The organism is Dyella sp. BiH032 (assembly GCF_031954525.1).
Taxonomy (GTDB): Bacteria; Pseudomonadota; Gammaproteobacteria; order Xanthomonadales; family Rhodanobacteraceae; genus Dyella_D.
On sequence record NZ_CP134867.1, the window covers coordinates 3992049 to 4106519 of the forward strand.

The following is a 114471-nucleotide window of genomic DNA, read 5'->3' on the forward strand; positions in this document are numbered from 1 at the left end:
ACGGCACGGCCACCAACACTTGCCATGGATATCCGGCGAGCGACGTCACGAGCGCATATGCAGCATTGAGCGCCAGCAACCGCAGCAGCAGCGTCAGGAAGCGGCGCGAGTTGGCCAGTGCGCACGACACGCAGCCATAGATGAAATACGCGATGCCGCTGGGATACCACGGCGCCAGGGCGATGCTCATGCCGGCCAGCAGCCATGCGTAGCGCGGCGCCGTGCGCCGCGGCGCGAGCATGACCTTGGCGAACAGCAAGACGAACACCGGATAGGACGCGAGGGTGATCAACGCCCAGCGCAAGGTGTAGTCGTGCCCGAACACCGGCGTGATGAACACCCACGCCGACCACAGCAGGTGCACCGATTCCGCCCAGGGCGACTTGCCCTGCCGCTGGATCGCGGCCACGCGCGAATCCGGCGCCGGCGTGAGCCAGGAGCGAAGCAGGCTGAGCATGGCGGTGACCCTCCCCACAGGTCGCGCGACGACGGGTGTCGTGACAAGCAGCATGCTACTTCAACCGTGCCGGCGCAGGCGGCGGATAGCGAACGCCAGGAACACGGCCGTCAATCCGGCCAGCGCCGCCACGTGCGGCCATGCCGCGCCCTGCCCCAGGCCGACTGCGTCCAGCGCAAGCTGGTTGAGGTGATAGGCCGGCCACACCGGCGCCAGCTGCTGCACCGCCTTGGGCATCATCGTTAGGGGAAACCACAGGCCGGAGAGGAAGGCCATCGGCAGGTAGATCAGGTTGACCAGACCCGGCGCACCGGTGCCCTTGATCAACATGCCCAGCATCAGCCCCATCGCGCAGAACGGCAGCGTGCCGAACAGGTCCGTGGCGAACAGGGCCAGTTTCTGCGTCGCCGTGAGCGGCACGTGGGCCAGAAACGTCGCCATCGCCAGCAACAGGCCCGACACGACCGCGGCCGCCAGCATGGCCATGGCCATCTTGCCGAGCAGGTAGGCGCCCGGCGGCATCGGAAGCGCGCGCTTGAGCGTGAGCAGGCCGTTGTCGCGCTCCATCGACAAGGCCACGCCGAAGCCGAACAGCCCGGGGGCCATCACGCCGAAGGTGCCGTAGGCGGCCAGCAGATAGCGTGGCGCGTCGGCGCTATTGGCGTGCGCGAGGAAGATGCCGAACATGAGGTAGAAAGCGAGCGGCAGGAACAAGGTGGGCACGAGGAAACCCGGATTGCGCAGGTAGCGGAGTACCTCGGCGCGGGTTTCCTGCAGATAGGCGCCCAGGACACGACCGCGGGGCATGGGTTGGATGGGCGTATTCGCGGAAAGGACAGCGTTCATCAGGCGGCCTCGCGGGTTTCGGTCGGCGCCTCGGCGGCGCGGGTCAGCTCGGTGAAGGCCTCGGCGAGGCCGGCACGCTGGACTTCCAGTTGTTCCAGCTGCGCGTCGGCGGCGAGCAGGCGGCGCACGACGGTTTCCGCGCTGCCCGTGGACAGCCAGAGCCGGTCGCCTTCGTCGCGAGCCTCGACCACTTCCGGCCAGGACGCGACGTCGGCCGCGCGCAGGCGCGTGACGCAGCGCACCCGCTTGAGCGCCACGCGCGCGCGCAGATCGTCCACGCTGCCTTCGCTGATCACCCGGCCGCGCGACATCACGCACACACGGTTCGCCAGCGCTTCGGCCTCTTCGAGATAGTGCGTGGTCAGCACCACGCCGCAGCCTTCGGCCACTAGGTGGCGGATGGCGACCCAGAGTTTCTCGCGGGCCTCCAGGTCCATGCCCACCGTGGGCTCATCGAGGAACAGCAGCTCCGGCCGGCCGCACAGCGCCAGCGCGAATTGCACGCGGCGCTGCTGCCCACCCGACAGCGCGCCGTAAGGACGGCGCAGCAGATCGGTCACGCCCGCCAGCTCCGCGCTCTCCTGTTGGCTGCGCGGCGCCGGGTAGTAGCTGGCGGTGAGCCGCAGCAGTTCGCCGACGCGCAGCGTGGCCGGCAGCGCCGCCGTCTGCAGCATCATGCCGATGCGGCGCCGCGCCACGATGTGCTGCGGATCCTCGCCGAACAGTTCGACACGTCCGGCATCTGGCCGCACCAGGCCGAGCAGCATGGCAATGGTGGTGCTCTTGCCGGCGCCGTTCGGCCCCAGCAGCGCGAAAATTTCGCCGCGATGCAGCATCAGATCGAGGCCGTCGACCGCAGTGTGAGCGCCGTAGTGTTTCACCACGGCAGACAGACGTGCGACTGGTAAAGCGTTCGTGATCATGGACTCCCTCCTTTGGTCACGATGCTAGGCAGGACAAGGCCTGGCGGGCATTTGCGGGCGTCAGCCGGTGCAGGTGACAGGCGTCACCCCCGGGGTTACGGCGCCGACGAAGGCGGGTTATCCTCGGTGAATCGTCGCGTCACCGATGCGTTACGCGGCGTGCACGATTGAGCAGAAGCCTATGGGTTGCCACGCGCGGGGTTGCCACACGCGATCGTCATCGGCTTCCGCCAGGCATTCATTGCGATGTTGGCAGGACGCGCCATTTCCCCATGGCGATCCTGCGTACCTTGAGGAGGAACCATCATGGGTGTGATCGATCAGCTGCGCGAACTGCGCGATTTCGGCGGCGCGCCGCAGACCACTGGCCTGGACGACGCGACCATCGAGCGATTCGCCGCCAGCCACCCGCAACTGGCCCAGGCGATCGGCGAAGCGGTGGAGCAGCACCGTGCTCTGCGCGCTGAGCTGGGCGATTTCCTCAAGCTCGACGAAGCCGAGCAGCTGCGCCTGGCGCAGGCTGGCTTCGTCAACTTCTATCCCGACGATGGGATCAACCGCTACCTGCCCGCGGCGGCGCGCGGCCCCTGGATCGTCACGTTCAAGGGCGCGGTGATCCATGACAACGGCGGCTACGGCATGCTCGGCTTCGGCCATAACAACGAAGCCATCCGCACGGCGATGAGCCGGCCGCAGGTGATGGCCAACGTGATGACGCCGAGCGTTTCGCAGATGCGTTTCGCGCAGGCGCTGGATCGCGAGCTCGGCCGCAACCGCGGCGGCAATCCCTACGCGCGCTATCTGTGCCTCAACTCCGGCTCCGAGTCGGTCTCGCTCGCCTGCCGCATCGCCGACGTCAACGCCAAGGCGATGACCGAGCCGGGCGCGCGCTACGCGGGTCGCAGCATCAAACGCATCGCCGTGAAAGGCGCATTCCACGGCCGCACCGAGAAGCCGGCGCTGTATTCCGATTCCACCCGCAAGACCTATCAGCAGCACCTAGCGAGCTATCGCCATGAGGACACGCTGATCACCGTGGCGCCGTACGACGTCGCGCAGCTGGAAGCCGCCTTCGCCGACGCCGACCGGCACGGCTGGTTCATCGAGGCGATGTTCCTGGAACCGGTGATGGGCGAAGGCGACCCGGGCCGCGCGGTGACGCCGGAGTTCTACAAGGCCGCGCGCGAGCTCACCGAAGCGCACGGCTCCATGCTGCTGATCGATTCGATCCAGGCGGGCCTGCGCGCGCACGGCGTGCTGTCGCTCACCGACTATCCGGGCTTCGAGCAGCTGCCCGCACCGGACATGGAAACCTTCTCCAAGGCGCTCAACGCGGGGCAGTATCCGCTGTCCGTGCTCGCCGTGAACGAGCGCGCCGCGAACCTGTATCGCAAAGGCATCTACGGCAACACGATGACCGCCAACCCGCGCGCGCTGGACGTGGCGCTGGCGACGCTGCACGAACTTACCGACGACGTGCGCGCCAACATCCGCGAGCGCGGCAAGGAGTTCGTCGACAAGCTCAACGCGCTGAAGAACGAGCTAGGCGGCCTCATCACCAAGGTGCAGGGCACCGGCCTGCTGTTCTCCTGCGAGCTGGCGGGGGACTTCAAATGCTACGGCGCCGGTTCCATCGAGGAGTACATGCGCGAGCGCGGCGTGGGCGTGATCCATGGCGGCGTCAATTCGCTGCGTTTCACGCCGCACTTCAAGGTGACCAGCGCCGAGGTCGATCTGGTGGTCGCCCACGTGCGCCAGGCCCTGCTGCAGGGCCCGCGCAAGATGAAGGCGGAAGCGGCCTGAAGGCGCCCGCCCGCCGCATGAACGCCGGGCCACGCGCCCGGCGTTCGCCCCACTAGCCAACGGCTGCGACAGGCATAGACTTGCGCCCACCGGCACACGCCGGTCACTCCAGGAGGGTACCCGCATGTTCTTGCGTTTCAGCCTGACCGCCGCCAGCGTCGCCCTGGCCCTCGCCGTTTCTACCGCCGCTTTCGCCGCACCGCAGGCCAAGAAGGAACTGACGCCGCAGCAGCAGCGCATGGCCGACTGCAACAAGCAGGCCACCGGCAAGAAGGGCGACGAGCGCAAAGCCTTCATGAGCAGCTGCCTCAAAGGCGAAGCCGCCGCGCCGGCGAAGATGACTCAGCAGGAAAAGATGAAAGCCTGCAATGCGGATCCGAAAGCCAAGACACTCAAGGGCGACGACCGCAAGAAGTTCATGAGCTCGTGTCTGAGCGGGGGCGCCGCGGCAAGTCCGTAAATCCCGTATCGGCCCGTTGCCGCAAGGCGCCGCTTCGCTGGAGCGGCGCCTTTGCTTTTTGGCGCCCCGGCGCTCATGGGCGACAATCCGGCGTCGCCCACCGCGCAGGATCGCCCATGAAGCTCGTCGAAGTCCGCCACCCGCTCATCCAGCACAAGCTCGGCCTGATGCGCCGCGCCGGCATCAGCACGAAGGAGTTCCGCGAGCTGGCCTCGGAAGTCGCCGCCCTGCTCACCTATGAGGCCACCAAGGATCTGGAAACGATCGACAAGCACATCGAAGGCTGGGCCGGCCCGCTGACCGTGCACCAGATCAAAGGCAAGAAGATCACTATCGTCCCCATCCTCCGCGCCGGCCTGGGCATGCTCCCCGGCGTGCTGGACCTGATCCCCGCCGCCAAGGTCAGCGTCGTAGGCCTGCAGCGCGACGAGGAAACCCTCAAGCCCATCGCCTACTACGAGAAACTGACCGGCCGCATGGACGAGCGCATCGCCCTGATCGTCGACCCCATGCTCGCCACCGCCGGCACCCTGGTCGCCACCGTGGACATGCTCAAGGCCGCCGGCTGCAAGCGCATCAAAGGCCTGTTCCTCGTCGCCGCCCCCGAAGGCTTGAAGCGCATCGAAGCGGCCCACCCGGACATCGAGATCTACACGGCCGCGATCGATGAGCGGCTCAACGAACATGGATACATCCTGCCTGGGCTGGGGGATGCGGGGGATAAGATTTTCGGGACGAAGCAGCTGCCGGGGGGCTGAGCGTTTTTCTTCGCTGCGGATGCGGCGCTGTCGCGAGCACCCACCCCTCATCCCGCCTTCTCCCCGGAGGGGAGAAGGAGAAGTGCCGTACCGCGGCAAGAAAAAAACGAGAGCGAGCGAAGCGACGCTCCGTGTCGCTCTTGATCTCCCGGGTTCCCTTCGCGGCGGTGAGGGCTGGACGATCAGGCCGCCAAAGGCGGGCGGGGACAGGACGTCCCCGCCTTTTCGATCAGGGCATGGATGCCCTGTCGAAAAGCCCGGCCAGCCCTCAACGCACCCGCAGCAGCGTAGGCTGCGGAGGGCGCCGCGCAGGGGGCCCTTCTTCTTGGTTAGGCGGTGTCAATCTAGAAGTGCATCATCGATGGCCTGAGCGAGGTCATCGTGCCCCATGGCACGCATGAACATCTCCGCCGGACAGTGGTAGCCCAAGGTGGCTCGGGGCCGAAGGTTCATCTCCTGAGCGATGGCATCCAGCGCTCGCTGGCTATGCACGGACAGATCGGTGCCTTTAGGGAGGTACTGCCGCAGCAGGCCGTTGGTGTTTTCGCAGATGCCCCGCTGCCAGGGGCTGCGCGGATCGGCGAAATAAATGCTCAAGCCGGTACGTTCGGACAAGGTCTTGTACAGCGCCATTTCCTTGCCCTGGTCATAGGTCAGTGTCTGGCGAAGCTCCGGCGGCACGCCCTGGAAGGCGCGACTGAAGCCCTCCAGCGCCTCCTGGGCCGAACACCCCTTCATCTTGACCAGCTTCAGGAACAAAGTGCGTCGATCCACCAGCACCCCCACCGACGATCGGTTACGCGCCCCCTTGAGGAAGTCGCCTTCCCAATGGTCTGGTAACAGGCGCTCGTTGGCCTCCGGCGGGCGGTCATGAATACTCGGCAGATCCTGCATGCGGCCGCGCCGGTTCGCCCCTTGGCCACGCGGACGGCGTGCGCACTTGTGTTGGCGCAGCAAGGCCACCAGCTCACGCCGCAGTTCGCCACGCGGCATGGCATAAATCGCGGTGTAGATCGTCTCATGGGACACGTGTTTGGCCGGCTCGTCAGGATGCTGCCGGCGCAGTGTGCGGCTCACTTCTTGCGGTGACCAGCGGCGCGCTAACAGCTGGCGCACCAGGGGCCACAAGGCCCCATCACGATGTAGCTTGCGCCGTCGGCGTGCCTTGCGCGCGAGCCGTCGAGCCCGCGCACCGGCACGGCGGGCGTCATAGCCAAGTGTCGGACGACCCATGCGCGGACGCTCCGCCGGTTCGCGGTGCCCATTACGCGCCAATTCCCGGGAAATCGTGCTAGCCGAACGGCCTAGCAGCCGTGCCAGCTGCCGAGCGCTCTCGCCGCGTGCCTTGCCCACCATGATCGCGCCCCGTTCTTCGGCGCTCAGATGGCTGTAATGCTGTCCCATGCATCACCGTGTCGTGGGGGTGGTGCACTTGATGTTAGAGACCGCCTTACTTCTTCTTGGGCAAGCAAGAAGAAGTAACTCGCTCTCCGGCAGGAGAGCGAAACCCTCGCCCCGGAGGGGCGAGACACGACTGGCGACCACCTCGCGACAGGTGGCGGCGAGGCGGCCATCAGCGCCCGTCGCGCACCGCGGGCAACCCCGCCCCACAACCACCCGCGAACGCGCCAACCTCCCCCAAACCCCAACAAACGGCCGCCCCTGCGCCCCCCCATTCCCCCTCCTCCAAGTGAGACCCCGCTTAGCAAATCTGTCGCAATAAATTGCTAGCCTCCGCCCCCGAAGGATCCGTTCGGGTCCCAGAAGAGGGAGTGGGTTAATGGAAGCAAAGCATGCCCGGCGCGCCCTATGGGCCGCGCTGCTAGGAATCGTGTCGGTCACCTCCGTGCAGGCGGCCGATCTGAGCATCAGCCAGTTCCGCGTGCGCGGCCCGTCCGGCGGCAACGACGAATTCGTGGAACTGTTCAACGGCGGCGCTACGGCGCTCGACCTCTCCGGCTACAAATTCAACGCATCGAACAGCAGCGGTACCACCGGTACGCGCCTGACCTTCCCAAGCGGTACCGCGATCGCGCCGGGCTGCCACTTGCTGCTGACCAACAGCGCGAGCAGCGGCTATTCCGGCAGCGTGGCCGGCGACCTCAAGTACAGCACCGGCGTCACCGACGATGGCGGCCTGGCCATTCTCGACGCCAGCGGCCAGATCGTGGATCAGGTGGGCCTCTCCTCCGGCTCCGCGTACAAGGCGGGCACGCCGCTCGCATCGCTGGGCAGCACCAATGCCGACAAGGGCTACGGCCGCAAGGCCAACGGCGCCGGCGTGCCGCAGAACACCGGCGACAATCAGGCCGATTTCGTGGTGGTTTCGCCCACCGCGCCGCATAACGCGGCCAGCGGCTGTGCGGTGATGAATTTGGCGCTGTCGATCGCCGACGCAACGGTGACCGTGCGCGGCGCCGCCGACGTCGCGATGCCCTTCGCCATCACGCTCAACCAGCCGGCCCCGGCCGGTGGCGTAAGCGTGCACGTCGCCACTCAGGACGACACCGCCACCGTCGCCGCGGGCGACTACGATGCGGTAGACACCACGCTGACCATCGCCGCAGGACAGACCCAGGCGAGCTTCAACGTCAACGTCCACGGCCGCACCACGGGCGCGCCGGACAAGGCGTTCCTGGTCAAACTGGACCAGCCGACCGGCGGCGCCACGCTCGCGCGCGGCAGCGCCATCGGCGCGATCCTCTACGACATCCCGGTCGCCGCGGAAATCTGGCAGATCCAGGGCCGCGAACAGACCTCGCCGCTGTTGGGCAAGTCGGTGAAGACCAGCGGCAACGTCGTCACCGCGGTGGGCCCGGCCGGCTTCACCATGCAGACGCCGGACAGCCGTGCCGATGCCGACCCGCTCACTTCCAATGGCGTCTATGTCTTCACCGCGTCCAAGCCCGCGGTGGTCATCGGCGACGTGGTGGACGTGGATGCGACCGTCGACAACTACTACCACCTGACGGAGTTGAAGAACGCCAAGGTCACGGTGACGGCCCACGGCGCGACGCTGCCGAAGGCGGTGGTGTTCGGCGCGAACACGCCCTCGTCCGATCCGAACCATTTGTCCTGCGGCGCGACCAACTTCCAGTGCTTCGTGGGCATGCGTGTGGTGATCGAGAACGGCATGATCAACACGGGCAACAAGCGCTTCAGCACCGAGCCGTTCGCCGAGGTGAGCATCACCGCCAACGGCAAGCGCTCGCTGCGCCAGCCGGGCGTGCGTTTCGGCGTGCCGGTGCCGGATGGTGTCGATCTGCCCAACTGGAGCGGCAACCCGGAAGTGTTCAAGATGAACACGGACGACTTCGGTGCCGTGCCGATCAATACGCCATTCGTCGCGGGCACCACGTTCCGCGCCGAGGGCGTCATCTCGTACGACTTCGGCGCGTATACCTTCATCCCGACCACGTTCCAGGTGAAGTACGCCGCACCGATGCCCCGCGCGGTCTCGCCGACGCCGCCGCTGGCGGTGCGCATCGGCGCGTTCAACACCGAGCGCTTCTGCGACAGCGAATTCAACACCACCTATACCTGCAGCGGCGACAGCAAGGAGCCGACGCCGGAACAGGTGGCGCTGAAGACGCGGCGGCTGTCGGCTTATATCGGCAGCGTGCTGAAGCTGCCGGACGTGCTCTCGGTAGAGGAGGTGAAGTCGCTGGCCGTGCTGCAGGGCCTGGCCAAGCAGTTGGGCGACGACTATCCAGTGAAGTACGAAGCGTTCCTGCTGCCGGGTCATGATCCGAGCGGCATCAACGTGGGCTTCCTGGTGCGCACCGACCGCGTGCGCGTGCAGTCGGTGCGGCAGCTGGCCGCGGACGAAACCTGGGACGACAACGGCAGCACCGCGTTCGTCCACGATCATCCGCCGCTGCTGCTGACGGCCGAAGTGCGCGGCATGCGCTTCCACGTGATCTCGGTGCACCCGAAGGCGCGCACCAATGTCGATAAGGACACTGCCACGGCCGTGCGCGACCGCCAGAAGCGCTTCACCCAGGCCGTCTCGCTGGCCCGCCAGGTGCAGGACCTGCAGCTGCGCTACCCCTCGCGGCCGCTGCTGGTAGTGGGCGACTTCAACGCCTACCAGTTCAGTGATGGCTGGGTGGACGTGGTGGGCCTCGTCTCGGGTCGGTACAAGGACAGCGAGAACCTCCTGAAGCTCGGCCAGAACATCGTGCGCCCGGCGCTGTGGAACGCGGTGGAATCGGTGCCGGAGAACGATCGCTATTCGTTCCTGTTCACCGAAAACTTCGGCGAGATCCAGGGCTACACCAACGCCGGCAGCGGCAATTCAGGCCGCCAGGTGCCGACGGTGCAGGTGCTCGATCATGCCCTGCTGAACCGCGCCGCCGCCTTCCGTTTTCTGCGCATGCAATACGGCCGCGCCGACCTGGACGCGCCGGCGCAGACCGAGGCCGACGCCGCCAATGCGGCAGATTGGACCAAGGCGATCGGCGCGTCGGATCACGACGGTTTCGTGGTCGATCTGTTCGCCCCGGCCTTCTTCGATCCGCATGGTGAGCATGATCGCGGGCACGACGACGAGCATGGCCATCACGGCAAAGACCACTGATCGAAGCCGGTCATGACGAAAAGACCGCACCCGGCGACGGGTGCGGCTTTTTTTTGCCCTTCGGCGCATGCCGCAAGGCCATGACGACGAGCCGTCTGCGCCGGCCTGGTGGACTAGCCGCGGAAGCGGTCGGTCGCTTCCAGCAGCTCGTGCGCGATGCCGGGTTCCAGCGCGGAATGCCCGGCATCCGCCACCACTCGCAACTCCGCTTCCGGCCACGCGCGATGCAGGTCCCACGCGCTGCGCATCGGGCACACGACGTCGTAACGTCCTTGCACGATCACGGCGGGAATCTTGCGGATGCGCTCCACGTTGCGCAGCAACTGGTCGTCGTGCTCGAAGAAACCGCCGTGCACGAAGTAGTGGCATTCGATGCGGGCGAAGGCGAGCGCGAACTCGTCCTCGCCGCTGGAGGCGATGTGGCCGGGATCCTGGTACAGGTGGCTGGTGGCGGCCTCCCACACCGACCAGGCGCGCGCAGCTTCCACGCGCACCTTCGAGTCGCTGCTGGTAAGGCGGCGGTAATAGGCGCTCATCATGTCGCCACGCTCGGCTTCCGGGATCGCGGCCAAGTAGCTCTCCCACGCGTCGGGGAACAGCGCGTCACAACCCTTCTGGTAGAACCACTCCAGTTCCCAGCGACGCAGCATGAAGATGCCGCGCAGCACGAGTTCCGTGACCTTGTCCGGATGGGTCTGCGCGTAGGCCAGCGCCAGCGTCGAGCCCCAGGAACCGCCGAATACCTGCCAGCGCGCGATGCCCAGGTGCTCGCGGATGCGCTCGATGTCGGCCACCAGGTGCCAGGTGGTGTTGTCGGTCAGCTCCGCATGAGGCGTCGACTTGCCGCAGCCGCGCTGGTCGAACAGCACGATGCGATAGGCCTTGGGGTCGAAGAAGCGGCGGTAGCTCGGATTGATGCCGCCGCCGGGGCCGCCGTGCAGGAACACGACCGGCTTGCCGTCCGGGTTGCCGCACTGCTCGTAATGGAGCGTGTGCAGGTCGGACACCTTGAGCATGCCGGTGTCGTACGGCTCGATCTCGGGATACAGCGTGCGGCGTTCCTGGGCCATGCGTGGCTCCTCCGGCGATTCAAAGCGCGAAGGCTAGCATGCGGCCGGAACCGGAGCGTTCGGCCGCCTTAGAAGAGCTTGCCCGGATTGAGGACGCCGCGGGGATCGAAGACTTGCTTCAGTCCACGCATCAGCGCGATTTCCGCCGCGCTGCGCGTACCTTCCAGGTACGGCTTCTTCACCAGCCCGATGCCGTGCTCGGCCGAGATGCTGCCGCCGTGCCGCTGCAACACGCCAGCCAGCAGCCTGGTCACGTGCTCGCATTGGGCGATGAAATCCGCGTCGGCCAGCTCGGCCGGCTTGAGCACGTTGATGTGCAGGTTGCCGTCACCGATGTGACCGAACCACACCACTTCGAAGTGCGGGTATTCGCGACCCAGCAGCGCCTGGATCTCTTCGAGAAACGCCGGCAGCGCGCCAATGCGCAGGGAGATGTCGTTCTTGTAGGGCTTGTGCGGCGCCAGGCTTTCGGTGATGCCTTCGCGCAGCCGCCACAGCGCGGCGGCCTGGGCCTCGCTCTGGGCGATGGCGCCATCGGCGATCCAGCCTTCGTTGACACCCTGCTCGAACGCCGCCAGCGCGGCATCCTGTGCCGATTCGTCGGCCGCGTCGAACTCCGTCACCACGTAGAACGAATGGTCGCCGTCGATCGCGCGCTGCGCACCGTGCGCCAGCACGTGGCGCAAAGCCACGTCGGTGAAGAACTCGAATGCCTGCAGTTTCAGCCGCGCGCGGAACAGTGCGAACACCTGCATCAGCGCCGCCATGTCCGGCAACGCCAGCAACATCACCTGCGACGGCGGCGGCGGATCGGTGAGGCGCAGCGTCGCCTCCACCACCACGCCGAGCGTGCCTTCGGAGCCGATCGTCAGGTGGCGCAGGTCGTAGCCGCTGGAGTTCTTGATCAGCCCGCGGTTGAGCTCGAGCAACTCGCCGTTGCCGGCCACCACCTTGACCCCGGCGATCCATTCGCGGGTATTGCCATAGCGGATCACCCGGATGCCGCCGGCGTTGGTGGCAATGTTGCCGCCGATCGAGCACGAGCCGCGCGCTGCGAAATCCACGGGATAGATCAGCCCATGGTTGCGCGCCGCTTCCTGCGCCGCCTGCAGGGTGATGCCCGCCTGCACGGTGAGGCTGCGATCGATGGCATCGAAGCCGAGCACCCGGTTCATCCGCTCCAGGCTGAGCACCAGTTCGCCATGCGCCGCCACGGCTCCGCCCGACAGGCCGGTGCGCCCGCCGGAAGGCACCAGCGCGATGCCGTGCTCGTTCGCCCAGCGAATGATGGCCTGCACCTCTTCCACCGCCGCGGGAAACGCGATGGCGAGCGGCGCCGGGGTCCAGCGACGGGTCCAGTCGCGGCCGTAGTGCTCCAGGTCCGATGGCTCGGTCAAGAGGCGCAGAGACGGCAGACGGGCGGCCAGTTCGGCCAGGGCGGCGGCATTCGGGGCCGGGTCGGGCGAGGTCATGGCAACTCCGGTGGCGGGTCGCCCAGCCTGCCAGCCCCAGCCGTTGCGGTCCAGTGCTGCGCTGCCGCATAGTGCGGGTTTGCGAAACCCGTCCGGCGGCCCATGAAAACCTCGTTTCCGAAAGAAGACATCAAGGTCCTCCTCCTGGAGGGCGTCAGCCCGAGCGCCGTGGAAACCTTCCGCCGCGCCGGCTACAGCCAGATCGAGTACCACGAGAAATCGCTGCCGGAAACCGAGCTGAAAGCGCGCATCGCCGAAGCGCACATCGTGGGCATCCGCTCGCGCAGCCACCTCACCGCCGAAGTGCTGGAACAGGCGCGCCGGCTGATCGCCGTCGGATGCTTCTGCATCGGCACGAACCAGGTGGACCTGGAGGCGGCGAAGATTCACGGCGTGCCGGTGTTCAATGCCCCCTACTCCAACACCCGCAGCGTGGCCGAGCTGGTGATCGCCGAGGCGATCATGCTGTTGCGCGGCATCCCGCAGAAGAACGCGCTGTGCCACCGCGGCGGCTGGACCAAGTCCGCGGCCGGCAGCTACGAAGTGCGCGACAAGGTGCTGGGCATCGTCGGCTACGGCCACATCGGCACCCAGGTGGGCGTGCTGGCCGAAGCCCTGGGCATGCGGGTGATCTTCCACGACATCGAGACCAAGCTCTCGCTGGGCAACGCCCGCGCCGCCGGCAGCCTGGACGACCTGCTGGAACGCGCCGACGTGGTGACCTTGCATGTGCCGGAGACGCCCGCCACCAAGCTGATGATCGGCGCCACCGAGCTGGCGAAGATGCGCAAAGGCTCGCTACTGATCAATGCCTCGCGCGGCACCGTGGTGGACATCGACGCGCTGGCCGCCGCGCTGCATGCCGGCCATCTGGCCGGCGCGGCGGTGGACGTCTTCCCGATGGAACCCAAGGGCAACGACGATCCGTTCGTCTCGCCGCTGGTCGGCATGGACAACGTGATCCTCACCCCGCACATCGGCGGCAGCACGCTGGAAGCGCAGGACAACATCGGCATCGAAGTGGCGAGCAAGCTGGTGCGGTACAGCGACAACGGTTCGACGCTGTCGGCGGTGAACTTCCCCGAAGTGACCCTGCCCGAGCATCCGAACAGCCGGCGCCTGCTGCACATCCATCGCAACGTTCCGGGTGTGCTGTCGCGCATCAACGAGCTGTTCTCGGCGGGCAACATCAACATCGACGCGCAGTTCCTGCAGACCGATCCGCAAGTGGGCTACGTGGTGATCGACGTCTCGGCCGACAAACAGCAGGCTGGCGTATTGAAGGACAAGCTCGCCGCCATCCCCGGCACGCTGCGCAGCCGCGTACTTTATTGAGCGATCGCCACTGAGCGATCGCCGAGGCGGGGAGATGCGGTCCCCGCCGATACATGCCCTTCACCGGACCACGCGTAAAGGTGGCGGGGACGCGATCCACCGATCAGACGCCCACCGTGCGCGCCATGAGCAAAATCGTCCTGCCGGACCGCATGATCGAGATCGGGATCACCACGCCCGGTCCGCCCGAGGTATTGCAGCCGCGCACGGTGCCGTTGCCCGTGCCGGCGCGGGACGAACTGCTGGTGAAGGTGGAAGCCGCCGGCGTTAACCGACCCGACGTCATCCAGCGGATGGGGCACTACCCGATGCCGCCTGGCGCGCATCCCACGCCGGGCCTGGAAATCGCGGGCGAGGTAGTGGCGCTGGGAAGCGACGCGCAGGGGTTCGCGCTCGGTGACCGCGTCTGCGGGCTGACCAACGGCGGCGGCTATGCGGAGTACTGCGCCCTGCCAGCGGGGCAGGCCCTGCCCATTCCCGATGGCGTCGATGCCATCCGTGCCGCGGCCATTCCCGAAACCTTCTTCACCGTGTGGGCCAATCTGTTCCGGATCGGCCGCGCGACGCCGGGGGAGCGGGTGCTCATCCATGGTGGCACGAGCGGTATCGGTACCACGGCGCTCATGCTGTGCCGCGAGTTCGGCATCACCGCTTTCGCCACCGCCGGCAGCGAACACAAGTGCGCGGTGGTGCGCCACCTGGGCGCCGAGGCGATCAACTACCACAAGGAGAACTTCGCGCTCGCCATTCTCGGCAAGACCGAGGGGCACGGCGTCGACGTGATCCTGGACATCATGGGCGGCTCATACTTCGAACGGAACCTGGCCTCCCTGGCGCGCGATGGCCGGCTGGTCGTCATCGGCTTTCTGGGGGGCACGCGTGCGGAGGTGGTCGACCTGCAGACCCTGGCGCTCAAGCGCGCCACGGTCACCGGCTCCACCATGCGGGCCCGCAGCCCGGCGGAGAAGGCCGAGATCGCCAACGACCTGCGCGCGCACGTGTGGCCCGTGCTGACCGCCGGCCGCTGCCTGCCGATCGTCCACGAGGTGTTTCCGCTCACCCGCGCGGTCGAGGCGCATCGCCTGATGGAAAGCGGGGAGCACGTCGGGAAGATCGTGCTGAAGGTCGCCTAGCCCAGCGCGGCATGCAGCAGCGCCAGCCAGCCCGCGGGCGCCGCGAACGCCAGGTAGAGCGCGAGCGCCTGCCCGGCCATCACGCATGGCAGGCCGATCCGATAGACCTGATGCACGCGGCCTTCCACCACCAGGTCGCGCAACAAGCCCAGGCCGATCAGCCCGTCGACGTACAGGTACCAGGTATTGACCGGCACCAAGGCCCGCGGGAAACGGGCGAACGCGGCAACGGTCAATGCGCAGGTGGCGATCAACATAAGCCGCCGGTGGAACGCCGGCTGCCTGCGCCAGTGCAGCGCGAAGCCGAAGCTCACGGCGAAGGTCAGCATGTCGTTGAAGGAGATGGCCAGGAAGGCGTCATGCACTGGTCCCTGCCGCACATGCCATTGCCGCATCATCAGCGCGGTGGCCACGCCCAGCACAGGCAAGGCAATGCCCAGGCCCGCGCCGAACCGGCCGAGCCACCGATGCAGACGCACACCATGCAGCCGCACCAGCCCCGATTGCATGAGGAACAGGACGACCCAGCCGGTACATACCAGGGCGTGGGCATGCAGGACCCACGGCAATGGCTGCGCCTCCGGCCGATGCAGCAGCCGTTCGTCCAAGCCCCGACCGAAGCCGTAGACAACCACCACCAGTACGAGCCAGGCCATGCCGAAGTAGAACCAGCGTTCGAGCGCATTGCGGCAGCGGTCGACGAAACCCGCGGACGCGGCCACGGCGATCGGGGGGAAGGTCTTCATGTAGCCTCTCGGCGAACAGGGGGCCCTACCCTCGCCAGGCCGGATGTTCGAGTCCTGAAATGGGTCTGAAATGCCGTTGAAGAACTCTGAAGGCGCACGATACGGCCGACGCGCTCGACCAAGGAGAACGCAATGAAAGCCAGCTGCAGCCATCTCGATGGCATCCGCGACGTCACCCCCAGCGCCGCCGGGTGCGAGGAATGCCTGAAGATCGGCAGCCCATGGGTCCACTTGCGTATCTGCCGGACCTGCGGCCATGTCGGCTGCTGCGACGATTCACCCAACCGGCACGCCACCAAGCATTACCGCCACACCGGCCACCCCATCATCGAGGGCTACGACCCGCCGGAAGGCTGGGGCTGGTGCTATGTGGATGAGGTTTCATTCGACCTTTCGGACCGCAAGACGCCCCACCCTGGTCCGATCCCGCGCTACGTCTAGGGCCGCCTAAAAGAAAGGCGCCACGAGGGCGCCTTTCGAAAACATCACCGTAATTGGTCGGGGCGGCCGGATTCGAACCGACGACCCTTTGCCCCCCAGGCAAATGCGCTACCAGGCTGCGCTACGCCCCGACGCTACGGCAAGTGGGAAAGTCTAGCAGCTAGGCCATGCTTTTCAAAAGAGCACGGCCCGCGAAAGCGGCGAACCGCGCTCAGCGGCGCAGCAGGCTCAGGACTTCTTCCAGCTCCATGCGCACCTGGCGCACGATCTGGTGGGAAATGCTCGATTCCATGCGCGCCTGCGGGCCTTCCAGCCGGGCGCGCGCGCCGGTGATGGTGAAGCCTTCGTCGTACAGCAGGGCGCGGATCTGCCGGATCATCAGCACGTCGTGGCGCTGGTAGTAACGGCGGTTGCCGCGACGCTTGACCGGATTGAGCGCGGGAAACTCCTGCTCCCAGTAGCGCAGCACGTGCGGCTTCACGCCACACAGCTCGCTGACCTCACCGATGGTGAAGTAGCGCTTGGCCGGAATGGCCGGGAGTTCGGTGTTATTCCCTTGGTCCAGCATAGCTCTCCACTCTCACCTTGAGTTTCTGCCCCGGACGGAACGTCACCACGCGGCGGGCGGAGATCGGAATCTCCTCGCCGGTCTTCGGGTTGCGTCCCGGACGCTGGTTCTTCTGACGCAGGTCGAAATTGCCGAAGCCGGACAGCTTCACCTGCTCGCCTTTTTCCAACGCTTCGCGGACGACCTCGAAATAGGCGTCCACGAATTCCTTTGCCTCGCGCTTGTTGAGGCCCACCTCGAGAAAGAGGCGCTCGGCCATCTCCGCCTTGGTCAGCGCCATGTCATCCTCGCAATCTTGCCTTGCATGAAGTCTCCAACGCAGTGACTGCCAGTCGCACGCAGCGATCTGCGTCGTCGTCGGTAAGCGTGCGTGAAGCGTCCTGCAAAATCAAGCCCATAGCGAGACTCTTTCGGCCTGTCTCGACGCCTTTTCCGCTGTATCGGTCGAACAGCCGGAGCTCCGTCAGCAGGCCTCCGAGGGCCTCCCGGACACAGTGTTCGACCTGTGCCCAGGCGACCTCCTCCGGAAGGTCCACGGCGATGTCGCGGCGCACCGACGGGAAACGCGGCACCGGCGCGGCTTTGGGCAGGCGGCGTGCCAGGAGCGGCTCCAGGGCCAGCTCGAGGACGTGCACGTCGGGCCCCAGGTCCAGTTCCTTGGCCAGCTGGGGATGCAGCGCGCCGAGATAGCCGGCGGTCTTGCCGTCCTTCGCAATACGAGCGCCCCGCCCCGGATGCAGCCAGGCCGGCAGGCCATCGGCATGCACCGACCAGCGGTGGGGCTCGCCGCCCCAGGCGACGATCGCGTCCAGGTCGCCCTTCAGGTCGTAGAAGTCCAGCGGGCGCGCGGCCTCGCCCCATTGCTCGCCACGGGCTGCGCCGCAGGCGGCGATGGCGAGGCTCGGGGTTTCCACAGGAGGATCACCGGCAGCGAACACGCGGGCCACCTCGAACAGGCGGACGCGCTCCTGCTGACGCGCGCGGTTGTGGCGCAACGCCTCGACCAGGCCGGGCAGCAGCGACGGCCGCATGACGGCCAGATCGGCCGACAGCGGGTTCGCCAGCGGCACGAGATGTTCGGTGAAACCCCAGCGGGCGAGCAGATCTTCCGCCAGGAAGGAGAGGTTCACCGCCTCGTAGTAACCGCGCGCGGCGAGCTGCTCGCGCAATGCGAGCTCGGGGATGCGTGCCTCGGGCTCGGTCGCCAGGCGCAACGCACCGGCCGGGCTATGCGTCGGCACGCGGTCGTAGCCGTAGATGCGGGCGACTTCCTCGACGAGGTCCTCCTCGCGCTCGATGTCGAAGCGGCTGGTTGGCGCGGTGATGCGCCAGCCATCGGCGATCGATTCGACCTGCATGCCGAGCGCGCTGAAGATGCGCGCGACTTCCGCATCGGCCACTTCGAGGCCGAGCACGCGCTTCAGGCGCGTGCGGCGCAGCACCACCGGCGTGGGACGAGGCAGATCGGCCAGGTTCTCGGCCACGAGCACCGGGCCCGCCTTCCCGCCGGCGATCGCGAGCAGCAGCTCGGTGGCGCGCTCCAGCGCGCGGCGCGGCAGTGCCGGGTCGACGCCGCGCTCGAAACGGTGCGACGCATCGGTATGCATGCCCAGCTTGCGCGCGCGCCCCATGATGGCGGCCGGCGCGAAATGCGCCGATTCGAGGAAGATGTCGCGGGTATCGTCGGTGACGCGCGAATCGAAGCCGCCCATGACGCCCGCGACGGCCAGGGCCTTGTGTTCGTCGGCGATCAGCAGGAAGCCCGGATCGAGCTTGGCTTCAGAGCCGTCCAGCAGCTTCAGCGCCTCGCCTTTGCGCGCATGGCGCACGACGATGTCGCCTTCCAGCTTGCCGTTGTCGAACGCGTGCAGCGGCTGGCCCAGCTCGAGCATCACGTAGTTGGTGACGTCGACGATCGCACTGATCGGGCGCAACCCGGAACGGCGCAGGCGCTCGGCCATCCACAGCGGCGTGCGGGCCCGTGCGTCGATGCCTTCGACGATGCGGCCGAGATAGCGCGGCGCGTCGGCGCCGGCTTCCAGCCGGATACCGCGGCGGAAATCGCCGGTGACCGGCGCATCGACCTGCGCCGGCACGCGCACGTGGCTACCGAACAGCGCGGCGACGTCATGGGCGAGACCGACCAGGCCGAGGCAATCCGGGCGGTTCGGCGTGAGCTTCAGTTCGATGCTGGCGTCGGGCAAGCCGAGGTAATCGGCGAGCGGGCGACCGACCGGCGCGTCCGCCGGCAGTTCGAGCAGGCCGGAAGCATCCGCATCGATCCCCAGCTCCTTGGCGGAGCACAACATGCCGAAGGATTCGACGCCACGCAGCTTGGCGGCCTTAATCTTGATGCCGCCCGGCAATTCGGCGCCCACCGTGGCCAGCGGCACCTTGATGCCCGCCCGCGCGTTCGGCGCGCCGCAGACGATCTGCAGCGGTTCGCCCTGCCCCGCGTTCACGCGGCAGACCTGGAGGCGGTCGGCTTCCGGATGCTTTTCGGCACCGACGATTTCGGCCACTACGACGCCGGCGAGCTGCTCGCCCAGCGGGGTCAGCTCTTCCACTTCCAGGCCCGCCATGGTCAGCGCATGGGCCAGTGCGGCGCGGTCAGCGTGGATGTCGACCAGTTCGCGCAGCCAGTTCTCGGAGAATTTCATGGTTGGATCCGGGAATGAGATATCGAGAGTCGTCGTGCGACGAGGGATACGGTGGCGATGGCCGGGCAGGAACGACGTATCGACGCCCTCCTGCCCTGGACGCCCCTCAGGCGAACTGCTTGAGGAACCGCAGATCGTTCTCGAAGAACGCGCGCAGATCGGACACCCCATAGCGCAGCATGGCGAAACGCTCCACGCCCAGGCCGAAGGCGAAACCGGTATAGCGCTCCGGATCGATGCCGCAGTTCTTCAACACGTTCGGATGCACCATGCCGCAGCCCAGCACTTCGAGCCAGCGCGTGGATCCGTCCTCCGCGTCCCAACGAATGTCCACTTCGGCCGAAGGCTCGGTGAAGGGGAAATAGCTGGGGCGGAAGCGCATCTCGAAATCGCGCTCGAAGAACGCGCGAATGAACTCCGCCAGCGTGCCTTTCAGGTCGGCGAAGCTCGAGGTCTCGTCGACCAGCAGGCCTTCGATCTGATGGAACATCGGCGAATGCGTCTGATCGGAATCGCTGCGGTAGACCTTGCCCGGCGCGATGATCCGGATCGGCGGTTGGCGCCCCTGCATCGAGCGAATCTGCACCGGCGAGGTATGCGTGCGCAGCAGGCGCCCGTCGCCGAAATAGAAGGTGTCGTGCATGGCGCGCGCCGGATGGTGCGGCGGGAAGTTCAGCGCCTCGAAGTTATGCCAGTCGTCCTCGATTTCCGGACCGTCGGCGCGCTGGTAACCCAGGCGGCCGAAGATGGCGGCGATGCGCTCCAGCGCACGCGTTATCGGGTGGATGCCGCCACGCTCGCCGTCACGGCCTGGCAGGGTGATGTCGAGTTTCTCGGAGGCGAGGCGCCGGTCCAGCTCGGCCTGCTCGAGGGTCTGCTTGCGGGCGGCCAGCGCTTCGGCGAGGCGCTCCTTGATGCGGTTGACTTCCGCACCGCGCGCCTTCTTTTCCTCCGGCGGAAGCGCGCCGAGCGTCTTCAGCGCCGCGGTAACGATGCCGCTCTTGCCCAGCAGGCCGACGCGCAGCGCTTCGAGCGCTTCGAGCGTACCGGCTCCTTCGATTTCGGCCTGGGCCTGCGCAGCCCGGGTCTCCAGATCGTCCATCGATGCGATTCCTTCGGGTTCAGGGAATCGGGAATGGGGAACCGTAGACGGGAATGCAGCCGGCCGAAGCCTCTGCGATCCTCCATCCATCGTTCCTATTCCCCGGGCCGGAAGGCCCAAAACAAAACGGGGAGGAGGCGTTAAGGCCTCCTCCCCGCTTGATTCACATCATATCGTCAGTGCGCGAGGCGCCGGACGATCAAGCGGCCAGACTGGCCTTCGCCTTTTCCGCGATGGCGCCAAAAGCCTTGATGTCGTGCACGGCGATGTCGGCCAGCACCTTGCGGTCCACCGTGATGCCGGCCTTGGTCAGGCCATTGATCAGGCGGCTGTAGGACAGGCCGAACTGACGGGCGGCGGCATTGATACGCACGATCCACAGGGCGCGGAACTGGCGCTTCTTCTGCTTGCGGCCGATGTAGGCGTACTGACCGGCCTTGATGACGGCCTGGTTAGCTACGCGGAAAACCTTGCGACGGGCGTTGTAGTAGCCCTTCGCGCGGCCGATGATCTTCTTGTGACGACGACGGGCGGTAACGCCACGCTTTACACGAGCCATGGTTCAGTCCTCCGCCTTAGACGTACGGCAACATGCGAGCGACGCCCTTGGTGTCGCAGGCCTTGACGTGGTTGGTAGCGCGCAGATTGCGCTTACGCTTGGTCGACTTCTTGGTCAGGATGTGCGACTTGAAGGCGTGACCGGCCTTGAACTTGCCGGAAGCGGTCTTGCGAAAACGCTTCGCCGCCGCCCGGTTGGTCTTGATCTTGGGCATGGAAATGCTCCGTATCTCGGTTTCTGACTGATCTGGCGGCGGCCTGGGCCGCGCTTTCCGTCCTGCCATGATCGGTTCACGACCCTTCCTGGCGGGTCGAACCGGCGATTGTACGGGGATTGAGGCGCCTTTGCCAGTGGTGTGGCGCGGTAGGCGGCGGCAGGGCGCCCTGGGCAAGCCCCTCCCTTGAAGCGAAACGGCGGCCTCGAGGGCCGCCGCTTGCCAGCCATACCGGCTTACTTCTTCTTGGGGCCGATCATCATGACCATCTGACGGCCTTCCAGGCGGGGAAAGGACTCCACCACGCCGTTCTCGCCGACGTCTTCCTGGATCTTCTTGGCCAAGTTCTGGCCCAGATCCTGGTGAGACATTTCGCGGCCGCGGAAGCGAATGGTCACTTTGACCTTGTCCCCTTCCTCGAGGAAGCGAAGCATGTTGCGCAGTTTGATCTGGTAGTCGCCCACGTCCGTGACCGGGCGGAACTTGACTTCCTTGATCTCGACCTGCTTCTGCTTCTTCTTGGCCGCCTGGGCCTTCTTCTGAGCTTCGAACTTGAACTTGCCGTAATCCATGATGCGGCAGACCGGCGGGTCGCCGTTGGGCTGAATCTCGACCAGGTCGAGCCCCTGCTCCTCTGCCATGCGCAAGGCTTCGTCGCGGGTAAGAATGCCCAGCTGCTCGGAATCCGCTCCGATTACGCGCACGCGCGGAACGCGGATCTCATGGTTGCGGCGATTGCCCTTGTTGTCGGTGGTGGCGATACCACTATCCTCCAGAAGAATTAAAGAGACGGCCGGGCGGCATCAACGCCGCGCCTCGGCCTCCAGGCGCTCGATGAAGGCGGCCAGCGGCATGCTGCCCAGGTCTTCACCGGAACGCGTACGAACGGAAACGGCCCCTGCTTCCTTCTCACGGTCACCGACCACGAGGAGGTACGGGACCTTCTGCAACGTATGTTCGCGGATTTTATAGCCGACCTTTTCGTTGCGCAAATCGGCCTTCACCCGGAAACCTTTATCGACAAGGGCTTGCGTGACTTCACGGACATAACCGGCCTGGGCGTCCGTGATACTGAACACCTGGGCCTGGACCGGCGCCAGCCAGGCCGGCAGGTTGCCGGCATGGTGCTCGATCAGGATGCCGATGAAGCGCTCCATCGAGCCAACGATGGCCCGGTGCAGCATCACCGGGTGACGGCGCTGGCTGTGCTCGTCCACATACTCGGCGCCCAGGCGCTCGGGCATCATGAAATCGACCTGCATGGTACCGACCTGCCAGCCGCGGCCGATCGAATCCCGCATGTGGTACTCGATCTTGGGGCCGTAGAAGGCACCCTCGCCAGGAAGCTCCTCCCACTGTACTCCAGCCGACCGCAGGGCGGCGCGAAGGGCGTCCTCGGCCCGGTCCCAGACGGCGTCGCTGCCGATGCGCTTGTCCGGGCGCAGGGCGATCTTGAGCGCGATGTCCTCGAAGCCAAAGTCCGAATACACCTTCATCGCCTGCTGATGGAAGGCCGTAACCTCTGATTCAATCTGCTCTTCCGTGCAGAAGATGTGACCGTCGTCCTGCGTGAAGGCGCGCACGCGCATGATGCCGTGCAAGGCGCCCGAGGGCTCGTTGCGATGGCAGCCCCCGAACTCGCCGTAGCGGACCGGCAGGTCGCGGTAGCTATGCAGGCTGGTATTGAAGATCTGTACGTGCCCTGGGCAGTTCATCGGCTTGAGCGCATAGGTGCGCTTCTCCGACTCGGTGAAGAACATGTTTTCCTGGTAGTTGTCCCAGTGCCCGGACTTCTTCCACAGGCTGACATCCATGATCTGCGGGCCGCGCACTTCCTGGTAGCCGCTCTTGCGGTACACGCCGCGCACGTACTGCTCCACCGCCTGCCAGATGGCCCAGCCGTTCGGATGCCAGAACACCATGCCAGGCGCTTCTTCCTGCTGGTGGAACAGATCCAGCGCCTTGCCGATCTTGCGGTGATCGCGCTTCTCGGCCTCTTCCAGCTGGTGAAGGTAGGCCTTGAGGTCCTTGTCGTTGAGCCACGCCGTGCCGTAAACGCGCGTCAGCATCGCGTTGTTGGAATCGCCGCGCCAATAGGCGCCCGCCACCTTCATCAGCTTGAACGCGCGCAGCTTGCCCGTGTTGGGCACGTGCGGGCCGCGGCACAGGTCGGTGAATTCGCCTTGCGTGTAGAGCGACAACTCCTCGTTCGAAGGAATGCTCTCGATGATCTCTGCCTTGTACTCTTCGCCGAGGCCGCGGAAGAACGAGATCGCCTCGTCGCGCGTCTTCACGCTGCGCGTCACGGGCAGGGCCTCCTGGACGATCTTGTGCATCTCTTCTTCGATCTTCGCGAGATCCTCCGGCGTGAAGGGGCGTTCGTAGGCGAAGTCGTAATAGAAGCCGTTGTCGATCACCGGCCCGATGGTCACCTGCGCACCGGGATACAGGCGCTGCACGGCCTGTGCCAGCAGGTGGGCCGTCGAGTGCCGCAGGATGTCCAGCGCCTCAGGGCTCTTCTCGGTGACGATTTCGAGGCCGGCATCGTGGTCGATCGTGAAGCTGGCATCGACCAGTTTGCCGTCCACTTTGCCGGCCAGGGTGGCCTTGGCCAGGCCGGCGCCGATGGAGGCAGCCACGTCCTGCACCGTGACGGGATGGTCGAACGGGCGCTTGCTGCCGTCGGGTAGGGTGATCTCAATCATAGGAATACCTGTTGCAGCACCGGGCATCTGCCCGGCTTCAAGAAAGGTGGCCGTGGATGGCGGGTCCCGCGGAGGCCATCCGGATGGCGGACAAAAAGAAAGAGCGCCAGGCGCCCTTTTGCGGAGTAAGCAAGGCGTGGCGGGATCAGCGTTGGCGCTTGGTAGTTGTCATGTCGCACACTAGGCCGGCACTTACGCGCGAGCCACCTGTTCTCCGGCTTCCGAGGGTCGGGAACGCTAATTTAGCGCCGGCCCGCTGTCAATTCGGCGCCGCCCACGCCGTGCGCAACCGATAGAATTCCGACTCGCTTTCCAACGACGTCCAACTCCATGCGCATTCTGGTCACCGGAACCGCCGGCTTCGTGGGCTCCGCCCTGGCGGAGCGCCTTCTCGCCCGAGGCGACGAGGTATACGGCCTCGACAACCATAACGACTACTACGATCCATCCCTCAAGGAAGCCAGGCTCGCCCGCTTTGCTTCCCACCCGCGTTACACCCATCTTCGGGCCGACCTGGCCGACGACGCCGCGGTCAAGCGGGCCTTCGAGACGTTCCAGCCCCAACGCGTGGTCAATCTGGCCGCCCAGGCGGGCGTGCGTTACTCACTGAAGAACCCGGAGGCCTACGTCCAGAGCAACCTGGTCGGCTTCACCCACATCCTGGAGGCCTGCCGCCACCATCGCGTGGAGCATCTGGTCTACGCCTCGTCCAGCTCGGTCTACGGCGCCAACCGCAAATTGCCGTTCGCCGTGGAGGACCCCGTCGACCACCCGGTGAGCCTTTATGCCGCCAGCAAAAAGGCCAACGAGCTGATGGCGCATACCTATAGCCACCTGTTCGGCTTGCCCACCACTGGCCTCCGCTTCTTCACCGTCTACGGCCCGTGGGGACGGCCGGACATGTCGCCGATGCTGTTCGCCGACCGCATCAGCCGCGGCGAGCCGATCGACGTGTTCAATTTCGGCCATCACAGCCGCGACTTCACGTATATCGACGACATCGTGGAAGGGGTGATCCGCACGCTGGACCACATCGCGCAACCCGACCCCGCCTATGACGCGCAGCATCCGACGCCAGGCACGTCACAGGCGCCTTACCGCGTCTACAACATCGGCAACGACCAGCCCGTGCAGCTGCTGCGCTTCATCGAACTGATGGAGCAGAACCTGGGCCGCACGGCGGAAAAACGTCTGCTACCCATGCAGCCGGGAGACGTGCCTGACACCTGGGCCGACGTATCCGCCTTGCGGAAAGACGTGGGTTACGCGCCCAACACCTCCATCGAGGAGGGCGTCAAACGCTTCGTGGCCTGGTATCGCGAGTACCACGGAGTCGCATGATCTCTTGCCGGACGCCGTTCTTTTCGAGCAGCGTCCGAGCAGAGCTCAGAACGGTTTGGCGATCACCAAGAAGATAATGCCAAGCAGGACGAAGACCGGCAGCTCGTTCATGATGCGGAGCGTGCGCGCACTCGGCAGCGAGCCGCCTTTCGCACTGCGCTTCACCAACCGCCCGCTCCAGATGTAATAGGCGAGCAACAGCACGACCAGCCCCAGCTTGGCATGCAACCAGCCGGCCTCGCCGAAATTCGGCAACCGTCCGGGGAATACCCGCCATCCCTGCCACAGGGTCAGGCCGAACAGGAACGCCAGGCCGAACATGCTGTGTCCGAAGCGGTACAGCCGGATTCCCATCAGCTCCAGGCGTGCTCGCGTCGCCGGCTCGCTGCCTGCCTCGGCGATGTTCACTAGTACCCGGGGCAGGTAGAAGACTGACGCCACCCAGGCCATCACGAACAGCAGGTGCAGACTCTTGATCCACAAATAGGCCATCACGATGCTCCGGGCTCAAACGCAAAAACGGCGCGACCTTCCGATCGCGCCGTTTTTTAACGGTAAATGGTGGGCGGTACAAGGATCGAACTTGTGACCCCTTCCATGTCAAGGAAGTGCTCTACCGCTGAGCTAACCGCCCGAATCGCGCCATCGAGCGGCGCGAGCCGCGTAGCATACACGAGCCCCTATCCAGCCACAACCACCCGAGGCCGGGTCATCTCAGCGCTTGTTCCCGCAGCTGATGGATCTGGTCTCGCAGCCGCGCCGCATCCTCGAACTCCAGGTTTTCGGCGTGCTTGTACATTTGGGCCTCCAGCCGCTTGATCATCGCGCTCGCCTGGTCGGCGCTGAGCGCCTGGTAATCCGCGCCCTGCTCGGCCACCGCCCGGCCCCTGGCCTTGCCGGCCTTCGCCCCCCGGCCACGCGGCACCTCGCTGCGGGCGCCTTCCATGATGTCAGCGATGCGTCGCACCACGCTTTTCGGCGTGATCCCGTGCTCCTCGTTATAGGCCACCTGCTTTTCGCGGCGGCGGGCGGTCTCGTCCATGGCCGCCTGCATCGAGCGGGTAATGTTGTCCCCATAAAGAATCGCCTTGCCCCGCACGTTGCGCGCCGCGCGGCCGATGGTCTGGATCAGCGAGCCGCTCGAACGCAGGAAACCTTCCTTGTCCGCATCGAGAATCGCGACCAGCGACACCTCCGGCATGTCCAGCCCTTCGCGCAACAGATTGATGCCCACCAGCACATCGAACTCGCCCAGGCGCAGGTCGCGGATGATCTCCACGCGCTCCACCGTTTCGATATCCGAATGCAGATAGCGTACTTTCACGTTGTGCTCGCCGAGGTACTCCGTAAGGTTCTCCGCCATGCGCTTGGTGAGCGTGGTGACTAGCACGCGGTCGCCCATCGCCACGCGCTCGCGGATCTCGCCGAGCAGATCGTCCACCTGGGTGCGTACCGGCCGAACCTCGACTTCCGGATCGATCAGGCCGGTGGGACGGACCACCAGCTCCACCACCGAATCGCCGGACTTCTCCATCTCGTACTTGCCGGGCGTCGCCGAGACGAAAATGGTGCGCGGCGCCCGCCGCTCCCATTCCTCGAAGCGCAATGGACGGTTGTCCATCGCCGATGGCAGGCGGAAACCGAACTCCACCAGCGTTTCCTTGCGCGAGCGATCGCCCTTGTACATGGCCCCGAGCTGCGGGATGGTCACGTGCGACTCATCGACCACGAGCAGCGCATCCGGCGGCAGGTAGTCAAACAGCGTCGGCGGAGGTTCGCCAGGACCACGGCGGGTGAGGTGCCGGGAGTAGTTCTCGATACCCTGGCAATAGCCCACCTCGGCCATCATCTCCAGATCGAAACGCGTGCGCTGGTCCAAGCGCTGCGCCTCCACCAGCTTGTTTTCCTTGTACAGGTATTCGAGGCGATCCTTCAGCTCGACCTTGATGGTCTCGATCGCGTTCAGCACGCTCTCGCGGGTACTGGCGTAATGCGTGCGCGGATACACCGTATAACGCGGCACCTTGCGGATGGTCTCGCCGGTGAGCGGATCGAACAGCGAAAGGTTCTCCACCTCCCCGTCGAACAGCTCGATACGCAGCGCCTCGGTTTCCGATTCAGCAGGAAACACGTCAATGATCTCGCCGCGCACCCGATACGTGCCGCGCCGCAGTTCCAGCTCATTGCGGGTGTACTGCAATTCGGTGAGCTGGCGGATCAATGCCCGCTGCTCGATCCGCTCGCCTCGCGCCAGGATCAGTCGCAGCGACAGGTAATCTTCGGGATCGCCCAGGCCGTAGATCGCCGACACAGTCGCTACGATGAGCGAATCCTTGCGCGAAAGCAGAGCCTTGGTCGCCGCAAGGCGCATCTGCTCGATGTGTTCGTTGATGGACGCGTCTTTCTCGATGAACGTGTCCGATGCGACGACATACGCCTCGGGCTGGTAGTAGTCGTAATAGCTGACGAAGTACTCCACCGCGTTATGCGGGAAGAACTCCTTGAACTCGCCATACAGCTGCGCCGCCAGGGTCTTGTTGTGCGCCATGACGATGGTGGGGCGCTGGATCTTCTCGATCACGTTGGCGATGGTGAAGGTCTTGCCCGAGCCCGTCACGCCAAGCAGGGTCTGGGAGGCCAGGCCAGCGTCGAAACCCTTCACCAGGCGCTCGATGGCCTGGGGCTGGTCGCCGGCGGGTTTGTAGGGGGATACGAGCTCGAAACGGTCGGTCATGACAGTCACATGCGGTCGCTTCGGACCATTTTAAATTGCCCCTGCTGACAAGCTCTGTCAGCAGGATAGGACACGGAATGTCGACGCAAGCCGGCAGACCGGGCCAGGCCTCCTGCCTAGCATGGGATGCAGCCCTCATAGAGTTACGCGCATGCCCCCACCCCTTCCCTTGCTGACCGCCCAGCGAGGCCTGACCCTGATCGAGCAATTGCTGGTCGTCGCCATCGCGGCGACCCTCGCCTGCGTCGGCCTGCCATCGTTCTGGCGCCTGGTGGCCACCAGCGAGGTCCGCGTGGCGCAGTCCGCGCTGATCAACGTACTCAACCATGCCCGCGCTCTTGCCGTGCAGACAGGCAGAGCCACCCTCGCCTGCCCCACGCGGGACGGCGAGCATTGCAGCGACGCGCCCGCATGGGAGAACGGCTGGCTGGTCGGCTTCCGCGGTGACCGGCAGGGGGACATCGAGGGTGCCCCGAAACTCCACCGGTATCCTCCGTCCGGAAGCTTGATCATTCGCAGCACCCAGGGGCGCCGCGCCATCCAGTTCCAACCCGATGGCTCCGCCGGAGGCAGCAACCTCACCCTTCTTATCTGCCACCGGGCCGGGAACGATCACTCGCTGAACGTGAAAGTGTCTAATGCCGGGCGTGTACGCGGCGGCAAAAATACAGAGACTGAGGCGCTCCAATGCGCGGATCGCCAAACCTGACGGAGCGAAACGCCGTGAAGGACGGACAAAAAACAAGGCCCTGCATCGCTGCAGGGCCTTGTTGGAAATTGGCGCCCGATGTTGGACTCGAACCAACGACCCCCTGATTAACAGTCAAGTGCTCTAACCGGCTGAGCTAATCGGGCGGGGTGAGTCGCGTAGTTTGAAGTCCGTCACCCGGGCTGTCAAGCCTGAACCCACGGGCTCGGAACCGGAAAATCAGCCCGTACGGACGCGATAGCACGGCACATAGGCGGCACCACCCGGCAGCTTCATCCGGTGCTGGACGACGAAGGCCTGCAGCAGCTCATCCAGCGCCCGCATGATGTCGTGCTCGCCATCGATGTCGAACGGACCATACTGTTCGATAGCACGCACGCCCTCTTCTTTCACGTTGCCGGCCACGATGCCCGAGAACGCACGGCGCAGGTCGGCGGCCAATTCGTGACGCGGACGATCGCGGTGAATCGCCAGGCTGCGCATGGCCTCATGGGTTGGGCGGAACGGTATCTGGAACGGGAACGGGATGCTCAGCGCCCAGTTGAAGAAGAACGCGTCCTTGTTGTCCAGGCGATGGTTGCGCACCTTGTCGATCCCCTTGGCCATGGCGTGCGCCACCGCCGTCGGATCGTCGACGATGATCTGATAATGCTGCGCCACGCTGTCGCCCAGGGCCAGGCGAAGGAAGCGATCGATCTGCTCGAAGTACGCCGCGGACTGCCGCGGGCCGGTGAACACCAGCGGGAACGGAATGCCCGCGTTGTCGGGATGCAGCAGAATGCCCAGCAAATAGAGGATTTCTTCCGCCGTGCCCACGCCGCCCGGAAACACGATGATGCCGTGGCCGATGCGCACGAAGCCTTCGAGACGCTTCTCAATGTCCGGCATGATCACCAGGTGATTCACGATCGGATTGGGCGACTCGGCGGCGATGATGCCCGGCTCAGTCACGCCGATGTAGCGATTGTTGCGGCGGCGCTGCTTGGCGTGAGCGATGGTTGCGCCCTTCATCGGACCCTTCATCGCGCCCGGACCGCAGCCCGTGCAGATGTCCATGCCACGCAGGCCCAGCTGATAGCCCACCTGCTTGGTGTACTCGTACTCGTCCCGCGAGATCGAATGGCCGCCCCAGCACACCACCAGATTGGGATCGATCTGCGGCTTGAGGATGCGCGCATTGCGCAGGATCTCGAACACGGCATGGGTGATGCCCACCGAGTCGTCGAGATCGAAACCGCCCTGCTCCAGCTGCGTCGACACGTAGACGATGTCCCGCACCACGGCCACCAGCAGCTCGTTGATGCCGCGGATGATCTGCCCGTCCACGAATGCCTGCGGTGGCGCGTTCTGCAGCTCGATCTTGATGCCGCGGTCCTGCTGCAGCACCTGAATGTCGAAATCGGGGAACTGCTCGAACATCGACCGCGGGTCGTCCGTGATGTTGCCCGAGGTCAGCACCGCCAGCGCGCAACGGCGCAGCAGCGCATGCATGCCCGACCCGCTGGCGTCGCGCAGGCGCGCCACCTCATTGCGGGACAGGATATCCAGGCCACCGGCGGGCGAAATGCGCGCGCTGACGGTGGCCTGCTTGCCGGCCTTGCCGGCCCGAACATCGTTCATCGAATCTCCTTCGGCCGCGAAGTCCGCGGCGACACTCCGCCCGAAAGCGGGCCGCCCCAAGCGAGAGGCGGCCGACTAGCTTCACCCCGGCGAACCGGGCCGGTCAACCTCTCCCATAAAAAAACCGGCGCCCCGAGGGGCGCCGGTTTCCATCTGGCAAGGCCAGCCTGGCTTAGAACGTGTAGCGCAGGCTGAGCATGGCGGACCAGCGCGAGGCCGGGTTGACCTTGGTCGCGCTGTTGTCGGTCGAGCTGTCGTACACCGTCTTCTGGCCCGGCTGGTAGTTGCCGTTCGCGTCCGTCGGCAGGCTGTAGATGTACTTGCCCGTCTTCGGATCGACGCCGGCATAGTTGGCCAGCGTACGGATGTAGGGGAAGCCGACGTAGTTCTGCTGGCCCCACTTGTCGTTGACCAGGTTCAGGACATTGTAGATGTCCAGGCGGATCTCACCCTTGTTGCCCTTGAAGATGCCGGGCACTTCCTGGCTGAAGCTCAGGTCGAGCTGGTTGACCCAAGCCGACTTGGCACCATTGCGGCGAGCCACCTTGCCCTGGTGATCACTCAGGTAGTCGTCGCTCTTGATGAACGCATAGAACTGCTGCTCCAGCTTGGCCGCCTGGGCCGGGGTCGGAGCGGTAATGATCACCTCGCCCGGACGCGGGATATAGATCAGGTCGCGCGAGTAGGAGTCGCCATTGGCGTCATTACCGAACACCCAGCTATACGGCACGCCCTTGTGACCGTCGTAGAACGCACTGACGGTCGTGGCGTAGTTACCGAAGAAGTTGTGCGACCACGAAACCGAGGCGTTCACGCGCAGCGGCACATTGGTGTTCGAGGTCGAAGCCACGTCTTCGTTCGGGTTGTACCAGGCGTTGTTGCTGTAGTTCGACGTCGCCTGGCTGGAGGTGCCCGGGTTCACTTCGGTGGCGTGCGAACCGGTGACGCTCAGGCTGGCCGCCCAGCTGTCGGAGAACGGCTTGCTCAGCGACAGGGTCAGCGACTCGGCCTTGCCCTTGCCGGTGTTGGTCAGGTAGGTCACGCCCTGAGCAAACCGGCCATCGGCGCGGATACGCGAATTATTGTTGTTGTTGCCGACGCTGGCAGCGCCGTTGGGATTGGTGCCGCAGTTAGTGGCGCCGGTGGCACCACCCAGGGATTGCGCGCCACCGATGCAACCGTAGTAGGTGAAGCGGCCATCCGGCAGCACGCCGGAAGGCGCACCGATGTTGAGGTTCTTGTAGAGGATGCCGTCACGCGTCTCCAGGCGCTGGTACTCCGCCGTGGCGATGACACCCCAGAACGGCAGCTCACGGTCGATGGCAAGCGAGGCCTTCCACACGCTCGGCAACTGGAAGTTCGGGTCGATGGTATCCACCGCCATCTGCGGGATGGTGCCGGCGCCCGAGGTGTTCTGCTTATGCGGATCCGCGCTGAAGGTCGGGCAGGTCACGAAAACGCTGCCGAACTTGCAGGTGCCATTGGCCTGACGATCGTACTGATAGGTAACAATGTTGATACCGTTGTTCTGGTACGGATTCGTCATCCACACGGTCGGCGGGCTGGACTGGAACAGGCCCACGCCGCCGCGCAGCTGGGTCTTCAGCTCGGTATCGAAGGTGTAGTTGAACGACAGGCGCGGCTGCACCAGCGTGCTGCCATTGATGGTGCCGGTGTTGCTGAAACCGAAGCGCTGCTCGAACTTGGCGTTGTACAGCGGCTTATCGTCGGTCAGGTACTTGTTGACGCGGAAGCCGTACTGCACGGACAGGTTGTTGTTGACCTGCCACGTATCCTGCAGGAAGAAGTTGCGCTCGCGCAGCTCCCACTTCGCGGCGATGCCGTTGATGTCGTAGCCCGGCGCCGGCTGGTACAGGCTGTAGCTGGAGTACAGGCCCTGCTCGAATCCGGGGATGCTGTTGAAGGTATAGGCGCCAAACTCGGTGCGGCCGAACAGGTTATAGATGCGGTTGCGGCCTAGCTCGAAGCCACCCTTCACGGTGTGGTCGCCCAGGTAAAGCGTTCCGGCCCAGAACGCACTGAGGTTCTTGACCTTCGCCGAGTTGTAGTGGCTGAACTGATCTTCGCCCAGGTTCACCGTCGGCGCGGTGGTGCTATTGGTGTTGCTCGAGCGCACGGTGATCTGCGGCTGCTGGTTGGCAACCGTGCGGTGCAGGTTGAAATCGCTGTAGGCGATCTTCGTCTCGGACGAGAAGATGTCCGACCAGTCATCGAAGAACTGCAGCGTGTAGTTCTTGTTGTCGGTCGCGACGTTGTACCAATAGCTGCTCAGGCCGATCGAGTTGGTGCTGTTGCCCTGCGGGTTCGGCTTGAATTCCTTGGTGCGCTGATAAGCGAAGCTGGCGCGGTGGCGATCGGAGATGTTCCAGTCGATCTTGGCCTGGTAACGCTTGTCTTCCAGGTCGCCTGCATTGGCGCCGAGGCTGCCCGGCACCAGCCCGAGGTTGTTGGCCGCATTGGTGATGCGAGCCAGATCGCTGGGCGAGATCTTGTTGCCGGTGGAGCCGCCGGTCAGGCTGCTGTCGAGGCCATTGGCCGCGCCGGAGCTCAGACCGGTGACCTTTTCCTTCTCATAGCTGGCGAAGAAGAACAGCTTGTCCTTGATGATCGGACCGCCGATGGTCGCACCCGCCTTCCAGTTGGTGTCGAACTCGGTGTAGTCGCGGTTGGTCTTCAGCCAGCCGGCCTTGCCCACCATGTCGTCGGTGTTCTTGTAGGTGTAATACACCGAACCATGAAAGTCGTTGGTACCGCTCTTGGTGACGGCGTTGATCTCGGCGCCCACCGAGTCCGACGTCACGTCGTAGTTGGCGGTGGAGATCGAGTATTCCTCGATGGTGTCCATCGCGATCGGCGAGCCGACGGTCGGCAGGCCGCTGCCGTTCAGGCCGAAGGGATCGCCCACGCCCAGGCCGTCGACCTTGATGCTGTTGAGGCGCGCGTTCTGGCCGTTGGCGGAGATTGCACCGGTGACGTGATCCACGTTCACGCGCGGATCGAGGCGGGCGATGTCGGCGATGTTGCCGCTCGGCGCCGGCGTCATCTTCAGCTGGCGCTGCGACACGTTGGTCGACAGGCCCTTGTTCTCGGAAGTGAAGAGCTGCGAACCGGCGGCGGCGGAAACCGTCACGCCCTCGAGGTTCTTGGCGGCAGCGGCGGCGCCGACGGTCAGGTTCACGGCCGTGTCCTGCGACAGCTGCAGGTAGACGTTGTCCTGCTCGGTGGTCTGGCCGTCCTTGTTCACCTTCACATCGAACGGACCACCCACGCGCAGACCGGAGGCGGCATAGCGGCCGTTCGCATCGGTCGTGGTGCTCTTGGTGGTACCGGACGGCTCATGCACGATCTGCACGGTGGCGCCGGCGACCGGCTGGCCGTTGGCGTCCAACACGCGGCCGCTGATGGAAGACGAAGTGTCCTGGGCGATCGCCGGCACCGACATGGCGAGCAACGACGCGATCGCAAACGGCAGGACTTTGGCACGAATTCGGCTGTTCACTGTGATTAACCCCTTGGGCGCGCAACGTAAAAATGAGCGATGCGGAAACCAAAAACGCCGGTGCCCGGCGCTAGCCAGGCAGCTCTCTCAAAGCAGATTGGTTTCCCCGGAATATTCTTGCTGTCCGAGCTTTCTTGCGGCGAGACCGCCCCGCCTGCCAACAAAGTGTTAAGCGGACTTTAACGGCATTCTATGACACTTATGTAACGGTTTCACGTACTTTTTATCTCGTGCCGGCCCCATACCACTGAATTGGAGCGACGCACAAGTGACGTGAAAACAGCCACTTGAGTGGAGAGGTAGCAGAAGCCACCGCACCACTCCGGCCTTCGCCGCCAGCCCGTCGTACAAGGCCCGCCAAACGAAAGCTTAAGACAGGCTAACAGCCCGCTTTGTGACAGGGGATAAGAAATTTCCCTAGGATTTTCCGAGGTAGCGCGCGCGCTTTGCCGGCTTGAGTGTGGCCAGGTCCAGCATCACCAACCCATCGACGCAGCCGGAGAAACCGGGATCCTCGCCGAAATCGAGGAACTGCACGCCCTCGGGCTCCACCAGGTCCACGTATTGGCGGTAGAGCACGGGCAGACTGACGCCCAGGGCGTCCAGGTGATGTTTCAGCTTGCCCAGGCCCGCGGCGGGGTCCAGGCCTTCCAGCGCGGCGCGGACCATATCGATCACTGCGGGCGAGATCACGAACGGCTGGCGAGCCGCGGCGAGGCCCGGTGCGCCGAAGTAATGCTGGTGCGCCGCCGCGATCCATTCGCGCGCCTCGCGCGGCAGGCTGACGGACATGCTCACGGGACCGAACAGGTAGCGCAGCTCCGGATGACGCTGCAGGTACAGGCCAATGCCCTGCCACAGCTGGTCCAATGCACGGGAGCGCCAGTACGCCGGCGCGATGAAGCTGCGGCCGAGCTCGAGGCCCTGCGCCAGACGCGATTCGAGCGCCGGCGAATAATTGAACAGGCTCGAGGTATAGAGGCCCTTCATGCCGCGCTCGGCGATGATCCGGCCACCGTGGCCGAACCGGTACGAACCGACGATACGCAACGCCTTCGGGTCCCACAGCACGAGGTGCTCGTAGTGCGGATCGTAGACGTCGAGGTCGCGCCGCAGCCCCGTACCCTCGCCTACCTTGCGGAACGTCAGCTCGCGCAGGCGACCGATCTCGCGCAATGCTGCGCTATCGGCCGCGCCCTGCAGCAGCAGTACCTGCTTGCCGTCGTTGAGGTCAGCCAGCTTCTCCGCGCGCGCGGCCAGGTCAGCCACCACGCGATCGGTGGATTCCGGATGCGCGATCGGTGCCTGGCCGCCGAAGATCAAACCGCGGTGGCGACCAATGCGATAAACATGCCGCCGCATGAGCTTCGCCGCGCGCTGGGCCGATCCGCCACTGCGCTGCTCCAGCTCGTCCGCACCAACCAGCGCACCGACGCTGAAGCCGATGCGGCGCTTGATCGGCGCCACGGCCTCGCGCGGCAGCATGGCCGTACTGAGCGGCTTGGCCAGCATGGAGAGGCCATAGAAGATGGCCGAATTGCGCGCCGCTACGTGGATCGGCAGCACCGGCGTCTTGCTGCGCAGTGCCAACCGCGCGAAGCCATCGGCCCAGCGGCCGTCCCGTACGCCGCCAGGTCCCATCCGCGAAACTTCGCCAGCCGGGAACACGATCAGCGCCTCGCCACGATCCAGCGCGCGATAGATTTCGCGCATGCGGGAGCCCGCGCCCTTGCCGAACACGTCCACGTGCAGGAGAAGGCGATTGAGCTGCGGAATCGATGCCAGCCAATCGTTGCCGAGAATCTTGACGTCGCTGCGCACCGAGCCGACCAGATGCAGCAGCGTCAGCGCATCCACCATGCCCAGGGGATGGTTGGCCACCACCAGCACGCCGCCCTCGACCGGGATGTTCTCGCGCTCGCGCGGATTGACGTAGTAGTTCGCACCCAGCACATCTAGGGAGCGCTCGACGAAATCGAAGCCCTCGGAATCGCGGAGCTGCTCCAGCACGCGATTGAAGCCGTCCTCGTCGGCGAGGCGCCCCAGCAGCCCGACGATCGAGCGCTTCAGGTGCGGATGCTGTGCCAACCATGGCAGACGTTCGATGACGGTCTGTTCGACACTTAGCATGATCGTCTCCTTAACGACTTCGCCCATGCTGGCCGCGGATTATGACAGCAAGGTGATCCTGCCAGGGCAAGCCCCATTCGGCCGATGGCGTTTCAAACGGCCAGATGCAAATACGCTGCCACGCCGCCCAGGAACATCTGCACGGACAACGCGATGAGCAGCATGCCCATCACCCGCTCAAGGGCGGTCAGCACGCTCTCGCCCAGCCAGCGGAACAAGTAGGTGGAACACAGCAGAATCACCGACGTCGCCAGCCACGCGCCCAGCAAGGCGATCGCCCAGTCGGCGGTGCGGCCGGGCTGGGTATTGGTGAGCAGCAGCAGCGCGGCCATCGCGGACGGGCCGGCCACCCCAGGAATGGCCATGGGCACGATGAAAGGCTCGCCCTCGCCTGACTTGCCGAAGATGCCACCGCCATCCGCGGGCGGGAACACCATGCGGATGCCGATCAAGAACAGCACGATGCCGCCGGCGATGCTGATGGATTCCTGGCGCAGCTGCAGAAGCCTGAGGATGTGCTGGCCGCCGACCAGGAATACCAGCAGCACACCAAGCGCGATCAACAGCTCGCGCACCATGACGTAGCGCCGGCGCTTGGGTGCCACATCCTTGAGCAGGCTGAGGAAGATCGGGATGTTGCCCAGCGGATCCATGATCAGGAACAGCAGGATCGCCGCCGACAAGGTGGTCATCTGCGTTTCCATTTATTTCCCCTCGCCGGATGCGGCTGACCTGACGCGCACCGCTCAGACCTCGCGTAGGTCGAGTGTGGTGCCGCGCGAAGCCGCGCCTTGCGGTCCCAGGAGATAGACGGCCGCCTGCGCCGCGGCATCCGGCAGGGGAAGCTTGCTGGTGTCCTCGCCGAAATAGGCCTGGCGACGCAATGCCGTGCGCATCGGCGCGGGCAGCAACGCATGCGCACGCAGCGGCGTGGTTTCGGTCTCTTGGTGCAGTATCTCCACGAAGCGCTCCAGCGCCGCTTTCGCGACGCCGTAGGCGCCCCAGTGCGCCTTGCGCACGAGCTCCGGGTTGTCCAGCACGAACACGACGGCACTGTCGGGCGCGGCGGTGAGCAGCGGCATGCAGGCCTGGGTGAGCGCGAAAGGCGCGGACACGTTCACGTGCAAGGCGCGCAGCCACTCGTCCGGCTTGTGCATGGCGATGGGCGTGAGGCCATCGAAGCTCGCGGCCGCGTGGACGATGCCATCCAGCCGGCCGAAGTCGCGTTCGAGGCCATCGGCCACCGCCTGATAGTCGTTCGGTGTGGCGGCTTCCAGATCGAGCGGGTGGATCACCGGCTCAGGCAGCTGCTCGGCCACCATCGCGTCGTAAAGCTGCTCCAGCTGACGCCGGCGCCGCCCGGTGATGACCACCGTGGCACCTGCACCGGCCAGCGCGCGGGCGACGGCGGCGCCCAATCCGCCATAAGCGCCGGTGACCAGTACCACGCGCCCGGCAAGGGAGCCGGGCTGCGGCGCCCAGTCTTGAGGAAGACGGCTGCTCGCCAAAGTCATGCCTGCGATGCCCCGCTCACGTCGACCACCATCCGTGCCAACTCGCCGGAGGCCTTGAGGTCCTCGACGATGTCGCAGCCGCCGATCAGTTCGCCCTGGATGAACAGCTGAGGGAAGGTCGGCCAGTTCGCGTAGTGCGGCAGCGCCGCGCGTACCTCGGGGTCGGCCAGCACGTTCACCGCATGGACGTCCGCCCCCGCCTCTTTCAGCGCCTGCGCGGCGCGGCTGGAGAAGCCGCACATCGGGAACTGTGGCGTGCCCTTCATAAAGAGCACGATGGGGTGCCCGGCCAGCACGGCCTTGATTCGCTCGTTAACGTCCATAGCTCGGCAATTCATCATTACAATGCGATGAGATCGGTAGTGTATCAGTCGCGCACCGGCTCGCCGTCCCGCGGCGCCCGCCACGACTTTCCTCAGCCAAACGCCCAGGAGCCTCAACCATGGCGATCGAACTCCCCCCCCTGCCCTACGAAAAGAACGCGCTGGAACCGAACATTTCGGCCGAAACGCTGGAATTCCACTACGGCAAGCACCACCAGGCCTACGTGACCAATCTCAATAACCTGATCAAGGGCACGGAGTTCGAGAACGCAGAGCTGGTGGACATCATCAAGAAGTCGTCCGGCGGGGTGTTCAACAATGCCGCCCAGGTGTGGAACCACACCTTCTATTGGAACTCGATGCGCAAGCCGAACAAGGAGAATGCCCCCAGCGGCAAGCTCGCCGATGCCATCAACAAGGCGTTCGGCTCGTTCGACAAGTTCAAGGAAGAATTCAGTAAATCGGCTGTGGGCAACTTCGGCTCCGGCTGGACCTGGCTGGTGCAGCGCCCCGACGGATCGCTGGGCATCGTCAACACGTCTAATGCCGCCACGCCGATCACGGGGAGCGACAAGCCGCTCTTTACGGTCGACGTGTGGGAGCACGCCTACTACATTGATTACCGCAACGCTCGCCCGAAGTACGTCGAGTCGTTCTGGGAACTGGTGAACTGGGAATTTGCGGCCAAGAATCTGGCCTGATCCCTTCACTGGGAAAGAAAAAGCGGAGCCGGCGACGGCTCCGCTTTTTTTGCGCAACCTGCCGGGCTCAGCCCAGCAATCGAACCGCCGGATCCGCCTGCTGATCGCGCGCAAGCGCCTGAGCGATGCCGCGCAGGCGTTCCGCCATCTGCGCAGCGTCCGGCGCGCAGACCGTGGCGTGCCCCACCTTGCGGCCGGGGCGCGGCTGCTTGCCGTAGTCGTGCCAATGCGCGTCGACCGTGCGGAGCACGGGGGCGGCGTCGGGCAGTTCGCCGATCCAGTTGAACATCGCCGAGAGGCCGCGCGCCGCGGTATCGCCCAGCGGCATGCCGAGCACGGCGCGCACATGATTCTCGAACTGGCTGGTGAACGCGCCCTCGATCGTCCAATGCCCCGAGTTGTGCACGCGCGGAGCCATCTCGTTGCCTAGCAGCTCTCCGTCCTTGACGAATAGCTCCAAGGCGAACACGCCCACGTACGACAACCGCTCCGCCAGCGTGCGGGCCAGCGCCGTCGCGCGCGCCTGCAGTTCGCCCACCTCCGGCGCCGGGGCCAGGCTCAAAGAGAGCACGCCGTCGGTGTGCCAGTTCTGGGTGAGCGGCCAGGTGCGGAAATCGCCGTCGCGGCCACGCACGGCGACCACCGACAGCTCACGGTCGAACGGCACGAAGGCCTCGAGGATCAAGCCGTGCGCCGCGGCCTGCGCGCCCAGGGCCGCCCAGGCGGCATCGGCGTCGACAAGACTGCGTATGCGGAACTGCCCCTTGCCGTCGTAGCCGAGGCGGCGCGTCTTCAGGATGGCCGGCGCGCCGATGGTGGCCAGGGCGCGGTCCAGATCGGAACGCGTATCGACGGCCATGAAGGCCGGCGTGTCGAGTCCGCATTCGCGGAACAGGGTCTTCTCGGCCAGCCGGTCCTGCGCCACCGCCAGGGCGCGCGGCGCCGGAAAGACAGCGGCGCGCTCGGCCAGCCAATGCGCGGTTTCGGCAGGCACGTTTTCGAAGTCGAAGGTGACTACGTCCACCTGCTGGGCGAAACCTTCGAGTGCGGCGTAGTCCGTCCAATCCGCCGCCAGCAGCGGCGCAACCTGCGCGGCACAGGCATCGGGCGCGCTATCCACGACCAGAGTCTTCACCCCGAGCGGTGCTGCCGCCAGCGCCAGCATGCGGGCCAGCTGGCCGCCACCGAGGATGCCCAGCACGGGTTGGCGTCGTGCGGTCACTGTCGCGGGTCCGGGTGGTCGAGCACGGACTGCGTCTGGCGTGCGCGGTAGGCATCGAGCGCCGCGGCCAGCGCAGGATCGTGCAGGGCAAGCACGGCGGCCGCCAGCAGGCCCGCATTGACCGCGCCGGCACGACCGATCGCCAGGGTGCCGACCGGGATGCCTGCCGGCATCTGCGCGATCGAGAGCAGGGAATCCATGCCGTTCAATGCCTTGGACTGCACCGGCACGCCGAGCACCGGAAGCCGCGTCTTGGCCGCCAGCATGCCCGGCAGATGCGCCGCGCCGCCGGCGCCGGCGACGATGACCTGAATACCCCTTGCCGAAGCTTCCTCGGCGTAACGGAACAGCAGGTCAGGGGTGCGGTGCGCGGAGACGACCCGCACCTCGTGGGGCACGCCCAGCTCGGTCAGCACGCCGGCCGCATGCTCCATGGTCTCCCAATCGGAACGGGAGCCCATCACTACGCCGACCAGCGGCGCCTTGGCTGTCGAAGTCATGGTTCGGCCATCCAAAAGGGGCTATTGTACGGACCTTTCCGCGTCATCACACGACCACACACGCTCCTCATGGACAAGCGCCTGCTCGACATCCTCTGCTGTCCGGTCAGCAAGACCCCGGTCCGTCCGCTCGCCAAGAACGAGCTGGAGGCCCTGAATGCCGCCATTGCCCAGGGGCAGGTCGACACGGTGGCCGATGCCCGGGTGGAAACCCCACTGCAGGACGGCTTGATCACGGTCGACCGCAAGGTGGTCTACCGCATCGACGACGGCATTCCCGTGATGCTCCCCGAAGAGGGCGTGGGCACCACCCAGCTGCGGGATTTTCCCTCCGCCGCCTGAGTTTTCGCCGGGCCGCTTGAGCCCGGCCGGGGATGCCCCCAGATGCCAACCCGAGCATGACATTGCGACGATTTTTCGCGTATCGTTGCCAGTTATGCGGTCGGCGTAGCCGCCACGGCGCGACGGCAGCACATCACACAGGGGTGTGGCGATGAAAGACGCCAGTGAGCCATCCAATATCGTCAGCCTTAGCCAGCGCCTGGACCCGTCCAGCGAGCGCGGGGGCGCGCTGTTGAACACCGTGCGTGACATCGCTTCACGGCGCCTGCAGCTGCTGGTCAACGGCATGTTCGAACATGTGGACGACGCACTGTTCGATCTGGCCGAGAAGGCCGAGAACAACGCTGCGCAGATGCACTATTTCGACGGCATGCGCGAAGTGCGCAAGCGTCGGCCGGCCGTCGAGCGCGCCTTCCTGAGCACGGTCTCCCGCGGCATCGCCGACTTCGTCTCCCAGCAGCGCACCCAGGCTGGCTCGGGACCCGTGCAACTGCCCATCGGCACGGTCGAACTCACCCTGGTGGCCGACAACGAGCTGGAAGAGTCGCTTGCGATCACCAGCATGATCGGCAAGAACGAGACGCGGCTCACCCGCGATCTGTTCGCGGTCAACCAACGCTTGTCGGTCATCTATGGCGGCGTCAAGGTCGAGGACTCGAACAATCCCATCGCGCCCGCATCGCTGACCCAGGCGTTCCGCCAGGCGATGCGCGAGCTGTCGGCGGAGATGCGCGTCAAGCTGATCATCTACAAGTTGTTCGATCGCTACGTGCTGGCCTCGCTCGACGAGCTTTACCAGGAAGTCAATGCCGAGCTGGTCCGCGCCGGGGTGCTGCCGCAGCTGCGCCACGAGGTACAGCGCAGTGGCGCGGCGCCCGCCGCTGCCGGCCAGGCGGCCGGAGCCACGCAGGGCGACGAGCTCCCGGCCGGAGACGACGCCGCCTCCAACGAACTGCTGCAAACCCTGCGCACGCTGTTCAGCGCCCGCCGCGGCGGCATGCCGGAAAACCTGCCGGTCGGCGGCCCGCTGCAGGTGCCGACGGTCAACGAACTCATCGGCGCCCTCAGCGTCCTGCAGAGCCAGGCCGCTTCGGTGGGCAGTCCCCTGCCCTTGCGCGGCGGTCCATCGACCGCGTCCGTGATGCAGGAAGTTGCCCACCTCAAGGAGCAGCTGCTGGCGCAGATCGGCTCGCTGCGCGGCGAGCGCCCGGGGCAGGTCGCGACGATGGACGAAGACACCATCGACCTCGTCGGCATGCTGTTCGAGTTCATTCTCGAAGACCGCAACCTGCCCACCGAAATGCAGGTGCTGCTCGCGCGACTGCAGATCCCGTACCTCAAGGCGGCCATTCTCGACCGCCGGCTGTTCGCCCATCGGCAACACCCGGCCCGCCGCCTGCTCGACAGCCTGGCGGACGCCGCCAAGGGCTGGTCGCCGGAGTCCGACCGCGACCACCGGCTGCACGACAAGGTGAAGTCCATCGTCGACTCCCTGCTGCAGGAGTTCGATGACGACCTGACCATCTTCGATCGGCTCAATGCGGAGCTGCAGGACTTCCAGGACCAGAGCCGCCGTCGCGCGGAGCTCGCGGAACAGCGCGTGGCCGAGTCCACCCGCGGCCGCGAGAAACTGGAACAGGCGCGTCGCCGCGCCGCGAAGGAGATCCTGACGCGCATCGGCGACCATGCGTTGCCGCCGCTGATCCACGGCATCCTGTCGCGCGCCTGGGCCAATTACATGGTGCTGACCATCCTGCGCCAGGGCGAGGAATCGTCCGAGTTCCGCGATTCGCTGCGCTTCGTCAACGACTTCATTGCCAGCACGCGCCCCGCGCGCTCGCTGGACGAGCGCCGCACGCTGCGCCAGATGCTTCCGGGCATCGAGCGCTCGCTGCGCCGCGGCTTGGCTAACGTGGCGTTCCAGGAAAGCGACATCGAGCGCCTGCTTGCCCAGCTGCATACCTACTATCGGCATCAGCTCGGGGAACAGGTGGCGGCCGCGGACGTGCAGGCCGTCGAGGAACCCACCGCCCTGCCCATCCCGGAAAGCATCCAGCCCATCGCCGAAAGCGAGGCCATGCTGGCATCGGATGAGCCGGAAGCCGCGCAGGAAACAGACATTCCCGAGCTGCATGTCGTGCAGGAGCTGAAGCCGGGCATCTGGCTGGAATTCACCACGGAAGGCGACACCATCGAGCGCGCCAAGCTCTCTTGGATCAGCCCCATGAGCGGCCGCTATCTGTTCGTGAACCGCCGTGGCCTCAAGGTCGCCGATTACTCGCCGCATGAACTCGCGCGGGAAATCGCGGGCGGTCGGGCCCGCATCCTCGAGTCGACCGCCTTGTTCGATCGCGCATTGGATGCCATCGTAGGCCGACTGAGCCAACCCGCCGCCTCCGCATGACCTCCAACCCGCCGATCACCCCGCCGCCGGCCGACCTGGTGCTGGCGGATGTCGAACGCGCTTTCGCCGAGGACATCGGCGCAGGCGATGCCACCGCCGACCTTCTGCCCGCCGGCGCCTCCGCGAAAGCCACGCTGACTTGCCGCGAGGAAGCCGTCATTGCCGGCACCGCGTGGTTCGACGCCTGCTTCCGGAAGCTCGATCCCAGCGTCCGCATTCATTGGCAGGCCAAAGACGGCGCACGCGTCGCGCCCGGGTCCGTCATCTGCCAGCTCGAGGGTCAAGCTCGCGCCTTGGTCAGCGCGGAGCGTTCGGCGCTCAATTTCCTGCAGTTGCTTTCCGGCACGGCCACCATGACCGCGGCCTATGTAGCGGCGGTCACCGGCACGACTGTTCGCGTGCTCGATACCCGCAAGACCGTGCCTGGGCTGCGCCTGGCGCAAAAGTATGCGGTGCGCTGCGGCGGTGGCCACAACCACCGTATCGGGCTTTACGACGCCATCCTGGTCAAGGAAAACCACATCATCGCGGCAGGCAGTATCGCCAACGCGGTCGATGCCGCACGCCGGCTCCATCCGAAACTGCTGCTGGAAGTGGAAGTGGAGAATCTGGACGAGCTGCAGCAAGCGCTCAATGCCGGCGTGGACCGCATCATGCTGGACAACTTCACCATTCCGCTCATGCGCGAAGCCGTGGCGATCACGGCGGGGCGCGTGTCGCTGGAGATTTCCGGCAATGTGGATCTCTCCACCATTCGCGCATATGCCGAGACCGGCGTGGACTTCATCTCCGTCGGCGCACTGACCAAGCACGTGCACGCTGTGGATCTCTCCCTGCGCCTCCAGTTCGCCTGACCGGGCGCCCGCGCGGCGCACCACTTCTCTTCGCAACCCGATGACTCCTTCGCCCGTACACCTTGCGGGCGGAGGATGGCGGCCACACACTGGCCTGCATGGACCGATTCACCGACCCGCTCCTGCTACTCGGCCTGCTGGCCGTCGTCGCTATATGGTTGAAGCTCAGCCGCTCACGCGAACTGGCCATCGCCGAGGCTCGCCGGCAATGCGAACGGCATGGCCTGCAGCTGCTGGATGAAACGGTCGGCCTGCGCAGTATCGGGCTGCGCCGACTGGACGGCGAGCGGGTTCTCGAGCGCAGCTATAGCTTCGAAGTCAGCATCGATGGCGACGACCGTGAGCCGGGTCGCCTATGGTTCGCCCACGGCCGGCTCACCGGCCTGAGCCTGCCGACCATCGAGACCCGCATACCCGACAACCCCGACGACGCCACGGATGCGGGCAACGTCGTTCCTCTGCGCCCTCGCCTGGGCGGCAGGAAATCGGGCGATACGCATCTGCACTGAGACTACGCACCTGCACTGAGACCCGACGGCATGCCCCGCCGGTTGCCTACTTCACCACGCGCAGGAACGGTGCACCCTTGCGCGGCTTCTCGCCCGCGTCGGCTCCATCGGCGGAAGGCGTGTCATCCGACGGCGGTTCCGGCGGAGAGGGGGGATCGCCGCCTTCGTCGGCCGGAAACATCATGCCCTGCCCATTCTCCTGGGCATAAAGCGCCAGCACGGCATTGACGGGGATCAGGATCGAATGGCTGACGCCCGAAAACCGCGCCTGGAAACTGATCCACTCGTTGCCGAGGTCCAGGTTCGCCACCGCGCGCATGGCCAGGTTCAGCACCACCTGCCCGTTCTTCACCACCTGCGGCGGCACGCGCACGCCTTCGCGCGCGGCGTCCACCAGGATGTAGGGCGTGAGGTTGTTGTCGGTGATCCAGTCGTAGATCGCCCGCAGCAAGTACGGGCGATTGGAGGTCATCGGTAAGTGTTGGTCGTTACTGCTCATTTTCAGGGGCGCATGGCCTTTTCTTCCGGGGTCATACTGCGCGCAAATCCCTGGCTATGGAATAGGCGCTCGCCATAATCCAGCACCGGCTTGCCCTCGCGTCCCAGGTCCACGCCAAGCCACGGCAGGCGCCAGACCACGGGAGCCACCAGGCAATCGGCGAGGCTCATTTCCGGGTTCAGAAAGAACTTTGACGCCTTGAACAGCGGCAGCGATGTCAGCAGGTGTTCCCGCAAACGCTTGCGCGCGGCATCCGCGGGCCGACCGCCGGCACGGATGGTATTCACCTCGGGTAGCCAGTCCAGCTCGATGCGCAGCGACGCCAGACGCAGGCGGGCACGCGAAAGCGGATCGATCGGCATCAGCGGCGGATGAGGATAACGCTCGTCCAGGTACTCGCAGACCACCGAAGTACCGTAGAGCGTGAGGTCGCGATCGACCAGCGTGGGCGTGGAGCCGTACGGGTTCAGATCCAGCAGATCCTCCGGCGGCTTGCTCGGATCGACGATTACCCTGTCGTAGCTGACACCCTTCGCCGCCAGCACCAGACGGGTGCGGTGACACTGGATGTCATCCGCGGTCGAGTACAGGGTCAGTACGGATCGCGAACGTGCGCTTTGAACCATGCGCGGTCTCCCCATCGACTAGACGCATGCGGCGGCCGGAGCCGCCGCATGCCGGGCCACGGAGCGACGTCTCAGTGGACGTCCTTCCAATATTCCTTCTTGAGCGCGTACGCCAGCAGCGTGAAACCGGCCAGGAACAGCAGCACCCAGATGCCATAGCGCTGCCGCTGCAGGGCCGCCGGCTCCGCAACGTACTCCAGGAAAGTGGTCAGGTCACGGGTGGCCTGCTGGAACTCGGCCGGCGTGAGCTTGCCCGGATGCGCAAGCTCGAGCTTCTCGACCGTCTCCTCGCCGTCGGCCTTCTTCATCACCGCGGTCTGCAATCCCTGCAGTTCCCAGAGCGGGTTGGGCATGGAGGCGTTCGGGAACACCGTGTTGTTCCAGCCCACCGGACGGGTCGGGTCCAGGTAGAACGAGTTCAGATAGCCATAGACCCAGTCCGCGCCTTTGGCGCGCACTTCCAGCGAGAGATCCGGCGGGGCCTTGCCGAAGAACGACGCCGCAGCGTCTTCCGGCATGTGCGACACCACGGAATCACCGAACTTCGCGCCCGTGAAGTTCAGGTTGTCCATCACGTCCTTCTCGCTGAGGCCGAGGTCTTCGGCCACGCGGGAATAACGCACGAACTTCAGCGAGTGGCAGCCCACGCAGTAGTTGAAGAACAGCTTGGCGCCACGCTGCAGGGCAGCCTGATCGTGCACGTTGGTGCCGGCCGACGGCAGCGAGCCCTCTTCCGACGCCAGGACCGTGGTGGTGGTGGTGCCGGCCAGCAGGCCGACCGCAAGGGCAATCGAGGAGATATAGCGCTTCATCAGGGACTGCCGCTTAGTCATGGTCATACACCACCCGCTCCGGTACCGGCTTGGTCTTCTCGCGGCCACCGCGCGTGTAGATCCACAAGAACACGAAGTAGCCGAAGTAGATCAGCGTCATCACACGGCCGAACGAGTTCTCCCAGAAGGTCACGTCGGTATGGCTGCCGAACCAGGCCGGGATGACCTCCGCGACGACGCCCGCACCGACGGCACCGAGCGCGATGAAGGAGACCACGAACAGGCCCAGCGCCACCTTGAAGCCCGTGCCGCGATAGCGGATCGAGCGCACCTTGCCGGCATCGATCCAAGGCAGCAGGAAGAGCAAGACGATCGCCCCGAACATGCCCAGCACGCCCCAGATCGCCGTGCTGAAGAACGACGGGATCATGCGCAGAATCGCGTAGAAGGGAGTGAAGTACCACACCGGCTTGATGTGGGTGGGCGTCACCAGGTTGTTCGCCGGCACGAAGTTGTCGTGCTCGAGGAACCAGCCGCCGAAGGTCGGCGCGAAGAAGATGATGAAGGCCGCAATGAGCAGGAAGAAGCCGACGCCGACCAGGTCCTTCACCGTGTAGTACGGATGGAAGGGAATGCCGTCGGCCGGCTTCTCGGGATTCCAGCGGTTGCCCTTGGGACCCTTCTTGATCTCCACGCCATCCGGGTTGTTCGAACCCACTTCATGCAGCGCGGCCAGATGCAGCACCACCAGCAGCAGCAGCACCAGCGGCAGCGCGATCACGTGCAGCGCGAAGAAACGGTTGAGCGTGGCATCGGCCGGCAGGTAATCGCCCATGATCCACTCCACCAGGGAGTTGCCGATCACGGGAATGGTGCCGAACAGCGAGATGATCACCTTGGCGCCCCAGAACGACATGTTGCCCCACGGCAGCACGTAGCCCATGAAGGCCTCGGCCATCAGCACCAGGAAGATCAGCATGCCCAGCAGCCACACCAGTTCGCGCGGCTTCTGGTATGAGCCGTACATCAGGCCGCGGAACATGTGCAGGAACACCACCACGAAGAACAGCGAGGCACCCGTGGAGTGCATGTAGCGGATCAGCCAGCCCCACTCCACGTCGCGCATGATGTACTCGACCGAGGCGAACGCTTCCGCGGCGCTGGTCTTGTAGTTCATGGTGAGGAAGATGCCGGTGACGATCTGGTTGACCAGCACCAGCAGGGCGAGCGAACCGAAGTAGTACCAAAGATTGAAATTCTTCGGCGCGTAGTACTCGGTCATGTGCTTGCGATAGGTCGGCGCCAAGTTCGGCGCGCGCTCATTGACCCAATCGCCGATGCGCGAGAACAGGGTAGCCATCAGCCGGCCTCCTTCGGATCCACGCCAATCTGGATGTGCGTGTCATCCACGAAGTGGTACGGGGGGATGAGCATGTTCTTAGGCGCGGGAACGCCGGCGTAGACACGGCCGGCCATGTCGTAGCGCGACTTGTGGCAGGGGCAGTAGAAACCGCCCTTCCACTCCGGATCGAACGGCTCGGGCTTCATCACCGGCACGAAGTCCGGCACGCAGCCGAGATGGGTGCACAGGGCCACCATGACCAGCCACTCCGGCTTGATCGAGCGCGTTTCGTTCTGCGCGTACTTGGGCTGCTGCTCCGCCGAGCTGCCGCTGGACTTGGCGTCGACCAGACGCCCGTCCTGACCCGGCAGGGCATCGAGCTGTTCCTTGGTGCGGTTCACCACGAAGACCGGGAGGCCACGCCAGGGGTAGGTCACCTTCTGACCCGCCTCGATTTTGCTGATGTCGACCGTGACAGGAGCACCGGCGGATTTGGCTCTTGCGCTGGGCTCCCACGACTTGATGAAGGGCACGGCTGCCGCGATGACTCCTGCTCCACCAACCACCGCCGTGGTCGCTGTAAGGAACCGTCGGCGGCCATGATCGACGACTTCGTTCGCCATCAGGCTCTCCGGTACATATGCCATTGAGGTGCGACTCTTTGGGGGCCGCAAAAATCGCGTTAGTGTAGCGTCAGCCCCTGGCCCGTACAATAAAACCGGTCAGGCGCCTGCGTCGATCCACACCCTCCGTCCAGGGCGTTGCCACAGCTCACTTTTCCTCATGAAACAAGCCGTCGGCACGCTCGCCTTCATCGCCCGCTTCGTTGTCCTGGGCCTCGCCCTGGCCTTCATCGTCAGCCTTCTGTGGCCCGGTGTCGCCGACCGCCTCCGCGCCGGCATCGGCCTGCACACCGCCCCGCTCTCCTCCGGCCAGCCGGCGCCCGCCATCCGGGGTCGGGCGAGCGGACCGGTCTCCTATGCGGATGCGGTCGCCAAGGCGGCGCCCTCGGTGGTCAACATTTACGCAAACAAGATGGTCACCGAGCAGGGCGTGCAGATGTACACCGACCCCGTGCTGCAGCGCCTGTTCGGCGGCCGCCCTGCCATCTACAAGCGCCGCGAGCAGAGCCTGGGCTCGGGCGTGATCGTCAGCAGCCAAGGCTATGTGCTGACCAACAATCACGTGATCGCCAAGGCCGATGACATCCAGGTCCTGCTCTACGACGGGCGCGTGGCGAAGGCGCAGCTGGTGGGCGCGGACGCGGAGACTGACCTGGCCGTGCTCAAGATCGACGTCTCCAGCCCGCCCGTGATCCCCTTCGCCGACGAACAGCCCGCCCGCACCGGCGACGTCGTGCTCGCGATCGGCAATCCGCTCGGCCTCAACCAGACCGTGACCATGGGCATCATCAGCGCTATCGGCCGGCAGCTGAGCAGTTCCAGCCCGGAAGACTTCATCCAGACGGACGCCGCCATCAATCTCGGCAATTCCGGCGGCGCGCTGGTCAACACGGACGGTGAGCTGGTGGGCATCAATACCTTGCTGATCGGCAAGGCCGCCAACGCCGAAGGCATCAGCTTCGCCATTCCAGTGAGCAGCGCGAAGAAGGTCCTGGAACAGATCATCGATACCGGCCATGTCGTCCGCGGCTGGCTGGGCGCCGACTACACCTTCGTGCCCGTGGCCGCCGACAGCGGCCTGCCCGCCGCCGCGCGCGGCGCGCAGGTGACGGACGTCTATCCGGGCGGCCCGGCTGCCCAGGCCGGCATCCAGCCGCACGACATCCTGCTGCGCATCGGCAAGGACGACATCGTGGATCCCGCGGACCTTCGCCGGCGCGAAGCCGCGCTCCAGCCCGGCAGCAAGACCGAGGTGTCTGGGCTGCGCAACGGCACGCCGTTCCATACCGACGTCACGCTCGCCCAGCGCCCGCCCCTGACGCCCACCGCTTCGTTGGACGATTAGCCGCGGCCGGGTCCGCTCCCCTGGGCCGAAGCCACCGGCGGGCGGGTCACCGCTCCGTAGCGCTTGCGCAACGTCCCCACCCGCTCCACGTAGACCTGGGTCTCCGCATAGGGCGGCACGCCGCTGTAGCGCTGCACGGCACCCGGCCCGGCGTTATATGCGGCCGCGGCCAGGCGCTCGTCACCGTTGAAGTTCTTCAGCAGCAGGGCGAGATAACGCGCGCCGCCGCGGATGTTCTGGTCGACGTCGAAGGCATCGCGCACGCCCATGTCGTTGGCGGTGGACGGCATCAATTGCATCAGGCCCTGCGCGCCCGCGATGGACAGCGCCCGCGGGTTATAGGCGCTTTCGGCGTGGATGATCGCGCGCAGGAACGCTTCGTCCAGACCGAACTCGGCGCTGGCCAGCCGGATGGTGTCGGCATAGGCGGTCAGGTTGAGCTGCACGCTGTCCCACCGGATCGGCGAATGCAGATTGCACGCCACGCAGGTGGAGATGTAGGTGAACAGCATGGTCACCGCATGCGTGCCCTGTCCCGCGGGTTTCATATTGGTGTATTCGACGCTGCCGTCGGGCCGCGTCACGCGATACACCGCGCCGCGCAGCACCCGGTCGCCCGCCGGAGGCGGCGGAGGCGCGGCGGCGACCGAATCCGTAGCGGCCTTGGATTCGCTGTAAGTCCATTGGCCGGCCTTCCCTGCGGCCACCGGCGCGACGACCGGCGGCAAAGGCTTGCCCGACGTCGCCACGTCGCCGTGCACACCGATCAGCGACGGCTCCGGCAACACCTGCGCTGTGGTCTGCGCCCCACCCTTCACCCAGGCCAGCGAGGCGGCCGGGGGCACCGGGACCCTGGCCTTGGCGCGCGGAGCCACGTCCGCCACGTTCGCGATCTTCTGGCAGCCCTGGTAGCCCTGCATGCTATTGCTGTAGACCGTTTCGCCAGCCGAACCCATGCAGCGATAGAGACCGCCGGCATGGACCGGCGCCAGCCACAGCGAACCACCAAGAAACAGGCATGCGAATGCTGCCCGGCCCAGGGCCAGGCCGGGACGGAAAGCCCGCGAGGACGAGCCGATGCTTTCCCCTTGTCGCTCGGCGTCTGACATGGCGCGCAGTGTGCCCCCGCCGAGGGGGCAAGCCAAGCGCCGCCTCCCCGTTTCGTGCGCGCCGACAAACTCGCCGCCACCCCGGCCACCGGAACGGACGCAAGTCCCTGATCGCACAAGCCCTTCGCTGGCATGCCGGGCGGCGGGCGCGTAAACTGCGCGGTTCGGCGTCCCACGCCCCTTCTCTACCGGTACCTGCGCCATGAGCGGCAAGCTTTTCATCAAGACCCACGGCTGCCAGATGAACGAGTACGACTCGGCCAAGATGGCCGACGTGCTCAAGGCTTCCCATGGCCTGGAACTGACCACCGACGAGTCGGAGGCGGACGTCATCCTGGTCAACACCTGCTCGATCCGCGAGAAGGCGCAGGAGAAGGTCTTCAGCCAGCTCGGCCGCTGGAAGGAATACAAGCAGGGCGGCAGACCCGTGCTGATCGGCGTGGGCGGCTGCGTCGCCTCGCAGGAAGGCGAGGCCATCATCAAGCGCGCCCCGTTCGTGGACCTGGTGTTCGGCCCGCAGACCCTGCACCGCCTGCCGGAGCTGATCGAGGCCAAGCGCGCCACCGGCAAGCCGCAGGTGGACATCAGCTTCCCCGAGATCGAAAAGTTCGACCGCCTGCCCGAACCCCGCGCCGAAGGCCCCACGGCCTTCGTCTCGATCATGGAGGGCTGCTCGAAGTACTGCTCGTACTGCGTGGTGCCCTACACCCGCGGCGAAGAAATCAGCCGCCCCTTCGACGACGTGCTGGTCGAGGTCGCCCAGCTCGCGGCGCAGGGCGTGCGCGAGGTGAACCTGCTGGGCCAGAACGTCAACGCCTATCGCGGCGCCACGCATGACGGCGGCACCGCCGATCTGGCCGTGCTGATCCACGCCATCGCGCAGATCGAAGGCATCGGCCGCATCCGCTTCACCACCTCGCATCCACTGGAGTTCTCGGACTCGCTGGTCGAGGCCTACGCCAACGTGCCCCAGCTCGCCAACTTCCTGCACCTGCCGGTGCAGGCCGGTTCCGACCGCATCCTGGCCGCGATGAAGCGCGGCTACACGGCACTGGAGTTCAAGCAGAAGCTCCGCAAGCTGCGCGCCGTACGCCCGGACATCTGCATCTCGTCCGACTTCATCGTCGGCTTCCCCGGCGAGACCGACGAGGATTTCGAGAAGACCATGAAGCTGATCGAGGACATCGGCTTCGACCAGAGCTTCTCCTTCATCTTCTCCTCGCGCCCCGGCACGCCGGCCGCCAATCTCGCCGACGACACGCCCATGGCGGTCAAGCACCAGCGCCTGGAACGCCTGCAGGCGGCGATCAACGCCAACGCGAAGAAGATCAACGAGGCGATGGTCGGCACCGTCCAGCGCGTGCTGGTCGAAAAACCCAGCAAGAAGAACCCCAACGAACTCACGGGCCGCACCGAGAACATGCGCTACGTGAACTTCCCCGGCCCCGCCCGCCTGATCGGCCAGTTCGTGGATGTGGTCATCACCGAAGCCATGACCAACTCGCTGCGCGGCCGCGTGCACACCGCCGACGATCAGCAGGCCGCCTGAAGAAACCCGCTGGGGTGAGCGAAGCGACCCTCAGCGCATGAGCGCCTCACCGCTGCGGTGCTCTCCGCCTGCGTTCCACGCCTTCTTCAATCCAGGCGCTTGCGGAAACGCAGGATCGCCGCCGCCATCATCACCGTGGTGAACGCCGCCAGCGCCGCCACCTCGCGCCACATCTCCCCCAGCCCTGCGCCGCGCAGCATCACGCCGCGAATCAGCCGCAGGAAGTGAGTGAGCGGCAGCACTTCCGCCAGCCATTGCGCGACCCGCGGCATGCCCGCGAAGGGGAACATGAAGCCGGACAGCAGGATGGACGGCAGGAACACGAAAAAGGTCATCTGCATCGCCTGGAACTGCGATTGCGCGCGCGTGGAAATCAGCAGCCCCATGGTCAGGTTGGCCAGGATCAGCAGCGCGGCGGCGAGGTAGACATCGAGCAGGCTGCCGTGGATCGGCACGTCGAACAGCCAGCGCCCCAGCGCCAGGATGACCGTTGTCTGGATCAGGCCGATGCCGATGTAGGGGAGCACCTTGCCGATCATCAGTTCCGCGCTGCTCAGCGGCGTCGCGATCAGCAGTTCCATATTCCCGCGCTCGCGCTCGCGCACGATGGCGATGCCCGTGAACAGCACCATGGTCATGGTGAGGATCACGCCGATCAATCCCGGCACGATGTTCACCGCCGAGCGCCGCTGCGGGTTGTAGAAGCTCACGATGCTGATCGGGCCGGCCGCCGGCGTGCTGACCAGCGGCGCGCGCGTATCCGGCGCGGCGCCATCCACGGGGACCTGCGCCAGTTGCATCGCGGCGCTCTGCACCACGTTGTCGCTACCGTCCACCATGATCTGCGCGACCTGCCGGCCGTCGTAGCGGCGCCGCTCGAAGTCCGGCGGCACCGCCACGCCGAGGCTGATCTCGCCCCGGCGCAGCATGGTCACCAGTTCTTCGGGCGTATCGGCGCGCGCCACCGGCGAGATCACCCCGGTCGCCAGCATGTCCATCACCAGCGCGCGCGATCCCGCGGTGTTGGCCTGGTCGACGATGCCCGCATCGAGACCGCGAAGATTGGTGTTGATCGCATAGCCGAACAGCACCAGCTGGATGACCGGAATGCCCACGATCATCGCCAGCGTGATCCGGTCGCGGCTCAGCTGCCGCAGCTCCTTGATCACGATGGCCCATAGCCGGCGCCAGCTCACGAGGCCCGCTCCTCTTTCCGCTGCTGGCGCGTGACCGCGACGAAAACGTCTTCGAGGTTCGGCATGACCGGCTCCACTTTGGCGCCGTCGACTTTCCCGGAAAGGCTCTCCTGCAGCCGCGCACGCGCCTCCTCGCCAGCGACGCTGCCTTCCCGCACCAGCACGCGCAACTCGTTGCCCACCTGCGCGGCGCCGAGCACGTCGGGGGCATCGGCCAGCGCGTGCTGCGCACGCCGGGCATCGCCGCCGGAGACGATGAAGGTTCGCCCCTTCAGCTTGCCGGTGAGTTCGGCGGGCGTTCCGTCCGCCACCAGAACGCCCCGATCGAGCACCGCCAGGCGATGGCAGCGCTCGGCCTCGTCCATCAGATGCGTCGAGACCAGCAAGGTGGTGCCTTCGTCGGCCAGCTCGAAGAGCTTCTCCCAGAAGTCGCGCCGCGATTCCGGGTCCACCGCGCTGGTGGGCTCGTCCAGGAACAGCAGCTCCGGCTCATGGATCACGGCGCAGGCCAGCGCCAGCCGCTGCTTCTGCCCGCCGCTCATGGTCCCGGCCAGTTGCTGCTCGCGATCGCCGAAGCGGTATTGCTCCACCAGCTCGGCGACCCGCCTGGCCGAACGCTCCTTCGGAACGCCCTGCACCGCGGCCATGAACTCGAGGTTCTCGCGCACGCTCAGGTCCTCGAACAGCGAGAACTTCTGCGTCATGTAACCAATGCGTTTGCGTAGCGCCTCCGCCTCCTTCGGAATGCGCAGCCCCAGCACGTCGATGTCTCCCTCGCTGGGCGTGAGCAGACCGCACAGCATGCGGATAGTGGTCGACTTGCCCGAGCCGTTCGGCCCGAGAAAACCATAGACGTGGCGCGCAGGCACTTCGAGATGCACGTGGTCCACCGCGGTCAGCTGGCCGAAGCGCTTGGTCAGGCCGCTCGCGCGAATGGCCATGCCCTCGCCCTGCTCGCTCACGGCTTGCCCTCCGGATAGTCCACGCGCACCGGCAAGCCGACCGGGAGGTCGGCGGCATCCGCTCCCAGCGTGACTTCCGCCAGGTAGCTGAGCCGTGCCGCGTCCTCGCCGATCAGCGCGTAGTACGGCGTGAACTCAGGCTCGCTGCGGATCAGGCGCACCTTGCCCGCGTAGGTCTTGTCGCGGCCATCCACGTGCACCTGCACCGTATCGCCCACGCGCAACCGCGCGCGCAGCGGTTCCTGCAGATAGATGCGCGCGTACGGCGCGTCACCGGCCAGCAGGATCGCCAACGGCGCCCCCACCGGCGCCTGGTCGCCCAGCTTGTAGGGAAGACTGTCCACGCGCCCCGCGCGCGGCGCGACCAGGGCGAGCTTGCCCAGCAGCACCTTCTGCGCCTCGGCCTGCGCCAGGGCGGCGGCCAGCGCGGCCTCGCCCTGCGCGATTTGCTCGGGACGCGTGCCGTGCACCAGCGCGTCCAGCGTTGCGCGGGCCGCAGCGACCTGCCCGTCGGCGCCGCCGGCGGCTGCGCGGGCGCGATCGATGTCGGCAGCCGCGGCGTAGTTATCTTTCTGCAGCGGCAGCAGGCGCTGGTAGTAGGCCCGTGCATCGCGTGCCTGCGCTTCGGCGGCAGCCAAGTCGGCGCGCGCCTTGGCGATGTCTTCCTGCCGCGGCCCCACGCGCAGCTCTAGCAGCGTCGCCTGCTGCTGCTTCGCCTGTGCTTCCGCGGCGGCGAGCTGGGCCAGGGTGTGGGTGGGATCCAACCGCAGCAACGGCTGGCCGGCCGTGACCACCTGGCCTTCGCGCACGTCGACCGCCACCACACGCTCCGCGGCCGGCGCGGGCAGGCCGATCCGGTCGTACTCCAGCGTGCCCAAGGCCTGGGGCGGTGCCTTGTGGCAACCGGACAGGCACGCCAGAGCCGCGACGAAGAAGATGCGCCAGTTCATGAGGAAACTCCGGAAGGACGTCCAGCCAGGCCGTTTTCGAGCAAGGCGAGCGTGTGCCTGGCCAAGGCGTCCGGCCCTAGATCGTCGGCCTCGAACACGCGGCGCCAGATCGGAGCGCCCGCGGCAGGAAACAGCGTCAATCCGACCAGCGACACCACCAGCAGGCGCGGGTCCAGCCCCGGATTCAGCGCGCCGGCCGCCTGCGCGGCGGCAAACCGCTGCGCCAGCAGCTTCGGCACGTTCGGCAGCAGCTGATGGAACAGCACCTCGCGCAATTCGCCGCCCTCGCACAACACCTCGCGCACCCACAGCGGAGGCAGCCAGGCGTGACGGGCCACCACCTCGCCCACGCCGCGCACGAAGATGTCGGCCAGCACCCTGGGATCGTCCCCCGCCTGGGCCAACCGCTCGCGGACGGGCATCAAGGCGGGGAGCAGGCGCTCGTCGATCACCGCCTGCTTCAGCTGCGCCTTGTCGCCGAAGTAGTAATGCAGCATCGCCGGCGTGACCTCGGCATCCAGCGCGATGGCGCGCAGCGGGGTGGCGCCGATGCCGTCACGCGCGAAGCGAGCGAGCGCCACGTCGAGCAGATGAGCGCGCAGGTCGCGGTCGTCGCGGGCACCGCGGGTAGGGCGTCCCGCGGCACGGCTCGGCTTGGCTGAGGTCTTGGTCCTGGGCATGGCGGAAAAATTAATTAAACGATTAATTATTTGCAAGCCTCGACTTGTGTCAGGAGCCGATCCATGGCGCCCTACACCCATCGGCCCCATGCATGGCGCGGTAGCCCTGGCCGGCGCCGCGCGTTACTCTCGCGCGCCTATGACAGAGCTCAATCAGCGCGACTTCGCGCTCGACCCCGAAGACAACGCCCGCCTCGCCAACCTCTGCGGCCCGTTCGACGAACACCTGCGCCAGATCGAGTTGCGCCTGGGCGTGGAAATCGACCACCGCGGCAACCTGTTCCAGGTCATCGGCGAGGACGCGCCCGCGCGCGTCGCCGAAAAAGTGCTGCGCGCCCTGTACGACAGCACCGAACACGAGACGCTCACCGGCCCGCGGATCAATCTCCACTTGGCCGAATCCGGTATCGACGCACTCAGTGCCGAGGCGGCCGAGAGCGCGCAGGAAGTCGTCATCAAGGTCAAGCGCGGCGTCATCAAGGGACGCGGCCCCAACCAGGCGCGCTACCTGCACGCCATCACTACGCATGACATCAATTTCGGCGTCGGCCCCGCCGGCACCGGCAAGACCTACCTGGCCGTCGCCAGCGCGGTGGAAGCGCTCGAAGCCAACCGCGTGCAGCGTCTGCTGCTGGTGCGCCCCGCGGTGGAAGCCGGCGAGAAACTGGGCTTCCTGCCGGGCGACCTCTCGCAGAAAGTCGACCCGTACTTGCGCCCGCTGTATGACGCGCTCTACGAAATGCTCGGCTTCGAAAAAGTAGCCAAGCTGATCGAGCGCAACGTTATCGAGATCGCGCCGCTCGCGTACATGCGCGGTCGCACGCTCAATGACTCGTATGTGATCCTCGACGAAGCCCAGAACACCACCGTCGAGCAGATGAAGATGTTCCTCACCCGCATCGGCTTCGGCTCGGTGGCGGTGATCACCGGCGACGTCAGCCAGGTCGACCTGCCGCGCAACGTGCGCTCGGGCCTGCGCCACGCGATCGAAGTGCTGCGCGGCGTGGACGGCATCAGCTTCACCTTCTTCACCTCGCGCGATGTCGTACGCCATCCGCTGGTGGCCAAGATCGTGCGCGCGTACGAGGCCTTCGAACAGAAGCCAGAGGAATCCAGGTGAGTCCGGCCAAGGTGAGGACGGCGCGCCAGCCGGCCGCCGCGTCGCCGCTAACCCTGTCGGTCGGTTATGCCGCGCCACGCGCCGGCGTGCCCTCCCCGGCCAGCTTCCGGCGCTGGGCCGAGGCGGCCCTGCGCGGGGCCCGCCGGCGCAAGGCCGCGGAGCTGTCGATCCGCATCGTCGATACGGCCGAGGGCCGCTCCCTCAACCGCGACTACCGCGGCAAGGACTACGCCACCAACGTGCTCTCCTTTCCCGCCGAGCTGCCGCCCGGCGTCGCCCTCCCGCTCATCGGGGACCTGGCGATCTGCGCGCCCGTGGTCGCGCGCGAGGCGGCGGAACAGGGCAAGGATCCGCGCGACCACTGGGCCCACATGACCGTGCATGGAGTGCTGCACCTGCTGGGCTACGACCACATCGAGGACACCGAGGCCGAAGCCATGGAAGCCCTCGAAACCCGCATCCTCGCTGGCTTGGGCATCGCCGATCCCTACGCCTGAGCCGCCCGTGCGGACGCCATGCCGGTGGGGCTTGGGCCCTGAATTGTCACGAGTTTTGGGCTAGACTCGGCTTTCCGCCCGTCTTCCGGGCACACCCGCAAGCGTAATGAACGAGGACCCTGGCAGTACCAACGGCCCGGCCCACCGCACGTGGTGGGATCGACTGGGCCATCTCTTTTCCGGTGAACCGCGCAATCGCGAAGAGCTCATCGAGGAGCTGCGCTCCGCCCAGGCCAACGGCCTGCTCTCCAACGATACCCTCGCCATGGTCGAGGGCGCGATCAAGGTCACCGAGCTCAGCGTCGACGACGTAATGGTGCCGCGCGCGCAGATCGTGATGATCTCCGCCGACGCGCCACTGCGCGAGATCTTCGACATCGTCGTGAAATCCGGCCACTCCCGCTTCCCCGTCCACGGGGAGGACAAGGACGAGATCCTGGGCATCCTGCTGGCCAAGGACCTGCTCCGCTTCGTGGGCCGGGACCAGGACTTCAGCATCATCACGATCCTCCGCCCCGCAGTGCTCATTCCCGAGGCCATGCGCCTCAACGTGCTGCTGGCGGAATTCCGCCATACCCGCAACCACATGGCGCTGGTGGTGGACGAGTACGGCGGCGTCGCCGGGCTCATCACCATCGAGGACGTGCTGGAACAGATCGTCGGCGAGATCGACGACGAGCATGACGACGAGGAAGAGCCGCAGCTGATGCACGAGCAGGCCGGCGGCGGCTGGATGGTCAGCGCGCTCACGCCGATCGCCGACTTCAACGAGCAGGCCGGCGCCGCGTTCTCGGACGAGGAGTTCGACACCGTCGGCGGCATGGCCACGTCCGAGTTCGGCCACCTGCCCGAAGTGGGCGAAGAGGTCGTCATCGGCGACTACCTGTTCCACGTCACCGAGGCAGACGACCGCCGCGTGCAGCAGTTCCGCGTCACCCGCCTGGCGGCAGGCTGAGCCGCCGCCCTCCCACCGCTCGAAGGAAACGCCCACGATGAGCCTGGTCGCTCGCACCCTCCTGCTGCTTGCTTTGCTGGGAGGCGTGTTCGCGCAGGCCCACGCGGGCGTCGCCAACGCCCCGGGCGCCAACCTGGAAGTCGCCCTGGTCACCTACGGGCCGGGCGAAACCTATTGGGAACGCTTCGGCCACGACGCGATCCAGCTGCGCGACACGGTCAGCGGCGAATCGGTCAATTTCAATTACGGCGTTTTCGACTTCGACGAGAGCGGCTTCCTGCTTAATTTCGCGCGCGGCCGCATGCATTACCTGATGGATGCGGCACCCAGCGAACTGGACGAGCGCTTCTACGTCCAGTCCGGGCGCTCCGTCACGCGCCAGCCGCTGGCACTCACGCCTGACCAGGCCGCCGCGCTGCGCGACTTCCTCCTGTGGAACCTGCGGCCCGAGAACGCCCGCTACGACTACGACTACTACGCCGACAACTGCACCACCCGCGTGCGCGACGCACTCGACCGTGCCCTCGGCGGCGTGATCCGGAAGCAGCTGGAAACGCGCGCCGGCGGCATGACCTATCGCCAGCAGACCGCACGCCTCATGAGTGCGCAGCCATGGCTGATGCTGATCCTCGACCTCGGCCTCGGCCCGTACGCCGACCAGCCGCTCAGCGCCTGGCAGGAAAGCTTCTTGCCGATGGTTCTGCAGCGCGAACTCGCGCACGTGAACATCGACGATGGCGCGGGCGGCACCCGCTCGCTGACCGGCGAAGGCACCCTGCTCTCGCCGAACCGCCTCGACGTTCCTCCGGACCAGGCACCCGACCTGCGCATGCCCCTGGCCGTGGCCGGACTCGTCTTCGCCGCGCTGCTGATCGTCAGTGCCAGACACTGGCCCACCGGACTCGCCCTGTTCGGCACGCTCTATCTGGTGGCCGCCGGCATCGTGGGCGTCCTGCTGCTGGTGCTGTGGACTCTCACCACGCATCACTCCGCCTGGGCAAACGCGAACCTGCTGCTGTTCAATCCCCTCGCCTTCCTGCTGCTGCCCTCGCTATGGCGCGCCCGCCGCGGCCTCGCCGCCTCCCGCCTCGCCGACCGTATCCTCCTGCTGCAGCTCATCGCCCTGGCCGCCGCCATGGCCCTGCACCTGCTCCCCGGCATCGTGCAACAGAACCAGCCCTGGCTGCTGTTCGCGATCCCGTGCTGGCTGGCGTTGTCGTGGAGTATGCGGCGGGGGTTGCGGCGCCTCGGCTGACCGGTCCCGCAAACGCCGCTCGACGTCGCGCTATTGAACGCGTAACAAAGCCCTGGGCATCATGCGCCCATGCAAACGAGCGCCCCAGTCCTTTCCACAACCGACGCCGCCATGCCGGGCATGGTCGTCAATTGCGTTGCCTATCACACCCGCGACGGCCGACGAATCGGCGACATCACGCTCGATGCGATCAGCGATGTACTGAAGGAACCCGACACCTTCGTATGGGTCGGCCTGCACGAACCGGACGAGTCGCTGCTGCTGAAGCTGCAGGAGGAGTTCGACCTGCATGATCTTGCGATCGAGGATGCGCAGCACGCACACCAGCGCACCAAGATCGAGGCTTATGGCGATTCGCTGTTCATCGTGGTGCAGACCGCTCAGCTGGTGAACGGCAACATCGCATTCGGCGAGACGCATATCTTCCTGGGACCGCGCTACCTGGTGACCGTGCGCCACGGCGCATCGCTCTCCTACGCGCCGGCCCGCCGCGCCTGCGAGCACACCCCGGATCTGCTGGCGCTCGGCCCCAGCTACGGCCTCTATGGCGTGCTCGACTTCATCGTCGACAACCTGCTGCCGATCGTGCGTGAGTTCAAGGAAGAGCTGCAGGAGCTCGAGAAGGACATTTTCGGCGACACCTTCAAGCGCGGCACGGTGCGGCGCCTGTACGACATGCAGCGCGACCTGATGACTCTGCGCCTGGCGGTGGCACCGCTGCAGGACATCATCAGCCAGCTCGTACGCATGCATCCGCACCTGATCCAGGACGAACTGCGTGCGTACTTCCGCGACGTCTACGACCACGTCTTCCGCGTCAACGAGTCGATCAGCGCGATGCGCGAAATGCTCGCGGCCGCGATCAACATCAACCTTTCGCTGGTGACGTTCAACCAGAACGAGGTCATGAAGAAACTGGCCGGCTGGGCCGCGATGCTAGCGGCACCCACCCTGATCACCAGCTGGTACGGCATGAACTTCCACCACATGCCCGAGCTCGACAAGAGCTGGGCCTATCCCGCGATGATCTGCCTGGTGATCGGCGTAGTGGGCGGCATCTTCGTCTGGCTCAAACGCTCACGCTGGCTTTGAGGCCGCCGAATGGCGCGCATGAAAAAGGCGACCCGAGGGTCGCCTTTTTCATTCAACGGGACCGATCATTTCCCGCTTTTCTTGCCGCCATCGTCCGCGGTCCACTGCTTCAGCCATGCGTTGACCGTCTCGTGCCACTGCACGCTGTTCTGCGGCTTGAGCACCCAATGGTTCTCATCGGGGAAGTGCAGGAACTGGCTGGGAATGCCGCGGCGCTGCATGGCGGTGAACGCTCCTAGGCCCTGTACGTCCGGGATGCGGAAGTCCTTGCCGCCGTGAACGACCAGCATCGGCACGCGCCAATCCTTCACGTGATTGAGCGGGTTGAACTTCTCGTAGTTCTCCGGATGCTCATACTGCGTTCCGCTGTTTTCCTTTTCCTCGAACCAGAGTTCTTCGGTGGAGTAGTACATCGAACGGGTGTCGAACACGCCGTCGTGATCGACCAGGCACTTCCAAGGCTCGTTCCACACACCGGCGATCCAATACACCATGAAGCCGCCATAGCTGGCGCCCAGCGCGCAGGCACGGTTGGCATCGAGGAAGCTGTACTTGGAGAGCGCGGCCTTCCAGCCGGCCTTGAGATCGTCCAGCGGCTTGCCACCCCAGTCGCCCGAGATCGACTCCGTGAACGCCTGGCCGTAACCGGTGGAACCATGGAAGTTAATCGTGACGACAGCGAAGCCCTGGCCCGCGTAGGTCTGCGGGTTCCAGCGATAGCTCCACGCATTGCTCATCGCGCCCTGCGGGCCGCCATGGATGATGAAGGCCACCGGATACTTGCGGCCGGACTTGTAGTTGGCAGGCTTGACGACGTAACCCTGCACCGTCTCGTTGTTCCAACCCTTGAAGGTGAAGAACTCCGCATCGCCCATCTGCGTGTTCTTCAGGCGCTGTGCGTTGTAGTGCGTCACCTGCTTCAAGCCCTTGCCCTGCAGGTCGGACACATACAGGTCGGCCGGGTGCTTCAGGTCATCGCGCTGCAGCAGCAAGCGGGACTTGCCCAGGTCATAGCCGCCCACCGATCCCTCGCCGACAACCGTACGCACCTTGCCGGTAGCCACATCGATGGCGAACAGTGGATGCTGCCCGTGGTCATCGGAGGTCGCATAAAGCGTCTTGCCGTCGGCCGATATCTTGAGGCTGCCGGCCGAGCGGTCCCAATCCGGCGCGACTTCGCGCTTCTGCCCACTGTCCAGATCCAGGGCGGTGATGGCGAAGCGGTCCGCCTCGGAACCCGGATCCTTCATGGCCAGGTAGTACAGCGTCTTGCCGTCCGGCGAAGCCACCGGGAACGCATCCCAGGCGAGGTTGGCGGCGGTCAGGTTCTTCGGCGCCATGGAACCGTCGGCCGGCACGCTGAAGACGTCGAAGTTGGTCGACCACGGCTCGGTCTTGCCCGCGATGCGCGCGCCGAAATAAACCGTGCGGCCGTCCGGCGAGAAGCCGAACTCGTCGTCGCCGCCGAACGGTTTGCTCGGCACGTCGCCGTCGATGCCACGACTCAGCAGGCTAGGCGCTTCGTCGGCGTTGTCCAGGTCGGCGATGAACAATTGCGCGCGACGACCGTCAGCCCAGGTATCCCAGTGGCGCACGAAAACCTTGTCGTAGACCGTACCGGTCGACTTGTCGGCCTCACGTCCGTCCAGGCGCTCCTTGGTGCAGGCCAGGTCGGCGCAATCGGTGAAGACGTCGAAGCTCAGCAGCGCGCGCTTGCCGTCCGGCGAAAGCACGAATGCGTTGACATCCAGCGGCGCATGCGTCACCTGGCTCGGCGCCGCGGCGGTCTTGCCGAGCAGCCCGGCTTGCGGCGGGTTCGATCCCCAGCGCCACAGCTGGGACACCCCGTCCTTGGCCGCGAGGTAGTAAAACGAGTTGCCATCCGGCGCCCACCGCGGGGACGAACCCTTGTCCACCACCTTCCGCGGTTGCCCGCCCTGCTGCAGATCCAGCAGATAGATGGCGGTCACGCCCTTGTTCGCCGCGTAATCGGTGCTGCGCACCGTGTACAGCGCAAAGCGTCCATCCGGCGATAGCTGCGGATCGCCCACGCGATCCATCATCACCAGGTCGCGGATATTGAAGGGATGCGGCGAACGGCTCTCGACCTCGGCGGCCATGGCCGGCAGGGTCGCCAGTGCGAGCCCCAGTGCGGCGAACAGGGGTTTCATGGGTGGGATTCCCTCGGCGGAACGAAGACGCAAACGGTAAGAGCCCGCGCCAACCGACGCAAGGAATAACGCAGCACCGCAGGCTCCCGCGCGGCCTGACTCATCGCTGCCCTCGCTATACTCGCCGCTTTGGCCACGGCACGCCCATGGATCCTGCCAACCCCGCCGCCAGCCTCGCGGCCACCCGCCCATCGGCGCAGCCGCTTCGGGAAGAGCTGTTCGGCCATCCGAAAGGGCTCTACGTCTGTTTCTTCACCGAGATGTGGGAGCGTTTTTCGTTCTATGGAATGAAGGCGCTGCTGGCGCTTTATCTCATCAAGCACCACGGCTTCAGCGACGCCGAAAGCCTGTCCGTGCTCGGCGCCTACGGCGGGTTGGTCTATGCCACGCCGGTACTGGGCGGCCTGCTGGCCGACCGTTACCTGGGCATGCGCAAAGCGGTGGTGCTCGGCGGCGTGCTGCTGTGCCTGGGCCACCTGGGCATGGCGGTGGAAGGGCACGCGGCCACGATCGGGCCGGACGGCGTCGTGCACCGCGATCTGTTCGCGCTCAGCGTGTTCTATCTTTCGCTCGCGCTGATCATCAGCGGTGTGGGCTTCCTCAAGCCGAACATCTCCACCGTGGTCGGCAAGCTTTACGCGGAAGACGATCCGCGCCTCGATTCTGGCTTCACTCTGTTCTATGCGGGCATCAACGTGGGCGCGCTGTTTTCGGCCTTGATCTGCGGGTATCTCGGCGAGCGCTTCGGCTGGGGGTACGGCTTTGGTGCGGCGGGCATCGGGATGCTCGCAGGGCTGGCCGTGTTCCTCACCGGGCAGAAGTACCTGCAAGGTCATGCGGAGCCGCCCAATCCGGCCGCGTTGCGCCGACGGCTGCTTGGGCCGTTGAACGTGGAGTGGACGATCTACCTCTGCGCCGCGCTTGCGCTGCCCGCGCTGTGGGCTTTGATGCAACTGGGCAGCGCGGTCTTGTGGCTGCAGGTGGCGACCATGGCCGCATGGCTCGGCTGGCTGGCCTGGTATGTGACCGCGCGCTGCACGCGCGTGCAAAGGCAGCAGATGCTCGCCTGCGTATTCTTCGTCGCGGTGTGCCTGCTGTTCTTCACTCTGTACGAGCAGACCTACGGCTCCTGGGTGCTGTTCAACGACCGCATGCTGACCAAGGACCTGTTCCCTTCGCTGGTGATCCGCGAAAGACATCCCGTGCCATGGTCCACGCTGCCGCTGGTACTCAGCCCGTTCCTGGTCGCCATCGCACTGCGGCTTCGCCAGGGCCGCCTGCCCGGCCTGCTGCTGGGCGGACTGACATTGATGGGCATCGCCTTCATCGTGCGCGACTGCATCGTGCTGCCGCAGAGCGCCAGCTCGCTTACGTATCTGGGCGCACTGTTCATCGTGCTGCTCTCCCCCATCGCCGCCTGGCTGTGGCCTTTCCTCGACCGCTTCGGCCTCAACCCGTCCAAGCCCGCCAAGAGCGCCATCGGCCTGGCCTTCGCCGGCCTGTCGTTCCTGCCACTGATGGCCGGTAACCCGGACCCGGCGAGCGGCGCTCTGGGCAGCGTGTGGTGGATCGTCCTGGCCTACCTGCTGATCGAAGTCGGCGAAGTCGCCCTTGCTCCAATCGGTCTATCGGCCGTCACCGAACTCTCGGTGCCGCAGGTGGCGGGGTTGATGATGGGCGCGTGGTGGCTGGGAACCTCGTTCTCCGAGCAGCTGGCATCGATCCTGGGCAAGCTGGCCGCGCTGGATGTGCCGGCTGATGGGCAGATCGACATGGCGATGGCTACGGCGAAGTATGGAACGCTGTTTCAGCAGATGGTGTGGCTGGGGTTGGGGGCTGCCGTGGTTGCGCTGGTTGTGACGCCGGTGGTGAAGAAGTGGATGCATGGGGTGAGGTGAGCTTGCCTTTCATGCTGGCAACCAACACGATGCCGGCCGGGGTATGACCGCAGGGAACGACAGGGGATGATGGATACGACGATGCCGCGCTGCGGCGAAGCGAAACCGTTGGCACAGCGGTGGTGGTGGACGGCGCTGGTATTGATCGGGGTCGTGGCCTTTGCCATTCGCTGGTACTACGTCAGCCACGCCATCATCGATCGGCCGGTCCGCGGGGACGCAATCGAGTACCACGCCTATGCGTGGAACATGGCTCATCACGGCGTGTTCTCCCGATCAAGGCCAGGCAGCGCGGCGGTCGTCGCCGACAACTTCCGCGATCCTGGCTACCCGGCTTTTCTGGCCTTCTGGATGGCCGTCTGCGGCGATTTCCCGAATTGGTACTGGCCGGTACTGCTGAGCCAGGTCCTGCTGGGCGCCCTGACTGTCGTCTTCCTTATGGCCGCAGCGAGACGCTGGATACCCGATCGCTGGCTGATAGCGGCTGGCCTGCTGATAGCGGTATGGCCGCACAGCGTCACGATCACTAGCTACGTGCTCAGTGAAACACTGCTCGGCTTTTGCTGCGCGCTCGGCTTCCTTTTGCTCGCCCAGGCGTTTCGCAACCACAACCGCTGGCTGGCCCTGGCGGCGGGCCTGGCGTTTGGCCTGGCGGCGATGACCAATGCCGTGCTGCTGCCCTTCGTTCCGCTGCTATGCCTGCTGCTGTGGTGGCGAAAGCTAGTGCCAGGTCGGCAGCTCGTTGCGCTTCTGCTAGGGATGGCGCTGCTACCCGCCGCATGGGCTATCCGCAATACACACGTCACCGCCGAAGAATCGTCCAGCAGCCGGGCGGTGATGAATCTCGTGCAGGGGTCGTGGCCGGAGTACCACGAAAGCTACTTCCGGAAAGTGATCTTCAAAGATCCCGAAGCAGAACAAATTCTGCGACAGATCGACCGCGAGTACCGAGTGTTCAAGGCCAGCCCGTCACAGGGACTGGCGACTATGTTCGCGCGCATGCAAACCGAACCGTGGCGCTATACCCGCTGGTATCTGTGGAAACCCATGCTGCTATGGGACTGGGATATACGCGTGGGCGACGGAGATATCTACGTCTTTCCCACGCCTTACTCACCATTTAGGGACAAACCAGCACTGCGAGCCTTGGCCGCGATATGCCATACCCTCGATCCAGCGCTCACCTTGCTGATGTTTCTCGGCAGCTTGCTGGCCTTGCTGAACATCCGAACCGGCCCACCGGCGAATACCGCCATGGTTTTATTGCTCGGCTTCGTGACCCTGGTGTACTCCGTCCTTCAATCCGAGCCGCGTTATTCCATTCCGTTTCGGGGGCTGGAGATTCTCCTGGTGGCGCATGCAGGGTGGCGAGTTGCCGAATGGATAGGCAGCAAGCGCCTGGCAGTGCCCCGGGTATCCGGTGAAACATCGTGATAACAATCACATTTCGGGACGGCTGAGGCGGCAGGCCAGAGGCTTGGTACAGGACGTGCTAACCCAAAGGCATCAACCAGGGGGTTACATCATGTTCCGGGCACGCAAAGCTCATGGCTTTACCTTGATCGAACTGATGATTGTCGTCGCGATCATCGCCATCCTCGCGGCCATCGCCATTCCGGCTTACCAGGACTACGCCATTCGGGCACAAGTTGCCGAAGGCATGAGCTTGGCGGGCGGCGCTAAAACGGCAGTTTGGGACTACGTTTCAAATACGGGCAGGTTTCCCGCAAACAATCAATCCGCTGGGCTGGCCACGAATACATCGATAGTCGGAAACTATGTTTCCAATGTGGACGTCGCGGCAGGGCTCGTCACGGTGAAATTCCAGACGGCCAAAGCAAATACACATATCAACGCCGCGAGCTTGTATCTGGCACTTTCACCAGTGAGCCATGCAGGCAGCATCACGTGGACGTGCACCAAGAGCACCATTGACCCCAAGTACCTGCCGACCTCGTGCAGGCAGTAGGAACACACATGGTGACAAGAAGCGTCACCTACTGCCCAATTTTGGCCACCCACTCCTTTGCCAGCTCGATCACAATTCGGCCGGATGCGACGGTGACTCGCAATCGATTGTGAGCTTTCGTGAAGCTAGGCACAATTCCTAAGCCCACCACTATGCGGGAATATGCCGGCGGCAAAAATGGCATACATGCTGCTTGTTTTGCCGCGAGCTTCCTGGTCGTTCCTGACCGTACGTATGGGGTCCGATCCCGCCTAGGGGGATTCGGGACTGGGGCTCAGGGGGCATCAAACGGTTAGCTAACCAAAAACAGAGGAACCATCATGAAGAACGTGCAAAAGGGCTTCACCCTGATCGAACTGATGATCGTCGTGGCGATCATCGCCATCCTCGCCGCCATCGCCATCCCGGCTTATCAGGATTACCTGATCCGCTCGCAGGTGTCCGAAGGCGCGGTGCTGTCGGATGGCGCCAAGACTGCGATGGGCGAGTACTACAGCAACAAGGGCGACTTCCCGTCGAACAACACGTCGGCCGGCCTCGCCAAAGCCGTCAGCATCGTGGGCAAGTATGTCTCGCAGGTCGACGTCTCGACGACGAAGGGCCAGATCCAGGCCACGTTTGGCCCGAATGCCAACAGCAAGCTCAATGGCAAGGTCCTCGCCTTCTCCGCCATCACCAACGCCGGCAGTGTCTCCTGGTCCTGCACCAACGCCGCGACCACGGTCGACGCCAAGTACCTGCCGACCGCTTGCCGCAAGTAATACTCGCGTTTCCGTGAGTCCTGGAGGGGCCGCCATCGCGGCCCCTCTTTCATTTGGGATAGGGCATGTACCGTTTCAGCATTCGTGGACGTGATCGACTGCTTCTATCCGTCTTTGGGCTGCTGCTGCTCGGGCTCGCGGTCTACGCCTATTTTCCCGGCCTTAACGGCGGCTTTCTCTTCGACGATTACATCAATCTGCCGGCCTTGGGCGCGCAAGGCCCTATCGACAACTGGCCGACCTTCTGGCGCTACATAACCTCGGGAACGGCTGATCCCACTGGGCGCCCACTGACCCTTCTGACGTTCCTGCTGGACGCACAGGACTGGCCCGCCCCAGCCTTTGCATTCAAACGTACCGCACTAGCCCTTCATCTGCTGAACGGCTTACTGCTGTACCTGTTGCTTGTCCGCATCGATACGCTGTTGCGGGATAAGCCGGCATGGGTCCACCGGCTCACGGCCATGTGCAGTGCAGGCCTGTGGCTGCTCCATCCGCTACTCGTTTCCACGACGCTCTACGTCATCCAGCGGGAGGCCATGCTGCCGGCGACATGCGTGCTGGCGGGACTGCTCACATGGCTCCATGGCCGCTCGAAACTCAGCCGCGGCGAAATAGTTCAGGGCACGATCTGGAGCGCCGCGGGCCTCGCCGTGTTCACGGTGCTGGGTACGCTGGCCAAAGCCAACGGTGCACTGTTGCCGGCATTCGCGCTGCTGCTGGACGTCGTCATCCGCCGCAGACAGCCGATATCCTCCGCCCCAGCCCACGCGGCGCACCGATGGGCCATGCTGCTGCTCGCAAAGATTCCCACTGCCGTACTCTGCATTTATCTGGCGTGGGTGGGTGTGCATGGCATCGCCCAGAACGCCTATCTTTCCCGCCCATGGACATATGGACAGCGACTGTTGACCGAGCCGCGCGTCTTGCTCGATTACCTGGGTTTGCTTTGGATTCCCCGCGCTATTTCCTCAGGCTTGTTCAACGATCACTATGAGGTGTCCACGTCGCTGCTTCATCCAGCGACGACGGGGCTGGCGCTCGCAATGCTATGCCTGCTTGGCGTCACTGCCTGGAAGACACGCCGCCGGTATCCAGCCATCACCTTGGCAATAGGTTTTTTCTTCGTCGGGCAGCTCATCGAGTCCACGACGCTTCCGCTCGAACTTTATTTCGAGCATCGCAATTATCTGCCGGCAATGCTCATGTTCTATCCGCTTGGCTGGTGGCTTTGCAGCCGAGATACGCAGGCCGCGCTCAAGACGCTCCTCATGTTCGCGCTGCCTGTGGGCTTGGCTATGCTGACCCATGCGCGAGCCTCTCTGTGGGGCAACGACCTACAGCAGGCACTCATATGGGCGCAGATCAATCCTAACTCCCCGCGCGCGCAAGCCAATGCGGCACAGGCCGAGATGCACGCAGGCCAGCCGGAGCATGCCGTTGAACGCCTGCAGCGCGCGCTCAAAGACAAACCGGACGAATTGCAGCTCACGTTCAATCTGATCGGCGCGCGCTGCATGAGCGGCTACGTGCCGATATCCGACCTCGAAGCAGCGCGCCAGTCGATGGCCCATGCCGCCAACACCGGCGCCTTATTCTCGAGCTGGCTCGATCGCATGCTGCCCGTCGCGACCTCGGCGGCTTGCACAAACCTCACGACCGATCGCCTCGTCCGCATCATCGATGCCGGCTTCGAAAATCCGCGGCTGTCGACTCCGGCATCGCGCCAGGACCTGTTCTTCCTGAAGGCCAAGATCTTCATGGCCGACCATCGGATCAGCGATGCCGATGAGGCTTTCCGGCAAGCCATCGATCTACAGCCACTTCCGGGCATCGCTCTGGAAGCTGCTGCAGCCATGGGCTCGGCCGGCCAGCCTGAGAAGGGCTTGCAAATTCTCGCGCACTACCAGAGCGTAAAGGCGCGGTCCCCCAGGCCCGGCCTGGGCATGCCCCAGGTCCACCAATGGGTACTCGACAAGCAGAACTATTGGCCGAATGAAATTGCTCGTCTGCAACAAACGCTCCAGGCCGATGCGAGCACCGATCGCACGCGACGAAGCCATCAACCCGCCGAGCTGCAAGATCCATGACGAAGTCGCATCGCCACCATATTGTGCTTGCCGCCGCACTGATTGCCACCCTCATCGCGTACTGGCCGGGATTGTACGGATCCTTCCTGTTCGACGATTACCCGAACATTGTTGACAACCATGGCTTGCAGCCGAAAGAGGCCAGCATCGCGTCGCTTGTTTCCGCGGCACTTTCCTCGCCGTCCAGTGAGTTCAAGCGCCCGCTCGCATCGCTGAGCTTTGCGGTCAACTATCTCTGGACAGGGCTCGATCCTTTCTGGATGAAGCTGACAAACCTTCTGGTCCATCTGCTCAATGGCCTGCTGGTCTATGTCGTTTCACGGTCTCTGATCAGGGCGCTGCCACCCAAGGCGCCCGGCTCGGCAACGGAAACATCGACCGGTCTGCTGGCCGCGCTGATCGCTGCCGGCTGGATGCTTTTGCCGATCAATCTGACGGCCGTGCTCTACGTCGTCCAGCGGATGGAGAGCCTTGCAAACCTGTTTGTGCTACTTGGCCTGGCGCTCTACATAAGATCGCGGCAGCACATTCGCTCACGCAAGGATAACCATCTCCCTGTTGGCCCGCTCGCTTATCTGTCAGCAGGTTCGGCCATCGCATTGCCAACCGCAGTCGGGCTGCTCGCCAAGGAGACGGCCATCATGCTGCCTCTTTATGCCTGCCTGACCGAATGGGTGGTGTTCGGCTTCAGGCGCTCCGGCGATACCAGAACCACGGACTGGGGAGTTGTCGCTCTGTTCCTGATCCTGCTCGTCATCCCCGGCGTGGCAGGTTTGAGCATTCTGCTGCCTGGATTGCTCAGGCCAGAAACCTGGGCCATCCGTGACTTCACACTGGCCACTCGCTTGCTGAGCGAAGCCCGCATCGTGCTGGGCTATATACGTTGGTCGCTACTGCCGACGCCTTCCGCACTCTCGTTCTACCATGACGATTTCGTTGTCTCCTCGGGCCTTTTCTCACCCCAGAGCACGATCTTCAGCATTACCGTTCTCGCTGCGATCCTGACCTTGGCCGTCATCGGCCGACGGCGGTATCCCCTGGCCGCACTTGGCATGCTGTTCTTTTTGGGCAGCCATTTGCTGACCGGCACTATTATTCCTTTGGAACTCATCTACGAACACAGGAATTACTACGGTAGCTTCGGTCTCCTGCTAGCTGTCGTCCCCGCGCTTTTCACCACGGAGATCCAGCTTGGCGGGCATTTTCTCCTGCTGGCTAAACGGGTACTTTTCATTGGCTTGCTCGGCCTTTGGGCGCTGTTTACGGCGCTCACGGCTCGCGCCTGGGGAAGCCCTTTGAGCCTGGCGGAGGAACTGGCTGCGCGAGCGCCAGACTCCCCCCGTGCCCAATACGAACTCGGCAGGACCTATATCGTCCTTTCCGGCTATGACCCAACTTCGCCCTTCATCGACGAGGCCTATGGGCCGCTGGAAAAAGCAGCGGCCATGCCAAGGTCTTCGATCCTCCCTCAGCAGGCCCTTATTTTCCTTCATGCCCGCATTCACCGCCCGATCAAAGACGCTTGGTGGGACAGCCTCACGCATAAGCTGAAAGATCGTGTGCCCGGCATTCAGGACGAAAGCTCGATGGGAGCCCTGGTGAAATGCGCCCGAGACAAGCTCTGCGATCTCTCCAAGCAACGCATGATGGATGCCTTCATGGCTGCCCTATCGCATCCCAATCCGAGCCCCCGCCTGCTCAGCATGTACAGCGACTATGCGTGGAACGTGCTTGAAGACCGCGAGCTGGGACTAAGGCTCATGAACGAAACCACTCGTTTGGATCCCCGCGAACCGGCGTACTGGATCACTTTGACGCGCATGCAGATCGCCTTGGGCGACAAGCCTGCTGCGCTAAAAGGCATCGCACACTTGGAGCAACTGAACATTGCTGGCTCGCTCTCGTCGAGCATAGAAGAACTGGTGCGGGCCTCGGAGCATATCGAGGACAGCCCGTGAGCCCGGCGCCACACACAAGCCAGAGCCTTCGCCCCATGCCAGCTGCATCGCAAGCATTGACGCGAGTGCTGATGATAAGCACCTCCTATCCCCGCGATGCAGGAGATTGGCGCGGAATATTCATCAGAAATATGGCCGACGCGATCAGCCGCCTTCCCGAGACGGAGTTAAAGCTGTGGGCGCCGCCAGGAGAGCTCCCATCGCAAGTCATCCCTGCCACGCTATCCAGTGAAAGCGCCTGGCTGGGCGAGCTCATGGATCATGGCGGCATTTCCCATTTGATGAGAAATGGAGGACCGAGCGCCGTCACTGCTCCGATCAAACTCTTGCGCTTGCTACGCCAGTGCTACAAGCGGAACAGCATGGCGGATATCTATCATATCAATTGGCTGCAAAGCGCCCTGCCATTACCGAACGATGGCAAGCCGGCGCTGATCACCGTACTCGGCAACGACCTCAAACTACTTGGCTTGCCATTGGTGCGCCCCCTACTCCGCCATGTGATGCGCCACCGCAAGGTTGCGATATGCCCCAACGCCGAGTGGATGAAGGAGCCTCTGCTGGAAGCATTCGGTGACCTTGCGAGCGTCGAGCCGGTCTCGTTTGGCATTGACAAGGAATGGTACGCGGTCAGACGCAACATCCCTACGCCGCCGCGCTGGCTGGCGGTCACCCGCCTGACACGGGACAAACTCGGCCCTCTGTTTGAGTGGTCAGAGCCACTGTTTCGCGAAGGGGAACGGGAACTCCACCTTTTCGGACCGATGCAGGAGGAAATCAATGTTCCCGAATGGGTTCGCTACCATGGCCCGACATCGCCCAAAGCATTGAATACGGAATGGTTCCCGCACGCCAGCGGCCTGATCACGCTGAGCCGCCACGCAGAAGGCAGGCCCCAGGTCATGCTTGAAGCCATGGCGGCCGGACTGCCCATCATCGCTTCGGACATGCAGGCCCATTCCTCTATCGTCAAGCACCGGCAAAGCGGCATGCTATGCGCCTCCGACGCCGATTACGGGCGAGCGCTGACCCACCTCGAAGACCCGGTCCTCAACCAGAAGTACGGCGAGTTCGCCCGATCTCTCGCCCAGGAACTCATGGGCACGTGGGATGACGGGGCAACGCGGTACGCCGCCATCTATCGAAGCCTCAGAGAGAGGGCCTTATCATGAATGATTCGGTTCTTGTTCTCGGCGCCAACGGGTTTATTGGACGGCGCTTGGTTCATGCCCTTTCAGCAGAAGGGTACAGGGTCGTTGCCGTCACGCGGACGCCTCTTCCGCCGCAAAAGGGGGTAGACCTCTATTTTGGCCAGCTGAGAGAGGCGGATGAGTTTCTGCGAGCTCTCGAAGGCTGCGGCACCCTTGTGCACGCGGCATCCGCCTCGACGCCTGGCAGCACGGGTGGCCGGCCGCTATCCGAGTTGCATGGAAACCTTACGCCCTCGCTGGCCATGCTGGAGGCACTACAGCAACGTCCAGACGTCAAACTGCTGTATCTCTCGTCGGCGGGCACGCTTTACGAAGACCATATGGGTCCGCCGGCCACCGAGCGCACGCCCATTGCTCCTCGCTCTTATCACGGCGCGGGAAAAGCGGCGGCCGAGCATTTCATTCATGCATGGCACGCACAAGGCTATGGAACCGCAACCATTGTCCGGCCCACCAATGTCTACGGCCCGGAGCAGCAACTGCGCGCCAATTTCGGGATCATCCCCACCTGCTTCGCCAAGATGATGCACGGCGAGCCGCTCACCGTGTGGGGAGATGGCTCCGTCACCCGCGATTATCTCTATGTGGATGACTTGGTCGATCTCTGTTTGAAGATCGTCCAGAAACCGAGCGAGCGAAGCCTGACGACAGTCAACGCATCGAGCGGCGAGAGCATCAGCCTCAATGACCTCTTCGAAGAACTCGAAGCCGTGGCGGGCATGCCATTGCTGAGAAGCTACGATTCCCAACGCTCGCTCGATGCACGGCACATTTCTGTGAGTTCTGAACTGGCTCTATCCTTGTATGGCTGGCGAGCATCCACGCCCTTGCGCGAAGGCCTGCGGAACACATGGACATGGTTGAATTCATTGCCGGCGTAAACCCCTGTCCTGCGCCGGTCTGTACCGTCTGTATCGCCAATTACAACGGCGAGTCGCTACTGGAAGCCTGCCTCGACTCTATTCTCTCCCAGAGCCTTTACGGGCGCCTGCAGATCATTGTCCATGATGATGCGTCCTTGGACGGCTCAGTAGCCCTGATCAAGCGCAAGTACCCGCAAGTCGACCTGCTGATCAGCACTCAGAACGTGGGCTTCTGCGTTGCCAACAACCGCATGGTGGATCTTGCCCGCGCGCCTTACGTCCTGCTGCTCAACAATGACGCGGCGCTGTTTCCCGATGGGGTGGAAACGCTGCTGACCATGGCGGAAGCCTCAGCCCAGCCGGCGGTCCTGACCTTGCCGCAATACGACTGGCAGACGGGCGACTTGGTGGACCGGGGATGTCGCCTTGATTACTTCTACAATCCCGTGCCCAACGTGGAGCCGCGCCATCCAGAGCTTGCCATGACCATCGGCGCCTGCCTTTGGGCGCCAGTGACTCTTTGGAGGCAACTCGGCGGCTTACCCGACTGGATGGAATCCCTCGGTGAAGACCTGTTCTTTTGCTGTCTCGCCAGACTCCGGGGGGCTCGGGTGCTTGTCGCGGACCAAAGCGGCTACCGCCATTGGCAAGGCAAGACCTTTGGAGGAAACAAAGCCAGCGAAGGTGCATTGAGCACAACGATGAGGCGGCGGCGGCTCAGCGAGCGCAACAAGACTTATGCCTTGTTCGTATGCACGCCGTCCATTGCCATGTGGGCATGGCTCACGCTGCATTTGTGCCTTCTGCTCAGTGAAGGATGCATCCTGGCTTTACTCAAGCGCGATTTAGCCATTCTGACGGGCATCTATCTCCCGGTCCCCGTGGCCCTCCTGAAGAACCGCGCCATGCTTATGGACTACCGTTCGCAAGTTTCCCAGCAACGGAGCCTCTCTCTGCACGCCTACTTTTCGGCATTCACTTGGATACCAAGGAAGCTATCCATGCTCTTCAGATACGGCATACCACACATCGGCAAATAGTGATCCCGGCGGCAGCGTAACGACGGATGGCCTATTTGCGTAGCCGGTCGATGGGGCCGGTACGCCCCAACATTCCATCGCGAATACCCTTCGCGATCATGGACAAATTCTTCCATCGATCCGGTGAGAAGAACACGTAGGCATAGAACTGCCCGATCCAGTACCAGCACGCGCGTAGTTTCCAGCGCAAGGGCACGTAAGAGAGCCGCCACATCAACAGGAAGTTCCGGTACTTGTAATAGAACCTCACCGGACTATACGTGCCGTACAACCGCCATCTAAGCACCCATACCCGGAACGGGTTCTGGCCCAGTTGATGATGAAGCCGGACCTTTGATGTCCCCAGGATCACATATCCCATGTGCCGGGCCCTGAGACACCATTCGATATCGACGTTGTCGATGAAGTACTCCGCCCGCATGCCTCCAACATCTTTCAGCACACGCACCGGAATGAGCGAGCCGGACGTAATGGTGGTGAAGGCTTCAAGCCATGGGTCCGCCGCCTCGGTACCCGCATTGGAATAGAAGAGGCGATCGGGCTTCTGAACCTGAAATGGGAACGCCTGATTGGTAGTGCGATCAAAGTACTGCGGGCTGACACAAGCGACATTCAACCCGGTGGCCGAAGCGTTTTCAAAGACCTCGTAGAGACCACGCACCATATTGGCGGGCGGCAAGCTGTCCTGGTCGCTGAGCAGAACGAATTCAAAGGATTCGCTCTGAGCCAACCGAATGCCCTCGTTGAGCGCTTCCGCAATGCCTCGATTTTCACCCCACTGGATGAGACGGACAGGCACGCCTTCGCACCTCCGTACCTCCTCGGCTGCAATCAGGCTTCCCGCAGGGGTGTTATCCACCACGACAACGGCATGCACCTGTTCTACCAAGGCACCAAGCAGCCGCCGCAATGATTCGGCGTCCGGGTGATAAGCGACCACGACTGCCAACGTCCCGCCTGCACTACCGATACGCTCGCTCACTTCTGCCTCGCCTTCACGCCGGCAATGAGCTCCCTTCCAAGCGGCCCCGCACAGCTTGGGGGACACCCCTGCTCAAGTGCAAACGTGATACGCCTCATTTATCAGCGTCCTTTCCAAACAGGGCGAGACAGCGCAAGCATTCGCGCAAACGTGAGAAGGCCCAGAAGCGCAATGGCGACGGATATTGCGAGGCGAGCCATCCAGTTGTCCGCACCACCTACGACCAGCACGGTGGCAACGATGGCCATACTCGGCATGACCAGCTTGACTAGATCGTCCCAACCAACAATGCGACGAAATCCGACCGCGAGGCATAACAACAGGAAGTCCGCCATCACCCGGAGCGACCACGCCATGGCTGCGCCCAGAACGCCGTACCGCCCAACCAGCAGCACGACCAGGACGCCATAGGGGAGCAGTTCGCCCACGTGGAATTTGGCGGTCAAATCGCTCCTGCCGTCCGCGTGCAACATAGCCACCGCCAAATGTGCAAGCCCATTCAAGCAGACTCCGCCAATCACCACCTGAAACAGGCGCCACCCTTGATCGGCAAAAGAGACCCCGAGCCACAGCGTCAGTATCTCCTTCCCGAGGAGACAGCCAATCGCTAATGGATATAGCCAGAACAGGAACAGCGCTTCCCGCGCGCGAGCAAAGAGCCGAGCACGGTTTGCACCCAGCGCGCCTGCCTGGGTCAGTGCAGGAAAGACGGCATTCAGTCCCGCCAAAGGCAACGCTGTACCGCGATAAGCGGCATCGAAAGGAACCGTATAAAGCGCCATCGTGCCCGCCGGAACTACCGAGGCCAGGTAGAACCGGTCTCCATAAACCAGGAAGGGCGAAATCACGTTACTGACGGATAGCCAACCGCTGAAGGCCAATAACCGTCGCAACTCCCCTTCTTTTCCTGCCAGCAGGAAGTCTCTGAACGCGAAAGGAGCCATCGTCATGCACAGCAGGAATCCAAGGATCCTCACCCCCGCCAGCGCAGATAACGTCCAAGAAAGGCTGTGCGTATAGCCTGCAACCAAGGCAGGAACGATAAACACCAGGAATCCTACCGGCACCTTTACCAGGTTTACTTTGACGAACTCCTGGCGGCCTTCAAGCATGCTAAGGATGCCGCTCGACATGAGCGCAAATGGAATGCTCAATCCTATCCAGCGAAACCCGCCCACGGTTTCGCCGCACAACGATGCGTCTTCGCAACGAAGCCACTGTGTCAAATGAGGCACTGCCAACCAGATAAGGCCGCCAACGACGACCCCTATCGCACAAAGCAGCGCGATGCATCTCGCCAGTACTGCGGATACATGTCGCCATTCGATGGCCGCCGCACAGGCATGCGCCACATAGCGCGTGATTCCGCGACTCAGACCGAAGTCCAATATTCCCGAGATACCGACCAGTCCCAAAGCTAGCGTAAAAACGCCCATCGCCGATTGGCCGAGCGAATCGAGCAGGAAGCGGAGCGCAACGATACCGACGAGAGACGGCAATACAACGCCGACAATATTCACCAGGGCATTTTTGCCGACTTTAAGGCTCATTTTGGCCCGTGGGTCCCGCCCTGCTCCGAAGACACGTACATAAGCGCCGTGATCTGCTCGGACACCAATCCAATCAGGAAAACGATCACCGCGGCGCTCCACATCAGCGTGCTCATGTTGGTCAGACGGCCTTCCTGCGAGAACGTCCAGGCGTAATTGGCGCACCCCAGCAGGAAGAACACCACCGCCGTCGGCGCAAACAACTTCAACGGCGAATACAGCGTCGCGATCTTGAAGATGATCAGCAGAAACCGAACACCGTCCTTCAACGGCTTGATATGACTCTTCCCCACCCGCTGCGCCGCCTTGATCGGCAGATATGCCACCGGATACGCGCTGCGGAAGAACGCCATCGTGCTGGTCGTCGGATAGGAGAAGCCGTTCGGCAACAAGTGCAGAAATTCGCGGAAGCGCCCGGCGCGAACGGCGCGGAAGCCTGAGGTCAGATCCGCCACTTCATGCCCCGTCATCCGCGTGGCCAGCCAGTTGTAGATCGTATTGGCCACGCCGCGTCCCACGCCCGCCTGGCTGCCCCAGTCCCGTGCGCCGACCACCATGTCGTAGCCCTGCCCCAGCCGCTCCAGCAGTCGCGCGATGTCCGCCGGATCATGCTGGCCGTCGCCGTCCATGAACACGAGAATGTCGCCGCTGGCTGCCCGGGCACCTCGCTTGATCGCCGCGCCATTGCCCATCGAGTACGGGGAGGACAGGCACTGGACCCCGGCGGAGGCGCAGATATCACGGGTATCGTCCGTCGACCCGTCATCCACCACGATGATTTCGGCATCAGGCTGGGCTGCGCGCAGGCGGGGCAGCAGGGTCTTCAGGGCCGCGGCCTCGTTCTTGGCCGGCAAAACGATACTGATACGGTCCAAAATGACTCCCCCGAGCGTAAACGCGAATAATAGCCTGCCCCTGGGGTGCGCGGCTGTGGCCGACTTGACGAAACGACCACCTCCAGGTGGCAGCGTAGCCACGCGCCGGTCGCCCGCCCCGGCCGGGAATGTGTGCTTAGGGTCACCTTACCGCCATCCCGAACCGCCGGCGGGTGACCCGTCACGGTATCTGCGGTAAATTCCCGACCAATCAGGGGGATTGGTGACATTCAGGTTATGGCGACGCAAATGCAACCGTCTTTGTCGGGCCTGTCAGGCATGGCCCGGCGACTGGTGTCCGAGGGGGTGCTCCCCGAGCCGGACGTGCGCAAGGCGGTGGCCGACTCGGCCCAGCACAAGACCTCGCTCACCTCCTGGCTGCTCGACAACAACCTGGTCGAAAGCGCCCGCCTGACCCAGATCGCCTCCGCCGAGTTCGGCATGCCGGCCATGGATGTCTCGTCGCTGCAGCCGACCAGCATGCCGCTCAACCTGATCAGCGAGGCGCTGGTCAACAAGCACCATGCCCTGCCCCTGTTCCGGCGCGGCAAGCGCCTGTTCGTCGGCATCGCCGACCCCATGCAGTCCCACGCGCTGGACGAGATCAAGTTCCACTCCAACTGCATGGTGGAACCGATCCTGGTCGAGCGCGGGCAGCTGCACCGGGTGATCGAGAGCGCGCTCAACACGATGAATGCCACCGTCCCGGATCTCGGCGGGGACGATCTGGAAGAACTGGCGCTGGAAGCCGGCGACGACGACGGCGACACCACGGGCATCGACGCCACCGCGAACGAAGACGCGCCGGTCGTCAAGTTCGTCAACAAGATCCTGGTCGATGCGATCAAGCGCGGCGCGTCGGACATTCATTTCGAGCCATTCGAAACCCAGTACCGGGTGCGCCTGCGCATGGACGGCATGCTGCGCGCGGTGGCCAGCCCGCCGATGAAACTGGCGACGCGTATTTCCTCGCGCCTGAAGGTGATGGCTGGCCTGGACATCGCCGAGCGCCGCGTCCCGCAGGACGGCCGTATCAAGCTCAACCTCTCCAAGAGCCGCTCGGTCGACTTCCGCGTCAGCACGCTGCCGACCCTGTTCGGCGAGAAGATCGTGCTGCGTATCCTGGACGCCTCCACGGCGAAGCTGGGCATCGACAAGCTGGGTTACGAGGAGGTGCAGAAGCAGCTCTACCTCGACGCCATCCACAAGCCCTACGGCATGGTGCTCGTCACCGGCCCCACGGGTTCGGGTAAGACGGTGTCGCTGTACACCGCGCTCAATATCCTCAATACCAACGAGCGCAATATCTCCACGGTCGAGGACCCGGTCGAAATCCGCGTGGAAGGCATCAACCAGGTCCAGCAGAACACCAAGCGCGGCATGACCTTCGCGGCGGCCCTGCGCTCCTTCCTGCGCCAGGACCCGGACGTGATCATGGTCGGCGAAATCCGCGACCTGGAAACGGCTGAGATCGCCATCAAGGCCGCGCAGACCGGTCACATGGTGTTGTCCACCCTGCATACCAACGACGCGCCGCAGACCATCGCCCGCCTGATGAACATGGGCATCGCGCCGTACAACATCACCTCTTCGGTCACCCTGGTGATCGCCCAGCGCCTGGCCCGCCGCCTGCACGACTGCAAGAAGCCGATGGACCTGCCGCCGCAGACGCTGCTGGCCGCAGGCTTTACACAGGAAGAGATCGACGCCGGCCTGACCCTTTTCGAAGCCGTGGGCTGCGACCACTGCAACGAGGGCTACAAGGGCCGCGTGGGCATCTATCAGGTGATGCCGATGCTGGAGGACATCCAGAAGATCGTGCTGCAGGGCGGCAACGCGATGCAGATCGCCGAGGTGGCCCGCAAGGCCGGCATCAACGACCTGCGCGCATCGGCCCTCATGAAGGTCAAGCAGGGCGTGACCAGCCTCGCCGAAATCGATCGCGTCACCAAGGACTGACGCCGCTCCATCGCCGGTCCGCGACGCCGGTAGCATTGGAGTTGCGTGCCAAGGCACGGATTGCCTGGGGAATTTGGACTAAGCTGCAGCAAATTTAGCCGCCGGCTCCAGGCCGGCAAGCTCGAAGGGGGAGTTTCCGTATGGCCACAGTCACGGCAGCCAAAGACGCTCGCGCCCGCGGCGCAGAGCGTGCCGCCGTCAGCCAGCTGACCATGTACGACTGGATCGCGCTGGACAAGCGCGGCAAGCGCATGAAGGGCGAAATGCCGGCGAAGAACGCGTCGCTGGTCAAGGCCGAGCTGCGCCGCCAGGGCATGAACCCCCAGACGGTCCGCGAGCGGTCCAAGCCGCTCTTCGGCGCCAGCGGCAGCAAGGTCAAGCCGCGCGACGTCGCTATCTTCAGTCGCCAGATCGCCACGATGATGGCCTCAGGCGTGCCGATGGTGCAGGCCTTCGAGATCATCGCCGACGGCCAGAAGAACATCCGTTTCAAGAACATGCTCGTCGATGTGAAGCAGAACATCGAGGGCGGCGCGGCGCTGCATGAGGCGCTGGGCAAGTATCCGATCCAGTTCGACGAGCTCTACCGCAACCTGGTGCATGCGGGCGAATCCGCGGGCGTGCTGGACACGGTGCTGGACACCGTGGCCACGTACAAGGAGCGGATGGAGGGCATCAAGAGCAAGATCAAGAAGGCGCTGTTCTATCCCGTCATGGTGCTGGTCGTGGCCATGCTGGTGAGCATGATCCTGCTGCTGTTCGTCGTGCCCGTGTTCCAGCAGACCTTTAAGGATGCGGGCGCGGAACTGCCAGCGCCTACCCAGATCGTGATCAGCGCATCGCAGTTCATGCAGAGCTACTGGTACGTGGTGATCGGCGTCATCGTGGGCAGCATCGTGGCGCTCGTGATGGCCAAGAACCGGTCGCCGGCGGTGGCCCACTTCCTGGATCGCCTGATGCTGAGGATTCCGGTGATCGGCAACATCCTCCGCCAATCGGCCATCGCCCGCTTCGCCCGCACCCTCGGCGTGACTTTCCGTGCCGGCGTGCCGCTGGTCGAGGCGATGGACGCGGTCGCCGGCGCCACCGGCAGCATCGTCTACGCCAATGCCGTGCGGCAAATGCGCGACGACGTCGCCGTCGGCCATCAGCTGCAGCTGGCCATGCGCCAGACCGGCCTGTTCCCCAACATGGTGGTGCAGATGACCGCCATCGGCGAGGAATCCGGTGCCCTGGACAACATGCTGTTCAAGGTGGCCGAGTTCTACGAGGAAGAGGTCAACAATGCCGTGGACACGCTGTCCACCCTGCTCGAACCGCTGATCATGGTGATCCTCGGCGTGCTCGTCGGCGGCATGGTGGTATCGCTGTACCTGCCGATCTTCAAGCTCGCCGGCACGGTGTAAGCTTCCCGATCCGAGCCCCTCTCCCATCGGGAGGGGGGCTTTTTTTATAGCCATCGACAGCCTTAGGACGACGCATGCCTGAGCTTCCCCTCTGGGCCTGGATCGCCACGGCAGCCGTGCTCGGCCTGCTCGTCGGCAGCTTCCTGAACGTAGTGATCCTGCGCCTGCCCGAACGCATGACGGCGATGTGGCGCCAGGAGGCGCGCGACGTCCTGGAACTTGAAGCCGAAGATGCGACGCCCCTGCCCCCGGGCATCGTGCGTGAGCCTTCGCATTGTCCCCATTGCAAGCACCGGCTTTCGGCGCTGGACAATATCCCGCTGTTCGGCTGGCTGTTCCTGGGCGGGCGCTGCCGTTACTGCCGTGCGGCGATCTCCATCCAGTATCCCCTGGTGGAGTTGCTCAGCGGCGTGCTGAGCGCGCTGGTGGTATGGAAGTTCGGCCCGACCTGGCCGGCACTCGCGGGCCTGGCCTTCACCTGGATGCTGATCGCGCTGGCCGGCATCGACTTCCGCACGCAATACCTGCCGGACCAGATCAACTACCCGCTGCTGTGGCTAGGACTGCTGCTCAGCGTGCTGCCGATGTTCGTGAACCCCGTGGCAGCCATCGTCGGCGCCGCGGTGGGCTATCTGAGCCTCTGGAGCGTGTACTGGCTGTTCAAGCTGGCCACCGGCAAGGAAGGCATGGGTTATGGCGACTTCAAGCTGCTCGCCGCCCTGGGAGCCTGGATGGGGCCGGGCAAGCTGTTGCCGATCGTGCTGCTGTCATCGCTGGTCGGTGCGCTGATCGGCGGCGCGCTGATCGCCTTGCGCAAGCATCAGCGCGAACTGCCGATGCCGTTCGGTCCCTTCATCGCGATGGCCGGCTGGATCTGCTTCATGGCCGGTGACTGGCTGCTGGATACCTACGCGCGGCTCACGGGCCTGCGATGACCGCGCCGCGCGCCTTCGTCGTCGCCCTGACTGGCGGCATCGCCTCGGGCAAGAGCGCGGTGGCCCGCCGCTTCGAAGCCCTGGGCATCGCCGTCCACGATGCCGACGTCGCCGCGCGGGAAGTGGTGAAACCGGGCAGCGAGGGCTTGGCGGCAATCGTGCAGACCTTCGGCCCCGGCGTACTCGACGAGCACGGTCAGCTGGACCGGGCGGCGATGCGCCGCCGCGTGTTCGCCGACGACATGGCCAGGCGCCAGTTGGAAGCCATCACCCATCCGCGCGTTCGGACCTGGCTGCGCGAGCGGGCGGCAGCCGACCCGGGGCCTTATTGCATCCTCGCCATTCCCTTGCTCGCCGAGAACCTCGCGCATTACCGCTGGGTGGACCGCATCCTCGTGGTGGATGCGCCGGAAAGCGTCCAGTTGGAACGGCTGGTCCGACGCGACGGCATCGACGAAACGCTCGCCCGCCGCATGATCGAGCGCCAGGCCAGCCGCGAGCAGCGGGTTACCCTGGCCGACGACCTGATCGAGAACGGCGGCGAGGAAGCGGCTCTCGATGCTGCTGTGGCCGCCCTGCACCAGCGCTACCTGGCCTTCGCCAGGCATCAGGCCTGACCGCGGCCTCAGCCGTTCCAGAAGCCGCGAATGCCGGAGACCCCGTGGCCCCCCATGGTCCTGGCCTGGGCCTCGTCCGCTGCCCCCATGCCGCCCAGGGCGTAGACCGGGAACGAAGCGGCCTCGGCCAGTGCGCCGAAGGCGGCCCAGCCGAGCGGAGGAGTGCCGGGATGGGAGGCGGTCGCGGCGACCGGGGAGACCGTAGCGAAATCCGCGCCCAGCGCCAGCGCCCGGGCCAGCTCCGCGGCGTCATGGCAGCTCGCTCCTACCGGCTGCTCCCAGGGCAAGGGCCGGCCCATGCCGGGTTCCAGCTGTGCGGCTTTCAGCTGCACGCCGGTTCCCGGCCCCAGCAGCCGGGCCCCTTCGACGTCCCCATTCAGCATCAGGTGCGCGCCCTTCTCGCGGGCCAGCGGCAACAGTTCGGCGGCGAGGTCGCGCACCTGCGCGATGGGCCACAGCGGCAGGCGCAGCTGCAACAATCGCTCGCCGCGCGTCAGCGCGCCGCGCAGCATGCCCGCGCAGGCGGCGTGCGCACCGGGCGGAACGTCCGCCGGCGTGATCGGGTAACGATGGGGCAGACGCAGTGCCTGCAGGATGGCGCGATCCGCCGGCGCCAGGCCGCCCAGATCGGTCGCGTGCGGATCGACCCAGCGGATCGCCGTATGTTCCAGCGCTGCCGCGTCGCCCCGCCAGCGGCGTACGAGCCTGGCGTCCAGCAGCAGGTACCGCTCGCCATAGGCCCAAGGGATCCGCACGAGCGGCTCGCCTGGTTCGACCTCGATACCCAACTCTTCGACGAGCTCGCGCACGAGTCCGTCATGAGCCGATTCACCGGGCTCGAGCTTGCCGCCCGGGAATTCCCAGCAACCGGCCAGATGCTTTCCCGGCGGACGCTGCGCCAGCAACACGCGCCCCTCGGCGTCCATCAGGACGCCGGCCATGACGTGGAGCACGGCGATGTTGCCGGGGGCGCTCAAGCGCTGCGGATGTACTCGACCATGTCGAAGTCATAGGCGTGATCGGCGTCTTTCTTGTGGTGGACGCGCTTGACCTCGGTCCATTCACTGAAGTGCACGCCCGGGAAGAACGTGTCGGCGCCATCCACGGCCGCGTTGACCCAAGTGAGGTAGAGGCGCTGAGCCTTGGGAAGGGCTTCCCGGTAGACCTCGCCGCCACCGATCACCATCAGCCCCGTGCCATCCGCGCGGGCCGCGCCATCTTCCAGCGAACGCACGGTCACCTGGCCCGGGAACGGCGCCTCGTGCTTGCGCGTCAGCACCAGGTTGGTCCGGCCCGGCAAGGCTTTGCCGATCGACACCGCGGTGTTGTAGCCCATCAGCACGTATTTGCCGAACGTCAGATCTTTGAACCAGCGCAGGTCGTCCGGCAGGTGCCAGGGCAGCTGGCCTTTGCGGCCGATGGCAGAGTTCTCGTCGAGCGCGGCGATGAGCGAAATGGCCATGAAGACTCCAGATGGGCGAACCGGATGGGGACGCACGAGCGGCCATGTGGGGGTCGGCGCGCGCTAGCCGCGCATTCTACTCACGATCGCGGTCCAGGCGGCGTACACGACGCCTGTACTGGTTCAGACCGCCACTGGCGCCTTGATGGCCGGGTGGGGAGCATACCCCTCGATCGCCACGTCCTCGAAACGGAAGTCCTTGAGCTTGCGGACCTCCGGATTCAGGCGCAGCGCCGGCAGCGGCCGCGGCTCGCGGGTCAACTGCAGCCGGGCCTGCTCGATGTGGTTGCTATACAGGTGAGCATCGCCCAGTGTGTGTACGAAGTCGCCCACACCCAGACCGCAGACCTGCGCCACCATATGGGTCAGCAGCGCATAGCTGGCGATGTTGAACGGCACGCCGAGGAAGATATCGCCCGAGCGCTGGTACAGCTGACAGCTCAGGCGGCCTTCGGCGACATAGAACTGGAACATCGTGTGGCAGGGCATCAGCGCCATCTTCGGCAGCTCGCCCACGTTCCACGCGCTCACGATCAGGCGCCGCGAATCGGGATTGCGGCGGATCTCTTCAACCACCCAGCGGATCTGGTCCACGGTATGCCCGTCGGCCGTGCGCCAGGCGCGCCACTGCTCGCCGTAGACCGGTCCGAGGTCGCCGTTGGCGTCAGCCCATTCGTCCCAGATGCTGACGCCGTGTTCCTTGAGGTAACCGATGTTGGTGTCGCCGCGGAGAAACCAGATGAGCTCGTGGACGATCGATTTCAGATGCAGCTTCTTGGTCGTAACCAGCGGAAACCCTTCGCGCAAGTCGAAGCGCATCTGCCAGCCGAATACGCTGCGCGTGCCCGTGCCGGTGCGGTCGGCCTTGACGGTGCCGTGCTCCAGCACGTGGCGCAGCAGATCGAGATAGGGACGCATCGCTTCACTCCTTCGCCGGCATGGCCACCGTATAGGGACGCAACGTGGGCGCCTTGCGCGACATGAACAGCAGCACCAGACCCACGATGATCAGCGGCAGGGAGAGGATCTGCCCCATGGTCAGCCAGCCGAACGCCAGGTAGCCCAGCTGCGGATCAGGCAGGCGGACGAACTCCACCGCGAAACGGAAGCAGCCGTACATCAGCGCGAACAGCCCCGAGACCAGGTAGCGCGGACGCGGCTTCAACGACACCAGCCACAGCACCGTGAACATCACCACGCCTTCCAGCAACATCTCGTAGAGCTGGGAGGGGTGGCGCGGCAGGCGGTCCGGCGCATTGGGAAAGATCATCGCCCACGGCACGTCGCCGGGCTTGCCCCACAGCTCGCCGTTGATGAAATTGCCCAGCCGCCCCAGTCCCAGGCCGATCGGCACCAGCGGCGCGACGAAGTCGACCGTATCGAAGAAAGGCAGCTGGTGCCGCCGTGACCACCACAGCCCCGCCGCCAGCACACCCAGAAGACCGCCGTGGAAACTCATGCCGCCATCCCACACGCGGAACAGCGCCAGCGGGTCGGTCCAGATCCAGTGGATGTCCGTATAGAACAGCATGTAGCCGACGCGGCCGCCCACGATCACGCCCATCATCGCGTAGAACGCCAGATCGCCCACCGCATCGCGCGATACCGGCAGGCGCCCGCGCCGTCGGCGGTACTCGGCCAGCAGCCAGGCCCCGAGGAAGCCCCCCAGGTACATCAGGCCGTACCAATGGATCGCGACGGGGCCGAGGCGGAAGGCGACGGGGTCAATGGCGACGGTGTAGGGCAGCGTCATGGGCACGATGGGGGGCTGGCAAAGCGCAAGTGTACAGAGACCGGGACCGCCCCCGACAGGCACCGTCGACGGCCGGCCCTGCTTGGCTATACTCGCGGCCGAATGCGTCTGCGGACCTGGGGAGGCCTCCGCGACCGCGCCGGCGGGAAAGCGGCGTGCGCTCACGCATTCGGCGCGGTGGGGGCAAGCTCCCGGCCACCGGGCAGCGAGGCAAGGGAGCCATCCACAGGGGAGAAAACGCATGTCGCTTCGTTTTGCGCGGACCGCGCTGTCCGTGCTGTGCACGCTTATGCCCGTGGCCGCGACCGCGGCGGACCTGATTCCGGTGGAGGATTTCGCGCGCCATGCGCAGATTTCCACGCCGCGGCTGTCGCCCGACGGCAAGTACGTGGCCGTCCGCATGGATACCGACGACGGCGACAACCATGCGCTGGTGGTCTATCAGATCAGCGACATGAGCAAGCCGGTCAGCATGCTGCGCATGCCCAAGTACGAGTTGCCGGCGCAGATCGTATGGGTCAGCCCCACGCGCCTGATCATCGAGAAGGGCAAGCAGCTGGGCTCCATCGACAAGCCGGTTTCCACCGGCGAGATCATCGCCACCGACCTCGACGGCAAGCACCAGGATTACCTTTTCGGCTTCGAGAACCAGAGCGGAAGCCGCTCCGCGACGCGCGGCTCGGATCGCGGCTGGGGCTCCATCGATGGCCTGCCCGAGCGCGCCAACGGCCATTTCTACATGGGCGCGCAGACCTGGGGCGTCGAGAACCACAGCGCGCTCTACGACGTCAATGCGCAAAAGAACACGCGCCAGCTGATCGGCGACATCGACCTGGGCGGCATGACGTTCATGACCGGCGCCGACGGCCTGGCGCATTTCGCTTATGGCCGCGACGAGAACTACAACTTCGTGGTGTTCCATCGCGAGAACAACGGCTGGGCCAAGCTTGGCACGCAAAATACCGGCGCCAGCTTTGGCCCCATTAGCTTCACGCCCGACCACCAGCGCATCTACGCCAGCTTCAGTTCGGACGGCGGCCCTTCCCGGTTGATCGAGCAGGACGAAACCGGCGGCAACCGCCGTGAGCTAGCCAAGGACGCTTTCGGCAGTATCGGCATGCTGCAGTGGACGGCCCTGCCCAACCAGCCCTTCGCGGCCAGCACGCTGACCGGTGTGCCCAAACCGCTTTACATCGACCCGAACCTGCCCGCCGCCAAATTGCACATGGCGCTCAGCATGAAGTTTCCCGGCTCGTTCGTGGACTTCATCAACTACAGCGAAGACGGCAGCCAGCTACTGTTCTCCGTCAACAGCGACCGCGATCCGGGCGCGTACTTTCTGATCGACACCCAGACGTTCAAGGTGCGCAAGCTGTTCGAAGCCGCGCCCTGGATCGACCCCGCCAAGATGTCGGAACGGCGCCCGCTGCGCTTCAAGGCCAGCGACGGCATGGAACTGGAAGCCATCCTGACCTTCCCCAAAGGGGCCAGCGAGGCCAACCTGCCGATGGTGTTGCTGCCTCACGGCGGTCCGCACGACGTGCAGGACACCTGGTTCTACGAGGATGACGCGCAATTTCTCGCCAACCGCGGCTACCTGGTGTTGCAGGTGAACTACCGGGGTTCCGGCGGGCGCGGCGCAAACTTCAAGGAAGCCGGCTATCTGAAGTGGGGCACGCGCATCCAGCAGGACCTGATCGATGGCGTGAAATGGGCGATCGCCGAGCGGTACGCCGATCCGTCGCGCATCTGCGTCTACGGCGGCAGCTTCGGCGGCTACTCGGCGATGATGACCGTGATCCGGGCACCGGGCATGTTCAAGTGCGCGGTCGGCTACGCCGGCATCTATGACCTGGACATGATGTACAACAAGGGCGACATCGCCTACAGCAAGCGGGGACGCGGCTATCTGCGCACGGTGATCGGCAAGGACGACGCCGACCTCGCCGCCAACTCTCCCGCCAAGCAGGCGGACAAGATCGACGTCCCGGTCTTGCTGGTCCACGGCGAAGACGACCAGCGCGCGCCGTTCGCCCAGGCCAAGGCCATGCGCGCCGCCCTGGAAGCCGCGCACAAGCCCTACCAATGGCTGTCCAAGCCGGGCGAAGGGCACGGTTTCTACACCGAGAAGAACAACATCGAGTTCTACAACACCCTGCAGGCTTTTCTCGACAAATACATCGGTCCGAAGGCCAGCGTGGCCGCCAATTGAGCTGTCGCAAAACTTACGAGAATGGCTTGGGAAAGGGCGCTGCGGCGCCCTTTCCTCTTTCCGGTTGGCAGTCAAAGCGAACCCCGGCAAGTACTTACGACGACAAACCTTACATGGCAGCAAGGTTGCACGAAGCTGTCACCATGTTTTAACTTCGGGCTTACATCGCCCGCTCCCCGGCTTCGGCGATGCCGAGGCACGTCCACTCCCCCAGTGGGACGCGCCATTCCAGATATCCAGTGACCAGCGGAAAACCAGCTGGCAGCTGGCTATTTTTGTTCGGAGTTTCCATAACAATGAAGCAAAAGACACTGCTGGCCACCGCCATCACCGCAGCGCTGCTGCTGCACTCGTGGTCGGTCGCGGCTCAGGACGCCGCGCCCGCCGCCGACCAGTCCAAGGCCAAGAGCCTGGATACCATCACGGTCACCGGTTCCCGCATCCGCAGCGTGGACGTGGAGACCTCCCAGCCGGTCTTCACCATGGACCGCCAGGCGATCCAGGCGACCGGCCTGACCAACGTCAACGACATCCTGGCCCGCATGCCGTCCGCCGGCACGCCGGACATCACCCCGCAGGACACGCTGTCGTCGGGCGCCGACGTCGGCGGCCGCTACGTCAACATCCGCAATCTCGGTTCGCAGCGCACCCTGGTGCTGGTGAACGGCCGTCGCTGGAGCACCAGCCTGAGCGGCCTGACCGACCTGTCGACCATCCCGGTCGCTATGATCGACCGCATCGAAGTGCTGAAGGACGGCGCCTCCTCGGTCTACGGCGCCGACGCCATCGGCGGCGTGGTGAACATCATCACCCGCGACCGCTTCGAAGGTTCTGAGGTCAATGCCTACTACGGCCAGAACGAGAAGGGCGACGGCCAGCAGAAGAACGTCGACTTCACCTGGGGCCACAACACCGAGAAGAACTCGCTGATCCTCGGCGCGTCCTACCAGGACAGCAAGCCGATGTGGAACAAGGATCGCGAGGAAACCCGCTACGCCAACGGCCCGCGCCATCCGCAGGACGGCTACGGCCTGGGCCCGTACGGCCGCGTGGTCGACCCGAACACCGGTGACTCGTATGTCATCAACCACGGTTCGCTCGACACCGGCAACCTGGCCAACTACCACCTGTACGATCCGACCAGCACGGCGGACAAGTACAACACCCAGCAGGACATGACCTTCCGCGCGGGCAGCAAGCTGAAGACGCTGTTCGTGCAGGACCGCTACAAGGTCACCGACAACATCACGCTGCGCGGCGCCGCCAGCTACAGCGAGCGCGACTCGTCCAGCCAGCTGTCGGGCTACCCGTTCCAGACCGCGGCCGGCCGCGGCGACGGCATCTTCATCGATCCGAACAGCGCGTATAACCCGTTCCCGGGCAGCCAGACCGAGTTCTACCGCCGCACGGTGGAAATGCCGCGCGTGACCTGGTCCAACTCCAAGCTGGCCCACGTCGATCTCGGCGCCGAAGGCTTCTTCAATTTCCTCGGCCACGAGTGGAACTGGGACGCCACCTACACCTACGCCAAGACCAAGATCCGCCAGCGCAGCACCGGCAACATCTACCTGCCGAACGCCGAGAAGGCCCTGGGCCCGACCTCGGTCGTCGACGGCCAGGTGGTCTGCGCCGATGCGGCCGATCGCGCCGCCGGCTGCGTGCCGTGGAACGTCCTGGCCGGCCCGGGCGGCACCCCGGCCTCCGTGTGGAACTACGTGAACCACATCGGCACCGACCGCCAGACCAGCCAGACCGACGACTTCACCGCCAACCTCACCGGCGGCCTGTTCGACCTGCCGGCCGGCACGGTCAGCATCGCCGGCGGCATCGAGCATCGCCGCGAGAAGGGCAGCTTCCGTCCGGACTGGGCCGACTCGGCCGGCCTGACCACCAACCTCGCTTCCGCTCCCACCAACGGCAGCTACATCGTGAACGAGGCCTACCTCGAGCTCGACGTGCCGCTGCTGCGTGACCTGCCGGGCGCGCAGGAGCTGGGCGTGAACGTGGCCAGCCGCTACTCGCACTACAGCAACTTCGGCAGCACCACCAACAACAAGTACAGCTTCCGCTGGCGTCCGTTCGAGGACCTGCTGGTCCGCGGCACCTACGCCGAAGGCTTCCGCGCCCCGACCATCAGCGATCTGTACGGTGGCACCGGCCAGAGCTTCGAGAGCTTCCTGGATCCGTGCGATTCGATGTACGGCGCCGCTGCCAGCAACGCCGCCGTGGCCAGCCGCTGCGCGGCCGCCGGCGTGCCGGCGAACTATCGCCAGAAGGACCAGGCTGGCGCCCCGATCAACAGCAACAACGGCGGCCAGACGCCGACGCCGTTCCTGTCGGGCTCCAACCCGAACCTGAAGCCGGAGCAGTCGATCACCCGCACGGTCGGCCTGGTGTACAGCCCGCACTATGTGTCGGGCCTGGACTTCACCGTGGATTACTACAACATCTACGTGAAGAACATCATCACTTCGGTGATCGCGACCGACATCCTCAATCTATGCTACCTGCAGAACAATGCGTCGTTCTGTGACCGCTTCAGCCGCGGCGCCGATGGTTCCATCGCCAACCTCAACGAGAGCCTGTCCAACCTGGGCACGCTGAAGACCGAGGGCTACGACGTCGGTATCCATTACCGCCTGCCGCAGACCAGCTTCGGCACCTTCCGCATCGCCTCCGACAGCACCTACCTGACCAAGTACGAGACGGTCAGCGGTCCGGGCGCACCGGCGGTGAACGCGGTCGGCTTCATGACCAGCGGCAACGGCAATCTCAACGCCGGCACCATGGGTCTTTACCGCCTGCGCTCGAACCTGCAGCTGGATTGGGACTACAAGGACTTCGGCGCGAGCTGGACCGTGCGCTACTACTCCGGCCTGAAGGACAGCTGCTGGGACAGCACCACCGAGTGCAACATGCCCGACTACGTCGCCCCCGGCCTTACCGGCATCGGCGTCAGCCGCAAGGGTTCGGTGGCGTTCAACGACGCGCAGTTCCGCTACACGGCTCCGTGGAAGGGCGTGTTCACCGTCGGCGTGAACAACATCTTCAACAAGAAGGGCCCGTACTACTACAACGTCACCGCCTCGGGTAACGGCAGCCCGCCGTACAACCCGGCGTTCGACATCGACCGTTACTTCTACGTGTCGTACAACCAGAAGTTCTAAGCTCGCGAGAGCCGGAGTTTCTGATGGGGCGGGCCTTCGGGCCCGCCCTTTTTTGAGTGCACACCCGGCGTGATGCATCTGCCGCAACACCGCAGGAGTGGCCGCGTCTCGACTCAATTCAACTCGACCCGGTCCAGCCCGGCGCGAGAATCAGCGTCCCGCTCGGGGATCAGAGCAGCACTGGCCGATCCGGCAATTCGTCAGGGTTGGCCTTGTCGTTGCCGGGGAAATGTCGCTGCAACAATGCGTGCGCCGCGGCGATACCACTCAGGCTGCCTTCGCGCCAGTCTCCACGCGCGAAGCACTCGCGCATGCGCGCGCAGATCGCATCCCATTCGGCCTGTGGCACGGCGGCCGCGATGCCGCGGTCCGCGACGATCTCGATGCGATGCTCCGCCAGCAGCACGTAGAACAGCACGCCGCTGTTGTGCTCGGTATCCCACACGCGCAACTGCGCGAACACCTGTTCCGCGCGCCGGTGCGCGTCGAAGCCTTCCAGCACGTCCCAGGGCGACAGCCGCGATTCGACGGCGAAGCAGACCTCGCCTCTGTGCAGACGCTCCCCATCGGCGATGGCCCGCGTCATGTCGTCCAGCAAAGCCGTCGGAAAGGCACGGCGCATGAGGAACCAGCCGCCGCACAGATTCGCGAAGAAACGTTGGCTGCGTCCCATCTCACCAGCTCCCCGAGGATCCGCCGCCACCGAAACTGCCGCCGCCACCGCTGAAGCCGCCGCCGCCCCCGAAACCGCCGCCACCGCCGCGTCCCCAGCCGCCGCCGCCCCAGCCGCCGAAGCCTCCCCAGCCGCCTCCGCCGATCGAGCGCCCGGCGCCCGCCGGCAACAACATCATCACGCCGCCCACGATGGCGCCCAGCACGGCCGCGCCGGCCGTCGCCGCCAGCAGCCACAGCAGGCCGCCGGTCAATGCCGCGCCGATCGGCGTGCGCAGCCAGATACGTGCACGGCCGAGTACGCCGCGCAGCATCAGGCCGGCGAAGACCCCGATGAACAGCATTTCCTGCAAGCCCAGCCCGCTGCGCTCGCGGTGCGCCGCTTCCACCGGCGGCGGCAGGGCCTCGTCGTTGATCAATGAAGTCAGGGCGCCGACGGCGTCGCTGATGCCGCCGTAGTAGTCATTGGTGCGGAACTTCGGCGCGAGATATTCGCGGATGATCCGGTTCGCCGCCGCATCGGGAATGGCGCCTTCCAGGCCGTAACCCACCTCGATGCGCACGCGGCGGTCGTTCTTGGCGATCAGCAACAGCACGCCATCGTCCGGCCCCTTGCGGCCCACCTTGTTGGCTTCGGCCACAGCGAGCGAATAGCTTTCGATGTCCTGCGGCTGCGTGCTAGGTACCATCAGCACCACCAGCTGCGCGCCCTTGCTCTTTTCCAGCGCGACCAGCTGGTTGTCGAGTTGGTCTACCTGCTGCGGGCTGAGCGTGCCGGTGAGATCGGTCACGTGCCGCGCCAGCTTGGGCGGTGCCTCGTCGGCACGCGCAGACGAAAGCCCTGCCGCGACAAACAGCAGGGCCAGCAGGAGGAACGGCAGCCGTGACAGGCGCCGCATCATCATCTCAATGCGTCGCAGCGGGCGCGGGCTGCGGGCTGGTGCCGAAATCGACCGTCGGCGCGGTGGAGATGGCCTTCTCGTTCTCTACCGTGAAGTTCGGCTTCACCTGATAGCCGAAGATCTTCGCTGTGAGGTTGTTCGGGAAGGTGCGAATCATCGAGTTGTATTCCTGCACCGACTGCACGTAGCGGTTGCGCGCCACGGTGATGCGGTTCTCGGTGCCTTCCAGCTGCGCCTGCAGGTTCTGGAACAGGCCGTCGGCCTTCAGCTGCGGGTAGTTCTCGCTGACCACCATCAGGCGCGACAGCGCGCTGGACAGCTCGCCCTGCGCCTGCTGGAACTGCTGCAGCTTCTGCGGATCGTTCAACGCGTCGGGCGAGAGCTGCATGGTGCCGACTTTGGCGCGCGCATTGGTCACTTCGGTCAGCACCTTTTCCTCGTGCTGGGCGTAGCCCTTCACGGTATTGACCAGGTTGGGCACCAGGTCCGCACGGCGCTGATATTGGTTGATGACTTCGGACCAGGCGGCCTTGACCGCTTCGTCCTGGCGCTGGATGGCGTTGTAGCCGCAGCCGGAAAGGACGGCGACGAGCAGCAGCAGAGCGATCGCGCGAAGGAATTTCATGAGGGGACTCCGATCCGATGGACGTCCCATTGCAGCATCCCGCAAGGACCTGCGCAATCCGGCGGAAGTCAGCCCAGCCAGCGCGCCCCGACGATCAGCGCCCAGCTCAGCCCCGTCATCACCAGCAGCAGGAACACCGCCGCCGAGCCCATGTCCTTGGCGCGGCCGGCCAGCTCGTGGAATTCGGGGCTGACCTTGTCCACCACCGCTTCCACCGCCGAATTGAGCAGCTCCGCCGACAGCACCAGCACTGCCGGCAGGACCAGCGCGATCTTTTCCAGCGGGCCATGGCCCAGCCACAGTCCCAGCGGGATCAGCACCACCGCCAGGCAGGCCTCCAGGCGGAACGAGGCCTCGTGCCGCCATCCGGCGCGCAGCCCCTTCATCGACCACTTGAAGGCGTTCCAGATTTGCTTGGGTCCGCGGAAGCCGCTGGCAGCCATGTTGAAGTCCTGCTTGGGTGCTGGCCCGGTCCGGCGGAGGCGCCGTGAAGCCCGAGCCACAAACCGGTGATGATGCCATAGCGCACCGGGCGCCTGTTTCGCGCCGCACCAGATGCCGGCCCACCCTGACGCGGCTTCGTGCCCGGTGCATGGCGATCCACGGCGGGGAACCACGCTCCGCGCCGGGCCATTTGCCGCGGGGACAAAGACGCACCTGGCCCTAGAATGCGCGCATGAGACGCTCCCTCGCCCACCAGCGCATCGGTCCCACCGCCCTCACCCGCACCCTGGCCTGGCTGCGCATCTGCGCCATCGCCGGGCAGAGCGTGGCCGTCCTGGTCGGCGCGCTGTGGATGAAGCTGGACATCCCGCTGCTGCCGCTGCTGGTGGGCATCGGCACGCTCGCCGTGTTCGCCGTGTTCGCCGCCTGGCGCCTGTCCCAGCCGTGGCCGATGCGCGAATGGGAGACCATCCTGCATGTCGCGGCCGACACGCTGGTGCTGGGCTACCTGCTGTATTTCACCGGCGGCGCCAGCAACCCGTTCATTACCTTGCTGCTGGTGCCCATCGCACTGAGCGCCGCGGCGCTGTCGGTACGCGCAATTCTCGCCGTGGCGGCGCTCGCGTGCGTGGCGTACGTGATGCTGCTGATCTGGTACGTGCCGCTGCCGGTGCCGGAACACGCGTTCGGTCCTTCAGGCTTCACTTTGCACGTAGCCGGCATGGGCGTGAACTTCGTGATTTCCGCCCTGCTCCTGGGCTTCTTCACCAACCGCCTCGCGCGCGCCGTGCGCCTGCAGCAGGTGGAAGTACAGCGCGTGCGCGAGCGCGCCCTGCGCGACGAGGGCATCCTGGCCATCGCCACCCAGGCGGCCGGCGCCGCGCACGAACTCAACACGCCGCTTTCGACCATGCGCACCCTGCTGCCGGAACTGCGCCGGGAACACGCCGGCGATGCCGCGCTCGGCGAGGACCTCATGCTGCTGGAGGGCCAGGTCGAGCGCTGCCGCACGATCCTGCGCGAGATGGTCGCCTTCGGCAAAGCCCAGCTTTCGCAGGTGCACGAGTGCACCACGCTGGATGGTTTCATCCATGGCTGCCTGGAGCGCTTCCAGCTTCTGCGCCCCGAGGCGGACCTGGACGTCCAACTGGACGAGGAAGCCGGCGCCATCGTCTTGCGCACGCCGCCGGGCCTGCGCCACGCCCTGCTCAATCTGCTCAACAACGCGTTCGAGGCGTCGTCCCTCAACCAGTCGCAGGCCGTCGGCCTGAGCGCGCGGCGCGAAGGCGGCTGGCTGGAATTCGCGGTAACGGACCATGGGCCCGGCTTCGTCCCCACCGGCGCGCCGGCTTCGTTGGGCCAGTCGCACAAACAGACCGGCCTGGGCATCGGGCTGGCGCTCGCGGAAGCCACGGCCGAGCGCTTGCAGGGCGAGCTCACCGCCACCAACACCGCCGATGGCGGCGCGGAAATGCGCCTGCGCCTGCCGCTGGCCGTGGTGGGCGCGCAGCCGGAAGGCTGAGCGTCCGGGACACTTCGCCGCGCCCCCGGGCCCGGCGGTCAGGCTTGCGCGACAATACGCGCAGCATCCCGCTCCGGAGGCACCATGACCGACCAGCCCGCCCAGCCCCTGCTCATCATCGACGACGACGTGACCTTCGCGCGCGTCCTGGCCCGTGCCCTGAGCTCGCGCGGCTTCGAGGTCATCACCGCCGGCAACGCCGACGATGCGCGCGCGCTCACGCGGCGCCACCATCCGCGCTATTGCGTGCTGGACCTGAAGCTGGGCGAGGAAAACGGCCTGCGCCTGATCCCCGAACTGCGCTCCCTGGTACCGGACATGCGCGTGCTGCTGCTCACCGGCTATGCCTCGATCGCCACCGCGGTCGAGGCGATCAAGCGCGGCGCGCACGACTACCTCGCCAAGCCCGTGGATGCCGATGCCGTGGTGCGCGCCCTGCTCGACGGCGACACCGCCCCCAGCGTGGACGACGACGTGCTCGATGCGCCGGAGGCCCCGCTCGCTTTGCGTCGCCTGGAGTGGGAACACATCCAGCGCGTGCTCACCGAGTGCGACGGCAACATCTCCGAGACCGCCCGCCGCCTCGGCATGCATCGGCGCACCCTGCAGCGCAAGCTGAGCAAGCACCCCGTGCGGGAACGCCCCGACCAGGACTGACGCGTCGCGGGGTGTCCTGCGACAACGCGCCGCCTTCCTCGTCACGGGACCGCGGCTATCCTGCCAACCCTTGACCAGGGTCCAGGGTGTGCCTTTGAACCGTTCGTTCCGCCTCCGCGCGCTACCGCTCGCCCTGCCCGGCCTGTTCGCCGCGCCCGCCTTTGCCGGTCCGCAGCAGTCCACCACGCTGGAGACAGTCCACGTCCACGCCAGCGACACCCAGGTGACGGAGACGCCCGCGGTGCAGGTGCGCGTCACGCGCGACCAGCTCGACAAGCACCACGTCACCGACAGCTCCGACGCGCTCAAGTACGCGCCCAACCTGCAGGTGCGCAAGCGCTACGTCGGCGATCCCAACGCCGTCATCAGCGGCCGCAACGCCGGCACGCTGCAGAGCGCGCGCAGCCTCGTCTATGCCGACGGCCTGCTGCTGTCCAACCTGATGACCAACGGCTGGGACGGTGCGCCGCGCTGGGGCATGGTCGCGCCCGAGGAGATCGGCGCCGTCGACGTGCTGTATGGCCCCTATTCCGCGCTCTATCCCGGCAACTCGCTGGGCACTACCGTGCTGATCCACACGCGCCTGCCGGACAAGCTCGTGGCCAGCGCCTCGGCGCAGTTCATGAGCCAGGACTACAGCGATGCTTATGGCGCAGGCGGTCACTACAACGGCCGGAACCTCGCGGCCACTCTCGGCAACAAGCAAGGCCGGTGGAGCTGGCTGCTCGCGGTCAACAAACTCGACAACGACGGCCAGCCGATGCAGTACGCCGCTGCCACCACGGGCGGCAACGCGGCCCGCGCGGTGCCCGTGCAGGGCGCCACGCTGGACCGCAATCCGAACGGCACGCCGCGCCTGGTCTATGGCGCCAACACCATCGAACACACCGAGCAGACCCAGGCCAAGCTGAAACTGGGCGTGGACCTGGGCGACCACGTCTCCGCGCTGTTCACGCTCGGCTACTGGCACAACCATGCGGAAGACCGCACACGCAGCCTCGTCCGGGACCTGTCGGGTCAGCCCGTCTACACCGGTGTCGTGAGCGCCTACGGCCGCACCTGGACCCTGCCGGCCAGCGGCCTCGCACCCGCTTCCATTCGCGAGACGCACGCGCTTTACGGCCTGGAATTGAACGGCCGCTTCGACAACGGCTGGCGCTGGACCGCCGTGGGTAGCAAGTACGACTTCGTGCGTTCGCAGACACACACCGCAAGCCTTGCTCCGCCCATCGGCCCGCTCGGCGGCCCCGGCACGGTCGCGGACCTCGGCGGCTCCGGCTGGGAAACCGCCGACCTGCGCAGCTCCGGCCCGCTGGGCGAACATCACACGCTGTACGCCGGCCTGCACGGCGACCGCTACGTGCTGGACTCGCGCGTCCGCCAGGCCAGCGACTGGCGCGGCAGCGCCGACGGCCCGCAGCAAAGCGCCTTCGGCGGCCGCACTCGCACGTATGCCGCCTATGTCCAGGACGTCTGGGGCTTCGCGCCTGCCTGGACGCTCACGCTGGGCGGCCGCTGGGAACAATGGCGCGCCTACGATGGCCAGCGCGCCAACGCCACCACCACGCTGCGCTACGCCGACCGGCAACGCAGCGACTTCTCGCCCAAGGCCGCGCTGGCCTGGGACTTCGCCGAGGACTGGCAGCTGCGGCTGGCCGGCGGCAAGGCCGTGCGCTATCCCACCGTGAACGAGCTGTTCCAGGGCAGCCTGTCGGCCAACGCCATCGTCAACAGCAACCCCAACCTCAAGCCCGAGCGCGACTGGTCCACCGACCTGACGCTGTTCCGCCAGCTGGCGAACGGACACTGGCGCGTATCGGTGTTCCAGGACCGCATCGCCGACTCGCTGTATTCGCAGACCGACATTACCGTCACCCCCACCGTCACCAACATCCAGAACGTGGGCAAGGTGCGCATGCGCGGCATCGAAGGCGAGCTGGCGCTGAAAGACGTCTGGATCCCCGGGCTGGACCTGCAGGCCAGCGCCGCGTTCAACCGCGCGAAGACGCTCGAGGACCGGCAGTACCCGCTCGCGGACGGCAAGTGGTTCCCGCGCATCCCGAAGCTGCGCGCCACCCTCGTCGCCGATTACCGCTTCGCGCCGGACTGGGATGCCTCGCTGGCGATCCGCCATTCCGGCCGCCAATACGGTTCGCTCGACAACAGCGACTTCGTGAACACCTACGGCGCCGTCAGCCGCTTCACCGTCGCCGACGCCAAGCTCCGCTGGAAGTTCGCCCCGCAATGGACCGCCTCCGCCGGCGTCGACAACCTGACCAACGAGCACTACTGGGTCTACCATCCCTATCCCGGCCGCACCTGGTTCGGCGAAGTGCGCTGGGATTACTGACCTCGCGAGCCCTCCATGCGCATCCTCACCCCACTCCTGCTGTGCCTTGCCACCACCACCCTCTTTGCCCACGAGGGACATGACGAGCATGCCGGCATGACGATGACCAAAGGCCCCGAACTGGGCGCGACCGCCGCCATCGACGCCAAGGGCCGCCTGTGGGTGGCGGACGCGGCCGACGGCCACGTGCGCCTGCGCCATTCCGACGACTTCGGCCGCACGCTGAGCGCGCCGGCGAACGTCAACGCCGTCGCCGAGCCGATCTACGCCGAGGGCGAGAACCGGCCCAAGATCGCGTTCGGCCCGAAGGGCGAGATCTACGTCAGCTGGTCGCAACCACGCGCCAAGCCGTGGACGGGTTTCGTGCGCTTCGTGCGCTCGACGGATGGCGGCGTGCACTTCTCCACGCCGATCACCGTGCACCACGATCGCGCCGAGATCACCCACCGCTTCGACGCCATGGCGGTCGATGGCCAGGGACGCATCGTGATGGCCTGGATCGACAAGCGCGACCTGGAAGCGGCCACCGCCAAGGGCAAGCCGTACCTGGGCGCAGCCATCTACACCAGCGTGTCCAGCGATGGCGGCGCCAGCTTCTCCGAGGAGCGCAAGCTCGCCGACGAAACCTGCGAATGCTGCCGCATCGCTCTGGCGCTCACGCCGCAGGGCGAAGTGGCTGCGTTCTACCGCAGCATCTTCGGTGACAACATCCGCGATCACGCCTATGCCGTGCTGCACGCGGACGGCCGCCCGCTCGAACCGCAGCGCGCGACGTTCGACGACTGGCACATCGCCGGCTGCCCGCATCACGGCCCAGGCCTGGCCATCGGCGACGACGGCGTGCGCCACGCGGTCTGGTACGAGTCCCGCACCCGCCCGACCATCCATTACGGCCAGCTCGAACCGGGCAAGCCGCCGGCGCATGCGCAGGTCATGGCCGTCGCCGGCGCCAATCACGCGGACGTCGCGGTCAGCGGCAAGCAGGTCTGGGTGGTCTGGAATCAGATCGGCATCCAGGGCAGTTCGCTCATGCTGCGCGAGTCCCGCGACGGGGGCCTAAGCTTCGACGACGTGCGCCCCATCGCCAACAGCGGCGGCGCGGTCGGCTCGCCGCAATTGCTGCTATGGCAAGGCCGTGCCTTCGTAGCCTGGAACACCGCCGCCGGCTTCCGCCTGGTGCCGACGGAGGCGCTCTGATGCGTCGCACGCTGCTCGCCCTGCTCCTGGCCTTGCCGCTCGCGGCACAGGCGGCAGCACCTTCCGCACTGAAGGCGGAGGACGTCCCCTCGCTGCTCAAGCCGCCCGCCCACGGCGTGCGGGTGCTGGCCTTGTGGTCGCTCGATTGCGCTTACTGCGAATCGAACCTGCAGGCGCTGCTCAAGCTGCAGCGGGCGCACCCGCGCGAGATCGAACTGATCGCCGTCGCCACCGACAGCGTGGCCCAGCAAGATGCGCTCGCACAGCGTCTGCATGCCGCCGGCGTCGATGCCCTGCCCGCACGCGCCTATGCCGAGGACACGCCCGACCGCATCAACTATCTGCTCGATCCCGACTGGGGCGGCGAACTGCCGCGCACCCTGATCATCCGCGCGGATGGCAAGCGCAGCGGCATCAGCGGGCAGTTGACGCCGGACAAGCTCGCAACCATCGCTCCCTGACGAGCACTCTCCCTCTCCCCGCTGGAGAGGGGCTGGGGTGAGGAGCCGGGCGAAGCGTCAAGGGAAAACGAGCCTCTCCCTCCACATCCCGCCGTCCGACGTGGGCGTCCCTACCTCACCGGTCCTGCCTCACCAACCTTGCCGGCCACCAGCCTCGCAATAGCGAAGCTCCTGCTTACTCGGCACTGCTCTCCGAAGCCGGCAACGGGTCGTGCGTGCCGTCGTCCTCGTCGCCGTAGATCGCCACGTGCGGCGCGCCGTCGGCACCAATCCAGCCACGGAACATGCCATCCGTATTGAAAGGCATCGCCACATTGCCGCTGGTATCCAGCGCGATCGCGCCGCCGTTGCCGCCCATCGACGGAATCTCCTGGTTGATCACTTCCGCGGCCGCGCGCTTCAGCGGCACGCGCATCTGCGTCACGCGCATGCAGATCTCGTGCGCCGCGACGGTGCGGATGTAGAACTCGCCCCAGCCGGTGCCCGACACCGCACAACCGTTGTTCGCATAGGTGCCGGCACCAATCAGCGGCGAATCGCCGACGCGGCCCCAGCGCTTGTTGGTCATGCCACCGGTCGACGTGCCCGCCGCGAGGCGGCCCTGCGCATCGAGCGCCACCGCGCCGACCGTACCGAAGTGCTTGGCCGTCTCCACATCTTCGTGAGCGCGGTGCTCGGCGTCTTCCTTCAGCGCCTTCTGCAATTGCTGCCAGCGCTCCTCCGTACGGAAATACGACGGATCGACCAATTCGATGCCCGCCTCCTTCGCGAACGCCTCGGCGCCATCGCCCACCAGCATCACGTGCGGGCTCTTCTCCATCACCGCGCGCGCCAGCAGAATCGGGTTCTTCACGCGATGCACGCCGGCGATCGCGCCGGCCTTCAGCGTGGAGCCGTCCATGATGGCCGCATCCAGTTCGTTCTTGCCGTCATGGGTAAAGACGGCGCCCCGGCCGGCGTTGAAGTTGGGATCGTTCTCCAGCACGGTGATCGCCGCGGTCACGGCGTCCATCGCTGCCTTGCCGGCTTTCAGCTGGGCGTAGCCGTTCTGCAGCGCCTGCGTCAACGCGGCGCGCACCGCCTTCTCGCGGGCCGGGTTCATGTCGCGCTTGATCACGCCGGCCCCACCGTGGATCACCAGCACCGGTGTCGCAGCTTGGCTCATGGCGGAGGCTCCCAGGATGGCAAGGGCGGCAAGCAGGCGATGCAACTTCACGGTCGTTCTCCCCGATGGACGGGGCGAGTATAGCCAGCGAAATGGCCGTACTCAGCCGAATGGCAACGGCTGCGTGACGGACTCCGCCATGCCTCGCCCGGACCCCGCCTCCGCGTGCATGGACCTTGGTACAGCATGAGTCCTCCCGGTTCCGTCGTATCCTAGGCAGCTGGCTCTCCCCTGCTAGAAGGCATTGCAATGGACAAGGTTTATGCAAGCGCGGCGAAGGCTCTCGACGGCCTGCTGTTCGACGACATGACCATCGCCGCCGGCGGCTTCGGCCTGTGCGGCATTCCCGAGAACCTGATCGCGGCGCTGCTGGCGGCGGGCACCAAGGGATTGACCATCGTCGGCAACAACGCCGGGGTGGACGACTTCGGCATGGGCCCGCTGCTCAAGACCCGCCAGGTCCGGCGCGTGTACGCCTCTTACGTGGGCGAGAACAAGGAGTTCGAGCGCCAGGTGCTGGCCGGCGAGCTGGAACTGCACCTGGTACCGCAGGGCACCCTGGCCGAGAAGCTGCGCGCCGGCGGCGCGGGCATCCCCGGCTTCTACACGCGCACCGCGTTCGGCACCAAGCTCGCCGAGGGCAAGGAAACCAAGGTCTTCGATGGCAAGGAATACGTGCTGGAAGAAGCGATCCATGCCGACGTGTCCATCGTGAAGGCATGGAAGGGCGACCGGCTCGGCAACCTCGTCTTCCGCAAGACCGCGCGCAACTTCAATCCGATGATCGCCACCTGCGGCAAGATCTGCGTGGCCGAAGTGGAAGAACTGGTTGAGGTGGGCGAGCTCGATCCGGACCAGATTCACGTGCCGGGCATCTATGTCGACCGCATCGTCAAGGGTCCGTCGTACGAGAAGCGCATCGAGTTCCGCACCGTTGCCGGCGCCAATACCGGCAAGGAGAGCCCGATCCGCATCGCCATGGCGCAGCGCGCGGCGAAAGAGCTGCGGGACGGCTTCTACGTCAATCTCGGCATCGGCATCCCCACGCTCGTCGCCAACTACATCCCGCAGGGTATCGACGTCACGCTGCAATCGGAAAACGGCCTGCTCGGCATCGGCCCGTTCCCGGACGACGCACACGTCGACCCCGACCTGATCAATGCCGGCAAGCAGACCATCACCAGCCTGCCCGGCTCCAGCTTCTTCTCCAGCGCCGAATCGTTCGCGATGATCCGCGGCGGCCACATCGACCTGTCCATCCTGGGCGGCTTGGAGGTCTCCTGCACCGGCGATCTCGCCAACTGGATGGTGCCGGGCAAGATGGTCAAGGGCCCCGGCGGCGCCATGGACCTGGTCAGCGGCGTGAAGCGCGTGGTCGTGCTGATGGAGCACACCGCGAAGGACGGCTCGCCCAAGATCAAGGACCAGTGCGATCTGCCGCTCACCGGCAAGCAGGTGGTCGACCTGATCATCACCGACCTATGCGTGTTCGAGGTCGAGAAGGGCAAGGGCCTTACCCTGATCGAGCTGCAGGAAGGCGTGACGGTGGAAGAGGTGAAGGCGAAGACCGGCTGCGATTTCACCGTGGCGTCGACGCTGGGGTGAGTCATATCTCCATGGTGAAGGCATTCCTTCTCCCCAAGCGGAGAAGTGGCCGGTCTCACGGCGATTCTCTTCGGTCACCGTGGATGACGAGCGTGAGCACGTGCAAGGAGTTTGATCGGGCGTAGGCTTGCTGCGGGCTCGCCGCTTCTGCGCTCCGCAGGTTCCCCTCACCCCAGCCCTCCCCCCGCCGGGGAGAGGGAGCCGAAAGCTTGTTACGCCACGCTTGCCGGCAACGGTTGCGGAAAACGGATGCGCGCGATGTGCTGATGGTCGTCGCGCGTCTGCAATTCCAGCGGCCAGGCGAAGCGCTCGCTGATGCGCTGCGCGATCGCCAGCTCGAAGCCGTGGCGATCCACTTTGTCCGGACCTGGCGTCACCTTGTTGGCCACCGTCACGGCGCCGGGGAGTACGGTGATCACGATGGTGCCCTCTTCCGCCTGCTGGCAGGCGTTGCGGATCAGCTGCCAGCACAGCACCGCGAACACGCGCGGCGAACCGTGCAGCGCGAAGCGCGCCGGCTCGTCCAGGCGCAGCGTCACGGGGCGCCCTTCCAGCAGCTCACGCACGTCGCGCAGTTCGCGCTCCAGTACGTCGTTGACCACGAAGTCCTCTTCCGTGAGCCCCTTGTCCGATTCGCGCGCAAGGATCAACAACGCTTCGACCAGCGCCTCCATCTCGCGCGTCGCGCGCTTGATGCGCTGCACCGAGCGCTGGCCGAACTCGCCCAGCGTGGGCTCGTCCGCCAGCATGTCGGCCGACATCTTGATCACCGTGAGCGGGCTGCGCAGCTCGTGGCTGGCATCGCGGGTGAAGTTGCGCTCGCGCTGGTTGTAGCCGGCGATGCGGCTGGCGAAGCTGTAGAGGCCTTCGGCCAGCACCGCCACGTCCGCGTCCGCGCGGCGCGGCAGATGGCCGGGCGTCCATTCGCCCAGGTCGGCCTTGCGCTCGTCCCAGGTGCGCACGGCGCTGGCCAGGCGCCGCACCTGCCGCCATTGCCTGCGTGCGATCAACCACGCGGTCGCGCCCACCACCACGATCAGGCCCAGCACCGCCGAGGCAGGCAGCACGTGCGTCACGCCCAGCGCGCAAAGGCCGGCCACCGCCACCGTCTGCATGCCGAACAACCAGGCCATGCGGCGGTGGAAGGCGCCGCGATGGGCGCCGTCCGTCGCGGGGGGAGGAAACGGTGTTGCCATCCTCGTTACTTGGAGAAGGCCACCTGGCTCTTGGATGAGGAACGATCACCCGCATCCAGCGGCGCACGCGACAGATCCAGGCCGGACTTCGTCCCCGGGGTTTCCGCTTCCAGATCGGCCAGGCGATAGCCCGCCGAGTGGATGGTATGCAGCAGCGGCCGGTCGAAGGGTTTGTCGATCACGCGGCGCAGGTTGTACAGGTGCGAGCGCAGCGTGTCCGAGTCGGGCAGCGTGTCGCCCCAGATCTCCCGCTCGATGTCGCGCCGGCTCACCACGCGCGGCGATTCGCGCATCAAGATCGCCAGCAGCTTCAGGCCGATCGGCGACACGGTCAGTTCCTTGCCCGCGCGGGTCAGCCGCAGCGTCGCGGTATCCAGGGTCATGTCGCCCACGGTGAGCACTTCGGTGGACACCTGGCGGCGGTCGCGGCGGATCAGCGCGCGCAGGCGCGCTTCCAGCTCGCGCACCTCGAACGGCTTGACCAGGTAGTCGTCGGCACCGGACTCCAGGCCGACCAGCTTGTCCTCCAGCGTGTCGCGCGCGGTCAGCATCAGCACGGGCGTCGACTTCTTCGCTTCCTTGCGCAGCTTGCGGCATACCTCCAGGCCATCCATGCCCGGCAGCATCAGATCCAGGACCACCACGTCGTAGCTGTTGGTCACCGCCAGGTGCAGCGCACTGACGCCGTCGGACGCGTAGTCCACCGAGTAGCCACGCCGCTCCAGGAATTCGCCGACCATTTCGGCGATCTGGCGGTTGTCCTCCACCAACAGGATCAGGCCAGATTGTTCGTCGCGTGAACTCATCCTTACCTCCTAGCGCTTCACATTGGTGAAAGCTAACTTTGCGCGGGGTGAGCAGCGTGTGAAACGTTTTCGCGAGCGTTCAGCCTATACCCAAAAAGGGCTACCCGGTCACTTTTTCGGGTGTTCTTTCAGCAGCGGATTCAGCGCCGACCAGACGTTCTCGAGCACCTTCGGCTCGCCCACCGCCTTGGGGTGCAGGCCGTCGTCCTGCATCAGCGCGGGGTCCAGGGCCACGCCCTCCAGCAGGAACGGCACCAGCGCGGTGCGTTTCTGGGTCGAAAGCTCGCGGTATACCGCGCGCAGGCCGTCGCGGTACTGTGGCCCATAGTTCACCGGCAGCTCGATGCCCAGCAGCAGCACCCGGGCGCCGGCCTTCTGCGCGGCATCGATCATGCTTGCCAGGTTCTCGCGCAGGGCCGCCAGCGGCAGGCCGCGCAGGCCATCGTTGGCGCCCAGTTCCAGCACCACCACACCCGGACGATATTTTTCCAGCAGCGCCGGCAGCCGGTTCCGCCCGCTCAGCGAGGTTTCGCCGCTGATGCTGGCATTGATCGCTGTCCAGCCCGGCTCCATCTGCCCTAGACGTACTTCCAGCAGATGCACCCAGCCCTGGTCGGCCGCAATGTTGTGTGCCGCCGAGAGCGAGTCGCCCAGCACCAGCACCGTCTTTGTCGGCGCCGCCGTCGCAGCGCCCCCGCAGCCCAGCCACAGCAGCAGTACCAGCCAGAGGATTCGACGCATGAGCGAAATTTCCCGTCCGCTTCTCGAAGCCCGCGATGTTAGCAAGTCGGTGCGCGGGCCCGAGGGACAGCTCGACATCCTCCGCGGGGTCAGCCTGGCGGTGCATCCGGGCGAAAGCTTCGCCATCGTCGGCGCGTCCGGCTCGGGCAAGACCACCCTGCTGGGCCTGCTGGCCGGGCTGGACGTGCCCAGCGGCGGCCACGTCGCGCTGGACGGCCACGCGCTGGAAAGCCTGGACGAGGAGGCCCGCGCGGATCTGCGGCGGCGCCTGGTCGGTTTTGTCTTCCAATCGTTTCATTTGCTGCCGGCACTCACCGCCGAGGAAAACGTCATGCTGCCGCTGGAACTGGAAGGCCGCGATGACGCGCGTCCCCGCGCCCGCGAAGCCCTCGAAGCCGTCGGCCTGGGCGCCCGCCGCCGCCATTACCCCGCGCAACTTTCGGGTGGCGAGCAGCAGCGCGTGGCGATCGCCCGCGCTTTCGTGCACGGCCCTCGCCTGCTGTTCGCGGACGAACCCACCGGCAATCTGGACCAGCGCACCGGCCACCACGTCAGCGACCTGCTGTTCGCGCTGAACCGCGATCACCGCACCACCCTCGTGCTGGTCACCCACGACCCGCTGCTGGCCGAGCGCTGCGAACGCCGGGTAGAGCTGCACGAAGGCCGCGTGATCGCGCGCGGCCCGGCGGAGCTCACCGCATGAGGCTGCTGCGCCTGGCCCTGCGCAGCCTGCGGCGCGAATGGCACCTGCCGGAACTGCGCACACTGGCCGCCTCGCTCACTCTGGCGGTGGTCGCGCTCGGCGTCGTCGCCACGCTGGCGACCCGCATCGAACGCGGCATGCTGGCCAATGCCGCGGAACTGATCGGCGGCGACCTGGGCATCGGCTCGCCGCAGAAGCTGTCCGACGACTACGCCGCGCGAGCCCGCGCGGACGATCTCGTCGTCACCCGCGGCGCCGGCTTTCCCAGCGTCGCCTTCGCGCACGAACAAAGCCAGCTGCTCGACGTCCAGGCCACCGACGCCGCCTATCCGCTGCGCGGCAAGCTGGAGCTGCGCGATGCGCGCGGCGACGCCATCGGCCATGGCCCCAAGCCCGGCGAGGTCTACCTCGACCATCGCGCCCTGGTGGCCCTTGGCCTCAAGGCCGGCGACGTCGTGCAGCTGGGCGGACGCGACCTGCACATCGCCGCGGAACTGGTGCGCCAGCCGGACGGCGGTGAGCTGTTCGCCCTCGCTCCGCGCGCCCTCATGAACCTCGCGGACGCCGAGCAGGCGGGCCTGCTGGCCACCGGCAGCCGCGCCCGCCATCGCCTGCTGGTGGCCGGCGAGCCCGCTGACGTGGCCCGTTGGCGCACCTGGGTGCAGGCGCAGAAGCTGCCGCAGGGCGCCGAGCTGATCACGCCCGAACAGACTCAAGAGCGCATGCGCTCCGCTTTCGATCGCGCCAGCGCTTTCCTGCGGCTGACAGCCTTGCTTTCGGCCCTGCTCGCCGGCGTCGCCATCGCGCTGGCGGCGCAGCGCTATGCGCGGCGCAAGACTAACGAAGTCGCCCTGCTGCGCGCCCTGGGCACACCCAGGCGCCGCGTCCTCGGCCTGCTGCTCGGCACGCTGGGTGCGCTGGCCGTGCCCGCCTCGCTGATCGGCATGGCGCTGGCCCTGGCCATCGCCCAGGGCGCCTGGGCCTTCGCCAGTACGCTGTTCACCAGCGTGCCGGTGGACCTGCCGCTGGCACCGGCGTTCGCCGCCGCGGCGATGGGCGTGGCGGTGCTGGCCGGCTTCGCCCTGCCCCCGCTGGCGCGCCTGGCCGAAGTGCCGCCGGTGGCGGTGTTCCGCGAGAGCATGGCGCGCCGCGTGCGCCGTTTCGATGCGCTCTACCTGGTGCCGGTCGCCGTCGCGCTGGTATTGATCTGGAGCCAGAGCGGCTCGGCGCGCATGGCCGGCATCCTCGCCGCCAGCCTGGTCGGCGTGGCGGCGGTGGCGGCGCTGCTGGCCGCGGCGCTGCTGTGGTTCGCCCGGCGCGTGGCGCCCGGTGCCCACCCCGCCCTGCGGCTTGGCCTGGCCGCCCTGGCGCGCCGCCGCGGCATGAGCCTGCTGCAGGCCACTTCGCTCAGCCTCGGCCTGGTCGCGCTGCTGCTGCTGGCCATCGTGGCCCCCGCGCTGCTGGAAGGCTGGCGGCGCGAGCTTCCCGCCGACACGCCCAACTGGTTCGTGCTGAACCTGCAGGACGATCAGCGCGCGGGCTTCGAACAAGCGCTCGGCGGCCTGGGCGCGCAACAGCTCAACATGCTGCCGCTGGCGGTAGGCAAGCTCACCGCCATCAACGGCCGCCCGATCGACCAGCTGCAATTCGCGGACGAGCGGGCCAAGGACTGGGCCGACCGCCAGCTGCGCCTGTCCTGGACCGACGAACTGCCGCCCTCCAACCGCGTCGTCGCCGGCACCTGGAACGGTCCCGCGCCGCCCGTTGCGGAAGTCTCGGTGGACACGATGTGGCGCGACATGTTCGCGCTGAAGATCGGCGACACCATGCGCTTCAACATCGGCGAGGGCACCATCGACGCACGCGTGGCCAGCGTGCGGCAGGTGGATTGGAGTTCTTTCCGCGTGAACTTCTTCCTGCTGCTCGACCCCGCCCATGCGAGCGAACTGCCGCACACATGGATCGCCAGTTTCTACGTGCCGCGCGGGCATGCCGAGGCGATGGCGAAGCTCTCGCGCGACTTCGGCAACCTCAGCCTGATCGACGTGGACGCCCTGCTCGACCGCGTGCGCGAGATCGTCGACCGCGTGAGCCACGCCGTGCGCTGGGTGCTCGCCTTCAGCCTGCTCGCCGGCGCCCTGGTCCTCGCCGCCGCCCTCGCTGCCAGCGCCGCCGAACGCCGGCACGAAGCCGCCCTCCTGCGCACGCTTGGCGCCCGCCGCGGCCAGCTACGCCTCGCCGCCGCCTGCGAATTCGCCCTGCTCGGCCTCGTCGCCGGCCTCACCGCCGCCTTCGGCGCCGCCGGCACTGGCTGGTGGATGGGCCGCGCCGTCTTCCACATCGAAGGCTTCGTGCCCCCGCTGGGGCCACTGCTACTTGCCGCCTTCGGCGCCGCCGTAGTGGTGATGCTGCTGGGGTTGGCCGGGACACGGAAAGTCACCCGGACGTCGCCGATGAGGTTGTTGAGGGAGTCGTGAGTCGATGCTGAGCCTCGCGGGTGGGATGTGCTCGGCAACAACACGCCGGCGCTCTGGCTCTAGAAACGTTCCTGCGAGCACCCGCCCCTCATCCCGCCTTCTCCCCGGAGGGGAGAAGGAGAAGTATGGACCGAGGCGAAAACCAAACAAGAGCGAGCGAAGCGACGCTCCGTGCCGCTCTTGATCTTCCGGGTTCCCTTCGCGGCGGTGAGGGCTGGACGATCAGGCCGCCGCAGGCGGGCGGGGACAGGACGTCCCCGCCTTTTCGATTCGGGCAGGGATGCCCGATCGAAAAGCCCGGCCAGCCCTCAACGCACCCGGAGGTGGCGAAGGCCACCGGAGGGCGCCGCGCAGGGGGCCCTTCTTCTTGGTTACTTCTTCTTGGGCAAGCAAGATGAAGTAACTCGCTCTCCGGCAGGAGAGCGAAACCCTCGCCCCGCGAGGGGCGAGACCAGACTGGCGACCACCTGGCGACCAACGAGCGATACCGCCGCTGATTCCGGCCTACGCCGGAATGACGAGGATGGGAGTGCGAGGCAACCCTCGGCGCCTCGCGTTGGGGTTCGCGCGCTCACCCCAACCTTCGCCCGCCGCATCACACGACACAAAAAACAGCGAACACAACAACACCAAGCGCGCGCCCCCGCAACACCAACACCCACCCCGCGGATTAAGATCGCCCGATCCACCACCACGGCCCACCGCGCATGTACACCCTCTACTACTCCCCCGGCACCGCCAGCATGGTCATCCACCTGGCCCTGCTGGAAATCGGTGCGCCCTACCACCTCGAACTGGTCGACTTCGACATCGACGAGCAGCACTCCCCGGATTACCTCAAGCTCAACCCGGGCGGCACCGTGCCCACCCTCATCATCGACGGGCACCCGCGCGTCGAATCCGGCGCCTTGCTGATGATGCTCGCCGAGCGCCATCCCGAAGCGAAGCTGATTCCGCCGCCGGGCACGCCCGAGCGCGAGCTGTGGCAACAGTGGGTGGTGTACCTTAGCAACACGTTGATGTCGGCCTACCGCCTCTGGTTCTATCCGAGCGAACTGGGCAATCAGGAACACCCGCCCGCCATTCGCGCCGTGCTCCAGCGCAAGATCGAGGGCGTGTGGGACCGCCTCGACGCCCACCTGTCCGCCAACGGCCCGTACCTGCTGGGCGGTGAATTCAGCGGTGCCGACCTGATGCTCACCATGCTGATGCGCTGGTCGCGCAACATGCCGCGCCCCGTCACCGAATGGCCCGCGCTCAAACGCCTGGCGGACCTCGTGCGTGCGCGCCCTAGCTGGAAAAAGCTCTACGAACTGGAAGGCCTCACCGAGTGGCAGTGAACACGCGCAAGACCTGGCGCCAGCATCTCAGGGACGAATGGCTGCTCGCCGCCTTCGCGCTGCTCGCGCTGGCACTGGCGTTGTTCGATCCGCACCCCTGGAACGATTACCAGCGCTGGCTCCAGCTCCCCACCCTCGCCGGCCTGCTGGGCCTGATGATTGCGATCCAGGGCATCCGCGACAGCGGACTGGTGCAGCATCTGGCCGGCGCGCTGGTCGCGCGCGCGCATTCGCAGCGCATGCTGGGCCTGCTGCTGGTGAGCATCACCGCCGTGCTGTCGATGGTGCTCACCAATGACGTGAGCCTGTTCCTGATCGTGCCGCTCACCGTCGCCGCCGGCGGCATCTCCAACCTGCCCGTGCTACGGCTGGTGGTACTGGAAGCCCTCGCGGTGAACGCGGGTTCCACGCTCAGCCCCATCGGCAATCCGCAGAACCTGCTGATCTGGCAGTACCTGCGCCTGCCCTTCCTGGAATTCGTCGCCACCATGCTGCCGGCGGCCGCCACCATGTTCGCCCTGGTCGCGTTGCTCACCTGGTGCTGGCTGCCGCGCAAGCGCGTGGAGCTGCGTGCCGAGCAGGTGGACGGGCACCGCGTCTCCGCCACGCAGGCCGCGCTGTCCACCGTGGCCCTGGCGATGATGGTGCTGATGATGGAGCACGGCCATGCCGCGATCGGCGCGCTGTTGCTGCTCGTGCCATTCGCGCTGTTCGACTGGCGCCTGCTGGCGCGGCTGGACTGGCTGCTGCTGGCGACCTTCGCCGCGATCTTCCTCGGCCTCGGGCATTTCGCCGAGCTGGCGTGGGTGCGCCAGGCGATGGATGCGGTGAACCTCGACCGCCCGCTCAATCTCTACATCACCGGCATCCTCGCCTCGCAGGCAATCAGCAACGTGCCGGCCACCGTGCTTCTCATGGGCCGCGCGCCGGACGACATGGCATTGGCCGTGGCCGTCAACGTCGGCGGTTTCGGCGTGGCGATCGGCTCGCTGGCGAACCTGATCGCCCTGCGCCTGGCGAAGCAGCCGCACGGATTGCGGCTGCTGCACCGGGTATCGATCCCTTTTCTGCTGGTGTGCGCGCCACTGGTGTACCTGGTGACACGCTGGCTGGGCTGAAGCTCAGTCGTTCTCGCGCGGCACGCTGATCTTGCCGCGCACGCCGGAGTGGTTCACGTCGCCGCTGCCCTTGGCGCCGAGCGACAGGTCGCCGCCCACGTCGCGCGCGGTGAGGTCGCCGGAGCCCAGCGTCTGGACGCGGACGCTGCCACCGACGTGCTGCACCGAGACGTCGCCCGAGCCGATGCTGCCCACGCGCACGTCGCCCTTGATGTCCTCGCCCTTGAAGTCGCCCGAGCCCACCGCGCCCAGCTCCACGCTGCCCACGCTGTTCACGTCGATATCGCCCGAGCCGATGCTGGCCGTCACCGGGCCTTCGATGTTCTTCACATGCAGGTCGCCGGAGCCGACGTGCGCGTCCAGCCGCTTGAGGCCTTCCGCCCAGGCATCGCCCGAGCCCACGTTCAAGGTGACCGGCATGGAGGGCGGCAGTTTCAGGTCGATCTTGAGATCCGTATAGGCGTGGCCGAAGCTCCAATGGTCGCGGTCGCGGCCCGCCTGGACGATCAGCACGTCGCCCTCGCGCCGCTGTGTGACGATCAAGTCGTCCAGCAGCTCCTTGCTGGAGGCGCAGGCGCGGCCGGTCAGCTCGCCGCCGTGCGCGCTGCTGTCGCCGCGCAGGTGCAGGTCGAAGCTGCGCAGGTCGACCTGCACGGAGCGCACGCCCGCCAGGTCCAGCTGCAGATTGCGGTCCGCCTGGTACTTGCAGTCGTCGGCGGCGAAGGCGGCGAGCGGGGCCAGCAGCAGGCTGGCGGCGATCAGGTAACGCATGGGGTGGCTCCTTGGTGTCATTCGCCCATCAGATGCGGCGGCGCGCAGAAAGGTTGCAAGGCGCCGCCGAACGGTCAACCGCCAATTGGCAGGGGCGTTCTGAAGTCGCGGTACACGTCAAGGAGACCGCTCCCATGAAACGTCCCGCTCTGCTCGCCGCTCTGGCCTTGTCGATCGCCGGTGGCGCCTGCGCCGTCGCCCAGGACGCGCCGCCCGCCCCCGCCGCAGGCCAACCCGCCCCGAAAGCGCCGCCGCAGGCGGATGGCAAGGGCGGGCCGCACCGCGTGCACGCCGCCATGGAACGTGGGCGGCCGGACGGGGACGGCCCCATGCGCCGCATGGCCATGTTGGGGTTCGAGTCGCCGGTGATCGGCGACCTGCGCGAGCTGGAGGACCTGTACGTCCAGGCCGGCCGCGCCAAGGAGCTGCCGGCGCTCTACAACAGCGTGCTGGCCAAGTCGCAGGACCCGCGCGTGCGCACCTATGTCTATCACCAGCTCGCGCGCGCGCAGGCGGCGCCGGCCAATGTGGACCAGGCGATTGCCACGCTGCGCAAGAGCCTGGACGAGAACCTCGCCAACGAGGCCAAGCGCCGTGAGGACATGGAAAAGATGCGCGCCCGCTTCGACGCCCGCGGCGGCGACATGCCGCCGCCCCCGCCGACCCCGGACGGCAAATGACCGCATAACCACAACGACAACGCAGACAGCCGCTGTTTGCCCGGCAGCGCGATGGAACTTGAGGCGCGAGGACCCCAGAACCCGCGCCTCTTTTTTTCCTGGCGGCTTGCTTCGGCTTGGTTTTCGTATGCTATTGGCTTGCCGTGATTCGCACTAAGTCACGTTTCCGCAATCTGGCCGCTTATGCAGCGGGCATGTCGGACGCCTGCCGGCGCCCGAGTTACTTTCTCTTTGCTGGCCCAACCCCCTCAAGGGGGGCCTCGAGAGAAAGTAACCAAAGAGAAATGGCCTGAAGTCAAAGGCTCGCGGCGGGGGTTAGGAGAGCACGGTGTGTTTTCTTACTTTGCTGGCCCGCGCGACTCGAAGGGGCACTGAGGTACGTGGAGGGGACTTCGAGGCGCCGAGGCGAAGAGGACGAGGAGCGGTGTGTCGGCTTTCGTGTTTCTGCGATAGCACCGCACTTCTCCCTCTCCCCTCCGGGGAGAGGGCGGGGTGAGGGGACCTACGGAGCGAGCCACATCATCATTCTCCACCGGCACAACGAGCCGACAAAGAACGCCGCGCAACTCCAACTACGACTTCACCACCTCATCCCCTTTCACCCTGCGCCACAGCGCCTCCTGCGCCTCCAAATCACGCTCCGCCAAGGGCTTTCCCTCGTCGTGCGCGATCCGTTCCATCGCCCGGAACCGCCGCTCGAATTTCGCATTCGCATGCCGCAGCGCCTGCGAGAAATCGACGTCGGCATGGCGCGCCAGATTCACCAGGACGAACAGTGCATCGCCGATCTCGTCCTGCAGTCGCATCTTGTCGGCGCCGGCGGCGAATTCCTCGCGCACTTCCTCGATTTCCTCGGCCAGCTTGTCCAGCACCGGTTGCGCATTCGGCCAATCGAAACCCACCTTGGCTGCACGCTGCTGCAACTTCAGCGCGCGCTTCCATTCCGGCAGGCCGCGCGACACACCGGCCAGCGCGCTGTCATCGTGGGACTCGCCCTTCGCGGCACGCTCTTCGGCCTTGATCGCTTCCCACGCCTCTTTCTGCGCCTCGACGTCGTCATAGCTGACGTCACCGAACACGTGCGGGTGGCGGCGGATCATCTTGTCGCTGATGGCGTGAGCCACGTCGGCGAAGTCGAACAGGCCCGCCTCTTTGGCCATCTGCGCATGGAACACCACCTGCAACAGCAGGTCGCCGAGTTCGTCACGCAGGTCGTGCCAATCCTGGCGGTCGATCGCGTCGGCCACTTCGTAAGCCTCCTCGATCGTGTACGGCGCGATCGTGGCGAAGTCCTGCTGCAAGTCCCATGGGCAGCCCCCCTGCGGATCGCGCA

The 114471-nt window shown here is 65.6% G+C and carries 100 protein-coding genes and 3 tRNA genes (2 of these 103 running past the window's edge); 47 read left to right on the forward strand and 56 right to left on the reverse strand.

Annotated features, from left to right (window positions below):
* The 3 genes in view from RKE25_RS17615 to RKE25_RS17625 are tightly spaced (at most 60 nt apart) and all read right to left on the reverse strand, a layout consistent with a single transcriptional unit that may run on beyond the window.
* Positions 1 to 457 carry the 5' end (the start) of a sensor histidine kinase gene (locus tag RKE25_RS17615; RefSeq protein WP_311839399.1) on the reverse strand. Its footprint begins 731 nt before the window's first position, so 457 of the gene's 1188 nt are visible here — the first part of the coding sequence; it begins with the start codon at positions 455 to 457; its stop codon lies beyond the left edge, outside the window.
* Positions 458 to 517: 60 nt separating this feature from the next.
* Complete coding sequence (locus RKE25_RS17620) at positions 518 to 1303, reverse strand: ABC transporter permease (RefSeq protein ID WP_311839400.1); 786 nt, start codon at positions 1301 to 1303, stop codon at positions 518 to 520.
* Positions 1303 to 2226, reverse strand: a complete 924-nt coding sequence (locus RKE25_RS17625) for an ABC transporter ATP-binding protein (protein ID WP_311839401.1) — start codon at positions 2224 to 2226, stop codon at positions 1303 to 1305. Before RKE25_RS17625 ends, RKE25_RS17620 begins: the two co-directional genes overlap by 1 nt.
* 306 nt (positions 2227 to 2532) lie before the next feature.
* Between RKE25_RS17625 and RKE25_RS17630 the strand changes: the two genes are divergently transcribed.
* From RKE25_RS17630 to upp, 3 genes are all read left to right on the forward strand, one after another.
* Complete coding sequence (locus tag RKE25_RS17630; protein WP_311839402.1) at positions 2533 to 4029, forward strand: aminotransferase class III-fold pyridoxal phosphate-dependent enzyme; 1497 nt, start codon at positions 2533 to 2535, stop codon at positions 4027 to 4029.
* A 124-nt stretch (positions 4030 to 4153) separates the two neighbouring features.
* The gene (locus RKE25_RS17635; protein ID WP_311839403.1) at positions 4154 to 4489 is read left to right on the forward strand and encodes a PsiF family protein; all 336 of its coding nucleotides are present in this window, start codon (positions 4154 to 4156) and stop codon (positions 4487 to 4489) included.
* A 116-nt stretch (positions 4490 to 4605) separates the two neighbouring features.
* The gene (gene upp / locus RKE25_RS17640; RefSeq protein WP_311839404.1) at positions 4606 to 5247 is read left to right on the forward strand and encodes a uracil phosphoribosyltransferase; all 642 of its coding nucleotides are present in this window, start codon (positions 4606 to 4608) and stop codon (positions 5245 to 5247) included.
* 339 nt (positions 5248 to 5586) lie between these two features.
* Here upp and RKE25_RS17645 read toward each other — a convergent pair whose 3' ends face one another.
* Entirely contained in the window at positions 5587 to 6651 is a 1065-nt protein-coding gene (locus tag RKE25_RS17645; protein WP_311839232.1) for an IS30 family transposase, read from the reverse strand.
* A gap of 376 nt (positions 6652 to 7027) precedes the next feature.
* On the opposite strand from RKE25_RS17645, the gene RKE25_RS17650 reads away from it, so the two are divergent.
* Entirely contained in the window at positions 7028 to 9826 is a 2799-nt protein-coding gene (locus RKE25_RS17650; RefSeq protein WP_311839405.1) for a lamin tail domain-containing protein, read from the forward strand.
* Between the two features lie 113 nt (positions 9827 to 9939).
* On the opposite strand, the gene pip is transcribed toward RKE25_RS17650, so the two are convergent.
* Positions 9940 to 10896 (reverse strand): prolyl aminopeptidase, encoded by a 957-nt coding sequence (gene pip, locus RKE25_RS17655; protein ID WP_311839406.1) that lies wholly within the window; start codon positions 10894 to 10896, stop codon positions 9940 to 9942.
* Positions 10897 to 10964: 68 nt separating this feature from the next.
* Positions 10965 to 12368: an FAD-binding oxidoreductase gene (locus tag RKE25_RS17660; RefSeq protein ID WP_311839407.1), complete on the reverse strand. Its 1404-nt coding sequence runs from the start codon at positions 12366 to 12368 to the stop codon at positions 10965 to 10967.
* A gap of 102 nt (positions 12369 to 12470) precedes the next feature.
* Between RKE25_RS17660 and serA the strand changes: the two genes are divergently transcribed.
* Positions 12471 to 13703, forward strand: coding sequence for a phosphoglycerate dehydrogenase (gene serA / locus RKE25_RS17665; RefSeq protein ID WP_311839408.1), 1233 nt, complete (start codon positions 12471 to 12473; stop codon positions 13701 to 13703).
* Positions 13704 to 13828: 125 nt separating this feature from the next.
* Positions 13829 to 14836 carry an NAD(P)H-quinone oxidoreductase gene (locus RKE25_RS17670; protein WP_311839409.1) on the forward strand — a complete coding sequence of 336 codons (1008 nt, stop codon included), beginning with the start codon at positions 13829 to 13831 and terminating at the stop codon, positions 14834 to 14836.
* On the opposite strand, the gene RKE25_RS17675 is transcribed toward RKE25_RS17670, so the two are convergent.
* Positions 14833 to 15582 (reverse strand): hypothetical protein, encoded by a 750-nt coding sequence (locus RKE25_RS17675; RefSeq protein WP_311839410.1) that lies wholly within the window; start codon positions 15580 to 15582, stop codon positions 14833 to 14835. The two genes, RKE25_RS17670 and RKE25_RS17675, sit on opposite strands and share 4 nt — an antisense overlap.
* A 132-nt stretch (positions 15583 to 15714) precedes the next feature.
* Between RKE25_RS17675 and RKE25_RS17680 the strand changes: the two genes are divergently transcribed.
* Positions 15715 to 16023 (forward strand): UBP-type zinc finger domain-containing protein, encoded by a 309-nt coding sequence (locus RKE25_RS17680; protein WP_311839411.1) that lies wholly within the window; start codon positions 15715 to 15717, stop codon positions 16021 to 16023.
* A 54-nt stretch (positions 16024 to 16077) separates the two neighbouring features.
* Here the strand turns inward: RKE25_RS17680 and RKE25_RS17685 are convergent.
* From RKE25_RS17685 to thrS, 9 genes are all read right to left on the reverse strand, one after another.
* Positions 16078 to 16154 (reverse strand) — tRNA-Pro (locus RKE25_RS17685).
* Positions 16155 to 16234: 80 nt separating this feature from the next.
* Complete coding sequence (locus RKE25_RS17690) at positions 16235 to 16591, reverse strand: MerR family transcriptional regulator (protein ID WP_026635112.1); 357 nt, start codon at positions 16589 to 16591, stop codon at positions 16235 to 16237.
* A complete protein-coding gene (ihfA, locus tag RKE25_RS17695) occupies positions 16572 to 16871 on the reverse strand; it encodes an integration host factor subunit alpha (protein ID WP_026635111.1) in 300 nt (99 codons plus the stop codon). Before ihfA ends, RKE25_RS17690 begins: the two co-directional genes overlap by 20 nt.
* A gap of 1 nt (position 16872) precedes the next feature.
* The gene (pheT, locus tag RKE25_RS17700) at positions 16873 to 19251 is read right to left on the reverse strand and encodes a phenylalanine--tRNA ligase subunit beta (protein ID WP_311839412.1); all 2379 of its coding nucleotides are present in this window, start codon (positions 19249 to 19251) and stop codon (positions 16873 to 16875) included.
* Positions 19252 to 19357: 106 nt separating this feature from the next.
* Complete coding sequence (gene pheS / locus RKE25_RS17705; RefSeq protein ID WP_311839413.1) at positions 19358 to 20353, reverse strand: phenylalanine--tRNA ligase subunit alpha; 996 nt, start codon at positions 20351 to 20353, stop codon at positions 19358 to 19360.
* 199 nt (positions 20354 to 20552) lie between these two features.
* Positions 20553 to 20912, reverse strand: coding sequence for a 50S ribosomal protein L20 (gene rplT / locus RKE25_RS17710; protein ID WP_090450735.1), 360 nt, complete (start codon positions 20910 to 20912; stop codon positions 20553 to 20555).
* Between the two features lie 16 nt (positions 20913 to 20928).
* Complete coding sequence (rpmI, locus tag RKE25_RS17715) at positions 20929 to 21126, reverse strand: 50S ribosomal protein L35 (RefSeq protein ID WP_026635107.1); 198 nt, start codon at positions 21124 to 21126, stop codon at positions 20929 to 20931.
* A gap of 236 nt (positions 21127 to 21362) precedes the next feature.
* On the reverse strand, positions 21363 to 21887 hold the full coding sequence (gene infC / locus RKE25_RS17720) for a translation initiation factor IF-3 (RefSeq protein WP_311842421.1): 525 nt from the start codon (positions 21885 to 21887) through the stop codon (positions 21363 to 21365).
* A gap of 42 nt (positions 21888 to 21929) precedes the next feature.
* The gene (thrS, locus tag RKE25_RS17725; RefSeq protein WP_311839414.1) at positions 21930 to 23831 is read right to left on the reverse strand and encodes a threonine--tRNA ligase; all 1902 of its coding nucleotides are present in this window, start codon (positions 23829 to 23831) and stop codon (positions 21930 to 21932) included.
* Between the two features lie 330 nt (positions 23832 to 24161).
* On the opposite strand from thrS, the gene RKE25_RS17730 reads away from it, so the two are divergent.
* Positions 24162 to 25172, forward strand: a complete 1011-nt coding sequence (locus tag RKE25_RS17730; RefSeq protein WP_311839415.1) for an NAD-dependent epimerase — start codon at positions 24162 to 24164, stop codon at positions 25170 to 25172.
* A gap of 45 nt (positions 25173 to 25217) precedes the next feature.
* On the opposite strand, the gene RKE25_RS17735 is transcribed toward RKE25_RS17730, so the two are convergent.
* From RKE25_RS17735 to uvrB, 3 genes are all read right to left on the reverse strand, one after another.
* The gene (locus tag RKE25_RS17735; protein WP_311839416.1) at positions 25218 to 25667 is read right to left on the reverse strand and encodes a CopD family protein; all 450 of its coding nucleotides are present in this window, start codon (positions 25665 to 25667) and stop codon (positions 25218 to 25220) included.
* Positions 25668 to 25731: 64 nt separating this feature from the next.
* A tRNA-Val gene (locus RKE25_RS17740) sits at positions 25732 to 25806 on the reverse strand.
* Positions 25807 to 25881: 75 nt separating this feature from the next.
* Positions 25882 to 27906 (reverse strand): excinuclease ABC subunit UvrB, encoded by a 2025-nt coding sequence (gene uvrB, locus RKE25_RS17745; protein ID WP_311839417.1) that lies wholly within the window; start codon positions 27904 to 27906, stop codon positions 25882 to 25884.
* Positions 27907 to 28057: 151 nt separating this feature from the next.
* Here uvrB and RKE25_RS17750 point away from each other — a divergent pair, with 151 nt between their 5' ends.
* On the forward strand, positions 28058 to 28615 hold the full coding sequence (locus RKE25_RS17750) for a GspH/FimT family pseudopilin (RefSeq protein ID WP_311839418.1): 558 nt from the start codon (positions 28058 to 28060) through the stop codon (positions 28613 to 28615).
* Positions 28616 to 28684: 69 nt separating this feature from the next.
* Here RKE25_RS17750 and RKE25_RS17755 read toward each other — a convergent pair.
* The 7 genes from RKE25_RS17755 to grxD form a co-directional block, all read right to left on the reverse strand.
* Positions 28685 to 28761 (reverse strand) — tRNA-Asn (locus RKE25_RS17755).
* 73 nt (positions 28762 to 28834) lie between these two features.
* Complete coding sequence (gene ppnN / locus RKE25_RS17760) at positions 28835 to 30235, reverse strand: nucleotide 5'-monophosphate nucleosidase PpnN (RefSeq protein WP_311839419.1); 1401 nt, start codon at positions 30233 to 30235, stop codon at positions 28835 to 28837.
* A 172-nt stretch (positions 30236 to 30407) separates the two neighbouring features.
* Positions 30408 to 33755, reverse strand: a complete 3348-nt coding sequence (locus RKE25_RS17765) for a carboxypeptidase regulatory-like domain-containing protein (protein WP_311839420.1) — start codon at positions 33753 to 33755, stop codon at positions 30408 to 30410.
* Between the two features lie 417 nt (positions 33756 to 34172).
* Positions 34173 to 35885: a lysophospholipid acyltransferase family protein gene (locus tag RKE25_RS17770; protein WP_311839421.1), complete on the reverse strand. Its 1713-nt coding sequence runs from the start codon at positions 35883 to 35885 to the stop codon at positions 34173 to 34175.
* 92 nt (positions 35886 to 35977) lie between these two features.
* A complete protein-coding gene (locus RKE25_RS17775) occupies positions 35978 to 36577 on the reverse strand; it encodes a YhgN family NAAT transporter (RefSeq protein ID WP_311839422.1) in 600 nt (199 codons plus the stop codon).
* Between the two features lie 54 nt (positions 36578 to 36631).
* Positions 36632 to 37399 carry an SDR family NAD(P)-dependent oxidoreductase gene (locus RKE25_RS17780; RefSeq protein WP_311839423.1) on the reverse strand — a complete coding sequence of 256 codons (768 nt, stop codon included), beginning with the start codon at positions 37397 to 37399 and terminating at the stop codon, positions 36632 to 36634.
* The gene (gene grxD / locus RKE25_RS17785; RefSeq protein WP_311839424.1) at positions 37396 to 37722 is read right to left on the reverse strand and encodes a Grx4 family monothiol glutaredoxin; all 327 of its coding nucleotides are present in this window, start codon (positions 37720 to 37722) and stop codon (positions 37396 to 37398) included. The genes RKE25_RS17780 and grxD overlap by 4 nt, the downstream gene beginning before the upstream one ends.
* A 119-nt stretch (positions 37723 to 37841) precedes the next feature.
* On the opposite strand from grxD, the gene RKE25_RS17790 reads away from it, so the two are divergent.
* Positions 37842 to 38423, forward strand: coding sequence for a Fe-Mn family superoxide dismutase (locus tag RKE25_RS17790; RefSeq protein ID WP_311839425.1), 582 nt, complete (start codon positions 37842 to 37844; stop codon positions 38421 to 38423).
* Positions 38424 to 38490: 67 nt separating this feature from the next.
* Here the strand turns inward: RKE25_RS17790 and RKE25_RS17795 are convergent, their stop codons facing one another.
* The gene (locus RKE25_RS17795; RefSeq protein ID WP_311839426.1) at positions 38491 to 39645 is read right to left on the reverse strand and encodes a 5-(carboxyamino)imidazole ribonucleotide synthase; all 1155 of its coding nucleotides are present in this window, start codon (positions 39643 to 39645) and stop codon (positions 38491 to 38493) included.
* Positions 39642 to 40145: a 5-(carboxyamino)imidazole ribonucleotide mutase gene (purE, locus tag RKE25_RS17800; protein ID WP_311839427.1), complete on the reverse strand. Its 504-nt coding sequence runs from the start codon at positions 40143 to 40145 to the stop codon at positions 39642 to 39644. Before purE ends, RKE25_RS17795 begins: the two co-directional genes overlap by 4 nt.
* Positions 40146 to 40214: 69 nt before the next feature.
* On the opposite strand from purE, the gene RKE25_RS17805 reads away from it, so the two are divergent.
* The 4 genes from RKE25_RS17805 (at position 40215) to RKE25_RS17820 (ending at position 44254) form a co-directional block, all read left to right on the forward strand.
* Entirely contained in the window at positions 40215 to 40487 is a 273-nt protein-coding gene (locus RKE25_RS17805) for a Trm112 family protein (RefSeq protein ID WP_311839428.1), read from the forward strand.
* Between the two features lie 151 nt (positions 40488 to 40638).
* Entirely contained in the window at positions 40639 to 42891 is a 2253-nt protein-coding gene (locus tag RKE25_RS17810) for a DUF1631 domain-containing protein (protein ID WP_311839429.1), read from the forward strand.
* On the forward strand, positions 42888 to 43745 hold the full coding sequence (gene nadC, locus RKE25_RS17815) for a carboxylating nicotinate-nucleotide diphosphorylase (RefSeq protein WP_311839430.1): 858 nt from the start codon (positions 42888 to 42890) through the stop codon (positions 43743 to 43745). Before RKE25_RS17810 ends, nadC begins: the two co-directional genes overlap by 4 nt.
* Before the next feature lie 98 nt (positions 43746 to 43843).
* Positions 43844 to 44254 carry a DUF3301 domain-containing protein gene (locus tag RKE25_RS17820; RefSeq protein WP_311839431.1) on the forward strand — a complete coding sequence of 137 codons (411 nt, stop codon included), beginning with the start codon at positions 43844 to 43846 and terminating at the stop codon, positions 44252 to 44254.
* A gap of 46 nt (positions 44255 to 44300) precedes the next feature.
* On the opposite strand, the gene RKE25_RS17825 is transcribed toward RKE25_RS17820, so the two are convergent.
* From RKE25_RS17825 to petA, 5 genes are all read right to left on the reverse strand, one after another.
* Positions 44301 to 44726 (reverse strand): ClpXP protease specificity-enhancing factor, encoded by a 426-nt coding sequence (locus tag RKE25_RS17825; protein WP_311839432.1) that lies wholly within the window; start codon positions 44724 to 44726, stop codon positions 44301 to 44303.
* A gap of 29 nt (positions 44727 to 44755) precedes the next feature.
* Positions 44756 to 45379: a glutathione S-transferase N-terminal domain-containing protein gene (locus tag RKE25_RS17830; protein ID WP_311839433.1), complete on the reverse strand. Its 624-nt coding sequence runs from the start codon at positions 45377 to 45379 to the stop codon at positions 44756 to 44758.
* 71 nt (positions 45380 to 45450) lie between these two features.
* Positions 45451 to 46191 (reverse strand): cytochrome c1, encoded by a 741-nt coding sequence (locus tag RKE25_RS17835; protein WP_311842422.1) that lies wholly within the window; start codon positions 46189 to 46191, stop codon positions 45451 to 45453.
* 13 nt (positions 46192 to 46204) lie between these two features.
* Positions 46205 to 47512 carry a cytochrome bc complex cytochrome b subunit gene (locus RKE25_RS17840; protein ID WP_311839434.1) on the reverse strand — a complete coding sequence of 436 codons (1308 nt, stop codon included), beginning with the start codon at positions 47510 to 47512 and terminating at the stop codon, positions 46205 to 46207.
* Entirely contained in the window at positions 47512 to 48117 is a 606-nt protein-coding gene (gene petA / locus RKE25_RS17845; protein ID WP_311839435.1) for a ubiquinol-cytochrome c reductase iron-sulfur subunit, read from the reverse strand. The genes RKE25_RS17840 and petA overlap by 1 nt, the downstream gene beginning before the upstream one ends.
* Before the next feature lie 160 nt (positions 48118 to 48277).
* On the opposite strand from petA, the gene RKE25_RS17850 reads away from it, so the two are divergent.
* Positions 48278 to 49462 (forward strand): trypsin-like peptidase domain-containing protein, encoded by a 1185-nt coding sequence (locus RKE25_RS17850; protein WP_311839436.1) that lies wholly within the window; start codon positions 48278 to 48280, stop codon positions 49460 to 49462.
* Here RKE25_RS17850 and RKE25_RS17855 read toward each other — a convergent pair.
* Positions 49459 to 50571 (reverse strand): lytic transglycosylase domain-containing protein, encoded by a 1113-nt coding sequence (locus tag RKE25_RS17855; protein ID WP_311839437.1) that lies wholly within the window; start codon positions 50569 to 50571, stop codon positions 49459 to 49461. The two genes, RKE25_RS17850 and RKE25_RS17855, sit on opposite strands and share 4 nt — an antisense overlap.
* Before the next feature lie 202 nt (positions 50572 to 50773).
* On the opposite strand from RKE25_RS17855, the gene miaB reads away from it, so the two are divergent.
* Positions 50774 to 52120 carry a tRNA (N6-isopentenyl adenosine(37)-C2)-methylthiotransferase MiaB gene (gene miaB / locus RKE25_RS17860; RefSeq protein WP_311839438.1) on the forward strand — a complete coding sequence of 449 codons (1347 nt, stop codon included), beginning with the start codon at positions 50774 to 50776 and terminating at the stop codon, positions 52118 to 52120.
* A gap of 86 nt (positions 52121 to 52206) precedes the next feature.
* On the opposite strand, the gene RKE25_RS17865 is transcribed toward miaB, so the two are convergent.
* From RKE25_RS17865 to RKE25_RS17880, 4 genes are read right to left on the reverse strand one after another with little or no spacing between them, the layout of a single operon-like run.
* Positions 52207 to 53316 carry an ABC transporter permease gene (locus RKE25_RS17865; RefSeq protein WP_311839439.1) on the reverse strand — a complete coding sequence of 370 codons (1110 nt, stop codon included), beginning with the start codon at positions 53314 to 53316 and terminating at the stop codon, positions 52207 to 52209.
* The gene (locus RKE25_RS17870; protein WP_311842423.1) at positions 53313 to 54251 is read right to left on the reverse strand and encodes an ABC transporter ATP-binding protein; all 939 of its coding nucleotides are present in this window, start codon (positions 54249 to 54251) and stop codon (positions 53313 to 53315) included. The genes RKE25_RS17865 and RKE25_RS17870 overlap by 4 nt, the downstream gene beginning before the upstream one ends.
* A 23-nt stretch (positions 54252 to 54274) precedes the next feature.
* Positions 54275 to 55228 (reverse strand): HlyD family efflux transporter periplasmic adaptor subunit, encoded by a 954-nt coding sequence (locus RKE25_RS17875; protein WP_311839440.1) that lies wholly within the window; start codon positions 55226 to 55228, stop codon positions 54275 to 54277.
* Complete coding sequence (locus tag RKE25_RS17880) at positions 55225 to 55908, reverse strand: TetR/AcrR family transcriptional regulator (protein ID WP_311839441.1); 684 nt, start codon at positions 55906 to 55908, stop codon at positions 55225 to 55227. The genes RKE25_RS17875 and RKE25_RS17880 overlap by 4 nt, the downstream gene beginning before the upstream one ends.
* A 139-nt stretch (positions 55909 to 56047) precedes the next feature.
* Here RKE25_RS17880 and RKE25_RS17885 point away from each other — a divergent pair, with 139 nt between their 5' ends.
* The 5 genes from RKE25_RS17885 (at position 56048) to corA (ending at position 60827) form a co-directional block, all read left to right on the forward strand.
* Positions 56048 to 57028 (forward strand): PhoH family protein, encoded by a 981-nt coding sequence (locus RKE25_RS17885; protein WP_311839442.1) that lies wholly within the window; start codon positions 56048 to 56050, stop codon positions 57026 to 57028.
* Positions 57029 to 57039: 11 nt separating this feature from the next.
* The gene (gene ybeY, locus RKE25_RS17890; protein WP_311842424.1) at positions 57040 to 57525 is read left to right on the forward strand and encodes an rRNA maturation RNase YbeY; all 486 of its coding nucleotides are present in this window, start codon (positions 57040 to 57042) and stop codon (positions 57523 to 57525) included.
* A gap of 106 nt (positions 57526 to 57631) precedes the next feature.
* Positions 57632 to 58480, forward strand: a complete 849-nt coding sequence (locus RKE25_RS17895; protein WP_311839443.1) for a transporter associated domain-containing protein — start codon at positions 57632 to 57634, stop codon at positions 58478 to 58480.
* 37 nt (positions 58481 to 58517) lie between these two features.
* Positions 58518 to 59735: a DUF4105 domain-containing protein gene (locus tag RKE25_RS17900; RefSeq protein WP_311839444.1), complete on the forward strand. Its 1218-nt coding sequence runs from the start codon at positions 58518 to 58520 to the stop codon at positions 59733 to 59735.
* Between the two features lie 120 nt (positions 59736 to 59855).
* Positions 59856 to 60827, forward strand: a complete 972-nt coding sequence (gene corA, locus RKE25_RS17905; RefSeq protein ID WP_311842425.1) for a magnesium/cobalt transporter CorA — start codon at positions 59856 to 59858, stop codon at positions 60825 to 60827.
* Positions 60828 to 60892: 65 nt separating this feature from the next.
* Here corA and RKE25_RS17910 read toward each other — a convergent pair whose 3' ends face one another.
* Positions 60893 to 62998: a S9 family peptidase gene (locus RKE25_RS17910; RefSeq protein WP_311839445.1), complete on the reverse strand. Its 2106-nt coding sequence runs from the start codon at positions 62996 to 62998 to the stop codon at positions 60893 to 60895.
* A gap of 146 nt (positions 62999 to 63144) precedes the next feature.
* On the opposite strand from RKE25_RS17910, the gene RKE25_RS17915 reads away from it, so the two are divergent.
* From RKE25_RS17915 to RKE25_RS17955, 9 genes are all read left to right on the forward strand, one after another.
* Positions 63145 to 64896: an oligopeptide:H+ symporter gene (locus tag RKE25_RS17915; protein ID WP_311839446.1), complete on the forward strand. Its 1752-nt coding sequence runs from the start codon at positions 63145 to 63147 to the stop codon at positions 64894 to 64896.
* 66 nt (positions 64897 to 64962) lie between these two features.
* Positions 64963 to 66330: a hypothetical protein gene (locus RKE25_RS17920; RefSeq protein ID WP_311839447.1), complete on the forward strand. Its 1368-nt coding sequence runs from the start codon at positions 64963 to 64965 to the stop codon at positions 66328 to 66330.
* Positions 66331 to 66421: 91 nt separating this feature from the next.
* Positions 66422 to 66865, forward strand: coding sequence for a pilin (locus RKE25_RS17925; protein ID WP_311839448.1), 444 nt, complete (start codon positions 66422 to 66424; stop codon positions 66863 to 66865).
* A gap of 320 nt (positions 66866 to 67185) precedes the next feature.
* The gene (locus RKE25_RS17930) at positions 67186 to 67626 is read left to right on the forward strand and encodes a pilin (RefSeq protein ID WP_311839449.1); all 441 of its coding nucleotides are present in this window, start codon (positions 67186 to 67188) and stop codon (positions 67624 to 67626) included.
* A 65-nt stretch (positions 67627 to 67691) separates the two neighbouring features.
* Positions 67692 to 69716 (forward strand): tetratricopeptide repeat protein, encoded by a 2025-nt coding sequence (locus tag RKE25_RS17935; RefSeq protein WP_311839450.1) that lies wholly within the window; start codon positions 67692 to 67694, stop codon positions 69714 to 69716.
* Positions 69713 to 71674 (forward strand): hypothetical protein, encoded by a 1962-nt coding sequence (locus RKE25_RS17940; RefSeq protein WP_311839451.1) that lies wholly within the window; start codon positions 69713 to 69715, stop codon positions 71672 to 71674. Before RKE25_RS17935 ends, RKE25_RS17940 begins: the two co-directional genes overlap by 4 nt.
* A gap of 131 nt (positions 71675 to 71805) precedes the next feature.
* Positions 71806 to 72846: a glycosyltransferase family 4 protein gene (locus RKE25_RS17945; RefSeq protein ID WP_311839452.1), complete on the forward strand. Its 1041-nt coding sequence runs from the start codon at positions 71806 to 71808 to the stop codon at positions 72844 to 72846.
* Positions 72843 to 73766: an NAD-dependent epimerase/dehydratase family protein gene (locus RKE25_RS17950; RefSeq protein WP_311839453.1), complete on the forward strand. Its 924-nt coding sequence runs from the start codon at positions 72843 to 72845 to the stop codon at positions 73764 to 73766. Before RKE25_RS17945 ends, RKE25_RS17950 begins: the two co-directional genes overlap by 4 nt.
* Complete coding sequence (locus RKE25_RS17955) at positions 73742 to 74788, forward strand: glycosyltransferase (RefSeq protein WP_311839454.1); 1047 nt, start codon at positions 73742 to 73744, stop codon at positions 74786 to 74788. The genes RKE25_RS17950 and RKE25_RS17955 overlap by 25 nt, the downstream gene beginning before the upstream one ends.
* A gap of 31 nt (positions 74789 to 74819) precedes the next feature.
* Here the strand turns inward: RKE25_RS17955 and RKE25_RS17960 are convergent, their stop codons facing one another.
* The 3 genes from RKE25_RS17960 to RKE25_RS17970 form a co-directional block, all read right to left on the reverse strand.
* Entirely contained in the window at positions 74820 to 75770 is a 951-nt protein-coding gene (locus tag RKE25_RS17960; RefSeq protein ID WP_311839455.1) for a glycosyltransferase family 2 protein, read from the reverse strand.
* Positions 75771 to 75871: 101 nt separating this feature from the next.
* Positions 75872 to 77320, reverse strand: a complete 1449-nt coding sequence (locus tag RKE25_RS17965; RefSeq protein ID WP_311839456.1) for an oligosaccharide flippase family protein — start codon at positions 77318 to 77320, stop codon at positions 75872 to 75874.
* Positions 77317 to 78195: a glycosyltransferase family 2 protein gene (locus RKE25_RS17970; protein WP_311839457.1), complete on the reverse strand. Its 879-nt coding sequence runs from the start codon at positions 78193 to 78195 to the stop codon at positions 77317 to 77319. The genes RKE25_RS17965 and RKE25_RS17970 overlap by 4 nt, the downstream gene beginning before the upstream one ends.
* Positions 78196 to 78432: 237 nt before the next feature.
* Here RKE25_RS17970 and pilB point away from each other — a divergent pair, with 237 nt between their 5' ends.
* The 4 genes from pilB to coaE all read left to right on the forward strand — a co-directional run bounded on the left by pilB (position 78433) and on the right by coaE (position 83112).
* Entirely contained in the window at positions 78433 to 80154 is a 1722-nt protein-coding gene (gene pilB, locus RKE25_RS17975) for a type IV-A pilus assembly ATPase PilB (RefSeq protein ID WP_311839458.1), read from the forward strand.
* Positions 80155 to 80294: 140 nt separating this feature from the next.
* Complete coding sequence (locus RKE25_RS17980) at positions 80295 to 81560, forward strand: type II secretion system F family protein (protein ID WP_311839459.1); 1266 nt, start codon at positions 80295 to 80297, stop codon at positions 81558 to 81560.
* Positions 81561 to 81634: 74 nt separating this feature from the next.
* Positions 81635 to 82495, forward strand: a complete 861-nt coding sequence (locus tag RKE25_RS17985; RefSeq protein WP_311839460.1) for an A24 family peptidase — start codon at positions 81635 to 81637, stop codon at positions 82493 to 82495.
* Positions 82492 to 83112: a dephospho-CoA kinase gene (coaE, locus tag RKE25_RS17990; protein WP_311839461.1), complete on the forward strand. Its 621-nt coding sequence runs from the start codon at positions 82492 to 82494 to the stop codon at positions 83110 to 83112. The genes RKE25_RS17985 and coaE overlap by 4 nt, the downstream gene beginning before the upstream one ends.
* Before the next feature lie 8 nt (positions 83113 to 83120).
* Here the strand turns inward: coaE and RKE25_RS17995 are convergent, their stop codons facing one another.
* The 4 genes from RKE25_RS17995 to lgt all read right to left on the reverse strand — a co-directional run bounded on the left by RKE25_RS17995 (position 83121) and on the right by lgt (position 86327).
* Entirely contained in the window at positions 83121 to 84065 is a 945-nt protein-coding gene (locus RKE25_RS17995; protein WP_311839462.1) for a Nudix family hydrolase, read from the reverse strand.
* Positions 84066 to 84085: 20 nt separating this feature from the next.
* Positions 84086 to 84574: a dihydrofolate reductase gene (locus RKE25_RS18000; protein ID WP_311839463.1), complete on the reverse strand. Its 489-nt coding sequence runs from the start codon at positions 84572 to 84574 to the stop codon at positions 84086 to 84088.
* Positions 84575 to 84697: 123 nt separating this feature from the next.
* Positions 84698 to 85492 (reverse strand): thymidylate synthase, encoded by a 795-nt coding sequence (locus RKE25_RS18005; protein ID WP_311839464.1) that lies wholly within the window; start codon positions 85490 to 85492, stop codon positions 84698 to 84700.
* 4 nt (positions 85493 to 85496) lie between these two features.
* Entirely contained in the window at positions 85497 to 86327 is an 831-nt protein-coding gene (lgt, locus tag RKE25_RS18010) for a prolipoprotein diacylglyceryl transferase (protein ID WP_311839465.1), read from the reverse strand.
* Positions 86328 to 86568: 241 nt separating this feature from the next.
* Here lgt and RKE25_RS18015 point away from each other — a divergent pair, with 241 nt between their 5' ends.
* Positions 86569 to 88539, forward strand: a complete 1971-nt coding sequence (locus RKE25_RS18015) for a prolyl oligopeptidase family serine peptidase (protein WP_311839466.1) — start codon at positions 86569 to 86571, stop codon at positions 88537 to 88539.
* A gap of 296 nt (positions 88540 to 88835) precedes the next feature.
* Positions 88836 to 91706, forward strand: a complete 2871-nt coding sequence (locus tag RKE25_RS18020; protein ID WP_311839467.1) for a TonB-dependent receptor — start codon at positions 88836 to 88838, stop codon at positions 91704 to 91706.
* Positions 91707 to 91875: 169 nt separating this feature from the next.
* On the opposite strand, the gene RKE25_RS18025 is transcribed toward RKE25_RS18020, so the two are convergent.
* From RKE25_RS18025 to RKE25_RS18040, 4 genes are all read right to left on the reverse strand, one after another.
* Positions 91876 to 92379: a TPM domain-containing protein gene (locus RKE25_RS18025; protein ID WP_311839468.1), complete on the reverse strand. Its 504-nt coding sequence runs from the start codon at positions 92377 to 92379 to the stop codon at positions 91876 to 91878.
* 1 nt (position 92380) lies between these two features.
* Positions 92381 to 93277 (reverse strand): TPM domain-containing protein, encoded by an 897-nt coding sequence (locus RKE25_RS18030; RefSeq protein ID WP_311842426.1) that lies wholly within the window; start codon positions 93275 to 93277, stop codon positions 92381 to 92383.
* A 7-nt stretch (positions 93278 to 93284) separates the two neighbouring features.
* Positions 93285 to 93905, reverse strand: a complete 621-nt coding sequence (locus RKE25_RS18035) for a LemA family protein (RefSeq protein WP_311839469.1) — start codon at positions 93903 to 93905, stop codon at positions 93285 to 93287.
* Positions 93906 to 93973: 68 nt separating this feature from the next.
* Complete coding sequence (locus RKE25_RS18040; RefSeq protein ID WP_311839470.1) at positions 93974 to 94348, reverse strand: diacylglycerol kinase; 375 nt, start codon at positions 94346 to 94348, stop codon at positions 93974 to 93976.
* A gap of 233 nt (positions 94349 to 94581) precedes the next feature.
* On the opposite strand from RKE25_RS18040, the gene RKE25_RS18045 reads away from it, so the two are divergent.
* From RKE25_RS18045 to RKE25_RS18065, 5 genes are all read left to right on the forward strand, one after another.
* Positions 94582 to 95871, forward strand: coding sequence for an ATP-binding protein (locus RKE25_RS18045; RefSeq protein ID WP_311839471.1), 1290 nt, complete (start codon positions 94582 to 94584; stop codon positions 95869 to 95871).
* Positions 95872 to 95955: 84 nt separating this feature from the next.
* Positions 95956 to 96528 carry a response regulator transcription factor gene (locus RKE25_RS18050; RefSeq protein WP_311839472.1) on the forward strand — a complete coding sequence of 191 codons (573 nt, stop codon included), beginning with the start codon at positions 95956 to 95958 and terminating at the stop codon, positions 96526 to 96528.
* A gap of 94 nt (positions 96529 to 96622) precedes the next feature.
* Positions 96623 to 98878 (forward strand): TonB-dependent receptor, encoded by a 2256-nt coding sequence (locus tag RKE25_RS18055; RefSeq protein WP_311839473.1) that lies wholly within the window; start codon positions 96623 to 96625, stop codon positions 98876 to 98878.
* Between the two features lie 15 nt (positions 98879 to 98893).
* The gene (locus tag RKE25_RS18060) at positions 98894 to 100075 is read left to right on the forward strand and encodes a sialidase family protein (RefSeq protein WP_311839474.1); all 1182 of its coding nucleotides are present in this window, start codon (positions 98894 to 98896) and stop codon (positions 100073 to 100075) included.
* Positions 100075 to 100536, forward strand: a complete 462-nt coding sequence (locus RKE25_RS18065; RefSeq protein ID WP_311839475.1) for a hypothetical protein — start codon at positions 100075 to 100077, stop codon at positions 100534 to 100536. The genes RKE25_RS18060 and RKE25_RS18065 overlap by 1 nt, the downstream gene beginning before the upstream one ends.
* A 175-nt stretch (positions 100537 to 100711) precedes the next feature.
* Here the strand turns inward: RKE25_RS18065 and RKE25_RS18070 are convergent, their stop codons facing one another.
* The gene (locus RKE25_RS18070) at positions 100712 to 101701 is read right to left on the reverse strand and encodes an isoaspartyl peptidase/L-asparaginase (protein WP_311839476.1); all 990 of its coding nucleotides are present in this window, start codon (positions 101699 to 101701) and stop codon (positions 100712 to 100714) included.
* Positions 101702 to 101950: 249 nt separating this feature from the next.
* Between RKE25_RS18070 and RKE25_RS18075 the strand changes: the two genes are divergently transcribed.
* Positions 101951 to 103306, forward strand: coding sequence for a 3-oxoacid CoA-transferase (locus RKE25_RS18075; protein WP_311839477.1), 1356 nt, complete (start codon positions 101951 to 101953; stop codon positions 103304 to 103306).
* Between the two features lie 212 nt (positions 103307 to 103518).
* On the opposite strand, the gene RKE25_RS18080 is transcribed toward RKE25_RS18075, so the two are convergent.
* The 3 genes from RKE25_RS18080 to RKE25_RS18090 all read right to left on the reverse strand — a co-directional run bounded on the left by RKE25_RS18080 (position 103519) and on the right by RKE25_RS18090 (position 106049).
* The gene (locus RKE25_RS18080; protein WP_311839478.1) at positions 103519 to 104502 is read right to left on the reverse strand and encodes a HAMP domain-containing sensor histidine kinase; all 984 of its coding nucleotides are present in this window, start codon (positions 104500 to 104502) and stop codon (positions 103519 to 103521) included.
* Positions 104503 to 104507: 5 nt separating this feature from the next.
* Positions 104508 to 105308: a response regulator transcription factor gene (locus RKE25_RS18085; protein ID WP_311839479.1), complete on the reverse strand. Its 801-nt coding sequence runs from the start codon at positions 105306 to 105308 to the stop codon at positions 104508 to 104510.
* Positions 105309 to 105416: 108 nt separating this feature from the next.
* Positions 105417 to 106049, reverse strand: a complete 633-nt coding sequence (locus tag RKE25_RS18090) for an arylesterase (RefSeq protein WP_311839480.1) — start codon at positions 106047 to 106049, stop codon at positions 105417 to 105419.
* Here RKE25_RS18090 and RKE25_RS18095 point away from each other — a divergent pair.
* The 4 genes from RKE25_RS18095 to RKE25_RS18110 all read left to right on the forward strand — a co-directional run bounded on the left by RKE25_RS18095 (position 106048) and on the right by RKE25_RS18110 (position 111687).
* Entirely contained in the window at positions 106048 to 106752 is a 705-nt protein-coding gene (locus RKE25_RS18095) for an ATP-binding cassette domain-containing protein (RefSeq protein ID WP_311839481.1), read from the forward strand. The two genes, RKE25_RS18090 and RKE25_RS18095, sit on opposite strands and share 2 nt — an antisense overlap.
* On the forward strand, positions 106749 to 109229 hold the full coding sequence (locus RKE25_RS18100) for an FtsX-like permease family protein (protein ID WP_311839482.1): 2481 nt from the start codon (positions 106749 to 106751) through the stop codon (positions 109227 to 109229). Before RKE25_RS18095 ends, RKE25_RS18100 begins: the two co-directional genes overlap by 4 nt.
* Positions 109230 to 109936: 707 nt before the next feature.
* Positions 109937 to 110569, forward strand: coding sequence for a glutathione S-transferase family protein (locus tag RKE25_RS18105; RefSeq protein ID WP_311839483.1), 633 nt, complete (start codon positions 109937 to 109939; stop codon positions 110567 to 110569).
* Positions 110566 to 111687, forward strand: coding sequence for an SLC13 family permease (locus tag RKE25_RS18110; protein ID WP_311839484.1), 1122 nt, complete (start codon positions 110566 to 110568; stop codon positions 111685 to 111687). Before RKE25_RS18105 ends, RKE25_RS18110 begins: the two co-directional genes overlap by 4 nt.
* Positions 111688 to 111690: 3 nt before the next feature.
* Here the strand turns inward: RKE25_RS18110 and RKE25_RS18115 are convergent, their stop codons facing one another.
* Positions 111691 to 112458, reverse strand: a complete 768-nt coding sequence (locus tag RKE25_RS18115) for a DUF4097 family beta strand repeat-containing protein (protein ID WP_311839485.1) — start codon at positions 112456 to 112458, stop codon at positions 111691 to 111693.
* Between the two features lie 134 nt (positions 112459 to 112592).
* Between RKE25_RS18115 and RKE25_RS18120 the strand changes: the two genes are divergently transcribed.
* On the forward strand, positions 112593 to 113138 hold the full coding sequence (locus RKE25_RS18120) for a hypothetical protein (protein ID WP_311839486.1): 546 nt from the start codon (positions 112593 to 112595) through the stop codon (positions 113136 to 113138).
* A gap of 572 nt (positions 113139 to 113710) precedes the next feature.
* Here the strand turns inward: RKE25_RS18120 and mazG are convergent.
* Positions 113711 to 114471: the 3' portion of a nucleoside triphosphate pyrophosphohydrolase gene (gene mazG, locus RKE25_RS18125; protein ID WP_311839487.1), read on the reverse strand. The gene runs 55 nt beyond the window's last position; the window shows 761 of its 816 coding nt (coding positions 56-816); its start codon lies off the right edge, out of view; its stop codon occupies positions 113711 to 113713.

Bases quoted from the DNA above. Each gene is read 5' to 3' on its own strand.
- miaB (WP_311839438.1), top strand. From the start codon at position 50,774: ATGAGCGGCAAGCTTTTCATCAAGACCCACGGCTGCCAGATGAACGAG.
- RKE25_RS17945 (WP_311839452.1), top strand. From the start codon at position 71,806: ATGGCCGACGCGATCAGCCGCCTTCCCGAGACGGAGTTAAAGCTGTGG.
- thrS (WP_311839414.1), bottom strand. From the start codon at position 23,831: ATGATTGAGATCACCCTACCCGACGGCAGCAAGCGCCCGTTCGACCAT.
- RKE25_RS18090 (WP_311839480.1), bottom strand. From the start codon at position 106,049: ATGCGTCGAATCCTCTGGCTGGTACTGCTGCTGTGGCTGGGCTGCGGG.
- corA (WP_311842425.1), top strand. From the start codon at position 59,856: ATGGTCGTCAATTGCGTTGCCTATCACACCCGCGACGGCCGACGAATC.
- RKE25_RS18025 (WP_311839468.1), bottom strand. From the start codon at position 92,379: ATGGGACGCAGCCAACGTTTCTTCGCGAATCTGTGCGGCGGCTGGTTC.
- RKE25_RS18000 (WP_311839463.1), bottom strand. From the start codon at position 84,574: ATGGCCATTTCGCTCATCGCCGCGCTCGACGAGAACTCTGCCATCGGC.
- purE (WP_311839427.1), bottom strand. From the start codon at position 40,145: ATGACTTCGACAGCCAAGGCGCCGCTGGTCGGCGTAGTGATGGGCTCC.
- uvrB (WP_311839417.1), bottom strand. From the start codon at position 27,906: ATGACCGACCGTTTCGAGCTCGTATCCCCCTACAAACCCGCCGGCGAC.
- RKE25_RS17965 (WP_311839456.1), bottom strand. From the start codon at position 77,320: ATGAGCCTTAAAGTCGGCAAAAATGCCCTGGTGAATATTGTCGGCGTT.
- RKE25_RS17920 (WP_311839447.1), top strand. From the start codon at position 64,963: ATGATGGATACGACGATGCCGCGCTGCGGCGAAGCGAAACCGTTGGCA.
- RKE25_RS17650 (WP_311839405.1), top strand. From the start codon at position 7,028: ATGGAAGCAAAGCATGCCCGGCGCGCCCTATGGGCCGCGCTGCTAGGA.
- RKE25_RS18045 (WP_311839471.1), top strand. From the start codon at position 94,582: ATGAGACGCTCCCTCGCCCACCAGCGCATCGGTCCCACCGCCCTCACC.
- RKE25_RS17955 (WP_311839454.1), top strand. From the start codon at position 73,742: ATGGTTGAATTCATTGCCGGCGTAAACCCCTGTCCTGCGCCGGTCTGT.
- RKE25_RS17850 (WP_311839436.1), top strand. From the start codon at position 48,278: ATGAAACAAGCCGTCGGCACGCTCGCCTTCATCGCCCGCTTCGTTGTC.
- RKE25_RS17635 (WP_311839403.1), top strand. From the start codon at position 4,154: ATGTTCTTGCGTTTCAGCCTGACCGCCGCCAGCGTCGCCCTGGCCCTC.
- RKE25_RS17660 (WP_311839407.1), bottom strand. From the start codon at position 12,368: ATGACCTCGCCCGACCCGGCCCCGAATGCCGCCGCCCTGGCCGAACTG.
- RKE25_RS18085 (WP_311839479.1), bottom strand. From the start codon at position 105,308: ATGAGTTCACGCGACGAACAATCTGGCCTGATCCTGTTGGTGGAGGAC.
- RKE25_RS18100 (WP_311839482.1), top strand. From the start codon at position 106,749: ATGAGGCTGCTGCGCCTGGCCCTGCGCAGCCTGCGGCGCGAATGGCAC.
- RKE25_RS17885 (WP_311839442.1), top strand. From the start codon at position 56,048: ATGACAGAGCTCAATCAGCGCGACTTCGCGCTCGACCCCGAAGACAAC.
- RKE25_RS17835 (WP_311842422.1), bottom strand. From the start codon at position 46,191: ATGAAGCGCTATATCTCCTCGATTGCCCTTGCGGTCGGCCTGCTGGCC.
- RKE25_RS17770 (WP_311839421.1), bottom strand. From the start codon at position 35,885: ATGCTAAGTGTCGAACAGACCGTCATCGAACGTCTGCCATGGTTGGCA.
- RKE25_RS17950 (WP_311839453.1), top strand. From the start codon at position 72,843: ATGAATGATTCGGTTCTTGTTCTCGGCGCCAACGGGTTTATTGGACGG.
- RKE25_RS18120 (WP_311839486.1), top strand. From the start codon at position 112,593: ATGAAACGTCCCGCTCTGCTCGCCGCTCTGGCCTTGTCGATCGCCGGT.
- RKE25_RS17675 (WP_311839410.1), bottom strand. From the start codon at position 15,582: ATGAAGACCTTCCCCCCGATCGCCGTGGCCGCGTCCGCGGGTTTCGTC.
- upp (WP_311839404.1), top strand. From the start codon at position 4,606: ATGAAGCTCGTCGAAGTCCGCCACCCGCTCATCCAGCACAAGCTCGGC.
- RKE25_RS17895 (WP_311839443.1), top strand. From the start codon at position 57,632: ATGAACGAGGACCCTGGCAGTACCAACGGCCCGGCCCACCGCACGTGG.
- RKE25_RS17980 (WP_311839459.1), top strand. From the start codon at position 80,295: ATGGCCACAGTCACGGCAGCCAAAGACGCTCGCGCCCGCGGCGCAGAG.
- RKE25_RS17910 (WP_311839445.1), bottom strand. From the start codon at position 62,998: ATGAAACCCCTGTTCGCCGCACTGGGGCTCGCACTGGCGACCCTGCCG.
- RKE25_RS17875 (WP_311839440.1), bottom strand. From the start codon at position 55,228: ATGAACTGGCGCATCTTCTTCGTCGCGGCTCTGGCGTGCCTGTCCGGT.
- RKE25_RS17880 (WP_311839441.1), bottom strand. From the start codon at position 55,908: ATGCCCAGGACCAAGACCTCAGCCAAGCCGAGCCGTGCCGCGGGACGC.
- RKE25_RS17780 (WP_311839423.1), bottom strand. From the start codon at position 37,399: ATGACTTTGGCGAGCAGCCGTCTTCCTCAAGACTGGGCGCCGCAGCCC.
- RKE25_RS18035 (WP_311839469.1), bottom strand. From the start codon at position 93,905: ATGAAATTCCTTCGCGCGATCGCTCTGCTGCTGCTCGTCGCCGTCCTT.
- RKE25_RS17630 (WP_311839402.1), top strand. From the start codon at position 2,533: ATGGGTGTGATCGATCAGCTGCGCGAACTGCGCGATTTCGGCGGCGCG.
- RKE25_RS17625 (WP_311839401.1), bottom strand. From the start codon at position 2,226: ATGATCACGAACGCTTTACCAGTCGCACGTCTGTCTGCCGTGGTGAAA.
- RKE25_RS17620 (WP_311839400.1), bottom strand. From the start codon at position 1,303: ATGAACGCTGTCCTTTCCGCGAATACGCCCATCCAACCCATGCCCCGC.
- RKE25_RS17940 (WP_311839451.1), top strand. From the start codon at position 69,713: ATGACGAAGTCGCATCGCCACCATATTGTGCTTGCCGCCGCACTGATT.
- RKE25_RS17915 (WP_311839446.1), top strand. From the start codon at position 63,145: ATGGATCCTGCCAACCCCGCCGCCAGCCTCGCGGCCACCCGCCCATCG.
- ihfA (WP_026635111.1), bottom strand. From the start codon at position 16,871: ATGGCGCTGACCAAGGCGGAGATGGCCGAGCGCCTCTTTCTCGAGGTG.
- pilB (WP_311839458.1), top strand. From the start codon at position 78,433: ATGGCGACGCAAATGCAACCGTCTTTGTCGGGCCTGTCAGGCATGGCC.
- coaE (WP_311839461.1), top strand. From the start codon at position 82,492: ATGACCGCGCCGCGCGCCTTCGTCGTCGCCCTGACTGGCGGCATCGCC.
- RKE25_RS18015 (WP_311839466.1), top strand. From the start codon at position 86,569: ATGTCGCTTCGTTTTGCGCGGACCGCGCTGTCCGTGCTGTGCACGCTT.
- nadC (WP_311839430.1), top strand. From the start codon at position 42,888: ATGACCTCCAACCCGCCGATCACCCCGCCGCCGGCCGACCTGGTGCTG.
- RKE25_RS18065 (WP_311839475.1), top strand. From the start codon at position 100,075: ATGCGTCGCACGCTGCTCGCCCTGCTCCTGGCCTTGCCGCTCGCGGCA.
- RKE25_RS18095 (WP_311839481.1), top strand. From the start codon at position 106,048: ATGAGCGAAATTTCCCGTCCGCTTCTCGAAGCCCGCGATGTTAGCAAG.
- serA (WP_311839408.1), top strand. From the start codon at position 12,471: ATGAAAACCTCGTTTCCGAAAGAAGACATCAAGGTCCTCCTCCTGGAG.
- RKE25_RS17805 (WP_311839428.1), top strand. From the start codon at position 40,215: ATGGACAAGCGCCTGCTCGACATCCTCTGCTGTCCGGTCAGCAAGACC.
- petA (WP_311839435.1), bottom strand. From the start codon at position 48,117: ATGGCGAACGAAGTCGTCGATCATGGCCGCCGACGGTTCCTTACAGCG.
- RKE25_RS17810 (WP_311839429.1), top strand. From the start codon at position 40,639: ATGAAAGACGCCAGTGAGCCATCCAATATCGTCAGCCTTAGCCAGCGC.
- RKE25_RS17680 (WP_311839411.1), top strand. From the start codon at position 15,715: ATGAAAGCCAGCTGCAGCCATCTCGATGGCATCCGCGACGTCACCCCC.
- RKE25_RS17820 (WP_311839431.1), top strand. From the start codon at position 43,844: ATGGACCGATTCACCGACCCGCTCCTGCTACTCGGCCTGCTGGCCGTC.
- RKE25_RS17985 (WP_311839460.1), top strand. From the start codon at position 81,635: ATGCCTGAGCTTCCCCTCTGGGCCTGGATCGCCACGGCAGCCGTGCTC.
- ppnN (WP_311839419.1), bottom strand. From the start codon at position 30,235: ATGAACGATGTTCGGGCCGGCAAGGCCGGCAAGCAGGCCACCGTCAGC.
- RKE25_RS17690 (WP_026635112.1), bottom strand. From the start codon at position 16,591: ATGCTGGACCAAGGGAATAACACCGAACTCCCGGCCATTCCGGCCAAG.
- rplT (WP_090450735.1), bottom strand. From the start codon at position 20,912: ATGGCTCGTGTAAAGCGTGGCGTTACCGCCCGTCGTCGTCACAAGAAG.
- RKE25_RS17730 (WP_311839415.1), top strand. From the start codon at position 24,162: ATGCGCATTCTGGTCACCGGAACCGCCGGCTTCGTGGGCTCCGCCCTG.
- rpmI (WP_026635107.1), bottom strand. From the start codon at position 21,126: ATGCCCAAGATCAAGACCAACCGGGCGGCGGCGAAGCGTTTTCGCAAG.
- RKE25_RS17750 (WP_311839418.1), top strand. From the start codon at position 28,058: ATGCCCCCACCCCTTCCCTTGCTGACCGCCCAGCGAGGCCTGACCCTG.
- RKE25_RS17830 (WP_311839433.1), bottom strand. From the start codon at position 45,379: ATGGTTCAAAGCGCACGTTCGCGATCCGTACTGACCCTGTACTCGACC.
- RKE25_RS18070 (WP_311839476.1), bottom strand. From the start codon at position 101,701: ATGAGCCAAGCTGCGACACCGGTGCTGGTGATCCACGGTGGGGCCGGC.
- RKE25_RS18005 (WP_311839464.1), bottom strand. From the start codon at position 85,492: ATGCGTCCCTATCTCGATCTGCTGCGCCACGTGCTGGAGCACGGCACC.
- RKE25_RS18050 (WP_311839472.1), top strand. From the start codon at position 95,956: ATGACCGACCAGCCCGCCCAGCCCCTGCTCATCATCGACGACGACGTG.
- RKE25_RS18060 (WP_311839474.1), top strand. From the start codon at position 98,894: ATGCGCATCCTCACCCCACTCCTGCTGTGCCTTGCCACCACCACCCTC.
- grxD (WP_311839424.1), bottom strand. From the start codon at position 37,722: ATGGACGTTAACGAGCGAATCAAGGCCGTGCTGGCCGGGCACCCCATC.
- pheT (WP_311839412.1), bottom strand. From the start codon at position 19,251: ATGAAATTCTCCGAGAACTGGCTGCGCGAACTGGTCGACATCCACGCT.
- RKE25_RS17670 (WP_311839409.1), top strand. From the start codon at position 13,829: ATGAGCAAAATCGTCCTGCCGGACCGCATGATCGAGATCGGGATCACC.
- RKE25_RS17935 (WP_311839450.1), top strand. From the start codon at position 67,692: ATGTACCGTTTCAGCATTCGTGGACGTGATCGACTGCTTCTATCCGTC.
- RKE25_RS18020 (WP_311839467.1), top strand. From the start codon at position 88,836: ATGAAGCAAAAGACACTGCTGGCCACCGCCATCACCGCAGCGCTGCTG.
- RKE25_RS17855 (WP_311839437.1), bottom strand. From the start codon at position 50,571: ATGTCAGACGCCGAGCGACAAGGGGAAAGCATCGGCTCGTCCTCGCGG.
- RKE25_RS18080 (WP_311839478.1), bottom strand. From the start codon at position 104,502: ATGGCAACACCGTTTCCTCCCCCCGCGACGGACGGCGCCCATCGCGGC.
- RKE25_RS17925 (WP_311839448.1), top strand. From the start codon at position 66,422: ATGTTCCGGGCACGCAAAGCTCATGGCTTTACCTTGATCGAACTGATG.
- RKE25_RS17840 (WP_311839434.1), bottom strand. From the start codon at position 47,512: ATGGCTACCCTGTTCTCGCGCATCGGCGATTGGGTCAATGAGCGCGCG.
- RKE25_RS18115 (WP_311839485.1), bottom strand. From the start codon at position 112,458: ATGCGTTACCTGATCGCCGCCAGCCTGCTGCTGGCCCCGCTCGCCGCC.
- RKE25_RS18030 (WP_311842426.1), bottom strand. From the start codon at position 93,277: ATGCGGCGCCTGTCACGGCTGCCGTTCCTCCTGCTGGCCCTGCTGTTT.
- pip (WP_311839406.1), bottom strand. From the start codon at position 10,896: ATGGCCCAGGAACGCCGCACGCTGTATCCCGAGATCGAGCCGTACGAC.
- RKE25_RS17900 (WP_311839444.1), top strand. From the start codon at position 58,518: ATGAGCCTGGTCGCTCGCACCCTCCTGCTGCTTGCTTTGCTGGGAGGC.
- RKE25_RS17775 (WP_311839422.1), bottom strand. From the start codon at position 36,577: ATGACCACCTTGTCGGCGGCGATCCTGCTGTTCCTGATCATGGATCCG.
- RKE25_RS17790 (WP_311839425.1), top strand. From the start codon at position 37,842: ATGGCGATCGAACTCCCCCCCCTGCCCTACGAAAAGAACGCGCTGGAA.
- RKE25_RS17825 (WP_311839432.1), bottom strand. From the start codon at position 44,726: ATGACCTCCAATCGCCCGTACTTGCTGCGGGCGATCTACGACTGGATC.
- lgt (WP_311839465.1), bottom strand. From the start codon at position 86,327: ATGACGCTGCCCTACACCGTCGCCATTGACCCCGTCGCCTTCCGCCTC.
- RKE25_RS18105 (WP_311839483.1), top strand. From the start codon at position 109,937: ATGTACACCCTCTACTACTCCCCCGGCACCGCCAGCATGGTCATCCAC.
- RKE25_RS17930 (WP_311839449.1), top strand. From the start codon at position 67,186: ATGAAGAACGTGCAAAAGGGCTTCACCCTGATCGAACTGATGATCGTC.
- RKE25_RS17645 (WP_311839232.1), bottom strand. From the start codon at position 6,651: ATGGGACAGCATTACAGCCATCTGAGCGCCGAAGAACGGGGCGCGATC.
- RKE25_RS18040 (WP_311839470.1), bottom strand. From the start codon at position 94,348: ATGGCTGCCAGCGGCTTCCGCGGACCCAAGCAAATCTGGAACGCCTTC.
- RKE25_RS18075 (WP_311839477.1), top strand. From the start codon at position 101,951: ATGGACAAGGTTTATGCAAGCGCGGCGAAGGCTCTCGACGGCCTGCTG.
- pheS (WP_311839413.1), bottom strand. From the start codon at position 20,353: ATGGACGATCTGGAGACCCGGGCTGCGCAGGCCCAGGCCGAAATCGAA.